87 protein-coding genes, 2 tRNA genes and 1 pseudogene (1 of these 90 running past the window's edge) are annotated in these 95,954 nt (G+C 48.7%); 28 read left to right on the top strand and 62 right to left on the bottom strand.

Annotation, left to right across the window (positions count from 1 at the left end):
• The 8 genes from FCH32_RS19745 to FCH32_RS19780 all read left to right on the top strand — a co-directional run.
• Positions 1-43 carry the final stretch of a hypothetical protein gene (locus tag FCH32_RS19745; protein WP_174361390.1) on the top strand. It extends 428 nt beyond the left edge of the window, so only the last 43 of its 471 coding nucleotides appear in the window; its start codon lies off the left edge, out of view; its stop codon occupies positions 41-43.
• 16 nt (positions 44-59) lie between these two features.
• Positions 60-1,214 (top strand): ComEC/Rec2 family competence protein, encoded by a 1,155-nt coding sequence (locus tag FCH32_RS19750; RefSeq protein ID WP_174361391.1) that lies wholly within the window; start codon positions 60-62, stop codon positions 1,212-1,214.
• Positions 1,207-3,081: a ThiF family adenylyltransferase gene (locus FCH32_RS19755; protein ID WP_174361392.1), complete on the top strand. Its 1,875-nt coding sequence runs from the start codon at positions 1,207-1,209 to the stop codon at positions 3,079-3,081. Before FCH32_RS19750 ends, FCH32_RS19755 begins: the two co-directional genes overlap by 8 nt.
• Positions 3,074-3,556, top strand: a complete 483-nt coding sequence (locus FCH32_RS19760) for a Mov34/MPN/PAD-1 family protein (RefSeq protein WP_031275127.1) — start codon at positions 3,074-3,076, stop codon at positions 3,554-3,556. Before FCH32_RS19755 ends, FCH32_RS19760 begins: the two co-directional genes overlap by 8 nt.
• Positions 3,557-4,454: 898 nt before the next feature.
• On the top strand, positions 4,455-4,847 hold the full coding sequence (locus tag FCH32_RS19765; protein ID WP_174361393.1) for a hypothetical protein: 393 nt from the start codon (positions 4,455-4,457) through the stop codon (positions 4,845-4,847).
• Positions 4,848-4,855: 8 nt separating this feature from the next.
• Positions 4,856-6,067: a relaxase/mobilization nuclease domain-containing protein gene (locus FCH32_RS19770; RefSeq protein ID WP_174361394.1), complete on the top strand. Its 1,212-nt coding sequence runs from the start codon at positions 4,856-4,858 to the stop codon at positions 6,065-6,067.
• A 522-nt stretch (positions 6,068-6,589) separates the two neighbouring features.
• Positions 6,590-6,976, top strand: a complete 387-nt coding sequence (locus tag FCH32_RS19775; protein ID WP_174361395.1) for a hypothetical protein — start codon at positions 6,590-6,592, stop codon at positions 6,974-6,976.
• Between the two features lie 18 nt (positions 6,977-6,994).
• A complete protein-coding gene (locus FCH32_RS19780; protein WP_174361396.1) occupies positions 6,995-7,312 on the top strand; it encodes a cell wall-binding protein in 318 nt (105 codons plus the stop codon).
• Between the two features lie 58 nt (positions 7,313-7,370).
• Here the strand turns inward: FCH32_RS19780 and FCH32_RS19785 are convergent, their stop codons facing one another.
• The 12 genes from FCH32_RS19785 to FCH32_RS19840 all read right to left on the bottom strand — a co-directional run bounded on the left by FCH32_RS19785 (position 7,371) and on the right by FCH32_RS19840 (position 20,270).
• On the bottom strand, positions 7,371-7,604 hold the full coding sequence (locus FCH32_RS19785; RefSeq protein WP_072050289.1) for a hypothetical protein: 234 nt from the start codon (positions 7,602-7,604) through the stop codon (positions 7,371-7,373).
• 74 nt (positions 7,605-7,678) lie between these two features.
• On the bottom strand, positions 7,679-8,380 hold the full coding sequence (locus FCH32_RS19790) for an ankyrin repeat domain-containing protein (protein WP_174361397.1): 702 nt from the start codon (positions 8,378-8,380) through the stop codon (positions 7,679-7,681).
• A 91-nt stretch (positions 8,381-8,471) separates the two neighbouring features.
• Positions 8,472-8,900, bottom strand: coding sequence for a hypothetical protein (locus FCH32_RS19795; RefSeq protein WP_174361398.1), 429 nt, complete (start codon positions 8,898-8,900; stop codon positions 8,472-8,474).
• A 122-nt stretch (positions 8,901-9,022) separates the two neighbouring features.
• A complete protein-coding gene (locus FCH32_RS19800) occupies positions 9,023-9,442 on the bottom strand; it encodes a hypothetical protein (RefSeq protein WP_174361399.1) in 420 nt (139 codons plus the stop codon).
• Positions 9,423-11,387 (bottom strand): hypothetical protein, encoded by a 1,965-nt coding sequence (locus FCH32_RS19805; RefSeq protein WP_174361400.1) that lies wholly within the window; start codon positions 11,385-11,387, stop codon positions 9,423-9,425. The genes FCH32_RS19800 and FCH32_RS19805 overlap by 20 nt, the downstream gene beginning before the upstream one ends.
• Positions 11,384-12,883 (bottom strand): site-specific integrase, encoded by a 1,500-nt coding sequence (locus FCH32_RS19810; protein ID WP_174361401.1) that lies wholly within the window; start codon positions 12,881-12,883, stop codon positions 11,384-11,386. Before FCH32_RS19810 ends, FCH32_RS19805 begins: the two co-directional genes overlap by 4 nt.
• Complete coding sequence (locus tag FCH32_RS19815; RefSeq protein WP_174361402.1) at positions 12,873-14,087, bottom strand: tyrosine-type recombinase/integrase; 1,215 nt, start codon at positions 14,085-14,087, stop codon at positions 12,873-12,875. Before FCH32_RS19815 ends, FCH32_RS19810 begins: the two co-directional genes overlap by 11 nt.
• A 385-nt stretch (positions 14,088-14,472) precedes the next feature.
• Positions 14,473-15,078 (bottom strand): hypothetical protein, encoded by a 606-nt coding sequence (locus tag FCH32_RS19820; protein WP_174361403.1) that lies wholly within the window; start codon positions 15,076-15,078, stop codon positions 14,473-14,475.
• 30 nt (positions 15,079-15,108) lie between these two features.
• The gene (locus FCH32_RS19825; RefSeq protein WP_174361404.1) at positions 15,109-16,647 is read right to left on the bottom strand and encodes a hypothetical protein; all 1,539 of its coding nucleotides are present in this window, start codon (positions 16,645-16,647) and stop codon (positions 15,109-15,111) included.
• 31 nt (positions 16,648-16,678) lie between these two features.
• Positions 16,679-18,463 (bottom strand): hypothetical protein, encoded by a 1,785-nt coding sequence (locus FCH32_RS19830; protein ID WP_174361405.1) that lies wholly within the window; start codon positions 18,461-18,463, stop codon positions 16,679-16,681.
• On the bottom strand, positions 18,463-18,795 hold the full coding sequence (gene gapS6a / locus FCH32_RS19835; protein ID WP_174361406.1) for a GapS6a family protein: 333 nt from the start codon (positions 18,793-18,795) through the stop codon (positions 18,463-18,465). Before gapS6a ends, FCH32_RS19830 begins: the two co-directional genes overlap by 1 nt.
• Positions 18,796-18,818: 23 nt before the next feature.
• A complete protein-coding gene (locus FCH32_RS19840) occupies positions 18,819-20,270 on the bottom strand; it encodes a tyrosine-type recombinase/integrase (RefSeq protein WP_174361419.1) in 1,452 nt (483 codons plus the stop codon).
• Between the two features lie 159 nt (positions 20,271-20,429).
• Here FCH32_RS19840 and mutS point away from each other — a divergent pair, with 159 nt between their 5' ends.
• The gene (gene mutS / locus FCH32_RS19845; protein WP_174361420.1) at positions 20,430-22,997 is read left to right on the top strand and encodes a DNA mismatch repair protein MutS; all 2,568 of its coding nucleotides are present in this window, start codon (positions 20,430-20,432) and stop codon (positions 22,995-22,997) included.
• Between the two features lie 63 nt (positions 22,998-23,060).
• Here mutS and FCH32_RS19850 read toward each other — a convergent pair whose 3' ends face one another.
• From FCH32_RS19850 to FCH32_RS19865, 4 genes are all read right to left on the bottom strand, one after another.
• Positions 23,061-23,603 (bottom strand): hypothetical protein, encoded by a 543-nt coding sequence (locus FCH32_RS19850; protein WP_174361407.1) that lies wholly within the window; start codon positions 23,601-23,603, stop codon positions 23,061-23,063.
• Positions 23,604-23,692: 89 nt separating this feature from the next.
• Positions 23,693-23,929 carry a non-oxidative hydroxyarylic acid decarboxylases subunit D gene (locus tag FCH32_RS19855; protein WP_096755928.1) on the bottom strand — a complete coding sequence of 79 codons (237 nt, stop codon included), beginning with the start codon at positions 23,927-23,929 and terminating at the stop codon, positions 23,693-23,695.
• Positions 23,930-23,939: 10 nt separating this feature from the next.
• Entirely contained in the window at positions 23,940-25,367 is a 1,428-nt protein-coding gene (locus FCH32_RS19860) for a non-oxidative hydroxyarylic acid decarboxylases subunit C (protein WP_117343154.1), read from the bottom strand.
• Positions 25,367-25,960 carry a non-oxidative hydroxyarylic acid decarboxylases subunit B gene (locus tag FCH32_RS19865; RefSeq protein WP_117343153.1) on the bottom strand — a complete coding sequence of 198 codons (594 nt, stop codon included), beginning with the start codon at positions 25,958-25,960 and terminating at the stop codon, positions 25,367-25,369. The genes FCH32_RS19860 and FCH32_RS19865 overlap by 1 nt, the downstream gene beginning before the upstream one ends.
• A gap of 160 nt (positions 25,961-26,120) precedes the next feature.
• Here FCH32_RS19865 and FCH32_RS19870 point away from each other — a divergent pair, with 160 nt between their 5' ends.
• Entirely contained in the window at positions 26,121-26,525 is a 405-nt protein-coding gene (locus FCH32_RS19870; RefSeq protein WP_117343152.1) for a MarR family winged helix-turn-helix transcriptional regulator, read from the top strand.
• A 72-nt stretch (positions 26,526-26,597) separates the two neighbouring features.
• Here the strand turns inward: FCH32_RS19870 and rpoS are convergent, their stop codons facing one another.
• The 12 genes from rpoS to cysD form a co-directional block, all read right to left on the bottom strand.
• Entirely contained in the window at positions 26,598-27,590 is a 993-nt protein-coding gene (gene rpoS, locus FCH32_RS19875) for an RNA polymerase sigma factor RpoS (RefSeq protein ID WP_000081498.1), read from the bottom strand.
• Positions 27,591-27,653: 63 nt separating this feature from the next.
• The gene (gene nlpD, locus FCH32_RS19880) at positions 27,654-28,736 is read right to left on the bottom strand and encodes a murein hydrolase activator NlpD (protein ID WP_326929984.1); all 1,083 of its coding nucleotides are present in this window, start codon (positions 28,734-28,736) and stop codon (positions 27,654-27,656) included.
• Between the two features lie 186 nt (positions 28,737-28,922).
• Positions 28,923-29,549 carry a protein-L-isoaspartate O-methyltransferase gene (gene pcm, locus FCH32_RS19885; protein ID WP_096755923.1) on the bottom strand — a complete coding sequence of 209 codons (627 nt, stop codon included), beginning with the start codon at positions 29,547-29,549 and terminating at the stop codon, positions 28,923-28,925.
• Complete coding sequence (gene surE / locus FCH32_RS19890) at positions 29,543-30,304, bottom strand: 5'/3'-nucleotidase SurE (RefSeq protein WP_096755922.1); 762 nt, start codon at positions 30,302-30,304, stop codon at positions 29,543-29,545. The genes pcm and surE overlap by 7 nt, the downstream gene beginning before the upstream one ends.
• Positions 30,285-31,334: a tRNA pseudouridine(13) synthase TruD gene (gene truD / locus FCH32_RS19895; protein WP_115257612.1), complete on the bottom strand. Its 1,050-nt coding sequence runs from the start codon at positions 31,332-31,334 to the stop codon at positions 30,285-30,287. Before truD ends, surE begins: the two co-directional genes overlap by 20 nt.
• Positions 31,331-31,810: a 2-C-methyl-D-erythritol 2,4-cyclodiphosphate synthase gene (gene ispF, locus FCH32_RS19900; RefSeq protein ID WP_096755920.1), complete on the bottom strand. Its 480-nt coding sequence runs from the start codon at positions 31,808-31,810 to the stop codon at positions 31,331-31,333. The genes truD and ispF overlap by 4 nt, the downstream gene beginning before the upstream one ends.
• A 139-nt stretch (positions 31,811-31,949) precedes the next feature.
• Positions 31,950-32,645: a 2-C-methyl-D-erythritol 4-phosphate cytidylyltransferase gene (gene ispD / locus FCH32_RS19905; RefSeq protein WP_096755919.1), complete on the bottom strand. Its 696-nt coding sequence runs from the start codon at positions 32,643-32,645 to the stop codon at positions 31,950-31,952.
• An 18-nt stretch (positions 32,646-32,663) separates the two neighbouring features.
• On the bottom strand, positions 32,664-32,975 hold the full coding sequence (gene ftsB / locus FCH32_RS19910) for a cell division protein FtsB (protein ID WP_003034163.1): 312 nt from the start codon (positions 32,973-32,975) through the stop codon (positions 32,664-32,666).
• A gap of 219 nt (positions 32,976-33,194) precedes the next feature.
• On the bottom strand, positions 33,195-33,518 hold the full coding sequence (locus FCH32_RS19915; RefSeq protein ID WP_117343149.1) for a DUF3561 family protein: 324 nt from the start codon (positions 33,516-33,518) through the stop codon (positions 33,195-33,197).
• A 49-nt stretch (positions 33,519-33,567) separates the two neighbouring features.
• Positions 33,568-34,173 carry an adenylyl-sulfate kinase gene (gene cysC / locus FCH32_RS19920; RefSeq protein ID WP_115257610.1) on the bottom strand — a complete coding sequence of 202 codons (606 nt, stop codon included), beginning with the start codon at positions 34,171-34,173 and terminating at the stop codon, positions 33,568-33,570.
• Complete coding sequence (gene cysN / locus FCH32_RS19925) at positions 34,173-35,600, bottom strand: sulfate adenylyltransferase subunit CysN (RefSeq protein ID WP_115257609.1); 1,428 nt, start codon at positions 35,598-35,600, stop codon at positions 34,173-34,175. The genes cysC and cysN overlap by 1 nt, the downstream gene beginning before the upstream one ends.
• Before the next feature lie 9 nt (positions 35,601-35,609).
• Positions 35,610-36,518, bottom strand: coding sequence for a sulfate adenylyltransferase subunit CysD (gene cysD, locus FCH32_RS19930; RefSeq protein WP_003034152.1), 909 nt, complete (start codon positions 36,516-36,518; stop codon positions 35,610-35,612).
• 254 nt (positions 36,519-36,772) lie between these two features.
• Here cysD and FCH32_RS19935 point away from each other — a divergent pair, with 254 nt between their 5' ends.
• Complete coding sequence (locus FCH32_RS19935; protein ID WP_096755914.1) at positions 36,773-37,810, top strand: aminopeptidase; 1,038 nt, start codon at positions 36,773-36,775, stop codon at positions 37,808-37,810.
• Between the two features lie 53 nt (positions 37,811-37,863).
• On the opposite strand, the gene cysH is transcribed toward FCH32_RS19935, so the two are convergent.
• From cysH to cysJ, 3 genes are all read right to left on the bottom strand, one after another.
• Complete coding sequence (gene cysH / locus FCH32_RS19940; protein WP_115257608.1) at positions 37,864-38,598, bottom strand: phosphoadenosine phosphosulfate reductase; 735 nt, start codon at positions 38,596-38,598, stop codon at positions 37,864-37,866.
• Positions 38,599-38,694: 96 nt separating this feature from the next.
• A complete protein-coding gene (gene cysI / locus FCH32_RS19945; RefSeq protein ID WP_174361408.1) occupies positions 38,695-40,407 on the bottom strand; it encodes an assimilatory sulfite reductase (NADPH) hemoprotein subunit in 1,713 nt (570 codons plus the stop codon).
• The gene (cysJ, locus tag FCH32_RS19950) at positions 40,407-42,206 is read right to left on the bottom strand and encodes an NADPH-dependent assimilatory sulfite reductase flavoprotein subunit (protein WP_174361409.1); all 1,800 of its coding nucleotides are present in this window, start codon (positions 42,204-42,206) and stop codon (positions 40,407-40,409) included. Before cysJ ends, cysI begins: the two co-directional genes overlap by 1 nt.
• A gap of 305 nt (positions 42,207-42,511) precedes the next feature.
• Here cysJ and queD point away from each other — a divergent pair, with 305 nt between their 5' ends.
• On the top strand, positions 42,512-42,874 hold the full coding sequence (gene queD / locus FCH32_RS19955; protein WP_096755909.1) for a 6-carboxytetrahydropterin synthase QueD: 363 nt from the start codon (positions 42,512-42,514) through the stop codon (positions 42,872-42,874).
• Positions 42,875-42,966: 92 nt separating this feature from the next.
• Here queD and queE read toward each other — a convergent pair whose 3' ends face one another.
• From queE to FCH32_RS19970, 3 genes are all read right to left on the bottom strand, one after another.
• The gene (gene queE / locus FCH32_RS19960) at positions 42,967-43,638 is read right to left on the bottom strand and encodes a 7-carboxy-7-deazaguanine synthase QueE (protein ID WP_137400259.1); all 672 of its coding nucleotides are present in this window, start codon (positions 43,636-43,638) and stop codon (positions 42,967-42,969) included.
• Positions 43,639-43,709: 71 nt separating this feature from the next.
• A complete protein-coding gene (locus tag FCH32_RS19965; protein ID WP_117343143.1) occupies positions 43,710-44,399 on the bottom strand; it encodes an N-acetylmannosamine-6-phosphate 2-epimerase in 690 nt (229 codons plus the stop codon).
• Entirely contained in the window at positions 44,399-45,955 is a 1,557-nt protein-coding gene (locus FCH32_RS19970) for a PTS transporter subunit EIIC (protein WP_117343232.1), read from the bottom strand. Before FCH32_RS19970 ends, FCH32_RS19965 begins: the two co-directional genes overlap by 1 nt.
• 165 nt (positions 45,956-46,120) lie before the next feature.
• Here FCH32_RS19970 and FCH32_RS19975 point away from each other — a divergent pair, with 165 nt between their 5' ends.
• The gene (locus FCH32_RS19975; RefSeq protein ID WP_115257600.1) at positions 46,121-46,945 is read left to right on the top strand and encodes a MurR/RpiR family transcriptional regulator; all 825 of its coding nucleotides are present in this window, start codon (positions 46,121-46,123) and stop codon (positions 46,943-46,945) included.
• A 55-nt stretch (positions 46,946-47,000) separates the two neighbouring features.
• Here the strand turns inward: FCH32_RS19975 and eno are convergent, their stop codons facing one another.
• The 5 genes from eno to rlmD form a co-directional block, all read right to left on the bottom strand.
• Positions 47,001-48,299, bottom strand: a complete 1,299-nt coding sequence (gene eno / locus FCH32_RS19980; RefSeq protein WP_115257599.1) for a phosphopyruvate hydratase — start codon at positions 48,297-48,299, stop codon at positions 47,001-47,003.
• 86 nt (positions 48,300-48,385) lie between these two features.
• Positions 48,386-50,023 carry a glutamine hydrolyzing CTP synthase gene (pyrG, locus tag FCH32_RS19985; RefSeq protein WP_096755904.1) on the bottom strand — a complete coding sequence of 546 codons (1,638 nt, stop codon included), beginning with the start codon at positions 50,021-50,023 and terminating at the stop codon, positions 48,386-48,388.
• Positions 50,024-50,247: 224 nt separating this feature from the next.
• Positions 50,248-51,039 carry a nucleoside triphosphate pyrophosphohydrolase gene (mazG, locus tag FCH32_RS19990; protein WP_117343141.1) on the bottom strand — a complete coding sequence of 264 codons (792 nt, stop codon included), beginning with the start codon at positions 51,037-51,039 and terminating at the stop codon, positions 50,248-50,250.
• Between the two features lie 95 nt (positions 51,040-51,134).
• A complete protein-coding gene (relA, locus tag FCH32_RS19995) occupies positions 51,135-53,369 on the bottom strand; it encodes a GTP diphosphokinase (protein WP_115257597.1) in 2,235 nt (744 codons plus the stop codon).
• A gap of 98 nt (positions 53,370-53,467) precedes the next feature.
• The gene (gene rlmD, locus FCH32_RS20000; protein WP_174361410.1) at positions 53,468-54,766 is read right to left on the bottom strand and encodes a 23S rRNA (uracil(1939)-C(5))-methyltransferase RlmD; all 1,299 of its coding nucleotides are present in this window, start codon (positions 54,764-54,766) and stop codon (positions 53,468-53,470) included.
• A gap of 57 nt (positions 54,767-54,823) precedes the next feature.
• Here rlmD and barA point away from each other — a divergent pair, with 57 nt between their 5' ends.
• Entirely contained in the window at positions 54,824-57,580 is a 2,757-nt protein-coding gene (gene barA, locus FCH32_RS20005; RefSeq protein WP_135911482.1) for a two-component sensor histidine kinase BarA, read from the top strand.
• Between the two features lie 42 nt (positions 57,581-57,622).
• Here the strand turns inward: barA and FCH32_RS20010 are convergent, their stop codons facing one another.
• The 4 genes from FCH32_RS20010 to gudP form a co-directional block, all read right to left on the bottom strand.
• Positions 57,623-58,765, bottom strand: coding sequence for a glycerate kinase (locus tag FCH32_RS20010; protein ID WP_117343138.1), 1,143 nt, complete (start codon positions 58,763-58,765; stop codon positions 57,623-57,625).
• Positions 58,766-58,843: 78 nt separating this feature from the next.
• Entirely contained in the window at positions 58,844-60,184 is a 1,341-nt protein-coding gene (gudD, locus tag FCH32_RS20015) for a glucarate dehydratase (protein WP_135911480.1), read from the bottom strand.
• A gap of 21 nt (positions 60,185-60,205) precedes the next feature.
• Positions 60,206-61,546, bottom strand: a complete 1,341-nt coding sequence (locus tag FCH32_RS20020; RefSeq protein WP_146717876.1) for an enolase C-terminal domain-like protein — start codon at positions 61,544-61,546, stop codon at positions 60,206-60,208.
• Positions 61,547-61,548: 2 nt separating this feature from the next.
• Complete coding sequence (gene gudP, locus FCH32_RS20025; protein WP_096755896.1) at positions 61,549-62,901, bottom strand: galactarate/glucarate/glycerate transporter GudP; 1,353 nt, start codon at positions 62,899-62,901, stop codon at positions 61,549-61,551.
• Between the two features lie 288 nt (positions 62,902-63,189).
• Here gudP and FCH32_RS23270 point away from each other — a divergent pair.
• Positions 63,190-63,412, top strand: a pseudogene (locus FCH32_RS23270) (penicillin binding protein PBP4B); the annotation flags it as partial.
• A 63-nt stretch (positions 63,413-63,475) separates the two neighbouring features.
• Here FCH32_RS23270 and FCH32_RS20030 read toward each other — a convergent pair.
• From FCH32_RS20030 to syd, 6 genes are all read right to left on the bottom strand, one after another.
• On the bottom strand, positions 63,476-63,895 hold the full coding sequence (locus FCH32_RS20030; protein ID WP_174361411.1) for a hypothetical protein: 420 nt from the start codon (positions 63,893-63,895) through the stop codon (positions 63,476-63,478).
• Positions 63,873-65,483 carry a DUF8093 domain-containing protein gene (locus FCH32_RS23275; RefSeq protein ID WP_476727372.1) on the bottom strand — a complete coding sequence of 537 codons (1,611 nt, stop codon included), beginning with the start codon at positions 65,481-65,483 and terminating at the stop codon, positions 63,873-63,875. Before FCH32_RS23275 ends, FCH32_RS20030 begins: the two co-directional genes overlap by 23 nt.
• 459 nt (positions 65,484-65,942) lie before the next feature.
• Positions 65,943-66,392 (bottom strand): flavodoxin, encoded by a 450-nt coding sequence (locus FCH32_RS20040; protein WP_137363169.1) that lies wholly within the window; start codon positions 66,390-66,392, stop codon positions 65,943-65,945.
• Positions 66,393-66,411: 19 nt separating this feature from the next.
• On the bottom strand, positions 66,412-67,194 hold the full coding sequence (gene truC, locus FCH32_RS20045; RefSeq protein ID WP_096755894.1) for a tRNA pseudouridine(65) synthase TruC: 783 nt from the start codon (positions 67,192-67,194) through the stop codon (positions 66,412-66,414).
• Entirely contained in the window at positions 67,194-67,523 is a 330-nt protein-coding gene (locus FCH32_RS20050) for a YqcC family protein (protein ID WP_174361412.1), read from the bottom strand. Before FCH32_RS20050 ends, truC begins: the two co-directional genes overlap by 1 nt.
• A gap of 632 nt (positions 67,524-68,155) precedes the next feature.
• The gene (gene syd, locus FCH32_RS20055) at positions 68,156-68,701 is read right to left on the bottom strand and encodes a SecY-interacting protein (protein ID WP_115257591.1); all 546 of its coding nucleotides are present in this window, start codon (positions 68,699-68,701) and stop codon (positions 68,156-68,158) included.
• Positions 68,702-68,769: 68 nt separating this feature from the next.
• On the opposite strand from syd, the gene queF reads away from it, so the two are divergent.
• The 5 genes from queF to xni all read left to right on the top strand — a co-directional run bounded on the left by queF (position 68,770) and on the right by xni (position 75,287).
• Positions 68,770-69,618, top strand: coding sequence for an NADPH-dependent 7-cyano-7-deazaguanine reductase QueF (gene queF / locus FCH32_RS20060; protein ID WP_117343133.1), 849 nt, complete (start codon positions 68,770-68,772; stop codon positions 69,616-69,618).
• A 113-nt stretch (positions 69,619-69,731) separates the two neighbouring features.
• Positions 69,732-71,096: a nucleotide 5'-monophosphate nucleosidase PpnN gene (ppnN, locus tag FCH32_RS20065; RefSeq protein WP_096755891.1), complete on the top strand. Its 1,365-nt coding sequence runs from the start codon at positions 69,732-69,734 to the stop codon at positions 71,094-71,096.
• Between the two features lie 561 nt (positions 71,097-71,657).
• Positions 71,658-72,947 (top strand): HAAAP family serine/threonine permease, encoded by a 1,290-nt coding sequence (locus FCH32_RS20070; protein ID WP_096755890.1) that lies wholly within the window; start codon positions 71,658-71,660, stop codon positions 72,945-72,947.
• 50 nt (positions 72,948-72,997) lie between these two features.
• Complete coding sequence (locus FCH32_RS20075; RefSeq protein ID WP_096755889.1) at positions 72,998-74,365, top strand: L-serine ammonia-lyase; 1,368 nt, start codon at positions 72,998-73,000, stop codon at positions 74,363-74,365.
• A gap of 166 nt (positions 74,366-74,531) precedes the next feature.
• Positions 74,532-75,287, top strand: coding sequence for a flap endonuclease Xni (xni, locus tag FCH32_RS20080; RefSeq protein ID WP_096755888.1), 756 nt, complete (start codon positions 74,532-74,534; stop codon positions 75,285-75,287).
• 91 nt (positions 75,288-75,378) lie between these two features.
• Here the strand turns inward: xni and fucO are convergent, their stop codons facing one another.
• The 7 genes from fucO to FCH32_RS20115 all read right to left on the bottom strand — a co-directional run bounded on the left by fucO (position 75,379) and on the right by FCH32_RS20115 (position 83,549).
• Complete coding sequence (gene fucO, locus FCH32_RS20085; RefSeq protein ID WP_137363171.1) at positions 75,379-76,527, bottom strand: lactaldehyde reductase; 1,149 nt, start codon at positions 76,525-76,527, stop codon at positions 75,379-75,381.
• A 27-nt stretch (positions 76,528-76,554) separates the two neighbouring features.
• Entirely contained in the window at positions 76,555-77,202 is a 648-nt protein-coding gene (fucA, locus tag FCH32_RS20090) for an L-fuculose-phosphate aldolase (RefSeq protein ID WP_096755886.1), read from the bottom strand.
• Between the two features lie 139 nt (positions 77,203-77,341).
• Positions 77,342-78,340, bottom strand: coding sequence for a LacI family DNA-binding transcriptional regulator (locus FCH32_RS20095; RefSeq protein ID WP_115257588.1), 999 nt, complete (start codon positions 78,338-78,340; stop codon positions 77,342-77,344).
• A gap of 64 nt (positions 78,341-78,404) precedes the next feature.
• Positions 78,405-79,985 carry an FGGY-family carbohydrate kinase gene (locus FCH32_RS20100; RefSeq protein ID WP_146717871.1) on the bottom strand — a complete coding sequence of 527 codons (1,581 nt, stop codon included), beginning with the start codon at positions 79,983-79,985 and terminating at the stop codon, positions 78,405-78,407.
• Between the two features lie 53 nt (positions 79,986-80,038).
• Positions 80,039-80,989, bottom strand: a complete 951-nt coding sequence (locus tag FCH32_RS20105) for an ABC transporter substrate-binding protein (RefSeq protein WP_115257587.1) — start codon at positions 80,987-80,989, stop codon at positions 80,039-80,041.
• Between the two features lie 73 nt (positions 80,990-81,062).
• Positions 81,063-82,046, bottom strand: a complete 984-nt coding sequence (locus FCH32_RS20110; RefSeq protein WP_096755882.1) for an ABC transporter permease — start codon at positions 82,044-82,046, stop codon at positions 81,063-81,065.
• A 3-nt stretch (positions 82,047-82,049) separates the two neighbouring features.
• Positions 82,050-83,549: a sugar ABC transporter ATP-binding protein gene (locus FCH32_RS20115; protein ID WP_115257586.1), complete on the bottom strand. Its 1,500-nt coding sequence runs from the start codon at positions 83,547-83,549 to the stop codon at positions 82,050-82,052.
• A 464-nt stretch (positions 83,550-84,013) separates the two neighbouring features.
• Between FCH32_RS20115 and fucI the strand changes: the two genes are divergently transcribed.
• From fucI to fucR, 4 genes are all read left to right on the top strand, one after another.
• Positions 84,014-85,789 carry an L-fucose isomerase gene (fucI, locus tag FCH32_RS20120; protein WP_115257585.1) on the top strand — a complete coding sequence of 592 codons (1,776 nt, stop codon included), beginning with the start codon at positions 84,014-84,016 and terminating at the stop codon, positions 85,787-85,789.
• Positions 85,790-85,886: 97 nt separating this feature from the next.
• A complete protein-coding gene (gene fucK, locus FCH32_RS20125) occupies positions 85,887-87,305 on the top strand; it encodes an L-fuculokinase (RefSeq protein WP_174361413.1) in 1,419 nt (472 codons plus the stop codon).
• 1 nt (position 87,306) lies between these two features.
• Positions 87,307-87,729, top strand: a complete 423-nt coding sequence (gene fucU / locus FCH32_RS20130) for an L-fucose mutarotase (protein ID WP_096755878.1) — start codon at positions 87,307-87,309, stop codon at positions 87,727-87,729.
• A gap of 57 nt (positions 87,730-87,786) precedes the next feature.
• Entirely contained in the window at positions 87,787-88,521 is a 735-nt protein-coding gene (fucR, locus tag FCH32_RS20135) for an L-fucose operon activator (protein ID WP_174361414.1), read from the top strand.
• A gap of 27 nt (positions 88,522-88,548) precedes the next feature.
• On the opposite strand, the gene rlmM is transcribed toward fucR, so the two are convergent.
• From rlmM to FCH32_RS20155, 4 genes are all read right to left on the bottom strand, one after another.
• Complete coding sequence (gene rlmM, locus FCH32_RS20140) at positions 88,549-89,649, bottom strand: 23S rRNA (cytidine(2498)-2'-O)-methyltransferase RlmM (protein ID WP_096755876.1); 1,101 nt, start codon at positions 89,647-89,649, stop codon at positions 88,549-88,551.
• Positions 89,642-90,037: a DUF423 domain-containing protein gene (locus FCH32_RS20145; protein ID WP_096755875.1), complete on the bottom strand. Its 396-nt coding sequence runs from the start codon at positions 90,035-90,037 to the stop codon at positions 89,642-89,644. The genes rlmM and FCH32_RS20145 overlap by 8 nt, the downstream gene beginning before the upstream one ends.
• An 18-nt stretch (positions 90,038-90,055) precedes the next feature.
• Positions 90,056-90,973, bottom strand: coding sequence for a glycine cleavage system transcriptional regulator GcvA (gcvA, locus tag FCH32_RS20150; protein ID WP_096755874.1), 918 nt, complete (start codon positions 90,971-90,973; stop codon positions 90,056-90,058).
• A 362-nt stretch (positions 90,974-91,335) separates the two neighbouring features.
• Entirely contained in the window at positions 91,336-91,563 is a 228-nt protein-coding gene (locus FCH32_RS20155) for a YgdI/YgdR family lipoprotein (RefSeq protein WP_096755873.1), read from the bottom strand.
• 192 nt (positions 91,564-91,755) lie between these two features.
• On the opposite strand from FCH32_RS20155, the gene csdA reads away from it, so the two are divergent.
• The gene (gene csdA, locus FCH32_RS20160) at positions 91,756-92,961 is read left to right on the top strand and encodes a cysteine desulfurase CsdA (protein WP_117343125.1); all 1,206 of its coding nucleotides are present in this window, start codon (positions 91,756-91,758) and stop codon (positions 92,959-92,961) included.
• Positions 92,961-93,404 carry a cysteine desulfurase sulfur acceptor subunit CsdE gene (gene csdE, locus FCH32_RS20165; protein ID WP_096755871.1) on the top strand — a complete coding sequence of 148 codons (444 nt, stop codon included), beginning with the start codon at positions 92,961-92,963 and terminating at the stop codon, positions 93,402-93,404. Before csdA ends, csdE begins: the two co-directional genes overlap by 1 nt.
• A 68-nt stretch (positions 93,405-93,472) precedes the next feature.
• Here csdE and tcdA read toward each other — a convergent pair whose 3' ends face one another.
• Both tcdA and mltA read right to left on the bottom strand, forming a co-directional pair.
• Complete coding sequence (gene tcdA, locus FCH32_RS20170) at positions 93,473-94,279, bottom strand: tRNA cyclic N6-threonylcarbamoyladenosine(37) synthase TcdA (RefSeq protein ID WP_174361415.1); 807 nt, start codon at positions 94,277-94,279, stop codon at positions 93,473-93,475.
• Between the two features lie 130 nt (positions 94,280-94,409).
• The gene (mltA, locus tag FCH32_RS20175; protein WP_096755869.1) at positions 94,410-95,507 is read right to left on the bottom strand and encodes a murein transglycosylase A; all 1,098 of its coding nucleotides are present in this window, start codon (positions 95,505-95,507) and stop codon (positions 94,410-94,412) included.
• A 204-nt stretch (positions 95,508-95,711) separates the two neighbouring features.
• Here mltA and FCH32_RS20180 point away from each other — a divergent pair.
• Positions 95,712-95,788, top strand: a tRNA-Met gene (locus FCH32_RS20180).
• A gap of 65 nt (positions 95,789-95,853) precedes the next feature.
• A tRNA-Met gene (locus FCH32_RS20185) sits at positions 95,854-95,930 on the top strand.
• Positions 95,931-95,954 lie beyond the last annotated feature (24 nt).

Consider the following 95,954-nt stretch of genomic DNA (forward strand, 5'->3'; position numbering starts at 1 on the left):
ATCTCGCACAGCAAGATCGGGTGATAATTCCGATCAGAAATAATTAACAAGGATATAATATGTCTGCAAAGATATCATTCTTTCCCGTTGGTAATGGGGATATGACACTCATCCAAACGGAAGATGGGCAAAATATTTTAATCGATTGTCACATAAGAAAAGGTAAGGAACACCCTGATGTTCTTTCTCAGTTAAAAGAAAAGCTAACTCGTGATGAGAATGGTAGATTATTTATCCATCTATTTATTTGGTCTCATCCTGATAAAGATCATTGCTCCGGAATCTCAGAGCACTTCCATTTAGGCAAACCCGAAGATTGGAGTGAAAGATCAGATAAAATTTTCATTAATGAAATCTGGTCCAGTCCGATAGTATTTAGACGACACAGTTCACAAAATCATAATTTATGCTCGGATGCAAGAGATCTTAATTCGGAAGTAAAAAGAAGAGTTAATCTTTACAAAGAAGAAAAACAGTTAGGTTGTGTAGGTAATCAGGTTTTAGTCTTAGGTGAAGATGAAAATGGCAAAACTGATGATATCCTTGATATTGTACTGCAACTTGATAATACAACCCGGCTAATTAATGGTTCATACTCATACAATTTTGAGGCTCATTTACTTGCACCATCACCCAAAAAAGATTTGGATGAGGATGAAGATAAGTTAGGTAAGAATCATTCAAGTGTAATTATCAATTTTGAGTTAAAAGGTGATAATAAAACAGCATTCTTTTTAAGTGGTGGCGATGCAGAAGTAGTTTGTTGGGAAGGTGTCCGTAACCGCCTGTCTAAGAATTTCAACATGTCGTGGCTTGATTACGATATACTACAAACCCCGCATCATTGCTCTTGGCGATCTTTATCCCATGATAGTTCAAGCGGTAAAGGAGATGAAGCAAAAACATCCGAACTGGCGATGGAAGTATTCAACCGAGCAAAACAAAATGCTTTCATAATTGCAAGTTCCAACCCTATTGCAGATGATGCGAATGACCCTCCATCATATCGAGCAAAAAAAGAATACGAACAGATTGTTGATAAAGTAAAAGGTCAATTTTTGTGTGTGTCGGATCATAAAAAGAATGGAGAGAATATTCCGTTAGAGATTGAAATTTCCGATAACGGTATTAAGAAAATTGCTGCATCTGCATTAGGTATGGCTGAATCATCAAGTGCTGCTGTAAATAGACAAGGTGGTGGTGGTTATGCCTGATTGTCTTAGTAAAAAGATAGATCAGTTGAGCACAATCCTTGCACCTTATGGTGCAAGGAAGCTTTCTACGAATGAATTATCAAAATTCAACGATAAATATGTTTGTGCTTGGGAATTAGTAACTGATTTAGAATTTAGTAATGAACCTATTGTATTGCAACTAAGATACAAAACTCTTAGTCAATTTGACATTCCAGATGTGTTTATTTCCTCACCTAAAATTGATGTTTGCCAACTCCCGCACTTAGAAAAAGATGGCAAGTTATGTGTTTGGCCTGACAGTTATATCATCGATCATAATGATATGACCTATGCAGTCGATTTACTTAACGATGCTATACTAATGCTAAGAAAAGGAATAAGTGGAGATTTAAATGAGGATTTTATTGATGAGTTCCAGAACTATTGGATTTATCAATGTAATAAAATAGATCGACTTATAAGCCTGTGTGATCTAACAAATAAAAACACAAGGTTGGTTTTCGCTTATCGGACTCGGAAATTTGGAGTAATATATTCTGACACACAAAAAGAATTAATTAACTGGTTGGAAAACCAAAAAATATTGCCATTAGAATCGGATGAAAGTAATTCAAAAGATAAGAGAATAAGGCAACAGCAACTCTCTAAAATAATTTCAATTCCATTGATATTCTTCAATGAAGCCTGGTATCCGAGTCAGTATCCCAAAACTGCAAGGGATTTTTTTGAACTCATAAATCAGCAACAGGAAGATCCAGAAAGCACTATTGAATTGATCTTAAGATCTTGTGCTAATATGTTCAATGTCAAGCCAATAATTCTAATTTCATTCCCAACCCATTCAGGGATGAATATTATAGGAATACAGATTCCTAAGGGAGTTAGTGATCTTGCCACTGACCGCTTTGATACCAGAGGTATTAGTCGGGGTCGATTCAGAAACACAGCTTTATTAGATGGCTATAGAAATTACATCGATGGAAAGATTTTAAAAAATAGAATAGGCCAAACTAAAACAGAAAATCTTATAGTAGACCGTTCTGACGATTCTTGGTTAACAGGCCGTGAGCATAACAAAACTTACAAGAAAATCTCAGAACATAAAGTAGCTATCGTCGGATGTGGTTCAGTAGGTTCTTCTGTATCAAGACTGTTACTTCAATCAGGCATTAGAAAAATGATGCTTTGGGATGATGATTTAATGAAGAGTGAAAACTCCTCTCGTCATCTATTAGGATTTGATTCTGTTTATAAAAATAAAGCATTAGCTCTTGCTTCAAGGCTACGGGAAGAGTTTCCAAATGCCTATATAGAAGCTTTTAATGAAGATTGGACAGAAGATTCCAAGAATAACCAGAAAATTGCAGAAGCCGATATTATAGTAAGCTGCACTGCACATTGGAATACTGAACAGCAGTTAATTAAAAGACAGTCGGAAGACATTCTTGGTGCTATTGTCTTTGCATTTGTTGAAGCTCATGCAATGGCTGGGCATGTAATAGTCAACCAAGTGGATTCTAATGCTTTTAATAGCTGGCATATTACAGAAGGTAAATATATAGGTGCATTAAAATATCCTGCTACTTACTGGAAAGAAAATACTCGCAAAAGAATAGCTGCATGTGCCGGAGAGTTCCAGCCATACGGAGCTATCCCATTGACTAATTTACATGCTCTAACGGCAAGAACAGTAATAGATCTAATCATGGATCGTTTTTCAAATAAATCTTTTGCATATAGTTACATAGGAAGAGAAGCAGAGCTTTTAGAACTTGGTGGTAACTGGAATGATAAATGGATTGCACAATTCGGAAACCCAGGAAAGGGTGATTGTATTATACCTTTGATTTTTGAAAATTCTAATTGGGAAAAAAGTGATGCATAAATTTCATTGTGCCGAATTAGATTTCAAAATATGCATCAGCCAAAGCATAGTAGATGAATTATTTTCTCATCGTCAAACCCACTGTTTTAGTAAAGAATCAGGAGGTATGCTATTTTCCAATAATCTCAATGATTCTGAGATTGAAATCAATAAAATAACTACACCAGGCTCTACTGACTTGAGGAAAAGAAATTATTTCAAGTTAGATGAGAAAAAAGCCAAAGAAGATATCATATCGTTATTCAAGCAGGGTTTCCACTACTTAGGTGACTGGCATACACATAACGAAGGAATGGCAAGCCCATCAGGAACAGATATCCGCAGTATCCAAGACTTATTTATCAAATCAGGTCATACAAGACCTTTTTTTCTCATGCTAATAATCCCAAACAAAGAAAATATTTCACACTGTTATTTATCAGCAGCAGATGGGAAGATGTTATATAAATTCACATATCAAAAACCAAACAAATAAAAAGGTTGTAATTATATGAATAGCACAAGTAAATCATATCCACGGTGGTTAATCATATTAATACTGTTATTTATTTTTGCTGGCTTCGTTGTTCTTGGGGTAATAATTAATCATAAGTATCACTCTAATGAAAGCTTATCTAAATATATACTCTTAATTCCCCCTGCAATTTTGTCATTAGGTTTTTCTGTATTTTATAAAAGATACGAAGTACAAGCTGAGTGGCTATTTTCATTTGCGACAGCTTCGGCTGCGATAAGTTTATGCGTTGATTCTTTACCTGGTGTCCAAAATGACCTTTTCCCTATATTCCTTCAAAGCGGGTTAGGCTATGCACTTCTCGTAATAATTGCAGCATTGTCGTTCGCAAAAATAATTTCGGCTTTCGTCAGTAGATTCATAAACTAATCATATTTCAATTCTTAAAAGTGTAGTTAATATTTTCAGTTGCTACACTTTTTTACAGGAAAGAAAACAAAAGGGAATACAATAATATAATATATAGGTAGTAAAATTATAAATGTTTCACCAAGACTATTGCTGTTAGCTAATAGTTCATTAACGAAAAAAGTGTATATGAATGATAACAGGAACATAAAAGCCAATAGATATAGTATTTTTTTATTATTAATCATAATCAGGCCTCATCTATTTTAACAATAATTCATTGATACAACATTATATGAGTATGTCAATAGCATCTATATAGATGCAAGGTATGACTAAACGAAGCGGAGCTTCGTTCAGTCTCCTTGTTTTTCGCCCTTCGGTTGAAAAAGAAAGAAAGTCAAAGTCTTATCTAACTAATTGACATAAATTGCATTTCTATTATAACTGTATTATGGGTGTGCAAGGATTGCTCACCATAAAGCGAATACACATATGAAAAGGAGTTTCTATGAGTAATACAATAACGTTATCCTATACAAATGATTTTAAACCAATCAACAATCATATCCCCTCTGCTCAATCTTTGCGAATACATTGTGTCAGTGTTCGATTTAATAAAGAAGAATTGGCTATTCTCAATAAAAACAGAGGTGACAAAAGCAAAGGCGAATGGCTTCGTTTAACTTCCCTTGATAGGCTTCCTCCTGTTGTTCCTGCCATCAATGTCGAAACATGGAAGTCATTGTCTGATATATCCCAAAAGTTAAACAGATTAATCAATCATCTGGACACAAAAAGTAGTAATAGTGAATTAACTAAAACAGAGATCTTTGCAGTCAAGAAACAGATCAAAGAGCTTCGTTCGTGCCTTACAGCTTCTGCTGACCTACCAGCGATGTAAGTCGTTATATGAAGGGAATGCAACGAATTAAAAGACACAAGAATTTCGTTAATGTAGTGAAGTATGTGTTGAAGCCTGGTTCTCACCATAGAAGCGATCCATTAGTCATAGGTGGCAATATGACTGGTGATTGTGCATATGAACTGATAGCAGAGTTTGACACAGCAAGTAAGCTTAGAAGTGACATTGCAAAACCGGCCTGGCATAACTCGCTTCGTCTTCCTCATGGAGATAAGCTTTCCAAAGAGCAATGGAAGCTGATAGCTGACGATTACATGGCTCAGTTAGGTTTTAGTGACACTCATCTTCGTTGTTATATATTACACGATGACAGTGTGGGTCAGCACATACATATCATTGCTAACCGAATAGATTCGGTATCAAGTAAGGTTAACTTAGGTAGACATGAAAGCCTTAAAAGTGGTCGCATAATCCAGGAACTTGAAATCAAATACAGTCTCACTATCACAAAAGGCCCTGAACCACTAAAACCTACGGATACTGGAAAAGAAACAAAAAAAGCAAAAAAGATTTCCCGGAATGAAGCAATGTTTGAACAAAGAACAGGTGAGATCTGCAATAAGCAGCAGTTACAAATGCTCCTTGATAAAACTTTGGCAGATTCACCAGATGTGAAAACTTTCCTAATAAGGCTTGAGGAAGCGAAAGTTTCATGTACAGCTAACATAGCTACCACTGGGAGAATGAACGGATTTTCTTTCGTATTCAATGGTATTGCATTCAAAGCATCTCAACTTGGCAAAAAGTATTCTTGGGTAAATCTTCAAAAGCTCATCGACTACGAGCCTGAACGAGACAACTCACAACTACTTGATACCAGCACAGTTGCTACTGCTACTGCTACTGCTACTGCTACTGCTACTGCTACTGCTACTGCTACTGCTACTGCTACTGCAAAAGATGTTGCTGCAACGGATATACCAAGGGAAAGCATAAGTGAAAAAATTGCTGAACTCGAACTTCGACTCAGAGAAGACAGAAGAAACGGAATCGTAGAAAAGATTCTTCAAAAAAATGTTGTACAACGGCAAAAACACTCCAGGCTTAGTGGCTGGATTCCATTCATAAGAAGGTTCATAGAGCTTCTCAGAAGCTATGGGAAGAGCATTCTTCACAAAACCCATACGACCTTATCAAAAATCCATGCAATAAAATCGTTAAACAAGTCGATGGAATTTCGTTTATATACAGTAAGTTAAAAATCTCATTTGTGATAAACACTCAACCATTGGTTATTAATTTAGATTAAGTCAAGCAAAAATTGATCGTTATTACAGATCGATAATTCATTTATGATAGCCCACACCTATCAAGTAACAATCATCGATCGGTACAAGCAATTTTACTAAAGCCAACGAGTCATCGAGAATCCCTACAAACAGCATTTAATCTTTCAGATTGGGATAGCTATGAAAAACGAAACTATAAAGTGTCCATTTTGCTTTAAAGAAAGCGAACATGGTGTTCGTGTCTGCACTGGCTGTCATTCGACTATCAAATATGGAGCCGTTTCATCCTGGTTAGCTTTACTCATAGGAATTGTGCTGTTAGTAATTGCTTTCTTCATATTCGCTATCAGTCAAAGCTTTATATTAACTGTCGTTATATATTTTGCATCAGCAATTTCTTTAAGATTTTATTTACGTAAGAAATTTGCACACAGAGCCCTTTTCATACATAAAAACTAACTCATCCATTTTAAATATAATAAGGAACATTAAATGAATAACTTTGTTGTTACCTCATTTTTCATTGCGATATTTTTAATTTCTGGCTGTTCAACATCAGGGAACCAGAATCTTAAAAATGAAACACCACAAAGCCTCCAGTCAAAGATCATTAAAAACAAAACAACTAAGACGGAATTGCTCACTAAGTTAGGTGAGCCTGATACAAGAACCACACTTGATGACGGAAATGAGCAGTGGAGATACTTCATGTATAACAATCAGTTTAATGCCTCGACTTTTATCCCTGTTGTCGGTTTGCTAACTGGCGGTTCTCAGACTCAGTCTAAAACGCTTGAAATAGATTTTAAAGGAGAGACTGTCAGTAAATGGGCTTTCTCCTCTGACAACAACAACACCAAAACTGGTATTCTTAATTAATTATTTCTGGATAAGAAAATGAAAATATACTCAATTCTCACAGTTATCCTTACTACACTTCTTTTAACCGCATGTAACAGTGAGCCATCCCAAGATGATATATACATTGCTTTCAAAAGTGTCGTAGATAGATCAAATGCAAGTATGAAAGCTCTGAACTCAAGTATTCCAGAAAAAGATCTTTTGAAAATTGATTATGTGAAGAAAGTTAGTTGCTCAGAAGAAGTAAACAATGTTTACAACTGCATCGTAGATGCTTCCATTAACAATATGAAACAAACAAAACCAATTAGGTTGGTAAAATCAGACGGTATCTGGAAAGAAATACAACAATAAAAATTACAAACCATCTAACTAAAAAGCCCCTAATAGTAGGGGCTTTTTATTTGAATGTTCATTCAATATTTAGCTGTTTATTATAATTGTTACAGAAACCTTGTGCATCTTCAAGTGTAGTGTATTGAGTCGCTTCTGGACCATCATAAACATCATTAGTCCCTTCATAATAGATAAAAATGACTTTTTTACCTTCGACTTCTTTTATCTCTGCGGTAAGTCTTTTTTGAGAGGTTTTAAAATCACCTGTTGGGAGTGGTGATTTTGAGAAGGGATTTTTTCCATAAGCCATGAGGTTGTTCTCTTATAAACCAAATGAGCTATAAGTATGATGCTATCCGTTGGGAAAATCAAACAAAAATTAGACTACTTAACAATATACAATTCTGGTTTCATTAATCGAAGTCTTTCAATCATTTCCTTAATATCAAAGAGAGTAATGTCCTTGCTATTCGCTCTGACACTAACTAATCTTATAGCTCTTTTTTGTTTGTCCAGATACTCTAAAAATTTGATGTAATCATTTCGTTTTTTCATATAGTATATTTTCATGTTAGTATTTTCTTGCTCTGTTCGATACCATGCCTGCTCTTCATCCCAGAGAGTAATGTCCTCAATATTCATATAGCGGGGATAATGCACCTGAAAGCCATTTCCCAGAAGTATTTCAATACCTCGTTTCATTTTATCAATGTGAGATAAATGTATATCCCTGATATGAATGTCAGTAGACTTTATTTTACCCCTGTGCTTCATAAATATTTCAGGATGTCCAAAATAACCCATTCCCGATAAAACATGCTCACCTTCAAAATTTAAAAGATCTGGATTAATACCTGCTTCAAACAATCGATCTATTATTTCAATTTCATAATCATAATAACCCGATTTCCACAGTGCGGTTTTACCAACGAAATTTCGGTGGTTGATATCAACACCATTTTTAATCAACCAGTTCACTTCATCAACGCTTGTAGCTTCAAATAAAAGAGTCTGGTCAAGCATACCCCTATGTGTAGAAAGTGGTAAAACCTCTGGCTCTAACTCTAACCATTCTTTTCTGATCATAAATAATCCTGCAATAATATTATCGTTTTCTTTTATTTAGCGTGAAAAAAGATAATATTCAAATAAATTACAGGATTTATACTCATGAATATTACAGTCTTAAATTCCTAACTTTAACAACTTCGTGAATGATTTGTTTTTCAATAACTCTCATTTCATATTGAGCTTTAAAAGTGTTATAAATATCTTCTGCTCGTTCCTGATTGTCATCAATATAGTTAACGAGAGAGTTTAGTTCACGAAGAACTGCCTCTTTATTGTTTAATTGTCGCAGTAGATTACTTGTAAGGCATTTATACACAGAACTGAACATCGTCATGATGTTGTCTATGTTGCGATTAGAACGAGTATAAAGTTGTTTGGGATAGAAATACTTTAAGTGATATCCAACAAAAACTAAATATAATTGTCGGGAAAAACTTTTATCATGTGGCTGATATCGTTTTGATATGTATTTATCTATGATGACAACAAGCTGTTCTTCAAGTGTCATTACTGAATTAAAATTGTTTTTGTCCATAAATTGCATCCTTGCAAAATGTTTAATTGTCGTCCTGACAATACATATACATTTAGCACGTTATTATAAATAATCAAGCTATTCGTAAATAAATATTTACAGCGTAATATATTAATGACAATTTAAATTAGTTTTCTATCCGACCGGCCCCTGTCTATTGGTGGCAATGGTTCGTCTAAAATATTTTTATTTATGTTGTGTTTATACGCATTATACTGCCATATAACGAATTGTTGCTTTAAATTCCTATTTTCTTCTTCAAGCACTCTATTTTTTGACTCCAGGTGAAAAATCCTTTGGGAAGCAATAGCAAGCGAAGAAGGTTTCTTGAAATTGTTTTGATTGTTTTTTATTCCATTCTTCTTACTTCGAAAGGCTTCGTTTATGTCTTTATGATATGATAAAGATTGTCTACTCGGCTTATGATCAAGAAATGTAGAACATTCCTTACAAAGCTCTTCCCAAGTAATGCCTGGTTCACTCCAACCTATTATAGTATTTATAATTAGTACTTTGTCCTTTTTAGTTAATTTTTTTGACATCATTTTCTCCATTTTTATGTTCCAATAATTTATTTGAATTTATGACTCTTGATAAGTGTGAATAACTTTTGTTAGCCAATCGAATGAATGAACCGTCAGGCACTTCGTTATTCTCTAAGATACCAATTAACTCCTGTAATCGTTGTTTATTTTTTAAATGGAAAGTTAACCAGCGATCCTGATCTAATTGGCTATCATTTTCGTCTGAATTTTTTATAGTGATATCTATTAATTTATTAGTATCAATTAATCGCTCTTTAAGTCTTTCAAGACTATCAAAATTACCTTTGACACAGATCTGCTCTGAGCAATTCAAACAATCTCTGAATTTTTCACATGGCGATAAAGTATAGTCATGAACACAATATCCAAATTCGGTTTTATGAATAGCACCATGATTGATTGATAAAAGAGCTTCTTTCGAAACAGGATCACGAATTGTTATATTTTTAGTAATCAGATAATTAGTATCACTACTTTTTAAAGACTCATATTCTTCGAGAACTTCTTCTTCACTGACATGGTTATACACTCGATTTTGTTTTATGCTTGCTCTTCCTGACCATTTAGCTAATTCGTATTCGGTCATTCCATTTCGTTGAGCTAATGTATTCAATAAATGTCTCACTTGGTGAGAGTGGAAGTTAATTTTTCTTTCATGCTCTTTTTGATATCCATATCGTCTGAAAATATTATCCGAATTTTTGCGAGCTAACACATTAGCCTGAAACAACCTTCTATCAGGATTATAAACCTCTATTATATTATCGGATTTATTAGGGTGAAAAGTGTCTTTGAAAAATAAAAACAATAAATTGCTATATTTAATATTCCTTTTTTTATTATACCAAGGAAATCCTTCTGGTAATCTACTTTGTAATTCCTCCCACAAGGTTTTCAATGAATAAACATTATTATCATATTTTAGTGATAGTCGCTTTAAGATTTTAACTCCCTCCTTTTCTGATATCACTCTATTGTATAATATTTCACACACTTGAATAATCGTAAGTGCTTCGTTTTCTCTATACCTCTTAAATTGAGGCTGATTATGGAATGATTTAAAATCCAATTCCATTAACTTGGCAAATCTCCTTGATTCTTTTGTTGCATCTAATATTCTATCTATTGCTTTTTGTGTTATCGCAACCATAACACTCGGAATCCATTTGATATCACCACCAAACCCTTTACCGGCCCAAAAACGTAATCCCCATTTCTGATCACCTTTTCTTGTTCTCTGTGTATACATGCAATCAACAGTTAAAGATAGAACTTCTGAAATTCGAGAAGGTGCAGACATTAGTAAAGCAAAAGTGGAAGTAGTAAAAATGTCCCTAATGTCTGTTAAATCTTGACTGAATATATCAGCAAATATATACAAGACCTCTTCTTTTATTAGCTTATCACTATGCTTTCCATCATATAGAAAATTATCTCGATTATCTCTTATAGTGCTCTTCCAATTACCGATAGCCTTATAGGTGAATGACTTTTCGTGTAAAAACGACACGATCCTTTTCAGTTCTTTGTTTAGGATAAAAACATAATTATTGGAATATTTTCTTTTGATAAAGGAAAGTATTTCCTCAAGGATACTGTAATTAACATTGCAAATGTTATCAGAATCTAATTTCTTATCGAGAATGTATTCAAAACACCGTAACGCAGGAATTATCACTGACAATCTATGTGGCTCACAAGGATATTCATGAATAACATATGCCTTTGCGAAACAAATAAAAGCAGAATTCATTTTTTCATTATGTTTGGTTTTTTCGCTCACCTTTGTAAACTTAATTCCTACACGATTAACACACCATTTATCTGAGTCCCAGTCCATCCCCATTTCATAGATTGCCACACATTTCATTTCTTCAATAAAAGCACTTAAAGATTCAGATATTTTTTTATTTTTAAGTTCCTCTATATTAATGACACTCATAATAACCTACCCTCTTTTATCAAATCACATTTTTTAATAACCTCACTTACGGCCATTATTGTCCTATCTAATGCTGTTGCTGTTTTAATATCCTCTGTTATTTCTGCAATTCTTGCTCTTTCTTTCATAAGGAAATCATAAACATCCTTATGAGGTGCTTCAATCCAGGGTTTAAAGTAAGGGCATGTATAACAAGGTAATGGGATTGGAGCATTACAATCATTACAATTAGAACAATTACCAGAATTTATACCTTTATGATTTCTTATTTTTATACCACCTGTATCATTATTAACCAACTCACCCTTGAAAGCATTAACATACTTGGATAGGCTTTCAGTCATTACTTCGTCTATTTTATCTGCATGTTCAGGCAGGTTTTTAACATAACAAGCCACAAATTTTGCAGAACGGTGATCCAGTAATTCTGCTATTGTATTCACCCCATAACCCTCTTGTGCGGCTCTTGTTCCCAAAGAATATCTAAATCGTCTTGCATTGATAGTATCCGCATATTCAAGTGAACCAAGTTTATTTGCAATTTTTTGTATTTTGCTCGTGATTAGATTAGCTTTTATATGAAGGAAATCGGTCAATAGCATTTGATAAAAACTGTTTTTATTTTGGACTTGGGTTAAAGCATTTAAATCAATAAATAGTGGAAGTTCTACTAACTCGTCGTCAGTTAAAGGTCGTTCAAGCTCATGCTCTATAGTATTTATATTCTCCCTGCTTAATATGACTAACAAATCATTAAGTTCTTCAATAATTTTTAATTTTTTAAATTCCGAACGAAATGACCCACTATGCTTCGCTCTTGGGTATTGCAATGCAATTTCATTAAAACCATTACCAAATATGCTTAATATGTCTTTTAATTTCAAGTGAGAAGTTTGTATTGGTCTCCTTCCTGTATATGAAGTTACCAAGGCCATAGTCAATTCAGCAAGCGTAATCTGTCCTCTTTCATATAGAAGCATTGCCCCCTCATTGAAATTAATGATATCATTTTCAGTTAAAGGGCCTTTCTTTAAATCCATTGCATTCACCATTTCACCAACTCTTCTTTTTTTTGTTCTTCCCTTATACAGGTTTTCCACCTGACATTCGTTTACTCCCGGTAATTCTAAATAGAGCCATTTTTTAAAAAATATCCTCATGCTTTCAAGGTGATCTGGTCTGCTTATTAATGATCGCTTATGATAATTCCTTACATAAAGATCAGTTATGAGTCCATCTTTAGAACTTTTTATAAAATCATTAAAAGCCCAAAACATTTTCTTTGTATATGAACTTGATCTCGTTGTAGCAAAAAAACTTAGAGTATTCAAAAATGAATCGTGGTGCGATATATGTAATTTCTCAAGAATAAGGATAATGTTTAATCTGATATTTTTATCTAAAATCCAAATGTTATCTGTTATCGAAAATTTATATCCACTATTTGCAGTTAACAGTTCATAATCTTTCCCCCTATAATTCAATTTATTCGTCATTTTGACTCCCCTTACCTTTATAACTATATTTTTTTTGGTATCTAATTGAAGCTTCGTCAGCTTGCTCTTCTATAAACCTCCTATTATAAGTTGAAGCAGTACCTGAACCTTCTTTCCAGCCCATTAGCTTTTCCCGCATGACTTCTTGTTTTCGTTCACTTTGATTTTGCGAATCCATAAAGCGAGAAAAATCATAATTCCAAGTATGTCTTAACTTATGTCCTGAGAATCCTATAAGTAAACGATCACTTATACTTATTTTAGAAATTATTTTTTGATATCCTGATATGCTTAATGGTTTACCCTGATATGGTCCATGTTTATAAGTTATAAAAAGAAATTCAGACTTTCCTTTTAAATATAGTTTTCGATCATGAATGATATACTCCATTAATCTTGAAGCTAATACTTCACTTAGTGGAAGTTCTCTGCTAAGAGTTTTTACTAAAGGCTGATTCAATCTTGGATCAGAGATCTCGTCGGCTCGTCTTCGAATACATATCCTTTTTTTCTGAAAATTTATATCGTCAATCTTAATATTTAATAACTCTCCTCTTCTTATACCTAATTCAGTGAGAATCATAATAATAATTGCATTTCTATTTCTAACATCTGGATCAAAGGGATTAGAAGGTGACTGTGGATCAATCAGTTTCATTAAAGTAACTACTGAATCATCTTTAAGTGTTTTATTTTTATTATCTTCACTATTTTTGTTGTCATGATCCCTTGGTCTTCTGACTTCAATCGCCTTTATCATTCTAGAAAAACTGGTTTTATGTCTGGAGGAATCATATTGCAATAATTCATCAACTAACCATGTCATATATGAGAGAATACTATTTATTCTATTGCGTAAGGTTTTTTTTGATACATAACCCAATCCTTTATTTATTATGCTATTCCTTAGTTCAGAAACAGCCCCCAAATATGAAACCATACATTCAATTTCTCCCCCTGATAAAAATACCCCTCCCAGAATCCTTGTTTCAATATCTATATCGTTTTTTTCTAAGAATCTATAAAAGATTGTAATATTAACTGCTTTTGATTCTATCGTAGCTAATGCATGTCCATTATTTCTAAATTGTGTAGTTAGGTATAAGTTCGGATAATAAAGGGGAATACCAGTTTCTTTATTTGTCACAATGCAATATCGCTCTCCTGAATCAAGACGAAATTTATCTATTTTTATTTTATACATACACTCTCCTTTTTTGCTTTTTTATTAGGTGTAACATTTATTTTTATTTTGGCAATAATAATTTTGCATTTTAGGAGTTTATATATGTGATAACGACTTGTTTATGAACGATTTTCTTAGTTAATTTTTGCGATTCCCCAGCTGGGGAATATATAATCCCTTCTGTTTACCTGAGAACAACTAAAACCTTATTCAAACCATACAACAAGCCAATGTTCCTAAAATATGTAAAACATTATGCAAAATATCATTAGAAAACAGCTTTGTTTTTTGCATTTTTCATAATGGTAATGGTTATATAATCATTAAAAATTATTTTGTCAATTTTATTTTTAATGAATAAAAAAATAGCCGATATTGATAATCAGCTATTTAAATAAATCATTTATTTTTTCAATATATTATTTAGAATCAGATTTTCTTGTGCAGAAGTAGAAAGCTGGATTACATTACTTAAAAAGTTAACAAACGAATCATGGAATATTTGTCTTTCGCTTAGATCTGTCCAATCTAAAAGCAAAGCTTCTTCTACTGAGATCCAAACGATATTGATGTGTTTTTCTGCTAAATAAATTTTAAATCTTTCTTCTGGTGTTCTAAGTGCATGTGATAGGATTTTATTTCGATTCTGTAACTCAGCAGAATTATCAATATGCCAGAATGGTTGCGGAATCGTGAAGTCGATCAATGAGTTAAATGCAAGTCCACGAACTTGTGCCGCTTGCATCGTGCTTACGATTTTATGCCCATCCCTCCAAATTTTTAAATCACGCAGTAAATAATTTACTCGTTGATTACGAGCTTTACTGTTGCCTGTTGGATATTGAATGTAAGGAGGTCCATCTCCATTTTGGCGATAGCGAGCGAGAGTCTTAACACTTACTCCAAGATATAGGGCAGTAAGTTCAACATTTAATGCTGTATCATCCGGCAGTTCCCCAAATAATTTCCAAGCTTCTGTGAAGTCCCTTAGGGTGTCAACTATTGGCATACTTCCTCCACTCATTCATTAAAATCTAATTTATTCTTCAATTATAAGCAGTTCTTCCAAACACTCGTTTAATTTTTTGACATTAAGAAAATGTCCAGAAACAAAGTTAGAAGCAAGCCAAAATACCAAATTCAAAAACTTCGCATTCGATGTGAATTCACATAAGATGAAAGCTAAGAATCTTGCTAAGTTTTCTTCACATGTCAGGCCATTTTTCATTTTAATTATAGCATAACAACAAATATAGAATATCCTGTCGATTCTCGCCCCATAAGGGTTTATGAACGAAAAATCCGTATCTTTAAGTTTCCCGTTAAATATTTGGTTATTAGTATAGCTTTTCTGCAAATACCTAAAAAATAACTGGCTCATAAGAGCATATAAATCAATCTTATCATTGAATCTACCAGAATATAGCTTGATTAACTCTCCTAAAAAGTAACCTGTTTCATCATTTTTAGAATATGCCAAATTATATATATCTTCTATTGATAGCGGATAAGGATACATTCCAGCACTATGTAATAATATTCCCCTTTCGCGTTCACCATAAGAGGTATATTTAACCGCTTCATTGATATATTTATGAAAGTCGATAACCTTCATATTTAAAACTTTGTGAAAGAATATATTTGCCATCAAATCGGCCGTGAAATATGGTATTCCGTTTGTAATACTGGCATAAATATTTTTTAAATAGTCATCCCCAACAATTTTACGAAACATATTAAGTTCATTAGGGATATTACCGATCTTAGGATAATGTACTCTTATTTGCTTTTGAATAGCATAAAGATTTTTAATAAACTCACCATGATAAGCTTTAATACTTTCGGATGTATTTATATTAATTTTTCCATTTTCATTTAATCCGATAGTCTTGTATTCATCTTCCTCTATTGCTTCTAACCACAACTTGATTGCCTGGGCATCTTCTTCTATTAGCAAAAATTTAATATCTTTCTCGATGAAAAAATTAACAAAAGAGTTGATACAAATATAGCAGATTGTAAAAATATCTGTTGATATATCACCTTCGATATCATCGCCTCCTGCTTCAAAATCTTTTATCTTTATATTTTTATCAGTAAGGCTGATCATTGATGCTTTAACTTGTTCGTTCTTAGCAATTAGATCTAATCTAAAGTTTACTGGAATATTCTCATTTATATTTAAATCTTGCTTTGGTTCCTTTTTAGGTAAAAAATCTTTTATAACATTTATCATCTCTTCCGGATCTGAAGGTAAACTAATAGACTGAAAAAGATCCGTTCCATCGTTTGACTCATTTCTAATTTCGTGAGCTAACCGTAATACAGCAACATAGGGAGGCATTCTTTCTTTTAAAATTAATCTTTTCATCCCCACTTTATTTACTTCATCTAACTTGCTATTTAGTAATACTTTTGCAACAGGAGAATCACTACTAATAAAATAATTACTATTAATAGAAGAGCCAGCTACAATGATTTTTGTTAGGTCTTTGCCATTATCATTATAATGAACCCCACAAACTACACCTTCAACATCATCAGAAGGAATAAACTCTTGGTTACTTTTCTTTGACATCATTATTTGCATACAAATATGCGATACAAACTTATAGTTTTTTTTCTGGCGAATCCAAAAAAAATTTAATAGCTAAATCATGACCAAATCTTGTATATCCCAGCGATATGATTTTATCATTTAATCTTAATAGACTATTAGTTGGCTCTTTGAATTTTTTATAATCAGTATCATTTACAACTTTTTCTATCGCTGAAAAATACCCAATTTTTTCAAAAGCATGGAGTTTTAATCTTATAAAATCAAGATCCTGACTCGTATTATATTCTTCAATTAACGACAATGCCTTTCCCATTTCATTGTGGGACAAGTAGGTAGACAATGCCATTGTATGAATTGACATAGGTTTGTCTTTGTTATCAACAATATCATAAAGAGAACAAAAAGCTTGATACAAACCTGTTTCGTACAACCCATTAAGATATTGGTAAACAATTGGAGAACACCAGTAGCAATGTTTATTGTCGAAGTATTTTCCCATTAATTCACATAGCTGATTGTTCCTTTCAACTTCTCTTAAATCTTCTGAAATATTATATATAAATACTGAGTTTATTGATTTAAAATCATCGTTGTCACAATCACCAATTTCCTCGATAATATCATCTACTATCTTACTGTCTCTTCTGTTTATATCGCTCTGCTCAATATATAAATTTAATTTTAACTTTGAGAAAAGCTCACTCAGCCTTCCTTGGTCGGTTTGTATTGCCCCCCCGGTATCGATCCACTCAATCAAACTGGTATCGTCTATCAACTCTCTTGCAAGGATAAAATCTGATAAGGAGATAACCTCTTTAGAAAGAATTCCTTTAACTATCTCTTCCTTATAACTTTTATCACCGCTACATCTTCGAATGATATTAACAGGGTGGCTTTCTTGCTCCTGTTCATTAAGGTGTAAAACACGAAGGTTATTGGCTAATTCTTGACTTATTTTATCGACTGAATCTATGTTTTTTATAAGAATTTCCCTCAGTCTTTCATCTCCTTCCTTCGTAAACAAATAGCAGGGAACAATTACATTAAAAAGCCTAAAATCACTCCCTTGGCTCTCAGCATATAATTTGAGTGTTTCATCTATAAGGTTCGATATCCGATCTTTTTCTTTTTGTGATAACAGCCAGTAATCGTCACCAACTATGTCTTGATTAAGTAACATACCTCTTGTGAACAAATGTATAACTCTGGAATTATAACTTGGGAAATAGTCCACTAAAAAATTTGCAACATCTAATGCAGTCTCAAAACTTTTTACTCTGAATAAACCTGAGATCAGACCAATCAATTCCTCTTCGGTTAAACCATGCTTCCCTGTTGAGGCTCTCTCCTGCAAAACTTCTTCACTTAGTGTTAACTCAAGCAACAAAGCCCTACTAAAAGGGCCTTTAACATCTGTTGAATTATACCTATCCATCATTCTATCTTTGCCAAACTTGTTAAATTCAAGTCTTAATAATAAAGATAGTGATAGATCTTTTATCATTTCATTATTAGATGATAAAACTATTTCATTAAGAATAGAAAATTCCGCATGAGAATTTGCGTCTTCTACTAAATCAGCCTTTATTCTCAATAGTACAAAAAGATCATTAATTTCTTTTGTTTGATTTTTAATAGATAAAATTAAATCAATTTTCGTTTTTGCATCTAATATTTTCCTATTAGATATATCACTTAATATTTTTTTAACAGGTTCTCTAAGATCTTCTGGCACTGTTAAATTAATGAACGTATTATAATTCTCAATAAATAAATTTTTATCACGAGCGACATTATCTCCTGGTCCATAATGTGCTTGATTCAAACTTTCCATTACTCATTATTCCCATTAATGATTTTATCTCTTCCAACATTATCGCCTGTCCCATAGTGTGTTTGTTTTACTGAGACTATTGATGCATTAGGGATATTTTCAAGTACATTCATCACTTCCGGGTTGGCTTTTAAATGTTTCTCAATAGCTTTTTCACTCATATCATCATTAACATTCAATTTTTCTATTTTTTCTGCTAAAAGTTCAGCATTTTCATCACTTGTAATAAATTCAGTTAGTTTCTTTTTAATATTATCTTTTGTGAAAGATATTCCAGCCAGCAATAAATCATAGATAGCCCTTGAAACTATTGCTGTGGTAATAGGTCCCATAATTTAGTCCTCGCGTGGTTTGTTTACTCGTTTAGGGGTGGGTATTTAGCTGATGCAAGAATATCATTATACAACTTAGGGCTACTTTTCAAGATATGCAACTCAATCTTTTGTAATGCCTCGAAGATTCTATCATTATCGGGAACAGCATACCTTTCCGTTGGGTCAGTTGTATTACGATGGTTAAGTAGTCTCTTAACAACAGCATAAGAAACAAGCTCTTCTGCTACACGACCAAAAGTTCTACGAAGATCATGCATACCAAGTTTAACAATACCTGCTTCTGCACAAAGGTATTCTCTCAAACTTTTGCTGTCAGAGTAATGACCAACTTTGCTCCGGTTCGATCGAGCGGGAAAAACCCATTTTAGTCTTTCTTTACGAGTTTCGGCTTCCTGAACAATGTCCCTTCTGTCTTCCAGTATCACCTTCACCGCATCACAAATTGGTAACTCATGGTCGTTTCGATTCTTAGTGTCATAGAAGCGAATGATACGATTTTCAAGATCTACATAACTTGTCGTTTTAGCCTCTTCATTTGTTAAAGCTTCTCTCCAACACAAGGCTGCGGTTTCTTCTTTTCGAGTACCAAGAAGAACTGTCAACAGCAGGTAATCACAACCCAAACGGTTAAAACTTCTCTTGTTATGCAATGCAGTTAAGAACCGACCGAGTGTGTCCTTTGGTGATAGAGGATTTCGGACTCCTTTGGCTTTATAACTATCTTCAAGTTCAGAACGAGTCCTGAATTTTTTCTGCACTTTTAGTATTGAAAACGGATTGTATGACAGTGATGGTTGTCTTTGTTGAGTCTGTGCATTACTTGCTTCAATCTCGATAGCATGTCTGACAGCAACATTAGCCCATCTAAAAGTTTGCTCGGCTGCTGTCCTGGCTCTTGAAGCAATCTCGTCAAACTTACGTAGGATTTCATTGCCTGTTAAGTCCTTCACCCGGAGACCAGCCCATTCCTTTAAACGATTTTCTGCCTTGTCTAACACTGACAGTGTGTTTGGTTTGGCTGGTTTAGACCTGCCAAGAAGGTGTTGACGATATTGAGCAAACACTTCATTGATAGTGAGTTCAGAAGCCTCTGTTTCTCGTTTAATCCTATTGGGATTTCTTTTGGTGGCGATCATGGTCTGAACCAATTGCCTGGCAGCTTCACGAGCTTGATCAATGTTCGGAAAATCAGACACATTGCCTACTTTCACTTTTAATACAGAACTGGGTTTCTTACCCTCACTCAAACTACGGTTACCAGAAGACACTCTTCTCTGGATTACATACGTTTTTTTCGTCAAACTTACCTTAACTCCGAATCCCACTGGGGCTTCCCTGTGATCATCAAAGACTATGTAAGGTTTTTGGTCGGAGTTAGCTTCGAAAACAACTTTTCCTGAGCTACTAAGTGCAGGTTTAACATTGATACTTAACTTGTTGATAATAAAGGACTGACTGAGAGTTGTTTTCAAAGTATCACCACCATTTGTAGCCCAGAGAAAGAGTAAAACCAATCTATCACGCATTGGGCTACAAGTGAGCTACAAATTTGTGGGTTCATGTGAGTTTAACAGGGGTTTAAATGGGGCCACATGAGTACCTGAAAGATTAAAAAAATGAGTAAAATCAATATGAATGAAGACATTGAGAAGGAATTCTCTAACCATACGCCGATGATGCAGCAGTATCTTAAGCTGAAGGCTCAGCACCCGGAGATCCTGCTGTTTTACCGCATGGGCGACTTTTACGAACTGTTTTATGACGATGCCAAACGTGCGTCGCAGCTGTTGGATATCTCGCTGACCAAGCGCGGCGCATCCGCGGGCGAACCGATCCCGATGGCGGGCATTCCCCACCACGCGGTAGAAAACTACCTCGCAAAACTGGTGAATCAGGGGGAGTCGGTTGCCATTTGCGAACAAATTGGCGACCCGGCCACCAGCAAAGGTCCGGTTGAGCGCAAAGTTGTCCGCATCGTCACGCCCGGTACCATCAGCGATGAAGCGTTGTTGCAGGAGCGTCAGGACAACCTGCTGGCCGCCATCTGGCAGGACAGCAAAGGCTACGGCTATGCCACGCTAGACATCAGCTCCGGGCGCTTTCGCGTCAGTGAACCAGCCGACCGTGAGACCATGGCGGCAGAATTACAGCGCACTAACCCGGCAGAACTGCTGTATGCCGAAGATTTCGCCGAGACCTCGCTGATCGAAGGCCGTCGCGGACTGCGTCGCCGTCCGCTGTGGGAATTTGAAATTGATACCGCCCGCCAGCAGCTTAACTTACAGTTTGGCACGCGGGACCTGATTGGCTTTGGTGTCGAAAACGCACCGCGCGGCTTATGTGCCGCAGGCTGTCTGCTGCAATATGCGAAAGATACCCAGCGCACCTCGCTGCCGCATATTCGTTCCATCACCATGGAACGCCAGCAGGACAGCATCATTATGGATGCCGCCACACGCCGGAATCTGGAGATTACCCAGAATCTGGCCGGCGGTATCGAAAATACGCTGGCCTCGGTGCTCGACTGCACCGTCACCCCGATGGGCAGCCGCATGCTTAAGCGCTGGCTGCATATGCCGGTTCGCGACACCAAAATCCTCACCGAACGTCAGCAGACGATCGGCGCCCTGCAGGATGTCACCAGCGAATTACAGCTGGTTCTGCGTCAGGTCGGCGATCTGGAGCGTATTCTGGCCCGCCTGGCACTGCGTACCGCGCGTCCACGCGATCTGGCCCGTATGCGCCACGCCTTTCAGCAATTACCTGAACTGCGTGCACAGCTGGAAGGCGTCGACAGCGCGCCGGTACAGATGCTACGCGAGAAAATGGGCGAGTTCAGCGAACTGCGTGAACTGCTGGAACGCGCCGTCGTTGAAGCCCCGCCAGTACTGGTACGCGACGGTGGCGTCATTGCGCCAGGCTATAACGATGAACTGGACGAGTGGCGGGCGCTGGCCGATGGCGCGACCGACTATCTTGACCGACTGGAGATCCGCGAGCGTGAACGCACCGGGCTGGACACGCTTAAGGTTGGATTTAACGGTGTACACGGTTACTACATTCAGATCAGCCGCGGTCAAAGCCATCTGGCGCCCATTAACTACGTGCGCCGCCAGACGCTAAAAAATGCCGAACGCTACATCATTCCTGAACTCAAAGAGTACGAAGACAAAGTCCTGACCTCGAAGGGTAAAGCGTTGGCGCTGGAAAAACAGCTGTACGACGAACTCTTCGACATGCTGTTACCACACCTGGCGGATTTACAGCAGAGCGCCAGCGCGCTGGCCGAGCTCGACGTGCTGGTCAATCTGGCCGAACGGGCTTATACCCTGAATTACACCTGCCCGACCTTCACCGATAAACCCGGCATTCGTATTACCGAAGGTCGTCATCCGGTGGTTGAACAGGTGCTGACCGAACCGTTTATTGCCAACCCGCTGAATCTTTCACCTCAGCGCCGGATGTTGATCATCACCGGGCCGAATATGGGCGGTAAAAGTACCTATATGCGCCAGACCGCACTGATCGCCCTGCTGGCCTACATCGGCAGCTATGTTCCGGCGCAAAAGGTTGAGATAGGTCCGATCGATCGCATCTTTACCCGCGTGGGCGCAGCGGATGACCTGGCGTCCGGTCGTTCGACCTTTATGGTTGAGATGACCGAAACCGCCAATATTTTGCATAACGCCACCGAGAACAGCCTGGTGTTGATGGATGAGATTGGGCGCGGCACCTCCACCTATGACGGTCTGTCGCTGGCATGGGCGTGCGCAGAAAATCTTGCCAATAAAATCAAGGCATTGACGCTGTTCGCAACCCACTACTTTGAACTGACTCAGTTAGCAGAGAAGATGGAAGGCGTTGCCAATGTGCATTTGGACGCATTAGAGCACGGCGATACGATTGCCTTTATGCATAGTGTGCAGGATGGTGCGGCAAGCAAAAGCTATGGTCTGGCCGTCGCTGCGCTGGCCGGTGTGCCGAAAGACGTCATCAAACGTGCGCGGCAAAAACTGCGCGAACTGGAAAGCATTACGCCAAATGCCGCCGCAACCCAGGTAGACGGGACGCAAATGTCGCTACTTTCAGCACCGGAAGAAACATCTCCCGCTGTAGAAGCGCTGGAAAATCTCGACCCGGATTCCCTGACGCCGCGTCAGGCGCTGGAATGGATTTATCGGTTGAAAAGCCTGGTGTAACACTCGTTGTGCCCGATGTCGCTGCGCTCATCGGGCCTACATGAACTGCCATTTCCTGGCCCCTCAGCGTTGCGCCATCGGCGTACATATCTGGAGAATGACGCCAGAAATAGAATCTTTGGTATATTGCCTGATCGTATAGCTCGGCGGTTCATTGACGGTAATATCTGTATAATCAGCGTACGTAACGCGTTGTTCCCGAAAAAGTTCGCGCACTGTATTCGCCATTTCAGGGTTTCCAGGAAAATCGACACTCAGGGTTGAAAGGTCGAGCTCAACACGTATTTTTCGCTGATCTTCTTTAATACTTTCTTCTGCCGAAACAGACACATACATATAAGGCTTTGCCGCATTAACGAGTGAATAAGTTATCTCGCTATTATAATATAGATAATTAAATTGCCGACCAGTTACCGTCATTACAGACATAATCTGGACTGGGATTGTGCTATCGCCACTCTTAACATCCATATGGGCCTGACATTTAACAACAGAGCCAACGGACTCGCTATTATAGATTTGCATAATTTGTTCATGTGATGCGCTTTGCACGCCAGAACTCATTCCCAGTAAAAATAATAAAACGACTCGCCGATAGAATGACATGTTTCTGATGACGTCCTTGCTGTCATGCTGCAAAAAAGAATTTAAGCAATTATAGGCCGGGCAAGGCAAAGCCACGCCCGGGATTTTGATTAGCGCTTACCTTCCGCCAGCAGCGGCGGGATGCTCGGCACCATTGGCGCGTCATCGATGTCTTTTTGCGTCATGCGAAACGCCTGCGGGTAATGTTCGCGACTGGTACGGCGTAGCGGCTCGGTATCACGCCAGGTGTAAAGGCAGTGCTGGCACTGGTATACCGTCCAGACGCCTTTCACCGGCGAGGTTGCCATCACTTCAATATGTTCATCAGCACAACGTGGACAAATCATCTGCTACTCCTTATTTACGGTTGGCCAGCATGGCGGTCAGCTTTTCAGCCCAGGCTTTGGTTTCCGGTAAATCGCATACCGGCTGGCTGTAGTGACCACGGTTATCCGGTGCAACCGGGGTAGTGGCATCAATGATCAGCTTATCGGTGATCCCTGCCGGGCTGGAACCCGGATCCAACTCCAGCACCGACATGTTCGGTAACTGCACCAGATCGCCTGCCGGGTTGACCTTCGACGACAGCGCCCACATCACCTGCGGCAGGTTGAACGGGTCAACGTCCTCATCCACCATAATCACCATCTTCACGTAGCCCAGACCGTGCGGCGTGGTCATCGCCCGCAGGCCGACCGCGCGGGCAAAGCCGCCATAGCGTTTTTTAGTGGAGATAATCGCCAGCAGACCGTGGGTGTACATGGCATTCACCGCCTGTACCTCCGGGAATTCCGCTTTCAGTTGCTGATACAACGGCACACAGGTCGCAGGCCCCATCAGGTAGTCGATTTCGGTCCACGGCATACCCAAATACAGCGATTCAAAAATCGGTTTGGTGCGATAAGAGACTTTATCAATACGCACCACCGTCATATTGCGCCCCCCGGAATAGTGACCGGTAAACTCACCAAACGGGCCTTCGATTTCACGTTTGCGGCTTTCGATAACACCTTCGAGGATCACCTCAGAACCCCACGGCACGTCAAAACCGGTGAGCGGCGCGGTGGCGATCGGGTATGGGCTTTCACGCAGCGCACCCGCCATCTCATATTCAGACTGATCGTACTTCAGCGGCGTAGCGCCCATTAGGGTAATGATCGGATCGTTACCCAGGGTGATCGCAATCGGCAGATCTTCACCGCGTTCTTCGGCTTTATGCAGATGCAGCGCGATGTCGTGCATCGGTACCGGCTGCAGGCCAAGCTTACGTTTGCCCTTCACTTCCATGCGGTAGATGCCGACGTTTTGCTTGCCGAAGTTATCCGGATCCAGCGGATCGCGCGACACCACGCAAGCTTTGTCGAGATAGAAGCCCCCGTCGCCGTCGTTCAAACGAAACAGCGGCAGAATGTCGAACAGATTAATGTCTTCGCCGTCGACAGTATTCTCAGCCCATGCCGGGTTCGCACGGCGCTCCGGGGCAATCGGAAATTTATCCCAGCGTCGGATAAACTCATCAATCTGTTTTCTGACCGGCGTATTGATCGGCAGCCCCATCGAAATGGCATGGTTTTGCCATGAGCCGATGGTGTTCATCGCCACACGGGCGTCGGTAAAGCCACGAATATTGTCAAACCACAATGCCGGTGCACCATCGCCGATACGCCCGGTCGCATTAGCGGCCGCGGCCAGATCCGGCTCAGCGTTCACCTCTTCGCTGATTTTCAGCAATTGCCCCTGGTCGTCCAGCGCCTGCAAGAAACCGCGCAAATCATCAAATGCCATTATTCATTCTCCTGTGAAAAATTCTGCGCCGGTCGTAAACCCTGCCAGCGACGGGCGTTCGGATGTTCCAGACCAAACTGATCGAGTACGCGCGCCACAATGTGCTGCGTGATGTCGTCGATCGTTTGGGGATGGTTATAAAACGCGGGCATGGGCGGCACCATCGCGACGCCCATGCGGGAAAGTGCGAGCATATTCTCCAGATGGAGGGTACTCAGCGGCATTTCACGCGGCACCAGCACCAGTTTGCGACCTTCCTTCAGCACCACGTCGGCAGCACGGCCCACCAGCCCTTCGGCATAGCCTGCGCGAATTCCGGCCAGCGTTTTCATGCTGCAGGGGATAATAATCATGCCGTTGGTGTGAAATGAGCCGGAAGAGATCGTCGCCGCCTGGTCCGCCGGGTTGTGGCAATAATCCGCCAGCGCAGACACCTCGCGGACGCTATAAGGCGTTTCTAGTTCAATGGTGGTTTTCGCCCACTTCGACAGCACCAGATGTGTTTCCACCTCCGGCATTTCCCGCAGCGCCTGTAGCAGCGACACACCAAGCGGTGCTCCCGTTGCACCGGTCATCCCTACGATCAGTCTCATTCAGCCCCTCAATATTTGTTCGTGTACGAACATTTTAGCTAAAATACGCTCTCGATACATTTCAGGCAAGGGTGACTCGCACAGATAGCTAAAGAAACGATCGTTAAAAAATGGCGCATTACCCGCTATGATAGAAGCCGACCGCGATCCCGGAGTCCCTATGCCGTTACGAAATAAAGCCTTTCACCTGTTACGTCAGCTTTTCCAGCAGCATACGTCACGCTGGCAGCACGAATTACCGGAGCTCACCAAGCCGCAGTACGCAGTGATGCGCGCTATTGCCGAGCATCCCGGCATTGAACAGGTTGCTCTCACCGAAGCCGCGGTCTGCACCAAAGCCACGCTTGCCGAGCTGCTGAGCCGTATGGAAAAGCGTGAGCTGGTCAGGCGTGAACACTTCCCGGCGGATAAGCGTCGTCGGTTTGTCTATTTGACTGAGCAAGGTGAGGCACTACTGGCAAGCGCAGCGCCGCTGGGCGATAGCGTTGATGATGAGTTTCTGGGCAGGTTGAGCGAGGAAGAGCGTGAACAGTTCACGCAACTGGTACGCAAGATGATGGGGTAATTCTGCCGGATGGCAATAAACCAAGAAAAAGGCCAGCCTCACTGAGACTGGCCTTTCTTGATAGAACTGTGCTTACTCGCGGAACAGCGCTTCGATATTCAGTCCCTGTGTCTGCAGGATTTCACGCAGACGACGCAGACCTTCAACCTGAATCTGACGAACACGTTCACGAGTGAGACCAATTTCACGGCCCACATCTTCCAGTGTCGCAGCTTCATACCCCAGCAGACCGAAACGACGTGCCAGCACTTCACGCTGTTTGGCGTTCAGTTCGAACAGCCATTTGACGATGCTCTGTTTCATATCATCGTCTTGCGTGGTGTCTTCCGGACCGTTTTCCTTTTCGTCGGCCAGAATATCCAGCAACGCTTTTTCGGAATCGCCACCCAGCGGGGTGTCTACCGAGGTAATGCGCTCGTTGAGTCGGAGCATACGGCTGACGTCATCAACCGGTTTATCCAGTTGTTCAGCAATCTCTTCTGCGCTCGGTTCGTGGTCCAGTTTATGCGACAACTCACGCGCGGTACGCAGATAGACGTTCAGCTCTTTTACTATATGGATCGGCAGTCGGATCGTGCGGGTTTGGTTCATAATCGCCCGTTCGATCGTCTGGCGGATCCACCAGGTTGCGTATGTTGAGAAGCGGAACCCGCGCTCCGGGTCAAACTTCTCGACGGCACGGATAAGCCCCAGATTGCCCTCTTCAATCAGATCCAGCAATGCCAGACCACGATTGCCATAACGACGGGCAATTTTAACCACCAGACGCAGGTTACTTTCAATCATGCGACGGCGAGAGGCTACATCTCCACGCAATGCGCGACGCGCGAAATACACTTCTTCTTCGGCTGTTAACAGTGGCGAATAACCAATCTCACCAAGGTAAAGCTGAGTCGCGTCCAACACACGCTGTGTGGCCCCTTGCGATAACAGCTCCTCTTCAGCCAGGTCGTTATCACTGGGTTCCTCTTCACTCAAGGCTTTTTCATCAAAAGCCTCTACTCCGTTCTCATCAAATTCCGCGTCTTCATTTAAATCATGAACTTTCAGCGTATTCTGACTCATAAAGGTGGCTCCTACCCGTGATCCCTAAACGGAACAAGCAAGTGAAAGCCTGGTTCCGCCGAATTATCGCTGCGGTAAATAGCGCAGCGGGTTTACGGATTTCCCCTTGTAACGAATTTCAAAATGCAAGCGTGTAGAGCTGGTTCCGGTGCTACCCATGGTAGCTATTTTCTGCCCCGCCTTGATTTCTTGTTGCTCCCGAACCAGCATTGTATCGTTATGGGCGTAGGCACTCAGGTAATCATCGTTGTGTTTGATGATAATAAGATTACCGTAACCGCGCAGTGCGTTACCGGCATATACGACGCGTCCATCTGCGGTCGCGACAATAGCCTGTCCCTTACTGCCTGCAATGTCGATCCCTTTATTGCCACCTTCGGTAGCCGCAAAGTTTTCAATCACTTTACCGTCAGTCGGCCAACGCCAGGTGGAGATTGGCGCACTGGTAGACGTTGAGCTTGCAGTCGATTCGGTTGCGCTAACTGCTGGTGCCGTTACTGGCGCTGTGACAACTGTCCCAGCAGGCTTGTTGTTCGGCAACATTTTGTTAGCACTTTGTTCACCTGAATCCTCAGAATACGTAATTGTTGGTTTCGAAGCAACAGCGACGGTGGAATTTTGTGCAGGGTTGGTCACAACTCCTTGCTGTGCTGCATCCGCCTGGGTGATGGCATTGCCGCCGGTAATCGGCGCACCCGATGCGTTGCCCACTTGCAGAGTTTGTCCCACATTCAGGCCATACGGGGCCGGAACGTTATTGCGTTGTGCGAGGTCACGGAAATCGTTCCCGGTTATCCAGGCAATATAGAAAAGTGTGTCACCTTTCTTAACTGTATAGGTGCTGCCGCCGGTATAGCTCCCTTTCGGAATGTTCCCATACTTACGGTTGTACACAATGCGTCCATTTTCCATCTGTACAGGCTGCTGCGCAACGGGCTGAATTTGTGTTGACTGCGTGGTTGGACGCTGCACCGGTTGGATCTGCGGCGTTTGCTGTGCGGTCGCCGTCGTGCCCATTTTAGGTGGAGGCGTGATTAGCATGCCAGAATTGGTGTTCGTTGGCGCACCGCCATCAACAGAGTTGACCGGCGCAGGCGGATTCGAGGTGTTAGAACAGCCTGCCAGCCATAACGAAACCAGTGACAATGCCGCCATGCGGCGAACGGTAAATTTGTGGCTTCCCGCGCTCATTTATCCCCCAGGAAAATTTGGTTAACAACCAGTGACGTAATCACCGTGCAAGGCATCGGGCTGGACACTGGAAAACGTGACCACGATACGCTTACTAATTCCAGAATATCCAGGAAAACTCCAGGTATTCAGAACCTATATCTACGCTAACTCCCCTTTAACTAAGGGTACGAAGCGTACAGCCTCCACGGTATCGATAATAAATTCGCCTCCCCGACGACGCACCCGTTTCAAATACTGGTGCTCGTCGCCCACGGGTAAGACGAGAATGCCGCCTTCATCCAACTGCGTCATTAACGCGGTAGGGATTTCCGGCGGTGCTGCTGTCACAATGATGGCGTCAAACGGCGCTCGTGCCTGCCAGCCTTGCCATCCATCACCATGACGGGTCGAAACATTATGTAAATCAAGCTGCTTCAGGCGACGACGCGCCTGCCACTGCAAACCTTTAATGCGCTCGACAGAACACACATGCTGCACCAGATGCGCCAGAATCGCTGTCTGGTAACCGGAACCGGTGCCGATTTCCAGCACCCGCGATTGTGGCGTCAGCTCAAGCAACTCGGTCATACGTGCGACCATATAAGGCTGCGAAATCGTCTGCCCCTGACCAATGGGCAAGGCGATGTTTTCCCAGGCCTTATGTTCAAACGCCTCATCAATGAATTTTTCACGCGGCACGGCGGCGAGCGCATCAAGGACAAGCTCATCTCTGATGCCCTGCGCACGTAATTGTTCAAGAAGAGTGTGTACGCGTCTGCTTACCATTGCGTGTCGACTCCCACGCTGTCTAACCAATCAGAAACAACCTGATGCGCGCCGTATGCGGTTAAATCAACATGCAGCGGCGTGACAGAAACATAGCCTTCATCGACGGCAGCAAAGTCCGTATCCGGCCCGGCATCGCATTTTTCGCCCGGCGGCCCAATCCAGTACAACGTGTTACCGCGCGGGTCCTGCTGTGGAATAACCTGATCCGCCGGATGGCGACTGCCGCAGCGGGTAACGCGAATACCTTTAATCTGATCCAGCGGCAAGTCCGGGACGTTGATATTCAGAATACGCCCGGTACGCAGCGGTTCGCGGCTCAGCGCACGTAAAATGCGGCAGGTAATTGCGGCTGCGGTATCGTAGTGTTTATGACCATCCAGTGAGACCGCCAGCGCGGGAAAGCCAAGGTGCCGGCCTTCCATCGCTGCCGCAACGGTTCCAGAGTAGATAACATCGTCACCCAGATTAGGACCAGCGTTAATCCCGGAAACTACGATGTCCGGACGCGGACGCATTAACGCGTTTACGCCCAGATAGACGCAGTCGGTAGGCGTGCCCATTTGCACGGCGATATCACCGTTTTCAAAGGTGAAGGTGCGAAGCGAAGATTCCAGCGTCAGCGAGTTAGACGCGCCACTGCGGTTACGATCCGGGGCAACTACCTGTACGTCAGCAAACTCACGCAGCGCTTTCGCCAGCGTTTGTATACCGGGCGCGTGGACCCCATCATCGTTACTCAGCAATATACGCATAATCACCCGTTGTGTTAATAAGTTCCCTTACTACACTGGTGGCAAAGCTACCTGCCGGTAGCCAGAAGCGTAACTCAACGGTTACGTCATCCCACCAGTTCCAGCTTAATTGTTGTGGGTACAGCAGCATAGCGCGACGCGATGCGTCGACTTTCTCACGCAATAATAAAGACTGCAGCACGCTTTCATCGGCAATGGCGGCCTGTTCAAACGCCAGCGCATCGCGCTGAGTTCCCCACTCACCGCAGCCGGGTAATGCCGCTGTAATCATTAACTCTCTTTCATTAACGCGACGCTGTAATTCAGCCTGTTCTTCAGGAGTGGCAACAAACCAGCTTCCGCGTCCAGACAATTGTAGCGCATCGCCGTCAACAACTTGATTAAAGTCTGTTTTTTTCAATCGTTCATTGACTATTTGATTAAACAACGCGCTGCGGGCTGCCGACAACCAAAAACTGCGTTTATTGCGATCGCGCACCGGTGCATCGCTTTGCGCCCAGCGCAGCGCCCCTTGCAGGTTACTGCCGGCGATGCCAAAACGTTGGGCACCAAAATAGTTCGGTACGCCGCGCTCGAGAATAGCCTGCAAACGTGCTTCAACGTCAGCGCGATCGCTGACTTCACGCAGCACCACCGTAAAGCCGTTACCTTTCAGGGCACCTAAACGCAGCTTACGCTTGTGACGGGCGTACTCCAGCACTTTACAGCCTTCAAGCTCAAATTTGCTTAAATCAGGCATGACATTGCCCGGCACGCGCGCGCACAGCCACTGTTCAGTGACCGCATGCTTATCTTTCTGCCCGGCAAAGCTGACTTCACGGGCATGAATTTTCAAAAACTTTGCCAGTGCATCGGCGACAAAACGAGTGTTACAGCCGTTCTTAAGGATGCGTACCAGAACGTGTTCGCCTTCTCCGTCCGGTTCAAAGCCTAAATCTTCGACCACCACAAAGTCTTCTGGATTCGCCTTCAATACGCCACGGCCCTGCGGTTTACCGTGGAGATACGTCAGATTTTCAAACTCTGTCATTTTGCAGCCTTTATGAGTAACGCCACCGCTTCACAGGCAATCCCTTCCCCACGCCCGGTAAAACCGAGTTTCTCCGTGGTGGTCGCTTTCACGTTAACATCATCCATATGACAGCCAAGATCTTCGGCAATAAACACGCGCATTTGTGGAATGTGCGGCAGCATCTTCGGTGCCTGCGCAATAATGGTCACATCCACATTGCCGAGCGTGTAGCCTTTGGCCTGAATACGACGCCAGGCTTCACGTAATAATTCGCGGCTATCTGCCCCTTTAAAGGCCGGATCGGTGTCCGGGAACAGTTTACCGATATCGCCCAGCGCTGCCGCGCCCAGCAGCGCATCAGTCAGCGCATGTAACGCGACGTCGCCATCAGAATGCGCCAGCAGCCCCTTTTCGTACGGGATGCGCACGCCACCAATGATAATTGGGCCTACGCCGCCAAAGGCGTGTACATCAAAACCGTGTCCAATTCGCATTATGCATTCTCCTGATATACACATCATCCTTCAAGCGGCCTCTTTGTTGGCTGCCTTTGTTCATCCCAGTCACTTACTTAGGTAAGCTCCTGGGGATTCACTCAGTTGCCGCCTCGATGCAGCTTGAATGATTTTGTGTCTAGATTCTTCGGGTCAGATAAAATTCCGCAAGCGCCAGATCTTCCGGACGAGTAACTTTAATATTATCAGCGCGTCCTTCGACAAGCTGTGGATGAAAGCCGCAATATTCCAGCGCCGAGGCCTCATCAGTAATGGTCGCGCCTTCGTTGAGTGCTCGGGCCAGGCAGTGGTGTAATAACTCGCGGGGGAAAAACTGCGGCGTCAACGCGTGCCATAAGTCAGTACGTTCGACCGTATGGGCAATGTCAGTTTTGCCCGGTTCCGCGCGTTTCATGGTATCGCGCACCGGTGCGGCAAGGATCCCACCTGTACGACTGGTTTCGCTTATCGCCAGTAAACGAGATAAATCGTCCTGATGCAGGCACGGTCTGGCTGCATCATGCACCAGCACCCAGCGGGCATTTCCGGTGGCCTGCAAACCGGCCAGCACTGAATCGGCGCGCTCATTGCCGCCATCCACCACGGTGATTTGCGGGTGCGCTGCCAGAGGAAGTTCTGCAAAGCGGCTGTCGCCAGGGCTGATAGCAATGACGACATGCGTCACCCGGGGATGCGCCAGTAGCGCAGCAACCGAGTGTTCAAGAATGGTTTTATTGCCGATGGAGAGATACTGCTTAGGACACTCCGATTGCATTCGGCGGCCAAATCCGGCAGCCGGTACCACGGCGCAAACGTCCAATAAAGTGGCTGCCATGTTAAATCCTTGGCTGGTTTATCGATTGTTTTGCCCTGCAGTCTGAGCGCGTTTAGACGCGTCAGGCACCAGACGATAAAAGGTTTCGCCCGGCTTGGTCATGCTGAGTTCGTTGCGCGCACGCTCTTCAATCGCTTCCTGACCGCCATTGAGATCGTCAATTTCGGCAAACAGCTGATCGTTACGCGCTTTAAGTTTCGCATTTGTCGCTTGCTGCGCAGCCACATCATCGTTGACGCGGCTATAGTCATGTATGCCGTTCTTACCGAACCACAGCGAATACTGAAGCCAGACCAATAAAGCCAGCAACAGCAGCGTTAGTTTACCCATCCTGCCCCCTGAAAAACGGCATCATCATCCCAAAACATCCGCAGACGACTCTCCGTCTACAGGCGGGAATACCGCGACAACGCGGGCAAATGTACCACATTTGCTCGTTGTTACGTATACCCCGTGTAAGGAGAACATAATCTCATTGTTGGTTACGGTTTGAATTATGACCAGTCCGCGTTTCAGCCTCAGTAGCCATATAAAGAGAAGGGATATAGCCTAGCCCAGCAGCCACATAAACAATGCCCCGAACATCAGCCCCACCGTCAGCAGGGTACACGTCATGCTCAGGAACAGTCGTCCCTTCAATAACGAGTGCAGGGCGATTCCCGCCACAATCGCGACAGGCAGCAATGCAAGGAAAAACGGCCAGGTATAGAGGAAGAAAAACAGCGTGTTAGGGCCATACATAAGACATGGAATGCCCAGCGCCAGCAACCACGCCACAAAACCGACCACGGCCCCCGGTAGTGACCAGATGGTTTCGTCGTCGGCATTGAAGGTGTCTGACTCTGCAATAGTAATGTTATGGCTGTTACGCATAGCTAATCCTGTGACCTTGACTGACCAAGCCGATAAGCTCGGGGATGTCTCAGGATCTGATAATATCTTGCTGCCTCAGCAGGTCTAATAATTGAGGAACCAAATTTGTTACCAATTGTTCACCATCAAGGTGAATCTCTGGCGATTCAGGCGCTTCATACACCGCGTCAATTCCGGTGAAATTGCGCAGTTCACCCGCTCGCGCTTTTTTATACAGCCCTTTCGGATCGCGGGCTTCGCATGTCGCCAGCGGCGTATCGACAAACACCTCGATAAAACGCCCCTCGCCGACGCGCTCGCGGACCATTTGCCGCTCAGCGCGATGCGGGGAGATAAATGCCGTCAGCACCACCAGCCCGGCATCCACCATCAGGCTAGCGACTTCCCCCACCCGCCGGATGTTCTCTTTGCGATCGGCGTCGCTAAAACCCAGATCGCTGCACAGGCCATGGCGCACATTGTCGCCATCCAGCAGATAGGTACTGACGCCCAGATTGTATAGTGCTTCTTCCAGCGCCCCTGCCACCGTCGATTTACCCGAGCCGGAGAGCCCGGTAAACCACAGCACAACACCACGGTGACCGTGGCGTTGCTCTCGCTGTTGCGGCGTAACGGGATGGGCATGCCAGACGACGTTTTCGTCATGCTGCGCCATTACTTTCCTCCCAGCAAATCGCGTGCATTCCAGTGCGGGAAGTGACGACGCACCAGTGCATTCAGTTCCAGTTCAAACGCGCTGAACGGGGATGTCGTGGCCTGTTGCTGCTCGATGGGTTCGCGGATCAGTCCCGCCCCCACAGTGACGTTGGTCAGGCGGTCAATAATAATCAGGCCGCCCGTCACTGGGTTATGCTGATAGGTATCCAGTACCAGCGGTTCATCAAACGTCAAATTAACCAAGCCAATACCATTCAGCGGCAACGCGTCGACCTCACGCTGAGTCAGGTTATTGATATCAACCTGATACTGCACGTTATCTACGCGGGCACGCGTCTTTTTGCCCGCGACTTTGATGTCATAGCTCTGACCTTCCGACAGCGGTTGTTCCGCCATCCATACCACGTCAACGGCAGCATGCTGTACCGCAGGCAACACTTCGCGAGCATCCAGCAACAGGTCGCCACGGCTGATGTCGATTTCATCTTTCAGTACCAGAGTAATCGCTTCGCCCGCATGCGCTTCCTGGAGGTCGCCGTCAAAGGTGACGATCCGCGCGACGCTTGATTCAACGCCAGACGGCAGCACTTTGATTCGCTGGCCTACCGTTACGCGACCGGAGGCAAGAGTTCCGGCATAACCACGAAAATCCAGGTTCGGGCGATTCACATACTGTACCGGGAAACGCATCGGTTGGGCCTCAACAGCCCGCTGGATCTCTACCGTTTCCAGTACCTCCAGCAGCGTCGGGCCGCTATACCATGGCATGTTTTTACTCTGGGAGGCCACGTTGTCGCCTTCCAGCGCAGAAAGCGGCACAAAGCGAATATCCAGATTGCCCGGCAACTGTTCGGCAAAGGTCAGATAATCTTCGCGAATGCGGGTAAATGTTTCTTCGCTGAAGCTCACCAGATCCATTTTATTGATCGCCACCACCAGATGTTTGATCCCCAGCAGCGTGGAGATAAAACTGTGGCGGCGAGTCTGGTCCAGCACACCTTTACGTGCATCAATCAGCAGGATCGCCAGATCGCATGTGGACGCACCGGTGGCCATGTTCCGGGTGTACTGCTCATGCCCTGGCGTATCGGCGATAATAAATTTGCGTTTCTCCGTGGAGAAATAGCGGTAGGCCACGTCGATGGTGATCCCCTGCTCACGCTCGGCCTGTAACCCGTCAACCAGCAGCGCCAGATCCAGTTTCTCACCCTGGGTACCATGACGTTTGCTGTCGTTATGCAGCGTTGAGAGCTGATCTTCGTAAATCTGGCGCGTGTCGTGCAGCAGGCGGCCAATCAGCGTGCTTTTCCCATCATCCACGCTGCCGCAGGTTAAAAAGCGCAGCAGGCTTTTGTGTTGCTGGGCAACCATCCAGGCTTCAACGCCGCCTTCATTAGCAATTTGTTGTGCAAGTGTCGTGTTCATGGCGGCTCCTTAGAAATACCCCTGACGTTTCTTCAGCTCCATGGAGCCCGCCTGGTCGCGGTCAATCACGCGGCCCTGACGTTCACTGGTGGTTGAGACCAGCATTTCTTCGATAATTTCCGGCAGCGTCTGCGCGTTTGACTCCACGGCGCCGGTAAGCGGCCAGCAGCCAAGCGTGCGGAAACGCACCATGCGTTTTTTGATAACCTCACCGGGTTGCAGATCGATCCTGTCGTCATCGATCATCATCAGCATGCCATCACGTTCCAGCACCGGGCGCTCCGCGGCCAGGTACAGCGGTACAATGTCGATATTTTCCAACCAGATGTACTGCCAGATATCCTGTTCAGTCCAGTTCGAAAGCGGGAACACGCGAATGCTTTCGCCTTTGTTAATCTGCCCGTTGTAGTTGTGCCACAGTTCCGGACGCTGGTTTTTCGGGTCCCAGCGATGAAAACGATCGCGGAAGGAATAAATTCGCTCTTTGGCACGCGATTTCTCTTCATCGCGGCGGGCACCACCGAACGCGGCGTCAAAGCCGTATTTGTTCAGCGCCTGCTTCAGCCCTTCGGTTTTCATGATGTCGGTATGCTTGGCGCTGCCGTGGACAAACGGGTTAATCCCCATCGCCACCCCTTCCGGGTTTTTATGCACCAACAACTCACAGCCGTAGGCCTTGGCTGTACGGTCACGGAATTCATACATCTCGCTGAATTTCCAGCCGGTGTCCACATGTAGCAACGGGAACGGCAGCGTGCCGGGATAAAACGCTTTGCGCGCCAGATGCAGCATTACGCTGGAGTCTTTGCCGATGGAATACATCATCACCGGATTAGAAAACTCGGCGGCCACCTCACGAATAATATGGATGCTTTCCGCTTCCAGTTGCCGCAGGTGGGTAAGTCGTTTTTGATCCATAACCGTTCCTATGTAATGCCGTTATTGTTCTAACGATGCTCAGATAACTCGACTATAGGGAGGGCAAGAGAACGAATGAAATTACGAATTGGAATGAGTAGTTCCTCAAAGGAATAACGATCTGGAAAAGCAAATATCAAAAAGTGCTTAAGCCGCCGGATTTCGGGCATTTAGGAGCAAATGAAATTGTTTTACCCCGATCACGGTTTCATACTAGCGGGTAAAAATTTATGCTTGGTATTTAAGGACTCACTATGTTTTCCGCATTGCGCCACTTTCCTGCTGCCCTGGCGCTCGGCGTGTGCTTTATCCTTCCCGCACAGGCAACCTCTTCGAAGCCCGGAGATATCGCCAACTTCCAGGCCCGCCATATTGCAACGTTTTTTCCTGGCCGCGTGACGGGCTCGCCTGCAGAAATGTTGTCTGCCGATTATTTACGTCAGCAGTTTCAGCAGATGGGATACAGCAGTGATATTCGGACGTTTAATAGCCGCTATGTGTATACCGCCAAAAATAACCATAAAAACTGGCATAACGTAACGGGTAGCACGGTAATTGCAGCACATGAAGGTAAGGCACCGCAGCAGATTATTATTATGGCGCACCTTGATACCTACGCGCCGCAAAGCGATGCCGACTCCGATGCCAATCTCGGTGGATTAACGCTGCAAGGGATTGACGATAACGCGGCGGGTCTCGGCGTGATGCTGGAACTGGCAGAAAAACTCAAGAATGTCCCGACCGAGTACGGCATCCGCTTTATCGCCACCAGCGGAGAAGAAGAAGGCAAGCTCGGCGCAGAGAACGTACTCAAACGCATGAGCGCCGCCGAGAAGAAAAATACGCTGCTGGTGATTAATCTCGATAACCTGATCGTCGGCGATAAGCTCTATTTCAACAGCGGGCAAAAAACACCTGAAGCGGTTCGTAAGCTCACGCGCGACCGGGCGCTGGCTATTGCACGCAGTCGCGGTATCTCCGCCAGCACTAATCCCGGTCTGAACAAGAACTACCCGAAAGGCACTGGATGTTGTAACGATGCGGAGGTGTTCGACAAAGCGGGGATTGCCGTGCTCTCCGTCGAAGCCACCAACTGGAATCTGGGTAACAAAGACGGCTATCAGCAGCGAGCCAAAACCGCCTCATTCCCTGCAGGCAACAGCTGGCACGACGTTCGACTTGATAACCAGCAGCATATTGATAAAGCGTTACCCGGCCGTATTGAGCACCGCAGTCGCGACGTTGTACGCATTATGCTGCCACTGGTCAAAGAGCTGGCAAAGGCGGGCTAATTCACCCGTATCCTGCCCGGTAGCATGCAGATGCTTACCGGGCCTGTTACCGATTACCCTTCGTGCAATCCGCACTCCCGCTTCAGTCCGAAGAAGCGCGTCTCTTCTTCCGCCATGCCCGGTTCCCATTTACGGGTGGTGTGGGTATCGCCTACCGACAGATAGCCTTGCTCCCACAGCGGATGATACTTCAGCCCGTGTTGTTGCAGGTACTGGTACACCGTGCGGTTGTCCCAGTCGATGATCGGCAGCAGTTTGAACACGCCACGCTGGATAGCCAGTACCGGCAAATGGGCACGACTGCCGGATTGCTCACGACGCAGGCCGGCAAACCAGGTTTGCGCATTGAGTTCTTGCAGCGCCCGGTTCATCGGCTCGACTTTGTTGATGTCATTGTATTTCTCAATGCCTTCAACGCCCTGTTCCCACAGTTTGCCATAGCGCGCTTCCTGCCAGGCGGCACTCTCTTTTGCCCGGTAAACCTGCAGATTAAGTTTGAGCGTGTCCGTTAACTCGTCAATAAACTGGTAGGTTTCCGGGAACAAATAGCCGGTATCGGTAAGGATCACCGGGATATCCGGGCGAATCTGATTCACCAGGTGCAGGCTAACCGCCGCCTGAATACCAAAGCTTGAAGAGAGCACGTAGTCGCCAGGCAGATTCTCCAGCGCCCACGCCACACGATCCTGCGCGCTCAGTTTTTCCAGCTGGCTGTTGGTTTCCGCCAGCGCCATGACGCGCTCAACTTTTGGTAGGTCGTTTAATGCGTGTAGATCGAGTACGGACATGATTACCTCATCCTATGCCTGATGGTGCTGCGCTTATCCGGCCTACGCAGTCGGTAGGCCGGATAAGGCATTTATGCCGCCATCCGGCAATTCAGGTTATTCCCAGAAATCCCGGGCGGGATCGAGCACCGGGCGAATAATGCCCGCACGCACCGTAAAATCGCCGAAGCCTTCACCCACTTCACGCTCTTTTGCCCAGCGCCCAATCAGTTCATCCAGCAAGGCCAGAATTTCTGTCTCGGTGATGTTCTCTTTGAACATCCGTGGAATACGCGTCCCGATACGGTTACCACCCAGGTGCAGGTTGTAACGTCCCGGCGCTTTCCCGACCAGGCCGACTTCTGCCAGCATGGCACGACCACAACCGTTCGGGCAGCCCGTCACGCGCAGCACAATGTTCTCGTCGCTCAACGCATATTTCGCCATCAGGGCGTCAATGCTGTCGATAAACGTCGGCAGGAAGCGCTCTGCTTCCGCCATCGCCAGCGGACAGGTCGGGAACGAGACGCAGGCCATCGAGTTTTCACGCTGCGGAGTCACGGCATTCATTAAGCCGCTCTGCTGCGCAATCTTCTCGATCTTCGCCTTTTCACTTTCCGGCACACCGGCAATGATCAGGTTCTGGTTGGCGGTAATACGGAACTCGCCTTTGTGGATCTTTGCTATCTCCAGCAACCCGGTTTTCAGCGGACGTCCCGGATAATCCAGAATACGGCCATTCTCAATAAACAGCGTCAGGTGCCATTTTTTGTCGATGCCCTTTACCCAGCCGATACGATCGCCGCGACCGGTAAACTCATACGGGCGAATCGATTCAAATTTGATGCCCGCCCGGCGTTCCACTTCTGCCTTAAAGGTCTCAACGCCGACGCGCTCCAGCGTGTATTTGGTTTTGGCGTTTTTACGGTCGGTACGATTACCCCAGTCGCGCTGGGTGGTCACCACTGCTTCCGCAATGGCCAGCGTGTGCTCCAGCGGCAAATAGCCAAATTCACTGGCGGTACGCGCGTAGGTTTTCTTGTTACCGTGCTCAATAGACAGCCCACCGCCAACCAGCAGGTTGAACCCCACCAGTTTGCCATTTTCTGCTACCGCGACGAAGTTCATGTCGTTGGCATGCAGATCGATATCGTTCTGCGGCGGAATAACCACCGTCGTTTTGAACTTACGCGGCAGATAAGTTTGACCGAGGATCGGCTCTTCATCGGTGGTGGCGACTTTTTTCTGATCCAGCCAAATCTCTGCATACGCCCGGGTGCGCGGCAACAGGTGTTCAGAGATTTTCTTCGCCCACTCGTAGGCTTCCGCGTGTAACTCGGACTCGTACGGGTTGGAGGTACACAACACGTTACGGTTCATGTCGTTGGCGGTCGCCAGCGCGTCCAGTCCGACCGAGTTGAGCATCTGATGCACCGGCTTGACGTTCTTCTTCAGAATGCCGTGAAACTGAAAGGTCTGACGGTTGGTCAGACGGATGCTGCCGTAAATCGTGTTGTCATAAGCAAACTTATCGATCGCCTGCCATTGTTTAGTGGTGATGACCCCGCCCGGCAGACGGCAGCGCAGCAGCATCGCATGACGCGGCTCCAGCTTCTGCTCGGCGCGCTCGGCGCGAATATCGCGGTCATCCTGCTGGTACATACCGTGAAAACGGATCAGCAGAAAGTTATCACCTTTAAAACCGCCGGTGAGGCCGTCATTTAAATCTTCCGCAATGGTGCCGCGCAGATAGTTGCTTTCCAGCTTCATACGTTCAGCGTCGGACAGCTTACCTTCGACCACCAGTGGCCCTGGATGTTTTTCACTCATTAGTAGACATCTCGCTGATAACGGCGCTCAACGCGCAGCTCACTTAAAAATTCATCCGCCGCTTCGGTATCCATCGCACCGAATTCGGCAATCACTTCCAGCAAAGCCTGCTCAACGTCTTTCGCCATGCGATTGGCGTCGCCGCAGACATAAATGTGCGCCCCGTCATTAATCCAGCGCCACAGTTCCGCACCTTGTTGGCGCAGTTTATCTTGTACGTAGACTTTTTCTTTTTGGTCGCGTGACCAGGCGAGATCGATCTGGGTAAGTACGCCCTCTTTGACGTAGCGCTGCCACTCCACCTGGTAGAGAAAATCTTCGGTAAAGTGCGGATTGCCAAAGAACAGCCAGTTTTTACCCGTCGCTTCATCGGCAGCACGCTGCTGCATAAAGGCGCGGAACGGTGCAATTCCCGTCCCCGGCCCAATCATAATGACCGGTGTTTCAGGATTGGCTGGCAGACGGAAGTTGTCGTTATGTTCAATGAACACACGTACTTCACCTTCTTCGCCAACGCGGTCGGCGAGGAAGCTCGAGGCTCCGCCGGCACGGGCACGGCCTTCGACGTCAAACCGCACGGCACCGACGGTCACGTGTACTTCGCTTTCGACTTCCGCCTGTGAGGAGGCTATTGAGTACAGGCGCGGGGTCAACGGACGCAGCAGACCGATTAACGCTTCCGCGTCCAGCTGCGCCGGAGAAAAGCGCAGCATGTCGACGATAGGCGTGGTGGCGGCATAGTGTTGCAACTGCGCTTTATCGCCCACCAGCGGCAGCAACGTTTCACTGCGCGTTAAGGTGGCGTAATTTTCTACAATATTGGCTGTGTTAACCGTCAGTTCGAAGTGCCACTGCAGCGCGTCGGTAAGCGGTAGCAATTTGCCATCAACCGTGACCGGCTCGTCGCCTTTCAGCCACAGCAGTTCAACAATCTCTTTGACCAGCGCCGGATCGTTTTGATACCACACGCCGAGCGCGTCGCCGGGCTGATAGCGCAGGCCGGAATCGCCCAGATCGATTTCGATATGACGCACGTCTTTTTCGGAGTCACGACCGGTGATTTTCTGATTCACGGAAAGCGACGCGCTAAGCGGCGCTTCTTTAGTGTACGGACTGGTATGCACCTCGTTAATCGCACCGCTCGCAGCGGTCTGTACAGAAGGTACAGCAGGCGCTCGTGCCTTCAACACATCAACCAGACGGGCGCGCCACTGCGCAGCTGCCGGTTGATATTCAACATCTGCATCTACACGATCCAGCAAGCGTTCACCGCCAAGCTCCGCCAGTTTGCTGTCGAAGTTTTTGCCAGACTGGCAGAAAAACTCATAAGAGGTATCGCCAAGGCCAAACACGGCGAAGGCGGTATTTTCAAGTTTCGGCGCTTTTTTAGAGAACAGGAATTTATGCAACGCCACCGCTTCTTCCGCCGGCTCACCCTCTCCCTGCGTCGAGGCCACCACGACCAGCAATTTCTCGTTGGCAATATTTTTAAATTTATAGTCGCCGGCATTGATCAGGGTGACATTGAGCTTCGCGGCAATAAGATCGTCACGCAGGGCTTCCGCCACACGGCGCGCATTACCGGTCTGCGAGGCGGAGATGAGCGTGATCCCCGGCATTTCGGCAGCAGGTGCAGGAATAATCGCATTGGCGCCCGGCTGCTGATTCAGCACGCCCCAGAAATAGCCAGAAACCCACGCAAGCTGCGCGGGCGAGAGATCGGTCGTGGCCGCCTGAAGGCGTGCCAGCTGTTCCGGGTTTAGCGGAAGCAAAGCGGAAAGTGGGGCCTGTGTCGTCATGCGTTGTCATGTTCCAGTAAGCAAAGCGGATTTAAGCAATAAAACCCAAACTGAAGATAAGGTTAACGGCGAGAATAGTAACAATTAAAGAAGGGATAGAAATAACAAATAACCAAATGGACTAACCTGTTTTAGCTATAGTTATTAACGGCAAAACAGATTTAATAACCATATGATATATAAATAGTTATTTGATATTGATTGCGCAAATGCACTATCAGGATACCCAGCGCCCGTTTAACTAATGATAAAATTCGTATTATAAGGTACCCTACGGCGGTTTTTTGCATTCTTGAGAGTAGATAATGTCCACCACCCTGTTTAAAGATTTCACCTTCGAAGCCGCTCACCACCTGCCGCACGTACCAGAAGGGCACAAATGTGGCCGTCTGCATGGTCACTCATTTATGGTGCGTCTTGAAATTACGGGTGAAGTCGATCCCCATACCGGTTGGATTATGGACTTTTCCGAGTTAAAAGCGGCATTTAAGCCGACGTACAATCGCCTTGATCACTACTATTTGAATGATATTCCGGGTCTTGAGAATCCGACCAGTGAAGTACTGGCGAAGTGGATCTGGGATGAGATGAAACCGCTGGTTCCGCTGCTGAGCGCGGTGATGGTAAAAGAGACCTGCACGGCGGGCTGCGTCTATCGCGGCGAGTGATTCAGTCATTGCCGGATGGCGGAGCGTCTTATACGGCCTACACGTATCTACAAGCGTAGGCCGGGCAAGCGAAGCGCACCCGGCAAAATTTATCAGGCAATATTCAGGTATTTATGCGTTTGCATCGACAGACGCCAGTTACGCGCAATACAGGTATCAATACACAGGCGCGTGGCATCATCCTTCTGACTGATCGGCTGTAAAGCAATGATGCGCGGCTTATCATCGGTCAACGTCGCCAGCAGTTCATCCAGTGCTTCAATGTCGCGAACACGCCCCACCGGGTGCTTGATTTCATTGGCGCGTTCCAGCGCCTGAGATAACACGTCATAGCCGCCGCGCATATTCACCTTGGGAGAGACAGTCACCCAGGTGTTCGGCGTACAGCGGACTTCATGCGTGCCGCTGGTTTCAATCTGGCAGCTAAAGCCATTTTTTTCCAGCAAGTCGGTCAGCGGCATCAGGTCGTGAATGCAGGGTTCACCACCGGTGATCACCACATGGCGGGCGGTATAGCCCTGACGCTGAATCACAGCCAGCAGATCTTCGCTGCTCGCCGCGCCCCATTTATCGCTCTCTTTAGTCTTGGCCAGGATGCTGTAAAGCGAGACTTCCCGATCCTCAAGCTTATCCCAGGTGTGTTTGGTATCGCACCAGGCACAGCCAACCGGGCATCCCTGTAAACGAATAAAAATGGCGGGGACGCCGGTAAAATAACCCTCACCTTGCAGGGTCTGGAACATCTCATTAATCGGGTACTGCATAGTCTTCTCAATGTGGGGATAAACGATAATTATCGCAGATCCCCGCCAAAGTATCATGCCCGATCGTTGCTTTACGAGGCGATCGCCGTGACAAAGCGTGCCGTTATTTGTTGCGGACGGGTGATTGCGCCCCCAACCACTACGGTATGCGCGCCTAATGCCAGACAGTGTGCAGCCCGTTCAGGGGTGTCGACATTCCCCTCTGCCACTACCGGCAGGCTGACTGCAGCCAGTACCTCACGTAAAAAACCACAGTCGTTATCCGCGAGCACATGCCCACGCGTCTCTACCGTGTAGCCATAAAGCGTCGTACCCACGCAGTCAAAACCCAGTCGTTCTGCGGTGACGGCTTCGTCTACGCTGGCGATGTCCGCCATCAACAGCACAGATGGGTAGCGCGCGCGAATCTGCATAACCAACGCGTCCAGCGTTTGCCCACCGGGACGTGGGCGCGCAGTCGCATCAAGGGCAATAATTTCCGGCTCAACGGTCATTAACTCATCCACTTCCTTCATAGTGGCGGTGATAAACACGTCGCTACCCGGATAATCACGTTTGATGATCCCAATGATCGGCAGTGCGACGCTTTCTTTAATGGCGCGAATGTCCACTACGCTGTTCGCACGGATACCGACAGCCCCTCCCTGTGCTGCCGCCAATGCCATCCGTGACATGATAAACGGGCTGTGCAGAGGCTCATTTTCCAGCGCCTGACAGGAGACAATTAACTTACCTTTCAGCGTATCCAGTACAGTTTTCATTACGATAAAATCTCTTCAACTTCATTTTTGATAATGGTGACGTGCGGGCCATAAATCACCTGAACACCATTGCCACGAATAATCACGCCACGCGCCCCGGTTGCTTTCAGTGCGGCTTCATCAACCTTGCTGCCATCTTTCACCGTCACGCGTAGTCGCGTGGCGCAACAATCCACCTCTTCCAGATTCTCTTTGCCCCCCAGTCCGGCAACCACTGCTGCGGCACGTTCGCTTTGAGGCAACGCATTTTCTACTAACGTTGCGTTCTCACGGCCCGGCGTCATCCAGCCAAAGCGGTTGATCAAATAGCGGAAGGTGAAGTAGTACAGGAAGAACCACGGCACGCCCACCATAGGCACGTACATCCAGTTGGTTTTCGCTTCGCCCTGCAATACGCCAAAGAGGATGAAATCGATCAGTCCTCCCGAGAAGGTTTGCCCGATGGTGATATGTAAAATATGGGCAATCATAAATGCCAGGCCATCGAAGAAGGCGTGAATGACATATAACACGGGTGCCACGAACAGGAAGGAGAACTCAATAGGCTCAGTGATGCCGGTCAGGAAGGAAGTCAGCGCAGCAGACAGCAGCAGACCCGCGACAACTTTTTTGTTCTCTGACTTCGCCGTGTGGTACATCGCCAGACATGCCCCAAGCAGACCGAACATCATGGTAATGAAGCGCCCGGACATAAAGCGGGAGGTACCCACATAGAACTGCTGAGTGTTCGGATCGGCAAGCTGAGCGAAGAAAATACGTTGTGTGCCTTCCACTAATTGGCCGTTAACGATTTCACTGCCACCGAGTGCCGTCGTCCAGAATGGCAGATAAAAGATATGATGCAGACCCAGTGGACCAAGCATACGCAGGATAAAACCGTACAACAGCGTTCCCAGATAACCCGTTGCATCAACAAGGCCACCCAGTCCAAATATGAGTTTCTGGAAATGGGGCCAGACCACCGTCATTGCGGCACCGACTGCAATCGCCGCAAGCGAGCTAATGATCGGAACAAAGCGCGAGCCGCTAAAGAAACCCAGAAACTGCGGTAGCGAGACTTTATTAAAGCGACTGTGCAGCGCGCAGGTAACAAGGCCTATCACCACACCACCAAACACACCCGTTTCCAGCGTCTGGATACCCAGCGTCATTCCCTGACCAACAGCACCTGGGTTCTCATGCGCCAGCGTCCCGTTCAGGATCAGCAAAGCGTTGATAGTGGCATTCATCACCAGAAACGCCAGCAGCGCGGCAAGCCCCGCAGTGCCTTTATCCGTCTTCGCCAGGCCCACTGCTACACCAACCGCAAAAAGCACCGACAAGTTGGCGAACACAATGGATCCCGCGCTGGTCATGATAGTGAAGATAGCCTGCAACCAGTCAACATCTAAAAACGGGTAGGCCGTCAACGTATTGGGGTTTGATAATGCACCACCAATACCCAGTAACAGCCCCGCAGCGGGTAATATCGCAATTGGCAGCATAAACGATTTGCCAAACCGCTGTGCCTTTTCAAACCACGCCCCTGACGACGCGCCGCTAAACATATTCATCATTTTTTCATTCCCCTGACAATTGATGAAAATTTTTACCATAAATAATTTTATAAATGAAAATTATCATCAAAATTCTGGAAGTCGATCATACTTTTTTGAAATGACTGGCATCTCTCCCCCGCTTTCCGCCACACTATCGCCAGAGAAACGTATTAAGGATTTTGCATGCCAGAAAATGAAAACCTGCTGCTGAGACTGCGCCAGGGCGTAGACGGATACAGCCGTACACAGCAGAAGCTGGGTGAGTTTGTGCTGAGCGATCCGGCAAAAGTTGTCTATCTAACGATTACCGAACTGGCGCGCGAAAGCGACACCAGCGAGGCCAGCGTCACGCGTCTGTGCCGCACGCTAGGATGTAAGGGCTATAACGAATTTAAGATGGCGCTGGCGCTTGATCTCCAGCACGGACAGCCGATCGAACACGGCGGCGATGAGATTGACAATGTGGTCAATGAATCCGTACAGGCCTTGCAGGACACCGCAAAATTACTCGACAGGACATTACTCGAAGCTGCCGCCCTCGCGCTGCACCAGGCCCAGTCGGTACAGATTTATGGCGTGGCGGCCAGTGCGATTCTGGGGGAATATCTACATTACAAACTGTTGCGTCTGGGCAAGCCCGCACAACTGTTCAGCGACATGCATCGTGCCGCCATGAATGCCACTACGCTTTCCAAAGACTCGCTGGTGGTGGCAATTTCCAGTTCAGGCTCCACTCGCGATCTGCTTCATGTCGTTAAACTTGCGCGTAAGCATGGCGTCCCCGTACTGGCGCTGAGCAACACGCCGCGCAGTCCGCTGGCTTCACTGAGTGATATCCAACTGGTTGCAGCCAAACCCGAAGGACCGCTGAGCGCTGGGGCGCTCAATGCCAAAGTGGGCGTAATGTTATTAGTTGAATTGCTCACCACATCGCTTATCGCGCTGGATGAAAAGTACAGCGATGTGAGTCAGCAAACCGCCAGTGCGACGCTGCCGCTGCTACTTTAAAGACATAAAAAAACCCGCCGAAGCGGGTTTTTACGTTAAGAGCTAAAGAGCAGGATTACGCCTGACCTTTGATCTCTTTACGACCGTTGTACGGCGCTTGTTCACCCAGCGCTTCTTCGATACGAATCAGCTGGTTGTACTTAGCAACGCGGTCAGAACGGCTCATAGAACCGGTTTTGATCTGGCCTGCAGCGGTACCAACAGCCAGGTCAGCGATGGTTGCGTCTTCAGTTTCGCCAGAACGGTGAGAGATGACAGCCGTGTAGCCAGCGTCTTTCGCCATTTTGATCGCAGCCAGAGTTTCGGTCAGAGAACCGATCTGGTTGAATTTGATCAGGATGGAGTTAACGATGCCTTTGTCGATGCCTTCTTTCAGGATCTTGGTGTTAGTTACGAACAGATCGTCACCAACCAGCTGGATTTTGTCGCCCAGTACTTTAGTCTGGTATGCGAAACCGTCCCAGTCAGACTCGTCCAGACCATCTTCGATGGACACGATCGGGTACTGTTTGGTCAGTTCTTCCAGGAAGTGAGTGAATTCTTCGGAGGTGAATGCTTTGTTGCCTTCGCCAGCCAGAACGTATTTACCGTCTTTGTAGAATTCAGATGCTGCACAGTCCATCGCCAGAGTGATGTCTTTGCCCAGCTCGTAGCCTGCTGCTTTAACCGCTTCAGCAATAACAGCCAGAGCTTCTGCGTTGGAACCCAGGTTCGGCGCGTAGCCACCTTCGTCACCAACTGCAGTGTTCATGCCTTTGGCTTTCAGAACTTTAGCCAGGTTGTGGAACACTTCAGAACCCATGCGTACGGCTTCTTTCAGGGATTTAGCGCCAACCGGCTGAATCATAAATTCCTGGATGTCGACGTTGTTGTCAGCGTGCTCACCACCGTTGATGATGTTCATCATCGGAACCGGCATAGAGAATTTGCCCGGAGTACCGTTCAGTTCTGCGATGTGTGCGTACAGCGGCAGGCCTTTAGCAGCAGCTGCTGCTTTAGCGTTCGCCAGGGACACAGCCAGAATGGCGTTTGCACCGAAGTTGGATTTGTTTTCAGTACCGTCCAGATCGATCATGATCTTGTCGATGCCAGCCTGATCTTTAGCATCTTTACCCAGCAGAGCCTGAGCAATTGGGCCGTTTACCGCGCCAACCGCTTTCAGTACGCCTTTACCCATGAAACGGGATTTGTCGCCATCGCGCAGTTCCAGTGCTTCGCGGGAACCAGTAGAAGCACCTGACGGCGCTGCTGCCATACCAACGAAACCACCTTCCAGGTGTACTTCGGCTTCAACAGTCGGGTTACCACGGGAGTCGATGATTTCACGACCGATGATTTTAACGATTTTGGACATTAGGTTTTCCTCAGTACAAGTTAAACTAAAACTCCAGACAAACAATGCACCCGGATGGGTGCATTGCCGTTCTAACTTTTTACTTCTTACTTCGCCTGACGCTTCTGATGTTCACTGGCGGCTTTCACAAAGCCGGCAAACAGCGGGTGCCCATCACGTGGCGTGGAAGTAAATTCCGGGTGGAACTGACAGGCCACGAACCACGGATGATTCGGTACCTCAATGATCTCGACCAACTGATCATCACCGGAGCGGCCTGCAACACGCAGACCCGCAGCTTCAATTTGTTTCAACAGCATATTGTTGACTTCGTAGCGGTGGCGATGGCGTTCAACAATTGTCGGCGTGCCGTACAGCTTACGCACCAGACTCTCGTCGTCCAGCTGACACTGCTGCGCACCAAGGCGCATCGTGCCGCCCAGATCGCTCTTCTCGGTACGGACTTCGACGTTGCCGTCTTCATCACGCCATTCGGTAATCAGGGCCACCACCGGGTACTTACAGTCTGGCACAAATTCCGTGGAGTTGGCGTTGTCCATACCCACGACGTTACGAGCAAACTCAATCAACGCTACCTGCATACCCAGGCAAATGCCCAGATAAGGAATATTGTTCTCACGCGCAAAGCGTGCCGTCGCGATTTTACCTTCAACACCACGGTAGCCGAAGCCGCCTGGGATCAGGATAGCGTCGAGACCTTTCAGGATCTCAACACCGCGCGTTTCAACATCCTGCGAATCGATCAGCTTGATGTTGACGGTGACACGGTTCTTCAGACCACCGTGCTTCAGCGCTTCGATAACTGACTTATAGGCATCCGGCAGCTCAATGTACTTGCCGACCATACCGATAGTCACTTCGCCTGCCGGATTGGCTTCTTCGTAGATAACCTGTTCCCATTCTGACAGATTTGCTTCCGGACAGTTCAAGCTGAATCGTTTACAAATATAATCGTCCAGCCCCTGAGATTTCAACAGGCCTGGAATTTTATAGATAGAATCGACATCTTTCAGAGAAATCACCGCTTTTTCCGGGACGTTACAGAACAATGCAATTTTTGCACGTTCATTAGCCGGAACAGCACGATCGGAGCGGCAAATCAGAATATCTGGCTGAATACCGATAGAAAGCAGCTCTTTTACAGAGTGCTGAGTCGGTTTAGTTTTGACTTCACCTGCCGCCGCCATGTAGGGAACCAGCGTCAGATGCATAAACAGCGTATGTTCGCGGCCAATTTCCACGGCCATCTGGCGAATCGCTTCAAGGAACGGCAGAGATTCGATATCCCCAACGGTTCCGCCGATTTCGACCAGAACAACATCATGACCTTCACCGCCTTCCAGAACGCGTTCTTTGATTGCATTCGTGATGTGCGGGATAACCTGAACGGTTGCGCCCAGATAGTCGCCACGACGTTCTTTACGCAGAACGTCAGAGTAAATACGACCGGTGGTGAAGTTGTTGCGGCGGCTCATTTTGGTGCGGATGAAACGCTCGTAGTGACCCAGGTCCAGATCGGTTTCAGCGCCGTCTTCGGTAACGAACACTTCCCCGTGTTGGATTGGGCTCATAGTACCTGGATCGACGTTGATGTACGGATCCAGTTTCATCATGGTTACATTGAGGCCACGGGCTTCAAGAATGGCTGCCAGGGAGGCTGCGGCAATGCCTTTTCCCAGAGAGGATACGACCCCGCCGGTCACAAAAATATAGTTCGTTGTCATGCTGGACCTGAGAAGTTAGGGTGAAACGATGGAATTACCAAGACGGGAAAGTAGTATACCCGAACATGGCGAGCGCCACAAACTTTCATTATTCCTCCTCTTCACCAGGCTCACATTAACATCGGGAGTGAGAAAATAGCCCCTTTGGGGTAAATGTTTTTGACGTAAATCAATCGCTTGTTATTTAAAAAATCACACAAATCGCCCTTGACCGACGAAACCCCTTAGAGATCAATTTCCTGGCGTTTTACCTGTTGCCAGACTTCTTCCATAGTTTCCAGATCAACACCAGTCATTTCCAGACCGCGTTCAGCAACAATCCGTTCAACTTCACGAAAACGTCGCTCAAATTTTTCGTTCGCTTTCTGTAATGCGGTCTCGGCTTTTGTGCCTAAATGGCGGGCCATATTGACCGTGGCAAACAGCAGGTCGCCCATTTCCTCCTCCAGTTTAGCCTGGTCGACGACGGCCTGCTTCGCTTCGAACATGACTTCGTCGATCTCTTCATAAACCTTGTCGACCACCGGTCCTAACGTCTTCCAGTCAAAACCAACATTTGAGCAGCGTTTCTGGATTTTTTGAGCGCGCATCAGCGCCGGTAAACTACGGGGAATATCGTCCAATGCGGAATGTTGGGCTTTCTGCGCACGTTCTTCGCTTTTAATTTGCTCCCAACGGGTTAACACCTCAGTGCTGTTGCTGGCGGAAACATCGGCAAAAACATGCGGATGACGGCGTTCAAGTTTATCGCTGATGGCCGCACAAATATCATCAAAATTAAAGCGCCCTTCTTCCTGTGCCATCTGCGCGTAAAACACCACCTGGAACAGTAAATCCCCCAACTCTCCGCGCAGATCGTCGAAGTCTTCACGCGCAATGGCATCGAGCACTTCATAGGTTTCTTCGAGGGTATAGGGGGCGATGGTGGCGAAAGTCTGCTCTTTATCCCACGGACAGCCGTTTTCCGGGTCGCGCAGGCGCTGCATAATACCGAGCAGTCGGTCGATTTGATTCATTACAAGATCCTGAAAACGTAGGCCCGATAAGCAAAGCGCCATCGGGCATGGTGATATTGCCGGATGGCGGCACGCCTTATCCGGCCTACAAATGATTAATTACCGTGCAGACGACGTGCGTCGATCACATCCGGCACCTGATTGAGCTTGCCAAGTACGCGCCCGAGCACCTGCAGGTTATAGATTTCGATGGTCATGTCGATGGTGGCAAGCTGCTGTTTGGTATCGCTACGACTGGCAACCCCCAGCACGTTCACCTTCTCATTGGCGAGGATGGTGGTGATATCGCGCAATAAACCGCTACGATCGTTCGCCTGGACGCGGACCACCAGCGAATACCCCGCCGAGTAGCTTTCGCCCCAAACCGCATCGACGATACGCTCCGGCGCATGAGAACGCAGTTCTACCAGCTGTTCGCAATCCGCCCGATGCACGGATATACCGCGCCCCTGGGTGATGAACCCCACAATCTCATCGCCAGGAATCGGCTGGCAGCAGCGTGCGATGTGGTGCATCAGGTTACCTACCCCTTCAACCACCACGCGACCATCATCTTTACGGCGGTTTTGTGGCGCATGCGTTTTCTGCTGCAACTGCTTCAGCGCGGCGGCATCCTGCTCGGCGGCGCTCGGCTTGTTAAACTGCGATTGCAGGAAGTTCACCATCTGGTTAAGACGGATATCCCCACCGCCAATCGCCGCCAGCAGCTCTTCCAGCTCGTTAAAGTTGTAGCGCGGCAGCAGATGCTTTTCGGCTTCTTTCAGACTAATGCCTAAGTGCGCCAGTTCATCATCAAGGATTTGTCTGCCCGCGAGGATATTCTTGTCGCGATCCTGCTTGCGGAACCAGGCATGGATCTTGGAGCGCCCACGGCTGGTGGTCACGTACCCGAGGTTAGGGTTCAGCCAATCGCGACTTGGGTTTGGCTGCTTCTGGGTGATGATTTCAATTTGATCGCCCATCTGCAACTGGTAGGTAAACGGCACAATGCGCCCACCAATTTTGGCACCAATACAGCGATGACCGACATCACTATGGATATGGTAAGCAAAATCAAGCGGCGTCGAGCCCGCCGGTAAGTCCACCACATCGCCTTTTGGCGTAAAGACGTAAACTCTGTCATCAAAGACCTGGCTACGCACTTCATCGAGCATCTCACCGGAGTCTGCCATCTCTTCCTGCCAGGCGATCAGCTTACGCAGCCAGGCAATTCGGTCTTCATGACCCGAACGCGCTGCACCTGAAGCGGTACCTTCTTTGTACTTCCAGTGCGCCGCGACACCCAGTTCGGCATCCTCGTGCATCTGTTTAGTGCGGATCTGGATTTCGATGGTTTTACCACCCGGCCCCAACACAACCGTATGGATTGATTGATAACCGTTGGGTTTGGGATTCGCGACGTAATCATCGAACTCGTCCGGCAGATGCCGATAGTGAGTATGTACTATCCCCAGTGCGGCATAGCAATCCTGTAACCGCTCGGCGACGATGCGCACGGCGCGCACATCGAACAGTTCATCAAAAGCCAGCTGCTTTTTCTGCATTTTGCGCCAGATGCTGTAGATGTGTTTCGGACGACCGTACACCTCGGCCTTCACGCCTTCGATTTTCATCTCTGAACGCAGGTGACCGACGAACTCATCAATGTAGTGTTCTCTGTCGATACGGCGTTCGTGCAACAGCTTGGCGATTCGCTTGTATTCGTCCGGATGCAGGTAGCGGAAGCAGTAATCTTCCAGCTCCCATTTTAACTGCCCGATACCTAATCGATTGGCCAGCGGCGCATAAATATTGGTGCACTCTTTTGCCGCCAGTACACGTTCGTCTTCTGGTGCGTCCTTGACTTCGCGCAGGTGCGCAATACGCTCCGCCAATTTAATGACCACACAGCGGAAGTCGTCGACCATGGCCAGCAGCATGCGACGGACATTATCAACCTGTTCGGAAGAGACCGAATCGGTATGCGTGGCTTTCAGCTGACGTATCGCCGCCATATCACGCACGCCATGGATAAGATTGACGATTGACTTCCCCGCGTTCTCGCTCAGGATGTCTTCGCTGACCACGTTGGCATCCGCCAGAGGGAAAAGCATAGCGGCTCGCAGCGTGTCCATATCCATACTCAGCATAGAGAGAATTTCTACCATCTCCACGCCGCGCCACAACAGCAACTCCGCATCCGGATGCCCCTGTGTCTGCTGCAGGCAATACGCCCAGGTTTCGGCTAAGCGTTCACACGACTGCTGGCTGGTGATCCCCAGACTGGCGATCCATTTTTTGGGATCAAACTCACCAGCTTTATTAATATGTGCACTTCTTACCGCAACCATCGTCCTCTCCTTAAGGGGCCTGGCCTGTCGAAGTCGACAAGCCGTACCCATTGGGTTTCAGGCTACTGCGCGCCGAAATCCAGTGGGTATAAGATTCATTACCTATGCTCAAACAGGACCATTGACTCCAGGTGTCCGGTGTGCGGGAACATATCGAGCATCGCCAGTCGCTGAATGGTGTATCCCGCGTTGAGTAACGCTTCGCTGTCACGAGCCAGCGTAGCAGGATTACAGGATACATAAACAACGCGACCCGGTTTTAATTTTATAATATGTTGCATCACGCCTGCAGCACCTGCACGCGCGGGATCGAGTAAAACTTTGTCAAATCCGTTCTTTGCCCACGGCTGCCGGGTGACATCCTCCTCAAGATTCTCATGAAAGAATGTCACATTGTGTAATCCGTTATTCAGGGCGTTCTCGCGGGCTTTATCCACCAGCGCAGGCACGCCTTCAACGCCCACCACGCTTGCCGCACGGGTTGCTAGCGGCAGCGTGAAGTTACCCATGCCGCAAAACAGATCGAGCACCCGATCTTCAGGTTGTACATCCAGCCATTCCAGCGCTCGGGCAACCATCTGTTGATTTACCCCAGCATTCACCTGGATAAAATCGCGCGGGCTGAAGGTTAAACGTAGCCCATTTGAGTCATACCAGGGTGATTCTCCTGAAACGCGTTCCAGTATCTCGCTTTGCGGGGCCAGAAACAAAGACAGTCCCTGAGAATGCGAAAAGCATTCCAGTTTTTCTTTATCAGCAGTATTTAGCGGCGACGTATGGCGCAAAATCATCACCGTACCGTTGCCAGCCTGCACTAATTCAACATGGCCAAGATGGCGTAACCCTTGCAGACTTTCCAGGCATGCCCTGATATCGGGCAGCAGCGCCTCAAGTTGGGGCACCAAAACGGGGCACTGCTTCACGTCGATAATGTCACTGGAGCCAGATTTACGAAACCCCATCTGCAACTGCTTTTCTTTCACCCGATAGTTCAGGCTTAAACGCGCACGACGGCGATAGCCCCATGGCGTGTCGGCAATAACCTCTGACACTTCACATTTCATTAAGCGTGACAGCGCCGCGCTTTTGCTACGTTGCTGTAAAGAAATGCTGGCATGCTGCTGCTGGCAGCCACCACATACGCCAAAGTGTGGGCAACGTGGCACTTCACGGTCTGGGCTGTCGTTTAAACGACGTTTGACTTGCGCGCGGGCGAACTGTTTTTTATCTTCGGTGATTGCCACCTCAGCGCTTTCCTGGGGCAGTAATTCCGGTATAAACAGGGTCTTCCCGTTATGGCGAGCGACGCCCTGACCAAAAGGATCGAGGTCATTGACGGTAACGGTTATGATCTGACGCGTCGTCACGCGTCGTTTTGCAGAGTAGAATTGCGCCATCGACGAGAGTTTTCTCTATTTAACAGTGTGACCCTAATTGTCCCATAACGGAACTCCATGACCAACTACAGCCTGCGCGCTCGCATGATGATTCTGATCCTGGCACCGACCGTCCTGATAGGTTTGCTGCTCAGTATCTTTTTTGTTGTGCATCGCTATAACGACTTGCAGCGTCAACTGGAAGATGCTGGTGCCAGCATCATTGAGCCACTCGCAGTCTCCAGCGAATATGGCATGAACCTACAAAATCGGGAGTCTATCGGCCAGCTTATTAGCGTGCTGCACCGTCGCCATTCCGAAATTGTGCGGGCGATTTCGGTCTATGATGAAAATAATCGGCTGTTCGTCACGTCAAATTTCCATCTCGATCCATCAGAAATGCAGCTGCCTGCCGGTGCGCCGTTTCCCCGAAAACTGAGCGTCATCCGCCAGGGGGATATCATGATCCTGCGCACCCCGATTATATCGGAAAGTTATTCTCCGGATGAGTCTGCAGTCAGCGACGCGAAAAACACAAAAAATATGCTGGGGTACGTGGCGCTTGAGTTAGATCTTAAATCGGTGCGGCTACAGCAGTACAAAGAAATCTTTATTTCAACCGTGATGATGCTGTTTTGCATCGGTATTGCATTAATTTTTGGCTGGCGTCTGATGCGCGACGTGACCGGCCCTATCCGCAACATGGTGAATACCGTTGACCGGATACGACGAGGGCAGCTCGACAGTCGAGTAGAAGGCTTCATGCTGGGCGAGTTGGATATGCTGAAAAACGGCATCAACTCGATGGCGATGTCGCTGGCGGCCTACCATGAAGAGATGCAGCACAATATCGATCAGGCCACGTCTGACCTACGCGAAACGCTGGAGCAGATGGAGATCCAGAACGTTGAGCTGGATCTGGCGAAGAAACGCGCCCAGGAAGCGGCGCGTATCAAATCCGAGTTTCTGGCAAACATGTCGCATGAGCTGCGTACGCCGCTCAATGGCGTGATTGGCTTTACCCGCCTGACGCTAAAAACCGAGTTGAACACCACCCAGCGCGATCACCTGAATACCATTGAACGCTCCGCCAACAATTTGCTGGCTATCATCAACGACGTGCTCGACTTCTCCAAACTGGAAGCAGGCAAGTTGATTCTGGAAAGTATCCCGTTCCCGCTACGCAGCACGCTGGACGATGTGGTGACGCTGTTGGCGCACTCCTCCCATGATAAAGGACTAGAGCTAACGCTCAATATTAAGAACGACGTGCCAGACAATGTGATTGGCGATCCACTGCGTTTGCAGCAGGTCATCACCAATCTGGTCGGCAATGCCATCAAATTTACCGAGAGCGGCAATATCGATATTCTGGTGGAGAAACGCGCCCTCAGTAACACCAAAGTGCAGATTGAAGTGCAAATCCGCGATACCGGTATCGGCATTCCGGAACGCGATCAGTCGCGCCTGTTCCAGGCCTTCCGCCAGGCGGATGCCAGTATTTCGCGACGCCACGGCGGCACCGGGCTGGGCCTGGTGATTACGCAAAAACTGGTCAACGAAATGGGCGGGGATATCTCCTTCCACAGTCAGCCCAATCGTGGATCAACCTTCTGGTTCCACATCAGCCTTGACCTCAATCCTAACGTACTCAGTGAACGCTCACCTACCCGCTGTCTGGCCGGGAAACGACTAGCCTACGTAGAACCCAACGCCAATGCGGCACAATGTACGCTGGATATCCTGAGCGAAACGCCGCTGGAGGTGATTTATAGCCCGTCATTCTCCGCGTTGCCGGCAGAACACTACGATATTCTGCTGCTTGGCGTACCGGTGACGCTGCGAGAACCGCTCACAATGCAACATGAACGGCTGGCAAGCGCCCGGGCAATGACCGACTTCTTGTTACTGGCGCTGCCTTGCCATGCGCAGATTAACGCTGAGAAATTAAAACAAGGTGGCGCTGCGGCGTGTCTGTTAAAACCGCTCACGTCAACCCGCCTGCTGCCTGCCCTGACGGAGTATTGTCATCGGAACCAAAGCAACGAGCCGTTGCTGGTCGACGAGAGCAAAATTGCGATGACCGTCATGGCGGTAGATGACAACCCGGCGAATCTCAAACTGATCGGCGCATTACTGGAGGATAAGGTACGCCACGTCGAACTTTGCGACAGCGGGCATCAGGCGGTGGATCGCGCCAAACAGATGCAGTTTGATCTGATTTTGATGGATATTCAGATGCCGGATATGGACGGTATTCGCGCCTGTGAACTAATCCATCAACTCCCTCATCAACAGCAGACGCCGGTGATTGCGGTTACCGCGCACGCCATGGCCGGGCAAAAAGAGAAACTCCTCAGCGCCGGGATGACTGACTATCTGGCAAAACCGATTGAAGAAGAGAAGCTGCACAATCTGCTGCTGCGCTACAAACCTGGTACTGGTACAGCCATCCGGGCTATTGCCACAGAGCCTCTTGAGCCGGTGGTCAACCCGAACACGACGCTCGACTGGCAGCTGGCGTTGCGGCAAGCCGCCGGAAAAAATAATCTGGCGCGCGATATGCTGCAAATGCTGATCGATTTTCTGCCGGAGGTGCGTAATAAAATCGAGGAACAGCTGGTCGGTGAAAACCCGGAAGGGCTGGTCGATTTGATCCACAAACTGCACGGTAGTTGCGGCTACAGCGGCGTTCCACGCATGAAGAACCTGTGCCAGCTCATCGAACAACAACTGCGCAGTGGAACCCAGGAAGAAGATCTAGAGCCTGAGTTTTTAGAGCTGCTTGATGAGATGGACAACGTGGCACGCGAAGCGAAACGGATATTGGGGTGATGTTCGCCGGATGCGGCGTAAACGCCTCATCCGGCCTACAACTCAGCGTAACTGCAGCCCTGCATTGAGGGTTGCAGCCACGTTGCGTGCCGTCATGCGGACATTTTCTTTCGCATTCTTCAGCGCATCTTCCAGCGTACAGATGGTATAAATCACGCTAAAAACAGCATCAATACCGTGGTCATGCACAATGCCCACATCCGGGGTCAGGCTGCCGGCAATACCGATAACCGGTTTGTTATAACGCTTCGCAACGTTCGCTACACCAACGGGGACTTTGCCATGTATGGTCTGGCTGTCGATACGCCCTTCACCGGTCACCACTAAATCGGCATCTGCGACCCAGGCATCAAGATGTAACGCATCGGTCACGATCTCAATACCGCTACGCAACTGCGCGCCGCAAAATGCATACAGTGCCGCGCCCATGCCCCCGGCGGCACCGCCGCCAGCCAGTTCCAGAACGTTAACGTCCAGATCGCGGGAGATCAGCTGAGCATAATGGGTTAACGCTCGATCCAAACGGGCAACCACTTCTGGCGTGGCCCCTTTTTGCGGGCCGAATACCGCCGACGCGCCCTCTTTACCGGTAAGCCGGTTCGTCACGTCGCAGGCTACTTCGATTTGACACGCGGCAAGGCGCGCATCTAACTGCGAGATATCAATCCTGGCAAGCGCTTCCAGCCCCGCACCACCATGGGCAATATCGTTATTCTGCGCATCCAGTAATCTTGCACCCAGTGCCTGTACCATCCCCGCGCCGCCATCGTTGGTTGCGCTACCGCCAATGCCAATGACGATATGCTCTACGCCCGCGTCCAGCGCGTGACGTATCAGCTCTCCAGTTCCCCTGGAGGTGGTTTTTAGCGGGTCACGTGAATCCACGGGTACCAGCGCCAGCCCGCTGGCTGCAGCCATCTCAATAAATGCCGAGCGCGCATCTCCCGATAAACCATAAAATGCCTGAACACTGCTCCCCAGAGGGCCTGTAACATCAACATGAACAAGGCGTCCTGCGGTTGCGGCAACCATCGCTTCAACCGTTCCCTCGCCGCCATCGGCAACCGGGATCTTGACGTAATCCGCATCAGGCCAGATCTCACGAAAACCCTGCTCAATCGCAGTTGCTACCTCAAGCGCACTCAGACTCTCTTTGTAAGAGTCCGGAGCAATGACTATTTTCATAAGCCGTCCTTATGCATGTTGATTCTGTTAATCATACACCTGAAGAAGTGCCGGTTCCTGTCAGAACCGGCATAACGCTTAGCGAACCATGCACGGGCGCTTGTTATCAAACGTCCAGTTCGGGATCAGGTATTGCATTCCCATGGCATCATCACGCGCACCCAAGCCGTGTTGCTGATACAGTTCGTGGGCTTTCATTACCTGATCCATATCGATCTCTACACCCAGACCCGGTTTTGCCGGAACCTGTACCATGCCGCCTTTGATTTCAAACGGCTCCTTGGTCAGGCGCTGATTGCCTTCCTGCCAGATCCAGTGGGTATCGATGGCGGTGACCTTGCCCGGTGCCGCTGCCGCCACATGAGTGAACATCGCCAGCGAGATATCAAAGTGGTTGTTGGAGTGTGAGCCCCAGGTCAGACCGAACTCATGGCACATCTGCGCCACACGCACCGAACCCTGCATGGTCCAGAAATGCGGGTCCGCCAGCGGGATATCAACGGATTGCAGCGACAGCGTATGTCCCATCTGACGCCAGTCAGTAGCAATCATGTTGGTGGCCGTCGGCAGCCCGGTCGCGCGACGGAATTCCGCCATCACTTCACGCCCGGAGAAGCCCTGTTCGGCACCGCACGGATCTTCTGCATAGGCCAGAGAGCCTTTCAGATATTTACCGATGCTAATGGCTTCATTGAGCGACCACGCACCGTTAGGATCCAGCGTCACTCGTGCCTGTGGGAAGCGTTTCGCCAGCGCCACAATCGATTCCGCCTCTTCTTCCCCTGCCAGCACACCGCCTTTCAGTTTAAAGTCGTTGAAACCATATTTCTCATACGCTGCCTCCGCAAGACGCACCACCGCATCCGGGGTCATTGCTTCTTCATGACGCAGGCGATACCAGTCACATTTTTCATCTGGCTGGCTCTGATACGGCAGCGGCGTCGCTTTACGGTTGCCGACGAAGAACAAATAGCCGAGCATTTCGACTTCGCTACGTTGCTGTCCATCACCCAGCAGAGACGCGACGTTGACGCCCAGATGCTGGCCCAGCAGATCAAGCATTGCCGCTTCAATACCGGTAACCACATGAATAGTGGTACGCAGATCGAAGGTCTGCAAACCGCGCCCGCCGGCATCGCGATCGGCAAACTGGTTACGTACCGCGTTCAGCACGTTTTTATATTCGCCGAGCGTTTTACCCACTACCAGCGGAATCGCATCTTCCAGGGTCTGGCGGATTTTCTCGCCACCAGGGATTTCGCCGACACCAGTATGACCAGAGTTATCTTTGATAATCACAATATTACGTGTGAAGAACGGGGCATGTGCGCCGCTCAGGTTCATCAGCATACTGTCGTGGCCCGCAACCGGGATCACCTGCATGGCGGTAACAACGGGGGTCGTAAATTGTGTGCTCATAATAAAGTCCTTATTCAAAATCTAGTGGCGGCCGAAAACGGGGCGTTTACGGTCGAAGGTCCATCCAGGGATCAGGTACTGCATCGGACCCGCATCATTACGCGCGCCGCCGGGCAGTCTCTTGTAGGCTTCATGGGCCTTGTTAACCTGTTCCCAGTCCAGCTCCACGCCCAGCCCTGGGGCGTCCGGAACCGCAATTTTTCCGTGCTTAATCTCCAGCGGATTTTTGGTCAGGCGGCAGTCGCCCTCCTGCCAGATCCAGTGGGTATCAATCGCCGTCGGCTTGCCTGGCGCAGCAGCGCCCACATGGGTAAACATCGCCAGCGAAATATCGAAGTGGTTGTTCGAGTGACAGCCCCAGGTCAGCCCCCAGTCGTCGCACAACTGTGCCACGCGCACCGCACCAGAAAGCGTCCAGAAGTGCGGATCGGCCAGCGGAATATCCACCGAGTTAAGCATCACCGCATGACCCATTTCGCGCCAGTTAGTGGCGATCATGTTGGTCGCTACAGGTAGACCAGTCGCGCGGCGGAATTCTGCCATCACTTCGCGACCCGAGAACCCTTGTTCGGCACCGCACGGATCTTCAGCGTAGGTCAGCACATCGTTCAGCCCTTTGCACAATGAGATAGCTTCATCCAGCAGCCACGCGCCGTTAGGGTCGACCGTAATACGTGCATCCGGGAAACGTTTTTTCAGCGCACGGGCGGTCTCAATTTCCTGCTCACCGGGTAGCACGCCGCCCTTGAGTTTGAAATCTTTAAAACCGTAGCGGTCCTGAGAGGCCTCCGCCAGGCGCACAACCGCCTCGCTGTTCATCGCTTGCTGATGACGCAGGTGATACCAGTCATGGTTGCCCGGCGTCGTCTCCAGATACGGCAAATCTGTCTTCGTGCGATCGCCTACGTAGAACAGATAGCCCAGCACGGTTACCGCATCGCGCTGCTTGCCCGGCCCTAACAGTTCACAGACCGGCACGTTGAGCGCTTTGCCCAGCAGGTCGAGCAGCGCTGCTTCCAGCGCTGCTACCGCATTAACCCGCAGCTCAAAGGTCCAGGCGCCTTTACCGAAGGTGTCAAAGTCAGCGGCCTGGTTGCCTTTATGCACCTGCTGCACCACTTTGTTCAGACGGGCGACTTCCTGGCCTAATACCATCGGGATGGCGTCAAGGAGCGTCTGATAGATCACTTCACCGCCCGGCGCTTCACCGACGCCGGTATTCCCGGCGTTGTCGGTCAGTACCACGATATTGCGGGTAAAATACGCGTTATGCGCACCGCCGATGTTGAGCAGCATGCTGTCATGACCGGCTACCGGAATAACCTTCATATCGGTGATAACGGGACTCGATTGTGTTGTCATCGTCATTGCCCTGCCACAGGTTTCAGTTCGATACGCTTAATATCGCCCACCAGCACCAGATAGCTCAGCACCGCAATCAGCGCATGCACCCCAACGTAAATCAACGCACCGTTAAACGAACCGGTGGTGCCCACGATGTAGCCAATCGCAATCGGCGTGACGATACCGGAAATATTGCCGAACATATTGAACAGACCGCCGCTCAAGCCGCTGATCTCTTTCGGCGCAGTATCTGCCATCACTGCCCAGCCGAGCGCACCAATGCCTTTCCCGAAGAAGGCCAGCGCCATAAAGCCAATAATCATCCATTCAACGTCGACGTAGTTACAGAACACCATCACCATCGACAACAGCATTCCCATCACGATCGGCGTTTTACGCGCAATATTCAGCGATCCGGTACGACGCATCAGCCAGTCGGAAATAATCCCGCCGAGCACGCCGCCCACAAAGCCGCAGATAGCCGGAACCGACGCCACAAAACCGGCCTTCAGAATCGACATGCCGCGCGCCTGCACCAGGTAAACCGGAAACCAGGTGATAAAGAAGTAGGTCAGCGCGTTAATGCAATACTGGCCGATGTAGATCCCCACCATCATGCGCGAACCAATCAACTGCTTAATTTGTCCCCACTTCACGCTGAACGGGACTTTCGTTTTCGCTGCCGCCTGATCCATGTTGATCAGCGCGCCACCAGCGGCGATGTAATCCAGCTCTTTTTGGTTCACGCCCGGGTGCTGGTTAGGTTCGTGAATTACTTTCAGCCAGACGAAGCTGATAACGATCCCGAGGCCGCCCATAAAGAAGAACACGTGCGACCAGCCCACTTCGTGAGTCAGCCAACCCATGATCGGCGCGAAGATAACGGTGGCAAAGTACTGTGCGGAGTTAAAAATCGACACCGCCGTGCCCCTCTCCTGCGCCGGGAACCACGCCGCCACAATGCGACTATTGCCGGGGAAGGAAGGCGCTTCGGCTAAACCGACAAGGAATCGCAACGTAAACAGCGCGATGATAATGCCAAAGCCGCTGAAGATATCGACGAAGCCTTGCAGCAGGGTAAACAGGGACCAAATAAAGATGGACCAGAAGTAGACACGTTTAGAACCAAAGCGGTCGAGCAACCAGCCGCCAGGGATCTGGCCGATAACATAGGCCCATGAGAATGCAGAGAAAACGTAACCCATACCGACAGCATCGAGGCCAATATCTTTGGCCATCTCCGAACCGGCAATGGATAAGGTGGCGCGGTCGCCATAGTTGAAGGATGTGACGATAAACAGCATCACCACTATCCAGTAGCGAGCATTAGTGCGCTTTTCCGCGCCGCTCGCCGCCTGACTTAATGAACTCATTGTTGCACTCCTGAATCGTGGCTTGCGCCAGTTCATTCTGTACAGCACCTGTAGGGCGATCAGAATGAGGGGTTAGTGTGTGGCAGTTTTGGTACAGCTCGGGCCGTTTTATTGTGACTCTCTGCCTTGTTAGTAACTGACGGGAAAAGTATAGGGAGGAGTACCTCTATCCCTCACCGTGCAAAAACACAACATTGCAGGAGGTGAACGAGGTTGTTTTTGGCATAAGCCTAAGGGAATGGAAGATGCTTCACGGAATTGGCGTTTGGCGGGAATTTTGTGGCCGAGTGGCGTGTAAACGACAACGCATCGATGACTCCATATTTGACCTGTTAAACAGTTCAGAAACGCATGGTCATATAGCCTTGGGCGGAACGCTGACCTCTATCGATTAGATTAACCATATGGCTATCGTGATTCAGGAAACAGACCACATGCGCCAGTTGATTATCCTAAAGTAAATCCAAATATTTTTGTTAGTGGGTTACTACCTGCCGTTAGTAATGGCTAGATTCTTAAAAAACAAATGTGGCATTGAAAAAACAAAAACATAGCCCACATCAAGTGGGCTTTTTCAGTAAAAGAACACGTTCAATAATATAAAGCAAACAAGCACAATGATCTCGACAACCCATAATATAGCTTCAACTTTGAAGCCTGTAGTTAACTCTGAGGGTAGAGTTCGAATAAAAAAATATTCATCAAAGCTCATGCCATAATTAAATATTTTATTATATGGAAGCAAAATGCTAGACATAATAAAATCTACTTTTGCCAAGTAAATTCCCGGCGAGCCAATTAAACTAGCACCTCTTGCCATCCTTGCTGTATAAGGAAGATCCCCAAATTTATTTTCATATAATTTAGCTATTTTGCTATAGTTATCTTTATTGATTATATAAGACATAAAAATCAACATCATCATAATAATAACGAGAGATATAAAAAGACTCATGCCAATTATCTCAAAATTAGTGATTAAATAACTTTTCATATAATAGCACTCCTGCTTCTTCATTAAAGGAATCCGGATTACGTATTATAGAATTTGAGCTATCCACTTTATCATTTATAGTAGCTCCCACTTTTTTCCCGTATCGCTCCCCCCATTTTTCGACAACTTTCCCTCCTGCAATACTTGAAACAATGCCAGTCACCAGACATAGACCTGCTCCAATACCTCCAGCCTCTGATGTAATCAATCCTAAAACCCACGTACAAGCGGCCCTTCCCATAATTCCCCCGGCAGCACCGCCAGCAAGACTTACTGCTTGTTTACCACCAAATTTACTATATTCGAGTATAGCCGCTTTTCTACATTCGCTTTCACGCCCTTTTGCGCAAGCTTCGTAAACGTTAGTTGTATAACTCGCAAAATCAAGACCGACTCCTACATAGCCAGTTGCTCTCATTATTTTCACCAGTTTGGCTGACTTTTCTATGTAGCTTGCATACCCCTCAATATCTTTTACTCCTGTTTGATCCCACTTATGCATAATTGATTTGGTTGATAGACCTAATGTCTGCTTTATATCTTCATATTGTTTTAAATTTAACCGTTCTTTTGAAAATCTATTCAAAATACCATCTAATTTCATAAATAGTCGTTCTCGTTGACCAAAAAATTCCTCTCCAGAAATGCGACCGGAATTACTACTATATGTTTTTTTATAAAGCTTCTGTATTTCATTGAGCGTTTTATTTATTTCTTCATAGTACCCACCGCCAGTATCCTTTATGTAACCTAATATATCCCCACTTTGTCCTAAAGCATCGCTATATAATTGCGAAGAAAAAATATCCACGGAAGCTCTGTTTTCATGTAACACACGAGCTTCTGGCAGTGTTAATGGTGCAAGTGCTTTATCAATTCGATCACGCGCTTTTAGTAATGATTCAATCTGTTGCTGATCTTGCTTTTCAGGATCAACTACAAGCAGAATTGAACCCGGCTGTTTTTTCATATCTGGATTGAGCTTGTGGTATAACTCACGAGTACCATCCGGAGGGTTAATGAAAAACAAATTTTCGAAAGATGATGGTGTGGCCTCATAGGGCAGTATACAAAATCCTGCATCTACAGGTTCGCGGGGTGATGTATCCTCCTCAACTGGACAGGATGGCCTTAGTGCTACGGTAAGCGGTTTTGGTATTGGCTCAATATAACCAGGTGCGCCATACTGACCCCTTTGCGTGGGTCCTGGTTTTCTTCCCTGTTCTCTGTCGAGTGTTTCCTGATAAGCTCTTCTTACGCTTTCTTCGAAGATGCTGTCGAATACATCAGGCATAAATGGTTCATAAACTAACTCCCCGTCTTCATCAAAATAAAAAGGATTTCGGTTCCAGGACCAATGCTCATCATAATCAACCGCAATTATCCAGCCCAGTATTAATTTGTGTTGAATCTCATCATAAATGGGATTACATCTACTAATGGGGGGTCTTTCATATGCACTGGAAGAATAACGGTTTACATGCCATTTTATCTGTGGCATGCCAAAAAAAGTTGAGTGATCATTTTTATTGCCATCAAGTTCATAGTATACCCTTGCTAACCTAAGACCTTCTTTAGGTGACAGTATTTGTTCAAAGTCTTCTAATCTGGCATTTCGGCTAAAATCCGGGGTGTTATATAAAGAAAAGAATTTGCATTCCTTAGATTAATAATTCCCTGTTGCTATTCTTTCAACTTTATTCATTCACAAAATCTATATTGCGAACCTATCTTTTTATTAAAGTATGATATGATATCACTTGTTAGTGTTTTTGATCTCATAAACAACAAAAGAACCTGTATTTAATTTTTATAAATCTGGGTAATAAATAAAACCATACAGTTATATAAACAATACAAATAAATTAAAGCGAACTTTCCCAATTGATAATAAATTTGATCTTTTCAGGCCCATCATTTGATAGCAATAATGATAATGTTTGAAATTTTATTCTTATATCAAACATAAAGACCTGTAGGCCTTACCCGGCCTACAGTTAGAAATGAAGTTGTCTGCAGCACAAGCGAAACGCCGACGCATAAGGCGTTATTTAAGCAAGGTTCCCCAATGTTCTACCCAGGGATTGGATTCACTTTCCGGCTCAGGGTGCTCGCTGGCATCAATCAACAACATCTCACCCACGCGCTGCGCGCTTTGTTCCTGCAACAACGCGTCGAACTGTTTTCCGCCGTTGCAGAAGTTAACGTAGCTGCTGTCGCCGAGTGCGATCACGCCATAATGCAGATTTGGCTGAAAACCAAGATTATCTTTGATCCCCTGAAACAGTGGCACAATGCTGTCCGGAAGATCGCCCTGCCCGGTCGTTGAGGTCACCACCAGGACGTATTTGTCTTGATACGCCTGCCAGTCAGCCAGCTCTGGATCCTCGAACACCGTAGCCTTATGGCCCTGTCCGGTAAGGATAGCTTCAGCCTCTTCGGCTACCAACAGCGAGTTTCCGTACATCGTGCCGACAAAAATACCAATTTCCGCCATAACCTTTTTCTCCAGGGACTTAAGAATCTATTTGCTCATCCTGACCTGACCGCTCGCTGAACTCAACCCTTTCATTCTCAGGGAGAAGTCCACGCCAGCCAAACTGCGATAGCGCCTGCATCCAGACGTCATCCAGACCCGCGCGAATCACCAACGGCTCGCCAGTGAACGGATGAGTAAGCGTAAGCTGGCTGGCATGCAACATTAAGCGCTGGCAACCGAAATGCTCCGCCGCACTGCGGTTTTGCCGCAAATCACCGTGCTTACTGTCGCCAATAATAGGATGGCGTAAATGGGACAGATGCCGCCGGAGCTGGTGTTTACGACCGGTTTTAGGCTCAAGCTCTACCAGTCCGTAGCGAGTCGTTGGATAACGCCCGGTGGCCACCGGCATTTCTACCGTTGCCAGTCCGCGATAGTGGGTGACCGCTGGTTGCGGATCTTTATCTTCACGGGAAAATTTGTCGGCAATTTTATCCAACTCTTCCACTAGCGGGTAATCCAGCACCGCGTCATCCATTAACCAGCCACGCACAATCGCATGATAACGCTTTTGAATTTGATGCTGTTCAAACTGCTGCGACAGCAAACGCCCGGCTTCGCTGGACAATCCCATCAGCAGCACGCCGGATGTCGGTCGGTCGAGGCGATGCACGGTAAAAACATGCTGACCAATCTGGTCACGCACCGTTTGCATCACGACCACTTTCTCATCGCGGTCGAGCCAGCTGCGGTGAACCAACCAACCAGAAGGTTTGTTAACAGCAACCAGCCATTCGTCCTGATAGAGGATCTCAAGCATCAGGATTTATCGCTGGTAAACAGTGCATCCAGCTCCTGTAATGCAACGAGAAGCACTTCACGCTGTGGATGGTCGGCGGCCAGCGCCATTTCGTAATACGGAGCGATGGCAAACGCCTCTGGAAGCGGCTGCGCGTTATCAAGCAGAGCATGCATGCGGGGAATCAATACCCATTGCAGCCATTCAACCGGCTCCATGGTATCCATACAAAAAGGCTGCGTGCTGGTAAATAAATGCGCCTCAGGCTCATCCATTCGCCAGTGATTATGCTCACGCAACAGCGCTTCAAGCGCGTGGAGTTGCTGGCGCACACGGTCATGAGTCGTCATGAAATTAACCTCATTGATGAAAAATCTGGCGCGAAGAATAGCATTTGTGGGCAGGAAATAAAAAAAGGGAGCACTGTAAAAACAGTGCTCCCGGTTCGTTTCGCAGCATTCCAGCTACTTTTAGTGCTCCCTGCTCATCCATGACAACTTTTCCTGTGGTCTTACGACCTGTTCATCCTGAACGTTTGCATCCTGCTCACATCACCCCGATGTGAAAACTTCATCCTGAAGTGTCCCTGGCCATCCTGACCCGCCGACCATCCTGCCCGGCTCTCATTCTCCTTCCTGGAGGTGTCCCTTAACGCATCCGGCGTTTTCCTCTTTGCTTCGTCCTGAAGCCTATCCTTGTAACACCATCCTGGTGTGTCCTGCAGAAGTGTCATCATCCTGATGTTCACTTCGTTGTGCGACTCCTTGTCGACGTAGATAGAATCGCCTGTTTCGCTTTGTCTTACAAGATACTTACAGACATTCCTTTAAGGTTTTTTTCATATGAAAGCAGAGAATAAAACATCAACTAACTGAATTACATACATTTACTATGAAGGCCCTGCATTAAGCTTTCACTTATTACCTGGCGATCTCCTACAGGGTTTGTAAGAGATCTCTCACACGCATGCGGGCAAAATGGATTACAGAACTGGCTTAAGTTGAGTCAGGAAATCCGCAAGAGAGGCCGCCAGCACCGTTCGTTTACGAGTCCCCAGCGTTTCTTTGCACACTTCCCCGGACAGGTTACACACCGAAATGACATCCAGTTCATTTTCCTGTGTCGCAATAAACAGCGTCGGCGAGAGCTTGAGCCGCTTTTGCGTGACCAAATGGCCAATCAGGTTTTCCTGAACGCGCCTGAAGTCATCTTCGCTCCAGGTTTGCAGCAGCGTGAGCTTTTCATCGGCAAACTGCGCGTGCATGTCCCCGGCAAATTGGGTGGTATAAAAAGCGTGAACGGCGGGTTGTACCACAATATCAAAGGCGCGTTCAACCGCGTTTACATTCGTTTCGCCCACAAACGGCTGAGGTTGCCAGTACACGGCATCGCTGGTCGTGGAAATAATGCATGGGGAAGGTACGCCATATAATTCTTCGCTGAGAGGCCAGCTGTTATTTTTCTCATGCCATGCATCGCAATACCGTGTCGTAAAGGCCGTTAACGCCTGCGCAGTCAATTCGTCCACTGATTTCTCTCTTCACAAAAGCCAGGATACACTTGACGCATAGTGTATCTGGTTTATGACGGTGAAACATGTCTTCTTATGAAAACCATCAGGCGCTTGACGGCCTGACCCTCGGTAAATCAACAGATTACCGGGACAATTACGATGCCAGTTTGTTGCAGGGCGTTCCGCGTAGCCTGAACCGCGACCCGCTGGATTTAAAGGCCGATAATCTTCCTTTTCATGGCGCCGATATCTGGACGCTGTATGAACTGTCATGGCTAAATGCCAATGGCTTACCGCAGGTTGCCGTCGGGCATGTCGAATTAGACTACACCAGCGTGAATCTGATTGAATCAAAAAGCTTTAAGCTGTATCTGAACAGTTTTAACCAGACCCGCTTTGATTCATGGGATGCCGTTCGCCAAACGCTGGAACACGATTTGCGCGCCTGCGCCGAAGGCGATGTTCACGTGGCGCTGTACCGTATCGACGAGCTGGAAGGGCAGCCGATTGCTCATTTCAATGGCACCTGCATCGATGACCAGGATATTGTCATCGATAACTACCAGTTCACCACAGATTATCTGGAGAACGCCACAAGCGGCGAGAAAGCAGTGGAAGAAACGCTAGTCAGCCATCTGCTGAAATCTAACTGTTTGATCACCCACCAGCCCGACTGGGGTTCTATACAAATTCAGTATCGTGGACGAAAAATCGACAGGGAGCAGCTGCTGCGTTATCTGGTGTCCTTCCGCCATCATAATGAATTCCATGAACAGTGCGTGGAGCGCATTTTCAATGACATTCTGCGCTTCTGCCAGCCGGAAAAGCTGAGCGTCTACGCCCGCTACACGCGACGCGGCGGTCTGGACATTAATCCATGGCGAACCAACACCGATTTTGTCCCTGCTATTGGCAGACTAGTGCGTCAGTAACTTTATTTCTCAATTTTGCGTGCCGGATTCCGCGCGCAAGGTTGTGAAAGGTCATAAGCCAGAGCTATTGTAATCAACAGGGAATGACGTGTTGCGTCCCATAAGGAGTTTACTTGATTACACATATTAGCCCGCTTGGCTCAATGGACATGTTGTCGCAGCTGGAAGTCGATATGCTTAAACGCACGGCCAGCAGCGACCTGTATCAACTGTTTCGTAACTGTTCGCTTGCCGTCCTGAACTCCGGCAGTTTGACCGACAACAGCAAAGAGCTGCTGTCTCGTTTTGAAAGTTTCGACATTAACGTACTGCGCCGTGAACGTGGCGTTAAGCTGGAACTGATTAACCCGCCTGAAGACGCGTTTGTTGATGGACGCATTATTCGTGCGCTGCAGGCCAACCTGTTTGCCGTCCTGCGCGACATTCTTTTCGTTAACGGCCAGATCCATAACGCTGGTCGTTTTCAACGTCTGGATCTCGAAAGCTCGGTTCACATTACCAACCTCGTCTTCTCCATCTTGCGTAACGCCCGGGCACTGCACGTCGATGAAGCACCGAACATGGTTGTCTGCTGGGGCGGTCACTCCATCAACGAAAATGAGTACCTGTATGCTCGTCGCGTCGGTACCCAGTTGGGCCTGCGTGAGCTGAACATCTGTACCGGCTGCGGTCCTGGTGCGATGGAAGCCCCCATGAAAGGCGCGGCGGTGGGCCACGCCCAGCAGCGTTACAAAGACAGCCGTTTTATCGGCATGACTGAACCGTCAATCATTGCCGCCGAACCGCCTAACCCGCTGGTCAATGAACTGATCATCATGCCGGACATTGAAAAACGTCTGGAAGCATTTGTCCGTATTGCCCACGGCATTATCATTTTCCCTGGCGGCGTAGGAACGGCGGAAGAGCTGCTGTACCTGTTAGGGATCTTGATGAACCCGGCGAACAAAGATCAGGTTCTGCCGCTGATCTTGACGGGGCCAAAAGAGAGTGCGGACTACTTCCGCGTGCTGGATGAATTTATCGTACACACGCTGGGTGAAGACGCGCGTCGCCACTACCGCATTATCATTGACGATGCTTCAGAAGTGGCTCGCCTGATGAAAAAAGCGATGCCGCTGGTGAAAGAGAATCGCCGCGACACCGGTGATGCCTACAGCTTTAACTGGTCGATTCGCATTTCACCTGATTTGCAGATGCCGTTTGAACCGTCTCATGAAAACATGGCGAACCTGAAGCTGTACCCCGATCAACCAGTTGAAGTACTGGCTGCAGACCTGCGTCGCGCGTTCTCCGGCATCGTCGCGGGTAACGTCAAGGAAGTCGGTATTCACGCTATTGAAGAGTTTGGACCGTACAAGATCCACGGTGACCGAGAGATGATGCGCCGTATGGATGACCTGCTGCAGGGCTTTGTCGCACAGCACCGCATGAAGTTGCCGGGTTCGGCCTACATTCCTTGCTACGAAATCTGCGCCTGATGTTTAACGCCCGGTAGCTGCGGCTACCACGATGACAGATTTGTCCATATCCAAGCCGGTTTTGGCCTCGCAGCCAGCCGGCTTTTTTAGTTATACCAGTCACATAGCTCAACTCCTAACATAAACATCAATAATGTTTCGTCAGAAAACCCTCAACAAGCAAACGTTTACCTTTCAAATTCGACCGTGACTTATCGTCATAAATTATCATTAGTTGCAAGAATCCACTGAAAATGACAGTTTTTACAGCGCAACACTCGTATCTTCTCGCGTTCTCTTTCACGTCATATGTCGTTAATGCTAGCCTTCGCGCCCGTAAATCCGCTTTGGTTATTTTTTAATAGATTAATGGTCCAAATTTATCCACATAAAAAGTGGATTATTGCATTTGGGATCCCGATCACTGATACATTCATAACTTAAATGTATCTTTCCGCCCGAAAATTATTACGGCGAAAAATTATATAAAAAATCGCTAATCGGAATTCGTTTTACAGTCGGGTCTTTTTTCAGTGGATTGAACCCAAACCTGACTTTTTAAGCTTCCTCCAGGAGAAATAGATGGAAAACACGCAAACCAGCACTATCGTTACGGGCCAGACCCGCAGCGCATGGCGCAAGACTGACACCATGTGGATGCTGGGCCTTTACGGTACGGCAATTGGCGCGGGTGTCTTGTTCCTGCCAATTAACGCCGGTGTTGGCGGTCTGATCCCGCTGATCATCATGGCTATTCTTGCCTTCCCAATGACCTACTTTGCACACCGTGGTCTGACCCGTTTCGTGTTATCCGGTAAAAATCCGGGTGAAGACATCACCGAAGTGGTAGAAGAACACTTTGGTGTTGGCGCAGGTAAACTGATTACGCTGCTCTATTTCTTCGCTATCTACCCAATTCTGTTGGTTTATAGCGTAGCGATTACCAATACCGTCGAGAGCTTCCTGACCCACCAGCTGGCAATTACGCCTCCGCCGCGAGCCATCCTGTCGCTGATCCTGATTATCGGTATGATGACCATCGTGCGCTTCGGTGAGCAGATGATCGTGAAGGCGATGAGCATCCTGGTATTCCCGTTCGTTGCAGCGCTGATGCTGCTGGCGCTGTACCTGATCCCTCAGTGGAGCGGTGCGGTTCTGGAAACCCTGTCCTTTGACTCCGCAGCAACCACTGGCAATGGCCTGTTGTTGACCCTGTGGCTGGCAATTCCGGTAATGGTATTCTCCTTCAACCACTCACCGATCATCTCCTCCTTCGCCGTTGCGAAGCGTGAAGAGTACGGTGATGAAGCAGAGAAGAAATGCTCCAAGATTCTGGCATTCGCTCACATCATGATGGTGCTGACCGTTATGTTCTTCGTCTTCAGCTGCGTGTTTAGCCTGACCCCGGCGGATCTGGCTGCGGCAAAAGAGCAGAACATCTCCATCCTGTCTTACCTGGCGAACCACTTTAACGCACCGATCATTGCCTGGATGGCACCGATTATCGCGATGATCGCTATCACCAAATCCTTCCTCGGCCACTACCTGGGCGCACGTGAAGGCTTCAACGGTATGGTGATTAAGCACCTGCGTGGTAAAGGCAAATCCATCGAAGTCAACAAGCTGAACAAACTCACTGCACTGTTCATGCTGGTTACCACCTGGATCGTGGCAACGCTGAACCCGAGCATCCTCGGTATGATTGAAACCCTGGGTGGCCCAATCATCGCGATGATTCTGTTCCTGATGCCGATGTATGCGATTCAGAAAGTCCCGGCCATGCGTAAGTACAGCGGCCATATCAGCAACGTCTTCGTTGTGATTATGGGTCTGATTGCCATCTCCGCTATTTTCTACTCGCTGTTTAGTTAATCCCCTGCGCCGCCTACGGGCGGCGCATCTCGTTATACAATGGACGCCTCATGATTAGCGTATTCGATATCTTCAAAATCGGCATTGGCCCTTCCAGCTCACACACTGTGGGTCCAATGAAAGCAGGCAAACAATTCACGGATGACCTGATTGCTCGCGGAATACTCACTGACGTAACCCGCGTCGTGGTTGATGTTTACGGCTCTCTGTCTCTGACGGGGAAAGGCCATCACACTGACATCGCGATTATTATGGGCCTGGCGGGTAATCTGCCTGACACCGTAGACATCGATGCCATTCCGTCCTTTATCCAGGATGTGAATACTCACGGACGTTTGCTGCTGGCAGACGGTCAGCATGAAGTGGAGTTCCCGGTCGATAAGTGCATGAATTTCCATGCGGACAATCTGTCCCTGCACGAAAACGGCATGCGCATTACCGCCCTGGCCGGCGAAAAAGTCCTCTACAGCCAGACTTACTATTCCATTGGCGGTGGTTTCATCGTTGATGAAGAACATTTCGGCCTGCCGAACAGCTCGCCGGTAAACGTGCCCTATCCGTACAAATCCGCCGCCGATCTGCAACGACATTGCCAGGAAACCGGCCTGTCGCTTTCTGGTCTGATGATGCAAAACGAACTGGCCCTGCACAGCAAAGAAGAGCTGGAACAGCACTTTGCTAACGTCTGGGAAGTGATGCGTAGCGGGATTGAACGCGGTATCACCACCGAAGGCGTCTTGCCGGGTAAACTGCGCGTGCCACGTCGTGCCGCAGCGCTGCGTCGCATGCTGGTCAGCAGTGACAAAACCACCACCGACCCAATGGCGGTCGTGGACTGGATTAACATGTTCGCGCTGGCGGTGAACGAAGAGAATGCGGCCGGTGGGCGTGTGGTTACCGCCCCGACCAACGGTGCGTGTGGGATCGTTCCTGCGGTACTGGCTTACTACGACAAGTTTATCCGCGAAGTGAACGCTAACTCGCTGGCACGCTACATGCTGGTCGCGAGTGCGATTGGTTCCCTGTACAAGATGAACGCCTCTATCTCGGGTGCCGAAGTGGGTTGCCAGGGTGAAGTTGGTGTGGCCTGCTCAATGGCGGCAGCGGGTCTGGCGGAACTGCTGGGCGGTAGCCCTACGCAGGTGTGCATCGCGGCAGAAATCGGTATGGAACACAACCTGGGGCTGACATGCGATCCGGTTGCGGGCCAGGTTCAGGTCCCATGTATCGAGCGTAACGCTATTGCCTCAGTCAAAGCGGTTAACGCCGCACGTATGGCGCTGCGCCGTACCAGCGAGCCGCGCGTGTGCCTCGATAAAGTGATCGAGACCATGTACGAGACCGGAAAAGACATGAATGCCAAGTACCGCGAAACCTCTCGTGGCGGCCTGGCGATGAAAGTTGTCACCTGCGATTAAGTCCCAACCCATTGCCGGATGGCGCAAGCTTATCCGGCCTACAGTGCCGTAGTCATTTGTAGGCCGGATAAGGCGTCAGCCGCCATCCGGCAAAATGTTGTTTCAGATCTTCGCCTCCACTCGCCGTGAATGTTACCCTACAGGCTGATTCGTAAGGGAGAACACCGTGGCCGTCCATCTGCTCATTGTCGATGCACTGAACCTCATCCGCCGTATTCACGCTGTTCAGGGATCGCCCTGCGTGGAGACCTGCCAGCACGCGCTCGATTTATTGCTCGTGCACAGCCAGCCTACGCACGCCGTGGCGGTGTTTGATGACGAAGCGCGTAACAGCGGCTGGCGTCACCAACGGCTGCCCGACTACAAAGCTGGCCGCCCACCGATGCCCGACGAACTCCATCAAGAAATGCCCGCCTTACGCGCAGCCTTTGAACAGCGCGGCGTCTGCTGCTGGGTTTCCAGCGGTAATGAGGCCGACGATCTAGCCGCAACGCTGGCGGTGAAAGTCACCCAGGCCGGGCATCAGGCCACCATCGTCTCAACCGATAAAGGTTACTGCCAGTTGCTCTCTCCTGCCCTGCGAATTCGCGACTATTTCCAGAAGCGCTGGTTGGATGCGCCGTTCATCGAAAAAGAGTTTGGCGTACAGCCTCAGCAACTGCCGGATTACTGGGGGCTAGCAGGAATAAGCAGTTCAAAAGTACCTGGTGTCGCCGGTATTGGCCCAAAAAGTGCGACCCAACTGCTCGTGCAGTTTCAGCATCTGGAAGGGATTTACGCCCGGCTTGATGACGTGCCGGAAAAGTGGCGCAAGAAGCTCGAGGCGCACAAAGAAATGGCATTTCTATGCCGCGATATTGCCCGGTTGCAAACGGACTTACATATCGACGGGAACCTACAGCAGTTACGTCTGGTGCGGTAGTTTTGTTGCCGGATGGCGCTGCGCTTATCCGGCCTACATTTCGTGCAATCCTGTAGGCCAGATAAGGCGTTCACACCGTCATCCAGCACAATTACCAGGCGGTGTGGTACAGCTCAACGATATCGCCGAGGCTCGCTTCACGCGGATTACCACCGGTGCATACGTCATCGAATGCTGCCTGCGCCAGCGCCGGGATATCCTCTTTACGCACGCCAACATCACGTAAGTGCAGCGGAATGCCCACATCACGGTTAAGCTCAAACACCGCATCCACGGCGGCTTTACGCGCCTCGTCCAACGTCAATGCTTCCACCTTCACGCCCATTGCCCGGGCGATATCGCGGAATTTGTCCCCGCTATAGTCGGCGTTGTACTGCATCACATGCGGGAGCAGAATGGCGTTGGCGACGCCGTGCGGCGTGTTATAAAACGCACCCAGCGGGTGTGCCATACCATGAACCAGCCCCAGGCCAACGTTGGAAAAGCCCATTCCTGCAACATACTGGCCCAGCGCCATGGCTTCACCGGCCTTGCTGTCACCGGCAACGGATCCACGCAGCGCCCCGGCAATGATCTCAATGGCTTTGATGTGCAGCGCATCCGTCAACGCCCAGGCCGCACGGGTGATGTAACCTTCAATGGCATGGGTCAGCGCATCAACGCCGGTAGCCGCCTTTAACGCCGCGGGCATACCGTCCATCATATCGGCATCGATAAATGCCACCTGCGGAATATCATGCGGATCGACGCAGACAAACTTGCGCCGGTTTTCCTCATCGGTGATCACGTAGTTAATGGTCACTTCTGCCGCCGTCCCTGCCGTCGTCGGGATAGCCATCACCGGTACGCTTGGCTTACGCGTGGGCGATAAGCCTTCAAGGCTGCGCACATCGGCAAACTCAGGGTTATTGTAGATAATACCAATCGCTTTACAGGTATCCTGCGGGGAGCCACCGCCAATGGCAATCAGATAGTCTGCGCCACTTTGCTCAAAGACACCCAGCCCTTCCTGTACCACTGCAATGGTGGGATTGGGGATAACGCCGGAGTAAATCTCCCACGCCAGCCCCGCCGCATCCATCCGCGATGTTACCTTCTCGACCACACCGCACTGTACCAGGTTGGCATCGGTCACAATCAGCGCCTTACGATATCCCCGACGAATAACTTCATCGGTTAACGCCCCAACAGCTCCCCGGCCAAACCATGCCGTTTCATTCAGAATCATTCTGTTCGCCATCGTATTTCTCCTTTTCGCTTTGCGAAATTACTCTTCAATTCGTAATCCGTAGGATTTGAATTTCTCCAGCACGATGGCAATCTCTTCATCATCCAGCACCGGAACAGGATCGACGATCGCTAATGTGCTCAGATAAAGGCGGGCCAGAACTTCCACTTCATGCGCCAGCCACAGTGCTTTTTCCAGGTTCGCCTCGCAGGCAATCAGCCCATGATGCTGCAACAGCGTTGCTTTGCGGTCTTTCAGCGCCACGATCACGTGCTCTGACAATTCACGTGTACCAAACGTCGCATACGGCGCACACGGAATGGAATTTCCACCGGCAGCAGCAATCATGTAATGGATAGCCGGGATAGGACGGTTGAGAATCGATACCGCGGTGCAATGGATCGCATGATTATGGACAACCGCATTAGCCTCTGGCCGCGTCTGATAGGCTGCAAGGTGAAAACGCCATTCGCTGGACGGTAATTGTCCTTTATCATAATTACCGTCGTTGTCTACATACACGATCATATTTTCCGTGAGTCTTTCGTAAGGAATTCCGCTGGGCGTGATCAGCATTCCATTTTCATAACGTGCACTCACATTTCCCGCCGTTCCCTGATTCAGCCCCAGGCTGGTCATTTCAAGGCAGGTTTCAATGATTTCTCGCGACAAACGCATTCTTTCCATCATAATTCTCCGGGTACAGTTTCCCCTCGTCTTGATTGCGAAAAATACAGCCGCAGAGTAAGACGGGTCAGGTTTCAGATATGAGCAGCCACTGAATTTTTATTCAGGTTCAGTTAGCTGATTTATTATTAAAAAAGTATTATTTTTGTCTTACACGCTTAATGAGCTTCATCGGTACTTTTACCGTTTCTTTAATCGGCTGGTCTTCAATCGCACTCATCATCATGTCGAAGGCTTTTTCCGCCCAGACGTTTTCATCCTGCTGCATTGACCAGACATTATTGGCGAGGAATCCCAGCATCGGATGTTCATCGAATGTGCCGATATTAATATCAGGTGGAATAACGCCAAAACGATTGCGAATAGCGACGATGGCGCCTTCCAGCACAGGTAATGACGAGGCGATAAATGCCTGAGGACATCCCTGTTCAGCGATCAGTTTTTCCATTAGCCGGTAGCCACCATCTGGCGTGTTATCCGGACCTTCACGCACCCAATCATGATGGGAAATACCATTGTTAGTCAATGCGTTAAGATACCCCTGCAAACGGTCGCCAATACTGGGCAGCCCGGTATCGCCCACCAAAAACCAGATTGGCGATTTTCCCGCATCGAACAAACTTTGCGTCAGCTTTTCGCCCCCTAAACTATTATGACTTTCTACCAGCGCGTTATCGGTGTACTTAAAATCACGGTCAAGTAACACCATCGGTTTTCTAACCTGGCGTAAATGATGCTGCTGGTTTTCGAGCGTTGACGGGACAATAAAAAGTCCGTCAACATTACGTGCAATTAACGCTTTGGTTAATTTATTCTCGTAATCAACATCATCATAAGTACAGCTAATCGTTAACTGATATCCAGAACGACGACAGCGTTGCTCAAGTTTTTCAGCGAGCGTAGCAAAAAAGACGTTGGAAATATTGGGCACAATCAGCCCCAGCGTATCCGTTTTATTCAGTTTAAGGCTGCGCGCTGAATGGTTGATGACATAACCATAACGCTCAACATATTCATTAATGCGCGTTTGGGTTTTAACGCTGATACGATATTGCTCAGCTTTCCCATTCAACACCAGTCGCACGGTTGTCACCGATAAATTCAGATCGCTGGCTATCTGTTCTACTGTTTTAGCCATTATATGCCCCAGTTCACATCCAAAACGTCAATTCACAATCATAAAAGTATTTTAAACATTTGTCTTACAGCATCAGTTGGTTAAGCACCTGCTGCTGCCCCCACATAGTCAGATGCACCTGATATTTGCGGGCATAAAAGTCCTGACGCTTAGGGTTTGTCTTGATAACCTCACCGGGCGTCACCATCGCCTGACAAGCCGCCGGGAAATTTGCCCACGCCCCGCAGGCAACCGCACCGGTAATCGCCGCACCCAGCGTCACCGCATCTTCTTCCTGCATTAAATGGATATCGCATCCGGTCGCATCCGCATACTCACGTAGCCACAGCGGATTGTGCGTTGCTCCTCCGCACAGCGTCAGTCGTGTAATGGTGTGCCCATTTTCGCGCATCACTTCCATAATATGCCGCGTACCGCAGGCAATCGCCTGTAATGTTGCCAGATACAAGCGGGCAACCTGCCGCTCGCCACGTTCAAGGGTCAAGCCACATACGCTGCCGCGAGCATCCGGTCGCGCACGCGGTGAGCGGTTGCCATGATGATCGGCCAACACATGTAAGTTGCGCCCTGGTTCCGCTTCATTTTCCTCCAGTGCAGCCACCCATTCATTGACCAATACTATCGGATGGCAACCCCGCGCTTCGGCCTTACGATACAGGTCCGCACTGACGCCTGACTCCTGAAGCGTCCAGTCGACTAACGCCCCGGCGGCACTTTGCCCGCCTTCGGTCAGCCAGTAGCCGGGTAGCATCGCGGACCAGTATGGTCCCCATACGCCCGGTGTATGAATTTCCTCTTCGCTGCACAGCATATGGCAGTTTGACGTGCCGCTGATCAACGCCAGCGTTCCCACAGGCTGAGCACCGGCCAGCGCCACACCGCCTGCATGCGCATCAATCATCCCGCTGGCAACCACAACATGTGTGGTCAGTCCCAACGCCTGCGCCGCTTCAGGGCTGAGCGTACCAACGGCGGCCCCCGGCGGTAAAATACGCGACGGGATTTTGCTGAGTAAATCTGTTAATTCAACGGCATCGAGCAACGAATGACTAAAACGTTGTTCGTGCGCCAGATAGTTCCATTTACAGGTCAGGGTGCACAGACCCGCTACATCGCTGTCGGTCGCTTTCCAGACCAGGAAGTCCGCCAGATCGTAGAATCGATGCGCGCGCTCCCACGTCGCAGGAAAATGATTCTTCAGCCACAGCACTTTAGGCAATTCCATTTCGACGCTGACTTCGCCGCCAACATAGCGCAGGGCGGGATCCTGCGTGGCGTTAATGCGTTTGGTCTCGTCTGCCGCGCGATGATCCATCCACATGATGATGTTATGGTCTGGCGATTCACCGGGTGAAACCGCCAACCCTTGTCCTTGTTCATCGAGAGCAACCAGAGAGCAGGTGGCATCGAATCCCAGTGAACGAATTTCCTCGACGGGAACCCCCGCTGACGACACCGCATCTTTCACCGCATGACACACCTGCTGCCAGATTTCAGCGGATGATTGTTCTACCCGCTGCGGACCGGGTCGAAACTGCGAGATAGGTAATGTCGCAAAGGCCAGTCGCGTACCATTGGCATCAAAGACACCGGCCCTGACGCTGGCGGAACCGACATCCACCCCGAGGAAATATCCACTGCTCATAGTAACTCCCTGACACTGGCTAAAAATGGGGCGAACGTGTCGCCCCAACGGTCTTATTTTTTACCGAATGGATGTAATAATTTGTCGATTTCCGGTGTATCAATGTTCTTCGCATTCACGAATTTAACCGGGATATCAATCTCTTTTGGAACAGCCTGACCCGACACGGCGGCATTCAGCGTTTTGATCCCCTGATAGCCAATCTGGTAAGCATCCTGCACCACAAAGCCCTGGATAACGCCGGATTTCAGGAAGGCAATAATCGCTTCGGTGCTGTCAAAGCCAATCACCTTCACTTTGCCCTTCAGGTTTTGACTATCAATGGCGTTCGCTACACCCAGCGTTGAACCTTCGTTAGTGCCATAGATCCCGGCAATATCCGGGTTGGCCTGAATCATATCGATGGTTTTATCCATCGCTTTTTGCGGATCCCCGTCGCTGTACTGAACTGGCAGCACCTTGATATCCGGATATTTTTCCTTCATGCGGGCAATAAACCCTTCTGAACGCTCGATTGCAGAAGAGGTACCGGCCACGTGCGCAATAATACCGACCTTCCCTTTGCTGCCCACTTCAGCGGCGAGCGCATCGGCGGCTTCTGCGCCGGCTTTACGGTTATTGGTTGCCACAAAGCTGACCGGAATGTCGGAATTCACGCCAGAGTCAAAGGTCACAACCTTAATCCCCCGTGAATTGGCCGTTTCCACCAGCGGTGCGAGGGCATTGGCATCTAACGCCGCCAGCAGCAGTCCGTTAGGCTTTTGCGCCATTGCGTTTTCAACCAACTGAATCTGCTCAGCAATTTGTGTTTCATCCGCCGGCCCTACATAGCTGGTTTTATCACCCAACTCTTTCGCTGCCGCTTCGGTCCCCATTTTTACGGTTTGCCAGAATTCATGCTGGAAACCTTTACTGACCACAGGGAGGTTCATATCTTTAGCCAACGCGCTGGAAGTCATGCAGGCCAGCAGGGATAACGCATAGACAAAATGCCTGGTTTTCATTGTTGTACTCCGTTCTGAGTGAGTCACCCTAAACGTCAGGGTTATGATGCCCCGCAACTTCCGGGAGCGTAAATCAACGAATTTTTTTGCGTAATGTGTCGAGATAAACCGCCGCGATAACCACCACACCCATTGCCACCATCTGCCAGAACTGGGAGACGCCCATCAGGTTGAGGCCATTTTTCAACACGCTCATAATGAATGCGCCGATAATCGTGCCGCCGATGGTGCCAATCCCGCCCATCAGGCTCGTACCACCAATCACCACCGCGGCAATCGCTTCCAGCTCATAACCCACACCAACCGTTGGCTGACCTGAGTTCAGACGCGAAGCAAGAATGACCCCGGCAATCCCGGTTAGCAGACCGCAGAAGGCGTAGACGAAGATTTTGACGCGCTGGACTTTAATTCCGGACAGGTGTGCTGCAACTTCATTGCTGCCCACAGCATAAACATAGCGACCAATCACCGTTTTCTTCAGGATGTACGCAGCGATTAGCGCCACCACCACCAGGTAAAAGACCGGATAAGGCAGCACGTCGAACAGGCGGCCCTGTGCCAGCATTTTGAAGCCTGGGTAGTCAGCAAAGTAAATCGCGCGGCCGTCGGTCATCACCATGTTGATACCCCTGACGGACATCATCAGGCCCAGCGTGGCAATAAAGGGCGGGATGGTCATTTTGGTGACCAACAGCCCGTTGATATAACCGCACAGCCCACCGGCTAACACGCCTGCCAGGATGCAAATCGGCAGAGGCAAACCCAGCGTGGCGCAGATACCGACCGCAACGCCTGAAAACGCCACCACGGAACCGAGAGAAAGGTCGATCCCGGAGGTGATAATGACGAAGGTAACGCCAATCGCCATGATGCCAATGACCGAGGTTTGCAGAGCAATGGTCATAATATTTTCAGTATTAAAGAAAAATGGCGATCCAAAACTGAAAAATATCACCAGAATAATCAAACTGAAAAGCGGCGCGAGGCGCATTAAAAGTTCTTTGTTAATTTTAATTTTTTTATTATTGCTGTCTGAAGAGGTTACAGAGATAGTCATAAATTAATCCTCTAACGTCGCGTATTGCATGATTTTTTCTTGTGTGGCGTCATCAGAAGCTAACTCACCGGTAATACGACCACTACGCATCACTAAAATGCGATCGCACATACCCAGCACTTCCGGTAATTCAGAAGAAATCATGATGATTGATTTCCCTTTTGCCACCAGTCGATTCATCAATTCATAAATTTCAAGTTTGGCCCCCACGTCAATGCCACGCGTAGGCTCATCAAAGATGAGAATATCGGTGTCTTTACACACCCATCTGGCAATAATGATTTTCTGCTGATTACCACCACTTAAATTTAATGCGGCCTGCTCAAGGTGTGGCGTTTTAATTCGCAGGGCTTTCACCTGCTCCTGGCTGGTTTGCTGACAGCGCTTGCTATCAACATTGCCGTAGCGATCGGAATACTCCGGGTAATTCCCCAGCATAATATTGCGCTCAACCGACAGCCCTAATGCCAGTCCTTCTTTTTTTCTGTCCTCTGTTAAATAGCTGATCCCCTGTTTGATTGCGTCAGGGATATCTTTAACCACGGTGACCTTACCGTTTAGCGTAATGGTACCGCTATCGATGGGATCTGCGCCGAAAATGGCACGCGCCAGTTCGGTACGCCCTGCGCCCATCAGACCGGCAAAACCTAAAATCTCCCCCTGATGCAGGGTGAAATCGATGTTGTTCAGTACCCCTTTGCGCGTCAGGCCGCTCACTTCCAGCACCGGTTTGTGCTGAGACAAGGGTTCACGACGCGGATAGATATTCCCGAGGTCACGCCCAACCATCATGGCAATTAAGTCGCTGATTTTTACAGCATCATAATCGACGGTGGCAATAAACTGACCGTCTCGCATCACGGTCGCGCGGTCGGCAATTAACGCCAGCTCTTCCAGACGGTGCGAGATATAGACAATGCCGGTACCCTGCTCTTTCAGCAAACGGGTAACCTGAAATAAACTGTCGATCTCCGTTTCCGTCAGCGCCGCCGTCGGTTCATCCATAATCAGAATTTTGGCATTCACCGATATAGCTTTGGCAATCTCAACCATTTGTTGTTGAGCGACGGTAAGATCGGCAACCAGCGTATCTGGCGCAATATTCAGGTTCAATTTTTGCAAAATATCGATAGCTGCCTGGCGCTGTTGTTTCTCGTCAAGACGCCAGCGGTTATTTTTGCAAAATTCCCTGCCAATAAAGATATTGTCTTCAACCGTTAACTCTGGGAATAAATTAAATTCCTGGTGAATAATCGTGATCCCGGCTTTTTGTGCACTTAACGGATTCGCGAATGAAACAGCTTGATCTTCAAAAATAATATTGCCTTCATCCGGTTGATAAACGCCGGATAAAATTTTCATCAAGGTGGATTTTCCCGCGCCATTTTCGCCAAGCAGCGCATGAACTTCCCCTTTACGTAACGCAAAATCCACATTACTCAACGCTAATACGCCGGGAAAACGTTTCGTAATATGACTCATCTGTAAAAATGTTTCGGACATTGCTGCTTTCCTCAATATACAGAAACTACAGTCGGTAAATCAGGCGAAAACAGCGTTGCCATGGAGCCATCGTCACCGTTAATGCGAATACTTCTTAAAAGCGTAGATACGTTTTTTGATTATTGCTAACTCGAGTTAGCGATTGCCTTTTAAAGCTATTTTAGCTGCAAAAAATAACCAAATCATTTGGTTTAAAACTGTGACACTGGACAGACAATTTATTGTATCTCATTAATTAAAAAGAAAATTAACTTAAATACGTACATTTATTTATTTGACGCAGATCGAATTTTAACCACTTCTCGTGAGGCCTCTCACAGTTCCGCAACAAAAAAGTTGTGCAAAAAACTCGCTGATACCTAAGCTAACTCGAGTTAGCAAAAATAAAAAATTCAGCCAACTGCGACAGTGGTGTCCTCCATCCGCTTTTGCAGCACGGCATAAAGTGAGATGAGGAACCTCGAATGAACAAAATGAGTTTACCGAAAATCGGTATTCGTCCGGTGATTGATGGGCGTCGTATGGGTGTACGCGAGTCGCTCGAAGAACAAACCATGAATATGGCGAAAGCCACTGCTGCGCTTATCAGCGAGAAACTTCGTCACGCCTGCGGCGCGCAGATTGAGTGCGTGATTGCAGACACCTGCATTGCCGGGATGGCTGAATCCGCCGCCTGCGAAGAAAAATTCAGTAGCCAAAATGTCGGCGTGACGATCACCGTGACACCATGCTGGTGCTACGGCAGCGAAACCATCGACATGGACCCAATGCGTCCAAAAGCCATCTGGGGCTTCAACGGCACGGAACGTCCTGGCGCTGTTTATCTGGCTGCAGCGCTGGCAGCGCATAACCAAAAAGGTCTGCCTGCTTTCTCGATTTACGGTCATGACGTGCAGGATGCGGGTGACACCACCATCCCCGCCGATGTTGAAGAAAAACTGCTGCGCTTTAGCCGTGCAGGCCTGGCCGTTGCCAGTATGAAAGGCAAAAGCTATCTGTCCGTGGGCGGCGTTTCAATGGGGATCGCAGGATCCATTGTCGATCATAACTTCTTTGAATCCTGGCTGGGCATGAAGGTTCAGCCGGTTGATATGACCGAGCTGCGTCGTCGTATTGACCAAAAAATCTATGACGAAACCGAGCTGGAGATTGCACTGGCGTGGGCGGACAAAAACTTCCGCTATGGCGAAGATCAGAATGCCCAACAGTACAAACGCAACGAAGAGCAAAGCCGCGCGGTCCTGAAAGAAAGCCTGCTGATGGCAATGTGCATCCGTGACATGATGCAAGGTAACAAGATACTGGCTGAAAAAGGCCTGGTCGAAGAGTCGCTGGGCTTCAACGCCATTGCCGCGGGCTTCCAGGGTCAGCGTCACTGGACCGATCAATACCCGAACGGCGACACCGCCGAAGCCCTGCTGAACAGCTCATTTGACTGGAACGGCGTACGCGAACCGTATGTGGTTGCCACCGAAAACGACAGTCTGAACGGTGTAGCAATGCTGTTTGGCCGCCAGCTTACCGGTACCGCGCAAGTCTTTGCCGATGTACGCACCTACTGGTCACCGGAAGCCGTGCAACGCGTCACCGGCCAGCCGCTGACTGGCCTTGCTGAGCACGGTATTATCCACCTGATCAACTCCGGATCTGCGGCGTTGGACGGCTCCTGCAAACAGCGTGACAGCGATGGCAAACCGACCATGAAACCGCACTGGGAAATCTCCCAGCAAGAGGTGGATGATTGCCTGGCGGCAACCGAATGGTGCCCGGCTATTCATGAATACTTCCGCGGCGGCGGCTACTCCTCTCGCTTCCTGACTGAAGGCGGTGTGCCGTTCACCATGACCCGTATCAATATCATCAAAGGTCTGGGACCGGTGCTGCAGATAGCCGAAGGCTGGAGCGTGGAACTGCCGAAAGACATGCACGACCAGCTCGATGCCCGCACCAACTCCACCTGGCCAACGACCTGGTTTGCTCCGCGCTTAACCGGTAAAGGTCCATTCAGCGACGTTTACTCGGTGATGGCGAACTGGGGTGCGAACCACGGTGTGCTGACTATTGGTCACGTTGGTGCAGACTTTATTACCCTTGCCGCCATGCTGCGTATTCCAGTGTGTATGCACAACGTGGAAGAAGAGAAAATCTATCGCCCTTCAGCCTGGGCTGCACACGGTATGGACAGTGAAGGCCAGGATTATCGCGCCTGCCAGAACTATGGCCCGCTGTATAAACGTTAATGCGACTCTGCCCGGTGGCGCAAGCTTACCGGGCCTACAACTGTAAAATTTGTAGGCCGGATAAGCGCAGCGCCATCCGGCAACATTTGGAGTGGCTATGAAACAAGACGTTATACTGGTCCTCGACTGTGGCGCGACCAACGTGCGGGCCATTGCCGTTGACCGTCAGGGAAAAATTGTTGCCCGCGCCTCCACACCGAACGCCAGTGATATCGCCTCAGAAAACAGCACCTGGCATCAGTGGTCCCTGGATGCCATTCTGCAACGCTTTGCCGACTGCTGCCACCGCCTGTCATCTGAACTGTCAACCCGCCAAATCCGCGGGATTACCGTCACCACGTTTGGCGTAGACGGCGCGCTGGTTGATGAAAATGGCGAACTGCTTTATCCGGTAATCAGCTGGAAATGCCCACGCACCGCCGCCGTGATGGCCAATATCAGCCGCCTGATGACACCACAGCAGTTGCAGGATATCTCCGGCGTCGGCGCCTTCAGCTTTAACACCCTGTATAAACTGGTGTGGCTCAAAGAAAACCACCCGCAATTACTGGAACGGGCGCACGCCTGGCTATTTATCTCCTCGCTTCTTAACCATCGCTTAACCGGTGAATTCACGACGGATATCACCATGGCAGGCACCAGCCAGCTGCTGGATATCCATCAGCGAGAGTTCAGCCCCGACATTTTGCAGGCAGCCGGCATTCCACGCCGACTGTTTCCCCGCCTCGTTGAAGCAGGCGAGCATATTGGGACGTTGCAAAGCACCACGGCAACATTGCTCGGGCTGCCGACGGGCATTCCGGTCATTTCCGCCGGGCATGATACACAGTTCGCTCTCTTTGGCGCGGGCGCACAGCCGGACGAACCGGTGCTCTCCTCCGGCACATGGGAAATTTTGATGGTGCGCAGCGCGCAGGTGAATACCCCACTGCTGAGCCAGTATTCCGGCTCCACCTGCGAACTGGACAGCCACACCGGGCTGTACAATCCCGGTATGCAATGGTTGGCTTCCGGCGTTCTCGAATGGGTACGCAAGCTGCTGTGGACTGCCGATACGCCGTGGCAAACGCTTATCGATGAAGCCAACGCCATTCCGGCTGGGGCTGATGGGGTAAAAATGCAGTGCGATCTGCTCACCGGCGCAAACGCGGGTTGGCAAGGCGTCACGCTCAACAGCACGCGGGGACATTTATACCGTGCGGCACTGGAGGGACTCACCCACCGGCTGCAGCAAAATCTACAGACACTGGAGACCATCGGTCACTTCCAGGCGACAGAGCTGCTGCTGGTTGGTGGGGGAAGTCGTAACGCGCTGTGGAATCAGATTAAAGCCAACGTTCTGGGTATCCCGATCAAAGTGCTGGATGACGCCGAAACCACCGTCGCCGGGGCGGCGATGTTTGCCTGGTCAGGCATTGGGGAATTTACCTCACCGGAGCAGGCTCGCGCCCAGGTGCATTACCAGTACCGTTATTTCTATCCGCAAACTGAACCCGAACTCACAGGAGTCGAGTGACATGCTAAAAACGATTTCCCCTTTAATTTCCCCCGACCTGCTGAAAGTGTTGGCTGAAATGGGTCACGGCGATGAAATTATCTTTTCCGATGCTCATTTTCCCGCGCACAGCATGGGGCCACAGGTGATCCGCGCCGACGGCCTGCAGGTCGACGCCCTGCTACAGGCGATTATTCCGTTGTTTGAACTGGACAGTTACGCTCCGCCGCTGGTGATGATGGCGCCCGTTGAAGGGGATTCACTCGACCCAAGTGTCGAAGCACGGTATCGCGATGCGCTCTCCTTGCCAGCGGGCGGTCCGGGTATCACGCGCATTGATCGCTATGCATTCTACGAGCGGGCGCAAAACGCGTTTGCTGTCGTTATCACCGGCGAGCGGGCAAAGTACGGAAATATTCTTTTGAAAAAAGGCGTAACACCGTAATCTCTGATCGGAGTGCCCGTCAGAGGCGGGCATTCATCCAACGATGAGGATCGGACCATGAAAGCGGCGCGCCAGCAGGCGATAGTAGACTTGCTCATTCACCATCAAAACCTGACCACTGAAGTTTTGGCTTTGCAGCTGAACGTCAGTAAAGAGACTATCCGCCGCGATCTCAGCGAACTACAAACCCAGGGCAAAATCCTGCGCAGCCACGGATGCGCCAGGATCATTCAGCGGGAAAATCAAAACAGCGGCGACCCGTTTCACATTCGACGTAACAGCCATCATGCGCATAAAGCCGATGCCGCACGGGAAGCGCTGACATGGATAGAAGAAGGCATGGTGATAGCCCTGGACGCCAGCTCGACCTGCTGGTATCTGGCCCGACAGTTGCCGGATATCAACATCCAGGTATTTACCAACAGTCAGCCCATTTGCCAGGAACTGGCCAAACGTAAACATATTCAGCTCATCTGCTCAGGCGGTAGGCTGGAGCGTAAGGACGGTTGCTACGTGAACCCGTCGCTCATTTCTCAGTTGAAATCCCTCGACATCGACCTGTTTATTTTTTCCTGTGCCGGGATCGATAGCAGCGGCACGCTTTGGGATTCCAACAGCCGCAACGCGGAGTTCAAATCTATTCTGCTCAAGCGTGCATCACAGTCATTGCTGCTTTTCGATAAAAGTAAGTTAGATCGTTCTGGCGAGGCCCGGATCGGGCATCTGGAAGAGGTCACGCATATTATTTCGGGTGAACAGCAGACAGACGGTGCGGTAATCCAGGCCGGATAAACGTATGCGTCATCCGGCCCGGGCGTCTTATCGCTCGTCGCGACGACCACCAACAGCCGCCCACAGACGGCGCACGTGCACGGTCACTTCTTCGCGGTCATGGTACAGCTGACGCGCCTGAATTTGTGCATTGATGTTGTGTTCATCCAACTGCTCCTGAATATACGCCAGGTTTTGCGACACTTCTTCGTAGCGTTTTTTCATCGGCAATTTGAGATTGAAAATCGTCTCACGACACCAGCCATTGACCAGCCACTGCGCCATCAGCGCGGCAACTTTCGCCGGCTTCTCCACCATATCGCAAACCATCCACGAAATGTTGCTACGATTCGGACGGTACTTAAATCCGTCTTCACGCAGCCAGGTAACCTGTCCGGTATCCATCAGGCTTTGCGCCATCGGACCATTGTCCACGGAGTAAACCCACATGTTGCGTTTGACCAGCTGATAGGTCCAGCCGCCAGGACATGCGCCTAAATCCACCGCATACATGCCGTTTGCCAGACGCTCATCCCACTCATCGGCCGGAATAAAGACATGCAGCGCTTCTTCCAGCTTCAGCGTTGAGCGACTCGGCGCATCGGCCGGGAACTTCAGACGTGGGATCCCCATGTAAAACGGCGAGTTGTTGTCAGGCCAGGAATAACCGGTGTAACAACAGCCCGGCGCAATAAAGAACACGTGGACAACCGGGCGCTTTGGTGTCTCATACTTTGCCAGCACGCCCGCTTCGCGCAGCGCCGCACGTAGCGGTACGGTAAATTTGCGGCAAAACTTCACCAGTTCTTTGCTTTCGTTAGTGTCGGCCACTTCGACACGCAGATCGCCACCCTTCTCCACCACGCCCTGCAACATGCCAACAATCGGCGTAATGCGGTCTTCCGGCGGTAAATATTGCAGCAACTCGCCGACAACAAACATCTGGCGAGCAAAAATCAGCGAGCTAAACGGCAACTCTTTTACGAGCTTTTCAGCATCCCCCTGCTGATAGCACTCAAAAGTCACGTACCCCGCATTGTCTTTCACGCGGGCAAAGCCGAACACTTCCCGACGTGTTGCTTTATCCGTAATTTCTGCGGCGCACTCTTTCTCAAAACCCGGGCGACACAACAATACAACCTTATTCATGGCTAACGCCCTTACGTTTCAATCGAATAGCACCCACTAACATCAGCGCCCAACCTACCAGGAAGCTGAAACCACCGACCGGGGTAACAAACGCCCACAGGCGTAAATGAGAGAGCGCGAGGCAATACAGGCTACCGCTAAACAGCACGGTGCCTAATGCCATGAACACGCTACTCCAGTAAAACCAAATGCTGATACGTCGCTGCATGGCGACGGCCAGACCAAAAATAGCCAGCGTATGAAACGCCTGATACTCAAGACCGGTCTGGATCCAACCCATTTCAACAACGCCAAGCGTTTTGCTTAGCACGTGAGCCCCAAACGCGCCCAGAGCAACAAAGATAAAGCCACTTATGGCGGCAAAAATCAGCATAAAACGGCTGGTCATGTTAATACCCTACGTAAATTATTGTTCGTAACGAAAGCGGAATTTTTCTTGTTCAGTGGCCGCTTTCGCCAGAATCCACTGACGGAAGGCGGCTATTTTACCCAGTTCTGCCTGACTGTCATGACAAACCAGATAAAACGCGTTTTTGCTGACCAACACATCATTAAACGGGCAAACCAGACGGCCCGCTTCAATTTCTGATTGCGACATCACGTTATTGGCCAGCGCAACACCCTGTCCATGGATGGCAGCCTGTAGCACCATGGCGCTATGGCTGAAGATAGGTCCCTGCTGAACGTTAATATGATTCAACCCAAGCTGGCGCGTATAGGCCTGCCAGTCGCGGCGAGAAGCATCATGCAATAACGTGTGCTTTGCCAGATCCTCTGGCGTCTTCAGCGGTTTATCACCGGTGAGCAATAAAGGAGAGCAGACCGGCAACAGATATTCTGCGTACAATTTTTCTACGCGCAGGCCAGGCCAGTTGCCGCGACCATAAAAAATCGCCACGTCAACATCGTCAGCCAGTTTATCTTCCTGACGGTCAACCGCCTGGATCCTGACGTCGATTCCCGGATAAGCTGAGTTAAAGCTAGAGAGTCTGGGCACCAGCCATTGAATGGCAAAACTGGGCAATAAACTGACGGTAAGCGCACCTTTTGCACTGCGTGCCTGAAGTTTACGCGTCGCATCGGTTAATTGCGAAAAAATCTCTTTGATGTCGAGAAAGTAGCTTTGGCCTTCTTCCGTCAACAGAAGAGATCGATTGCGTCGACGGAACAGCTTCAGCCCTAGGAAATCCTCGAGTGACTTGATTTGGTGACTTACTGCGGCCTGCGTCACAAAAAGCTCTTCTGCTGCGCGAGTAAAGCTCAAATGACGCGCCGCGGCATCAAAAACACGTAACGCATTTAAGGGTGGTAATCGTTTTGACATGACTTTTAGGCTTTGATGTTAAATGAATTTAACAGTTATCTAACAGGCTGTAACCTATTAGTTTTTTTAATCTGAGCCATTATAAATTGTCCGTTGAGGTTCTACCAGCAAATACCTATAGTGGCGGCACTTCCTGAAGCCGGAACGAAAAGTTTTATCGGAATGCGTGTTCTGGTGGGCTTTTGGCTTACGGTTGTGATGTTGTGTTGTTGTGTTTGCAATTGGTCTGCGATTCAGACCATGGTAGCAAAGCTACCCTTTTTCACTTCCTGTACATTTACCCTGTCTGTCCATAGTGATTAATGTAGCACCGCCAATTTGCGGTGCTTTTTTTTGTCTGCGTTTTATCGATGGCCGAGCGGCTAGTTCTCCAGTTCTACCATCTCTTTCACGTCAGTACGGTTAATCTGCTGTTTGTTGCCGTTAGCGTCCTTGTACGAAATCATTCCCGTTTCATCATCGGTCTTTGGCTTACCATCAGACACGATTGTCCGACCATCGTTGGTGTGCATAACATAGTTCGAACCAGAACAGGCGCTCAGGGCAAAAGTCAGCATACAGGCAGAGATAATGGCGGCAGTCTTTTTCATATTCTTCTCCTTAAAGCGATTTATGCTAGATAAAACGAATTTCATAACAGGCAAAAATCTTCGCCCAACATTATCTAGCATAAGACACTGGTCTGATTTCACCAGGATATCCAGAGGATTCCGATGCTTAGGGTTACCCTTGTGCCAGCGCCCTTTTTGCGCCACGATCGGGGTATTGAACTGAGGAATCCCATGAACGCTTTTAACCCCGCGCAGTTTCGCGCACAGTTTCCCGCACTCAATGATGCTGGCGTCTATCTCGACAGTGCCGCCACAGCGCTCAAGCCGCAGACGGTTATTGAAGCTACGCATCAGTTTTATAGCCTGAGCGCCGGGAACGTCCATCGCAGCCAGTTTGCCGAAGCCCAGCGCCTGACCGCTCGCTATGAGGCCGCACGGGAAAAAGTCGCCCGTCTGATCAACGCGCCAGATGACAAAACCATCGTCTGGACCCGCGGCACGACGGAGGCCATCAATATGGTGGCGCAAAGCTACGCGCGCCCACGCTTGCAGCCGGGTGATGAGATCATCGTTAGCGTGGCAGAACATCACGCCAACCTCGTTCCCTGGCTGATGGTCGCCCAGCAAACCGGGGCCAGGGTCGTCAGACTGCCGCTCAACGCGCAGTTACTTCCTGATGTTGAGCGTTTGCCCGAGCTCATCACCCCGCGCAGTCGCATACTGGCGCTGGGACAGATGTCTAACGTCACTGGCGGCTGCCCGGATTTAGCGCGCGCGATTACACTTGCCCACGCGGCAGGAATGGTGGTGATGGTAGACGGCGCCCAGGGTGTGGTGCATTTTCCCGCCGACGTTCAGCAGTTAGATATTGATTTCTATGCCTTCTCGGGCCACAAGCTGTATGGTCCAACCGGCATTGGCGCACTGTACGGTAAGCCTGAGCTACTGGACGCAATGTCACCCTGGCTCGGTGGTGGCAAGATGATTAGCGAGGTCAGCTTTGAGGGGTTCACCACTCAGGCAGCACCGTGGAAGCTGGAAGCGGGTACGCCTAACGTTGCCGGAGTCATCGGCCTGAGCGCGGCGCTGGAATGGCTGGCGGATATCGACATTGTTCAGGCCGAGAGCTGGAGCCGTGGCCTGGCGACGCTGGCGGAAGATGCGTTGGCAAAACGGCCTGGATTCCGCTCCTTCCGCTGTCAGGATTCCAGCTTGTTAGCCTTTGACTTCGCCGGGGTGCACCACAGCGATATGGTCACGCTGCTGGCCGAATATGGCATTGCGTTGCGTGCAGGACAGCACTGCGCACAGCCGCTGTTAGCAGAACTTGGCGTATCAGGCACCCTGCGCGCCTCATTTGCACCTTATAATAGCCAAAGTGATGTGGATGCGTTGGTCACAGCCGTTGACCGCGCGCTGGAAATATTGGTGGATTAATGACAACTCCTCTGCTCGCCGGACACCCGTTTGGCACAACCGTAACCGAAGAGACATTACGCAATACCTTTCTCCCACTCAACCAATGGGAAGATAAATACCGTCAGTTGATCCTGCTCGGTAAGCAGCTTCCGGCTCTGCCGGATGCGCTGAAGGCACAGGCCAAAGAAATTGCCGGATGCGAAAACCGCGTCTGGCTGGGCTATACCCTGCAGGATAATGGCACCCTGCATTTTTTTGGCGACAGCGAAGGACGTATCGTGCGCGGTCTGCTGGCGGTTTTACTCACCGCCGTCGAGGGCAAAACCGCCGCCGAGTTACAGACGCATTCGCCAATGGCGTTCTTTGATGAATTGGGTTTACGCGCGCAGCTTAGCGCCTCGCGCAGCCAGGGGTTGAATGCGCTCATTGGGGCAGTTCAGGATGCCGGATGGCAACGCTGATGCGTCTTATCCGGCCGACAACGCCACACAAACCGTAGGTCGGATAAGCGTAGCGCCATCCGACACAATCAGGGTTGACGCGCGGCTTTCGCCATCATCTTCTTCAGTGCGTGAGACACGGCAACAAAGCCAAAGGTTGCGGTCACCATGGTGGCCGCGCCAAATCCGGATGCACAATCCATACGTTTCGGCCCTTCCGCCGTCGCCTTCATAGCACACACGGAGCCGTCAGCCTGCGGGTACACCAGCGCTTCGGTCGAGAACACGCAGTCCACACCCAGCTTGCCTTTACTGTTCTTCACCACGCCAAAATCGCTTTTTAGCCGCTCACGTAACTTCGCCGCCAGCGGATCCTGAATGGTTTTTGCCAGATCAACGACCTGAATCTGCGTGGGGTCGATCTGCCCCCCCGCGCCACCGGTGGTAACCAGCGGAATTTTATTGCGTCGACAGTAAGCAATCAGCGCCGCTTTCGGGCGCACGCTGTCGATAGCGTCAATGACATACGAAAAGCCCGCGTTCATATACTCAGCAACATTATCTGGCGTGACAAAATCGTCAACAACATTAACCCGACACTCTGGGTTAATCTGGCGTATCCGCTCGGCCATCACCTCGGCTTTCGCCTGCCCGACGGTATCTCGCAGGGCATGGATCTGACGGTTAGTATTGGTGACGCACACATCATCCATATCGATGAGCGTAATCGTGCCAATACCAGTACGCGCCAGTGCTTCCGCCGCCCACGAGCCCACGCCACCAATCCCGACCACGCAAACATGCGCCCCGGCAAACAATTGCAGGGCATTTTCACCATACAGACGCGCGGTGCCACCAAAACGCTGACGCCAGGCGTCGCTTATTACCACTGACATAGAACCTCAGATATAGAAAACAAAAAGAGCGGACAATGCCGCCCTGAGTGTCGTTTCATAGCCGGATGGCGCTTCGCTTATCCGGCCTACGCGCTAATTTGTAGGCCTGATAAGGCTAGCCGCCAGGCAACTAGCCGCTAAATACGTTACCCGCGCTGCCGGATGACTTCAGCACCCAGACGCGACCATAGTGATTATACCAACCTGCGCGATGTCCGGCATCGGCACCGATACCCTGGTAGATATCAAAGTGCTGGCCTTTGATAGCGCCACCGACATCCAGTGCCACCATCAAGCGCAGTTCATACTGACCGGTAAATTTGCCGTTATTATCCAGCAGCGGGACTTCTGCCAGTAACGTCGTACCGGCTGGAATAATGCTGCGATCGGAAGCAACCGATGCGCGGCCAATCAGCGGCACTGCGCTGGCACCTTTAACCGGAGCATAAGATTGTGGTTTAAAGAAAACGAACGACGGGTTTTGCTCCAGCAGCTCACGTACTTCGGCTTCGCTGTGCGTTTCGCCCCAGTGGCGGATCGCCTGCATCGACATATCTTCTTTCTTCACTTCGCCACGGTCGATCAGTACTTTACCAATACTGCGGTAGGCATGACCGTTTTTCCCGGCATAGCTAAAGAAGTTAAGCGGGCTGCCATCGCCAAAGTCGATATAGCCGCTGCCCTGCACATCCATAATGAAGTTATCCATCAGGGAGTTGCTGTAGGCCAGAATATAGTTGTCACTCAGCGCCCCGGCGTAGATTTCAGCACGCGTTGGTAAGCGTCCGCGTTTTGGCGGCATGCGGTAGATAGGGTACTGAAATTCCCCCTGACGCGTATGGCGCGCCTGGATGACCGGCGTGTAGTAGCCGGTGAACTGGACGTTACCATAGTTATCCGCCCCTTCCATTTGCCAGGCATCAATACCAAACTGGCGCATACTGCGCGTATCACCGCCCGCGCGTAACCATTCCTGGATAGCGTTGTAGACGTTGCTCTGATTGCCATATAAACGCGGTGAGGAACTGCGGATCTGATTTACCTGCTCGGCAAAATCACCGGCATTGATCGGTGCGCCAACCGCATCGGGCTGATTCACCAGTGAGAAAGGCTGGGTCAATTTCCCGTCTTTATACTGCTGCCCACGATCGGTGGGTTTAGAGGAACACGCGGCGAGCATCACGACTACCGCCCCCGCCAGAAGATATTTTGCCCAACGTCCTTTCATTGTTCTCGTCTTAAGTTGCCTGAATGCGAGATGAAGATAACAAACCCCTGAACCTAATGAAATGCGAATACATACCTCAAGGCAAATTTTGAACAAAAAATAAACCGAAATGCGTTGTTTTTGTTCATTTTCATCCTAAAACAGTGATCCACGTAAAAAAAGGTTGCATGAAATCGTTAGCAGAGTATAGTGCGCATCCACGGACGCGGGGTGGAGCAGCCTGGTAGCTCGTCGGGCTCATAACCCGAAGGTCGTCAGTTCAAATCTGGCCCCCGCAACCAATTAAAATTTGATGTAAGATTTTTGCGAAGTAGTTCGAATCACAAATACAAAGCAAAAAGACGGACGCGGGGTGGAGCAGCCTGGTAGCTCGTCGGGCTCATAACCCGAAGGTCGTCGGTTCAAATCCGGCCCCCGCAACCAATCAAATTTGATAAAATAGAAAGC

Origin of the sequence: Citrobacter gillenii, assembly GCF_013337685.1 — a bacterium.
Classification (GTDB): Bacteria; Pseudomonadota; Gammaproteobacteria; order Enterobacterales; family Enterobacteriaceae; genus Citrobacter; species Citrobacter gillenii.

Coding starts and splice junctions, on each gene's coding strand:
- FCH32_RS19805 (WP_174361400.1), bottom strand. CDS start 11,387: ATGAGTGTCATTAATATAGAGGAACTTAAAAATAAAAAAATATCTGAA.
- FCH32_RS19860 (WP_117343154.1), bottom strand. CDS start 25,367: ATGGCATTTGATGATTTGCGCGGTTTCTTGCAGGCGCTGGACGACCAG.
- cysJ (WP_174361409.1), bottom strand. CDS start 42,206: ATGACGACACAGGCCCCACTTTCCGCTTTGCTTCCGCTAAACCCGGAA.
- FCH32_RS19775 (WP_174361395.1), top strand. CDS start 6,590: ATGAATAACTTTGTTGTTACCTCATTTTTCATTGCGATATTTTTAATT.
- tcdA (WP_174361415.1), bottom strand. CDS start 94,279: ATGTCAGTGGTAATAAGCGACGCCTGGCGTCAGCGTTTTGGTGGCACC.
- FCH32_RS19820 (WP_174361403.1), bottom strand. CDS start 15,078: ATGCCAATAGTTGACACCCTAAGGGACTTCACAGAAGCTTGGAAATTA.
- FCH32_RS20105 (WP_115257587.1), bottom strand. CDS start 80,989: ATGAAAACCAGGCATTTTGTCTATGCGTTATCCCTGCTGGCCTGCATG.
- FCH32_RS20020 (WP_146717876.1), bottom strand. CDS start 61,546: ATGACAACACAATCGAGTCCCGTTATCACCGATATGAAGGTTATTCCG.
- FCH32_RS19785 (WP_072050289.1), bottom strand. CDS start 7,604: ATGGCTTATGGAAAAAATCCCTTCTCAAAATCACCACTCCCAACAGGT.
- FCH32_RS19815 (WP_174361402.1), bottom strand. CDS start 14,087: ATGTATAAAATAAAAATAGATAAATTTCGTCTTGATTCAGGAGAGCGA.
- fucU (WP_096755878.1), top strand. CDS start 87,307: ATGCTAAAAACGATTTCCCCTTTAATTTCCCCCGACCTGCTGAAAGTG.
- FCH32_RS19855 (WP_096755928.1), bottom strand. CDS start 23,929: ATGATTTGTCCACGTTGTGCTGATGAACATATTGAAGTGATGGCAACC.
- pyrG (WP_096755904.1), bottom strand. CDS start 50,023: ATGACAACGAACTATATTTTTGTGACCGGCGGGGTCGTATCCTCTCTG.
- FCH32_RS20070 (WP_096755890.1), top strand. CDS start 71,658: ATGGAAAACACGCAAACCAGCACTATCGTTACGGGCCAGACCCGCAGC.
- barA (WP_135911482.1), top strand. CDS start 54,824: ATGACCAACTACAGCCTGCGCGCTCGCATGATGATTCTGATCCTGGCA.
- FCH32_RS20050 (WP_174361412.1), bottom strand. CDS start 67,523: ATGACGACTCATGACCGTGTGCGCCAGCAACTCCACGCGCTTGAAGCG.
- ftsB (WP_003034163.1), bottom strand. CDS start 32,975: ATGGGTAAACTAACGCTGCTGTTGCTGGCTTTATTGGTCTGGCTTCAG.
- cysD (WP_003034152.1), bottom strand. CDS start 36,518: ATGGATCAAAAACGACTTACCCACCTGCGGCAACTGGAAGCGGAAAGC.
- FCH32_RS19760 (WP_031275127.1), top strand. CDS start 3,074: ATGCATAAATTTCATTGTGCCGAATTAGATTTCAAAATATGCATCAGC.
- FCH32_RS20155 (WP_096755873.1), bottom strand. CDS start 91,563: ATGAAAAAGACTGCCGCCATTATCTCTGCCTGTATGCTGACTTTTGCC.
- FCH32_RS19790 (WP_174361397.1), bottom strand. CDS start 8,380: ATGATCAGAAAAGAATGGTTAGAGTTAGAGCCAGAGGTTTTACCACTT.
- rlmM (WP_096755876.1), bottom strand. CDS start 89,649: ATGAATAAGGTTGTATTGTTGTGTCGCCCGGGTTTTGAGAAAGAGTGC.
- fucA (WP_096755886.1), bottom strand. CDS start 77,202: ATGGAAAGAATGCGTTTGTCGCGAGAAATCATTGAAACCTGCCTTGAA.
- mltA (WP_096755869.1), bottom strand. CDS start 95,507: ATGAAAGGACGTTGGGCAAAATATCTTCTGGCGGGGGCGGTAGTCGTG.
- FCH32_RS19800 (WP_174361399.1), bottom strand. CDS start 9,442: ATGTCAAAAAAATTAACTAAAAAGGACAAAGTACTAATTATAAATACT.
- queE (WP_137400259.1), bottom strand. CDS start 43,638: ATGCAGTACCCGATTAATGAGATGTTCCAGACCCTGCAAGGTGAGGGT.
- queD (WP_096755909.1), top strand. CDS start 42,512: ATGTCCACCACCCTGTTTAAAGATTTCACCTTCGAAGCCGCTCACCAC.
- FCH32_RS19935 (WP_096755914.1), top strand. CDS start 36,773: ATGTTTTCCGCATTGCGCCACTTTCCTGCTGCCCTGGCGCTCGGCGTG.
- gudD (WP_135911480.1), bottom strand. CDS start 60,184: ATGAGCACACAATTTACGACCCCCGTTGTTACCGCCATGCAGGTGATC.
- fucO (WP_137363171.1), bottom strand. CDS start 76,527: ATGGCGAACAGAATGATTCTGAATGAAACGGCATGGTTTGGCCGGGGA.
- pcm (WP_096755923.1), bottom strand. CDS start 29,549: ATGGTAAGCAGACGCGTACACACTCTTCTTGAACAATTACGTGCGCAG.
- ispD (WP_096755919.1), bottom strand. CDS start 32,645: ATGGCAGCCACTTTATTGGACGTTTGCGCCGTGGTACCGGCTGCCGGA.
- FCH32_RS19975 (WP_115257600.1), top strand. CDS start 46,121: ATGCCAGAAAATGAAAACCTGCTGCTGAGACTGCGCCAGGGCGTAGAC.
- FCH32_RS19970 (WP_117343232.1), bottom strand. CDS start 45,955: ATGATGAATATGTTTAGCGGCGCGTCGTCAGGGGCGTGGTTTGAAAAG.
- rlmD (WP_174361410.1), bottom strand. CDS start 54,766: ATGGCGCAATTCTACTCTGCAAAACGACGCGTGACGACGCGTCAGATC.
- FCH32_RS19825 (WP_174361404.1), bottom strand. CDS start 16,647: ATGTCAAAGAAAAGTAACCAAGAGTTTATTCCTTCTGATGATGTTGAA.
- FCH32_RS19850 (WP_174361407.1), bottom strand. CDS start 23,603: ATGTCATTCTATCGGCGAGTCGTTTTATTATTTTTACTGGGAATGAGT.
- FCH32_RS19755 (WP_174361392.1), top strand. CDS start 1,207: ATGCCTGATTGTCTTAGTAAAAAGATAGATCAGTTGAGCACAATCCTT.
- FCH32_RS19865 (WP_117343153.1), bottom strand. CDS start 25,960: ATGAGACTGATCGTAGGGATGACCGGTGCAACGGGAGCACCGCTTGGT.
- FCH32_RS19830 (WP_174361405.1), bottom strand. CDS start 18,463: ATGGAAAGTTTGAATCAAGCACATTATGGACCAGGAGATAATGTCGCT.
- cysC (WP_115257610.1), bottom strand. CDS start 34,173: ATGGCGCAGCATGACGAAAACGTCGTCTGGCATGCCCATCCCGTTACG.
- fucI (WP_115257585.1), top strand. CDS start 84,014: ATGAACAAAATGAGTTTACCGAAAATCGGTATTCGTCCGGTGATTGAT.
- gudP (WP_096755896.1), bottom strand. CDS start 62,901: ATGAGTTCATTAAGTCAGGCGGCGAGCGGCGCGGAAAAGCGCACTAAT.
- FCH32_RS20110 (WP_096755882.1), bottom strand. CDS start 82,046: ATGACTATCTCTGTAACCTCTTCAGACAGCAATAATAAAAAAATTAAA.
- rpoS (WP_000081498.1), bottom strand. CDS start 27,590: ATGAGTCAGAATACGCTGAAAGTTCATGATTTAAATGAAGACGCGGAA.
- fucK (WP_174361413.1), top strand. CDS start 85,887: ATGAAACAAGACGTTATACTGGTCCTCGACTGTGGCGCGACCAACGTG.
- ispF (WP_096755920.1), bottom strand. CDS start 31,810: ATGCGAATTGGACACGGTTTTGATGTACACGCCTTTGGCGGCGTAGGC.
- FCH32_RS20100 (WP_146717871.1), bottom strand. CDS start 79,985: ATGAGCAGTGGATATTTCCTCGGGGTGGATGTCGGTTCCGCCAGCGTC.
- relA (WP_115257597.1), bottom strand. CDS start 53,369: ATGGTTGCGGTAAGAAGTGCACATATTAATAAAGCTGGTGAGTTTGAT.
- FCH32_RS19810 (WP_174361401.1), bottom strand. CDS start 12,883: ATGACGAATAAATTGAATTATAGGGGGAAAGATTATGAACTGTTAACT.
- csdA (WP_117343125.1), top strand. CDS start 91,756: ATGAACGCTTTTAACCCCGCGCAGTTTCGCGCACAGTTTCCCGCACTC.
- gcvA (WP_096755874.1), bottom strand. CDS start 90,973: ATGTCAAAACGATTACCACCCTTAAATGCGTTACGTGTTTTTGATGCC.
- FCH32_RS19750 (WP_174361391.1), top strand. CDS start 60: ATGTCTGCAAAGATATCATTCTTTCCCGTTGGTAATGGGGATATGACA.
- FCH32_RS20040 (WP_137363169.1), bottom strand. CDS start 66,392: ATGGCGGAAATTGGTATTTTTGTCGGCACGATGTACGGAAACTCGCTG.
- mutS (WP_174361420.1), top strand. CDS start 20,430: ATGAATGAAGACATTGAGAAGGAATTCTCTAACCATACGCCGATGATG.
- FCH32_RS19915 (WP_117343149.1), bottom strand. CDS start 33,518: ATGCGTAACAGCCATAACATTACTATTGCAGAGTCAGACACCTTCAAT.
- truD (WP_115257612.1), bottom strand. CDS start 31,334: ATGACAGAGTTTGAAAATCTGACGTATCTCCACGGTAAACCGCAGGGC.
- fucR (WP_174361414.1), top strand. CDS start 87,787: ATGAAAGCGGCGCGCCAGCAGGCGATAGTAGACTTGCTCATTCACCAT.
- eno (WP_115257599.1), bottom strand. CDS start 48,299: ATGTCCAAAATCGTTAAAATCATCGGTCGTGAAATCATCGACTCCCGT.
- FCH32_RS20010 (WP_117343138.1), bottom strand. CDS start 58,765: ATGAAAATAGTCATTGCTCCGGACTCTTACAAAGAGAGTCTGAGTGCG.
- FCH32_RS20095 (WP_115257588.1), bottom strand. CDS start 78,340: ATGGCTAAAACAGTAGAACAGATAGCCAGCGATCTGAATTTATCGGTG.
- FCH32_RS19770 (WP_174361394.1), top strand. CDS start 4,856: ATGAAGGGAATGCAACGAATTAAAAGACACAAGAATTTCGTTAATGTA.
- FCH32_RS20030 (WP_174361411.1), bottom strand. CDS start 63,895: ATGAAAAGTTATTTAATCACTAATTTTGAGATAATTGGCATGAGTCTT.
- FCH32_RS19965 (WP_117343143.1), bottom strand. CDS start 44,399: ATGAAAACTGTACTGGATACGCTGAAAGGTAAGTTAATTGTCTCCTGT.
- cysH (WP_115257608.1), bottom strand. CDS start 38,598: ATGTCCGTACTCGATCTACACGCATTAAACGACCTACCAAAAGTTGAG.
- surE (WP_096755922.1), bottom strand. CDS start 30,304: ATGCGTATATTGCTGAGTAACGATGATGGGGTCCACGCGCCCGGTATA.
- FCH32_RS20075 (WP_096755889.1), top strand. CDS start 72,998: ATGATTAGCGTATTCGATATCTTCAAAATCGGCATTGGCCCTTCCAGC.
- gapS6a (WP_174361406.1), bottom strand. CDS start 18,795: ATGGGACCTATTACCACAGCAATAGTTTCAAGGGCTATCTATGATTTA.
- FCH32_RS19795 (WP_174361398.1), bottom strand. CDS start 8,900: ATGGACAAAAACAATTTTAATTCAGTAATGACACTTGAAGAACAGCTT.
- FCH32_RS19870 (WP_117343152.1), top strand. CDS start 26,121: ATGCCGTTACGAAATAAAGCCTTTCACCTGTTACGTCAGCTTTTCCAG.
- FCH32_RS19765 (WP_174361393.1), top strand. CDS start 4,455: ATGAGTAATACAATAACGTTATCCTATACAAATGATTTTAAACCAATC.
- FCH32_RS19780 (WP_174361396.1), top strand. CDS start 6,995: ATGAAAATATACTCAATTCTCACAGTTATCCTTACTACACTTCTTTTA.
- FCH32_RS20145 (WP_096755875.1), bottom strand. CDS start 90,037: ATGACCAGCCGTTTTATGCTGATTTTTGCCGCCATAAGTGGCTTTATC.
- FCH32_RS20115 (WP_115257586.1), bottom strand. CDS start 83,549: ATGTCCGAAACATTTTTACAGATGAGTCATATTACGAAACGTTTTCCC.
- queF (WP_117343133.1), top strand. CDS start 68,770: ATGTCTTCTTATGAAAACCATCAGGCGCTTGACGGCCTGACCCTCGGT.
- truC (WP_096755894.1), bottom strand. CDS start 67,194: ATGCTTGAGATCCTCTATCAGGACGAATGGCTGGTTGCTGTTAACAAA.
- csdE (WP_096755871.1), top strand. CDS start 92,961: ATGACAACTCCTCTGCTCGCCGGACACCCGTTTGGCACAACCGTAACC.
- cysI (WP_174361408.1), bottom strand. CDS start 40,407: ATGAGTGAAAAACATCCAGGGCCACTGGTGGTCGAAGGTAAGCTGTCC.
- cysN (WP_115257609.1), bottom strand. CDS start 35,600: ATGAACACGACACTTGCACAACAAATTGCTAATGAAGGCGGCGTTGAA.
- mazG (WP_117343141.1), bottom strand. CDS start 51,039: ATGAATCAAATCGACCGACTGCTCGGTATTATGCAGCGCCTGCGCGAC.